Consider the following 85,885-nt stretch of genomic DNA (forward strand, 5'->3'; position numbering starts at 1 on the left):
GCCCGGAACAGCTTTTTCTTCCGAAGGATTGTACAGGATTCCCACAAAGAAGGGGGGATGGTCCGCCGGATCAGTTCTGCCGCTTCCTCTTCTTTTTCGGGCATTGTTTTCATCGCATACCAATTCTCCATACGCTCACACCCCTTCACTTTTGGAAGTGATTTCAAGGCCTGCCCAGAATCCCCCTTCCTGGCAGAAAGAGACGTTCAATCCTCCGCCAATTTTGGCAAGCCGCTTATGTCGGTCGATCTTCTGGATCTTTGCTTCTTTTCCTTCCAGCGGTCCCTCAGTCACAATCGTCACACCATTTCGGATGACTCCTCTTGACATGGAAACATGATGGGCTTCCCCTCCCAGTTCTCTGAGGAACTCCTCAGTCCTGGAATCCACTTGCATCGCCCTGGAATCCTGGTCCTGCATGAACCCGGACTTCTTTTGGGGAATCTCTTGTTCACATTCCAGAAAAATGAGCCCCGGAAATAGCGGCAGTTTCAACAAATGCCAGTCCCCTTCAAAACGTTTCAGCCGATCATAAGTAAAGAAGAAGGCTTCCTCCCGTCCAGATGGGTGCTGTGCTTTCCAGCCCCGGACAGCAGATTCTTCCTGACCTTTGACGCACTTTTGCATGTACCAGATGGCCGCTCCCTCCTTTTCGTATAGTTTGTTACTCTGCGAAAACCGGGAAAAACATGGTCTGTTTTAAAATCATAAATTGTGGAAATATTAGAATATAGAAAATTTTTTATAATGATAGATATGTGGACAATGAATTTGACAAGATTTTCTTGCTGGATCCTGTACAATCCGATTGCTTTTTTTACTTGTTGTGCTATAATGATGAATGGTAATCTTAAGAAAAGATTTCATTTATTATTTTACATTTAAAAATTTTTCGCAGAGTAACAAACTCTGCGATTTTTTTATTATCGACTGTCTGTAATCCCGTATTTGCCTTTTTCATTTTCTTGTCTGCTCCCATGAAAAAAGCACTCACATTTCTGTAAGTGCTTTCGTTACAAATTCTGTATGATCAAAATAACGGCAAGGCTATCGGAAGATAAGTCCTCCACTGTTTATTCTCCGGTTATTTCCCGCTTGTCTCCGGTGGAATCCCCACCTCATTTGGATTCTCTTTGACTTCTACATGGACGTATTCCGGCTGTTCCCACAGCACGACGTCTCCTGTCTCCATCGACTTCTTTACATCGATCAGCCGTTGATTGGCAGAACCACGAAAGAGCAGATCTACCTGCTTTTGCTCCTCTACAAATCTTCCATCCACCAGAACATCAATGCAGTCAAGCATTTCCCTGGTCTCATTCCACTTTGGAAACATCTGCGCGAGGATCTCTTTATCGAAGACGTACCCGGAATAGCACCAGATCGAAAGATCCGGGAATTTCTCCCGCACCCGCTTCAAAAACGGAGCCAGAGCTTTCTGATTTTCATATTCAAACGGCTCCCCGCCAAGCAGGGTAAATCCGTGATAATAGCTTTTTTCCAGCTCTCGCAGAATCTCATCCTCTGTCTGTTCTGTAAATGGCTTCCCATAACAGAAGTCCCACGCCTCCTTATTAAAGCATCCTTTACAGTGGTGTGTGCATCCGCTCACAAAGAGCGATACCCGTACGCCCGGACCGTTTGCCACATCCCACCGTTTCATATCCGCATAATACATCGTTCCAAAGCTCCTTTACCTACAAATGCATCACTCTGCTTTTGATCTCTTTTGTCTTTCCCGGATTCCAGAAGTTCTCTCCGAGATATCCGCATGTTCTTCTTGTAACATTCATCTTCGCCTGATCCTTATTGTGGCAGACCGGACATTCCCACTCGAACTCATCGTTAATCATAATCTCACCGTCATAGCCACATTCCTGACAGTAATCGGACTTCGTGTTGAACTCTGCATACTGAATATTATCGTAGATAAATTTCACAACCTCAGCTACTGCCTCCAGATTCTTGTTGAGATTCGGGATCTCCACATAGGAGATGCATCCTCCGGTGCTGATCGTCTGAAACTGACTCTCAAAAGTAAATTTATCAAAGGCGTCAATCTTCTCCCTCACATCCACATGGTAGGAATTGGTGTAATATCCTTTATCTGTCACATCTGTAATGCTTCCGAATTTCTTCTGATCGATTTCCGCAAAGCGGTAGCACAGGCTCTCTGCCGGAGTACCGTAAAGACCGAATCCAAGTCCTGTCGTCTCTTTCCATGTATCGGTTGCGGTACGGAGTCTCCGCATCAGCTTGAGAGCAAACTTCTGTCCTTCCTCCGTCGTCTGACTCTCTCCTGTCATCAGCTTCGTCACTTCGTAAAGTCCGATATAACCTAGGCTCAGGGTAGAGTACCCACCGTGCAGATATTTGTCAATCTTCTCGCCTTTTCCAAGGCGGGCGATAGCGCCGTACTGCCAGTGAACCGGGCTCACATCGGAGCTTGTTCCCTCCAGCGCCTTGTGACGGCACATCAATGCCTCAAAGCAAATGGACAGTCTCTCGTCGAGAATCTGCCAGAATCTTTCCATATCTCCTTCTGCCAAAATCCCGATCTGCGGAAGATTAAGACTGACCACTCCTTGGTTGAAACGGCCTTCCCACTTATAATTTCCATTCTCATCTTTCCAAGGGGAGAGGAAGGAACGGCACCCCATCGGTGAGAAGACATTGCCTTCGTAGTTCTCTTTCATCTTCTTGGCGGAAATATAGTCCGGATACATCCGTTTTGCAGAACACTTTACAGCCAGTCTGGTCAGGTCGTCATATACCCCACCACTTAAATTATTGTCCTCATTTAAGACATAGACAAGCTTCGGGAACGCCGGTGTTACATAAACTCCTGCCTCATTCTTGATTCCTTCGATCCGCTGGCGCAGGATTTCCTGAATAATCATTGCGTTTTCCTTTGCGTACGGATGAGATTTGTCCGGGTTTAGGAACAGGGTTACAAACGGCGACTGTCCGTTTGTCGTCATCAGGGTATTGATCTGATACTGGATCGTCTGTACACCGGATCTCAGCTCGTCCTGAAGTCTGTCGTCCGCAAGCTGCTCCATCAACTCTTCAGAAAGGACTCCTGTATATTTCTCCCTGTATTTCTTCATATATTTCTCGTGGCTTCTGTGCAGATATTTGCCCAGATGACGGATATCCACGGACTGCCCTCCGTACTGGCTGCTGGCTACTGACGCAATGATCTGTGTCATTACAGTACATGCCACATGAAAGCTCTTCGGAGACTCGATGAGCTTGCCATTCATCACAGTGCCGTTATCCAGCATATCTCCGATATTTACAAGACAGCAGTTGAAAATCGGCTGGAGGAAATAGTCCATATCGTGAAAATGAATGACACCTTCCTCGTGCGCTTTTACAATCTTCTCTGGCAGAAGCACTCTCTTTGTCAGGTCTTTAGACACTTCCCCTGCAATATAGTCACGCTGTGTGGAAGCAAGGGTGGAATTCTTATTAGAATTCTCTGTTTTTAATTCGGAATTCTCGCCCCGGATCAGACGCAGAATGGAATCGTCCGTGGTGTTGGATTTCCGCACCATCGCTCTCGTATAGCGGTAGATGATGTATTTCTTGGCAAGATGATATTTGCCCTCCTCCATCAGCTTCTGCTCGATGATATCCTGGATATCCTCCACAGCCATACTGGCAAGCTTCCGGTTCTCAATGGAAGCTACGATATCATAAATCTTCTCCTCGGAGATCTTGTCCTCCTTTTCGACTTCATTATTCGCTTTCTGTATTGCATGGACGATCTTATTTCTGTCGTACTCAGCCTCCCGTCCGTCTCTCTTTATTACTTTCATATATCATACCTCACTGTTTTCCCTGAATTTGCCCGGGACTTCTGTTCTTCGTCCCCGGCGACAATCCCAATTATAGCAGAGGTGATCCATAATTTCTACCATATCTTGTGATTTTTTTATTATTCTACTATATATGGTATTTTATACAATTTTCTAACTATTTTATTTTTCCAGAAAACATGGGTGTTGCAGCCGAATGACGGTTGCATTTTCCCTGGAAAAATTATATAATTTTTGTATCATGGACACGAAACTACAAAGAGAAATAGAGGTAATGCGTATGAAAAAAAAAGTGGTTGTAGCATTAGGACACCGAGCCCTCGGAACGACGCTCCCGGAGCAGCAGATTGCGGTCCGCAAGACAGTAAAATCCATTGCGGATCTTGTACAGGACGGCTATCAGGTTGTCATTACACACAGTAACGCGCCACAGCTTGGTATGATTCACACTGCTATGAATGAATTCGGCAAGAACCATCCAGACTATACTCCAGCTCCGATGTCTGTCTGCTCGGCAATGACACAAGGCTACGTCGGATTTGATCTTCAAAATGCGATCCGGGAGGAACTTCTTACACGGGGAATTTACCGTACCGTCAGTACGATTCTGACCCAGGTAACGGTAGATCCGTACGACGAGGCATTTTACACCCCAACAAAAGTTCTGGGACGTTATATGTCCGCAGAAGACGCTGCAGCAGAGCGAAAAAAAGGCAACTATGTGGTGGAGGAGCCTGGAAAGGGGTTTCGTCGTGTCGTTTCCGCACCGAATCCAGTGAAGATCGTAGAGCTTGACGCGATCCGGACCCTTTCCGATGCGGATCAGGTTGTCATCGCCTGTGGAGGCGGAGGAATTCCGGTCCTTGAGCAGGATCACCGTCTCAAAGGCGCCAGCGCTGTCATTGAGAAAGACCTGACGGCAGGGAAACTTGCAGAGGAGCTGAATGCCGACGCACTGATTATCCTGACAAGTGTGGAGAAAGTCTTCATTAACCGTGGTACAGACAAAGAAGAACAGCTTGGTGAGATCTCCGTCTCCCAGGCAAAGCAGTATATGGAGGAGGGACATTTTGGCGTCTACAATATGCTGCCGAAGTTCCGTGCGTCCGTCTCCTTCATCGAAAAGGGCGAAGGCCGCTTGGCTTACATTACCTGCCAGGAGGCGCTTCGTGACGCACTGAAAGGCCGGACCGGAACCATCATCCGCTAAGCCGTGTGATCGGTATCGCTGTTTAGAAACATGACAGGAGGGAGACTTCCCTGCAAGCATCCCAGACGTTTCTAAAGTCTGAGAGGTTGGAGAGGAGTCTCCCCCTTTATTTTCTCTGATGACTGTAGCCTCATTTTGTTTTTCCGGCTTCCTTTGCGATCTGAAGGATCCTTTCATCCAGATGATGTTCTGTAATATAACGGTACACACTTTTCGGAACAAGGTGATCCCACCGCTTTCCATCTATGATCAGATGTCTTACTTCCGTGGCTGTCGTTCCCTTCTCCTCAGTCGGACGGTTCCACAGCACTTCCACCTGCACGCCAAGTCCGGTTAGTGTCCGGTACTTATCCTCCCCCCAATCATCGCAAATGCTCATGTAGTACACTGCATCCCTTGGCGCATACTGAAAAATGAGCTCCGGTGTATTGATCGGGAATGGGACAATCTCAAACTGCTCTCTCGGCACGCCAAACTCCAGCATGGCAAGTCGAATCATCTCGTAGCGTTCAAAATAAGTGAATGGATTGTTCTCCGGTTTGGAACGGTTTTTGTCGTGAAGATTCACCCGGATAAATCCTGCATCCGGATTAGAAATCCCGATAATCAGTCTTTTGCACTGATTTTTTGCCGCCATCAGATACTCCATATGTTTCAAATGCAGACACTGGAATCTGCCATGAATGACCCCTGTTTTCTCAGCCATCTCTCAACCTTCCTTTTTCTTTTGTTTCACACGCTTTCTACTATAACACGGCTTTTCCAAATGGGAAGCCCGAATTGCTTTCCTCTTCCGGATTCTCTATTTCGCCTTTTCGTTAATCCAGTCTGTAATCTGGCAGAGTCCCTCATCGTCCGCCGGAAATTCTTTTCGCTCAATCTCTTCTTCCGGCGTCACATCATAGCAGTACGGTTCTTTCCAGACAGCAGCCTCCAGTTTCCCTTTCTCCATATCCAGTGCAATCCGAAACCGGATGTCCGGTTTCGCGCTTCCATAATAGGCTGACTTTTTATAATATGCAATTCCATATAAATCTTCCCGTTTCACCATGTTTTTTTCTCCTTTTTTATGATAAAATGTTTTATAATAATTCAGACATCCACAAAAATACCCTAATCTAAGTTTCACTTGTTTGAGACCGAAGATTTTACGGAGGATAACAGACCTATGAAATCTCGGAACCGCTTTGATCTTTTTCTGCACGCCGTATTTTACAGTCTGATTACCGCGGCGGCAGCCCAGTTTCATATTAATATCTTTTCGCCTGAGTTCAGTGTTTCTCTGGGGATTGTTTTTCTGGCGTCCTTTTCCATGCTTGCACAGGACTTTCCGGTGATCCCGGTGTCCGCCATATCCGGCATCTTTGTCCTGCTCTCCCGTACTTTTTACGGAAGTTTTAACGGGACTTCCCTGGGGGACGCCTTTGTTTCCTCCATTCCGGAGCTGTTTTTTTACCTGTTCTACGGAGTGCTCCTGACGCTCTACCTCGTCAGGATGCGGAAGTCCTCCATCCTGTTGGACACGATCGCCCTGCTTTTCTGCGACTATGCGGCGAACTTTGGAGAACTGATGCTTCGTCTTAATATTAATGCATTTTCGGCATCTTCGCAATCGGGAATTATCATCGCCGCACTTTTCCGGACGGCCCTGATCCTGATTTTTGTAACGGTATTCCGCAGGTATCATGTCGTCCTCCTAAAAAAAGAGCAGCAGGATTACTATCGGCATCTTTCGCTTCTGACGGCGAGACTCCAGGAAGAGGTCATCTGGATGGAGAAAAATACGTCCCTCGTGGAGTCGACGATGCATTCCGCGTACCAGCTCTTCGAGCGTCTCCGCTTGGATTCCGGTACAAAGGACGCCGCGAAGGATGCACTGATCATCGCAAATGATATTCACGAAATCAAGAAAGAATACTACTTGATTCTGCGGGGACTTTCAGAGGCACTTCTGACTGAGGACGGCAGCCGCTTTCTGGCGTTTGACGAGCTCTTTACCCTGTTACAGACACCAGTTAAACAGTTTGCGGCCTCTCTGAACAAGACGCTTACGTTCCGACTCAATGGTTCCTGTACGTTTCGTACAGCCCACGTATACGAGCTTCTTTCCGTCTTCCGTAATCTGTTTATGAATGCGGTGGAGGCTACAAAGGAGACGGAAGTTTCTATCTCCGTCAATGTGGAGGAAACGGCACATGAGATCCGCTGTTTTGTTGTGGATCAGGGACCTGGCATTGCCCCGGAGTCTCTCCCACAGATCTTTGACGCCGGATATTCCACAAAGATCAATTACGAGACCGGGGAGATCAGCCGGGGACTGGGACTAAATATCGTAAAAGGAATTGTAGAAGAAAAGCTTGGCGGGAGTATCCAGGCAGAGTCCTGTCCGGGGAGGACCTGTTTTACTATCCGGCTGCCAAAAGAAACATTGGAGGGTTCAGAATGAAATTTTACTTTGTAGACGACGATAAAAATATAAGGACCATACTGAAAATCCTGGTGACAGAACGGAATCTGGGCGAATGTTGCGGCTCCTCCGGAAACGGGGATGATGCCCTGGAAGATGTAGCTGCCCTCCATCCGGATATTATCATCGTGGATCTTCTCATGCCGGATATGGATGGAATCAGCTTTGTGGAAAAGGCACGGAAGATTTCTCCGGAATCCGCCTGCATCATGTTATCCCAGGTTGCTTCCAAGGATCTGATCGCTAAAGCGTACGAGTCGGGGATCGAATTCTTCATCCAGAAGCCGTTAAATGCGATTGAGGTGGAATCTGTAATCCGCAATGTCCTTAAAACACTGTCCATGCACCGCACCATTGGTAAAGTACAGAGCCTTTTTGAGACGGAGTTTTCCGAAAACGGCAGGCAATCAGATAATCCCTCCCCCCAGTCCGAAAATTTTCAGAGCCGGCTTACAAACGTACTACAAAAACTGGGGATCATCGGGGAGCTTGGAAGCAAGGACATCATCACTTTAATTACTTGGCTGCACGACCGGTCGGAGCCGCTGGAGCAGCAAACGCTCGGCCGTCTTTTATCCCAGTTCAGCGAGAATCCTAAATCCGTAGAGCAAAGAATCCGGAGAGCGGCATCCACCGGACTTGTCAATCTGGCGCACCTGGGACTGGAAGACTATTCCAACGACGTGTTTACAGAATTTTCAAATACCTTATACAACTTTGAACAGGTAAGACGGGAGATGGATTATATTCGCAGGAAATCGGACAAGCACGGGAATGTAAAGATCCGCAGCTTTCTTAACGCTCTTTTGAGCTACTGTGAAAATGTATAACTGTGCTTCCGAAAAAGCCTCTGACCCGGGATCGATATCCCGTCCAGAGGCTTTCTTCTATTCTATGAATCAGCCATCGCAACTTCTGCCATCTGGCTGTTTTCTCTTCCTGCTGCTTTCTTTTCGTAATGTTTCTTGAAAATCTGGCTTCCCACGAATCCTGCAAGGGTTCCGCCGATTGCGGCAAATACGACTGCCAATACAACATTCATCGGGTTGTTAAATGCAAATGGAGCCAAAAGTCCCGGAATCGGTGACGCTGTACCTGGTGCATTATTGATGATGTGGAATACCGCCGCCGACACTCCGGCCAGTCCTCCTCCGAAAAAGTTGGAACCGTAAATCGGAATCGGATTTGCCGTGATGATCGGTGCCTGTGTCAGAGGCTCCATCATAACCGCAATGACATTACTCTTATCTCCAAGTCTCAGACGGTGGAATACGATACCGTTTGTGAAGGATCCACCCACACAAGCGATCGCCGCGATTCCCATCGCCAGCCCGTCCAGCCCGATCATCGCTGTCAGCGCCATGGAACTGAGCGGGGAGGTACAAATCATCTTCATAATTCCTCCAAGCAGGAATCCCATAACAAGCGGAGATTGCTCTGCCGCCGCTGTAATCGTGCCGCCGATCTTTGCAAGTGTCATATTCACAAGCGGATCAGCCGCTGTCGCCACTGCCAGAGAAAGCGGAGCTACAATCAGGGCTCCTGCGATCACATCAACGCCCTCCGGGAGGTATTTCTCAATTACCTGAGAAACCAATCCGACTACATATCCCGCGATAAATCCAGGCAGAATTCCGAACTGTCCTAATACAACACCTGACGCAATCGCCAGAACTGGATTTGTACCCATGCTGAGCGGCACCGCAATCGCTGCAGCCACGCCGCCAAAGCCTCCTGCGTTCTCACCTACGGTTCTGAAAAAGGAAATTCCAAACAGGTCTCCTGAAATATACTTATGAATAGCCTCCACAAGGAATGTTGCCACCGCTGCGTTTGCCATACCGCTCATTGCAAGAGATCCTTTTGGCATTTTCATACTGAAAAGGGAGAAGATTGCCAGCGTAAGCAGAAGCATCCCAACTCCTGACAAGATAGTGATCATATTGTTTCCTCCTTTAACTGCGTCTTATAGATTTTCGTCCTCTTTTTCTTTCTGGTTATAAATATAACCTATGAGTTTCAAAATCCTACAGGAGGTATCAAAACAGATAATATTTTTTTCTTATCAGAGAACTTTTTATGCATTATGCTTAAAAACACCTGGCAAAAAGTGTTTACAATCACGAAAGCCTTGTTTCCGGGATGCTGTCCCGCACACAAAGCGCCCCGTATCCGAGCTGATTGTTAGGCCAGACTTCAAAGCCCGGAAGCTGTCTCGCCCCCCTTCTTAAGTATGCTTTAGCCTTCTCTCCATATAAAAACGGATCGTTTTTTTCTATCATTCCCCATTCCATCAAAAGAGCCGCTCCGCCTGCCGCAAATGGTGTGGCAAAGGAGGTTCCTGTAAAAGCAGCGTACCCGCCCTGTCCCTGGACGGAGATGACATTGACTCCGGGTGCGGCAAGATCGGGTTTCTGATTGTCCTTGTTTTCTTTCCCCCGTCCGGAGAAATCCGCATATGTCATGGCTGTGGCATCGTAAGCCCCTACGGTCAACACCCGGGAGGAAGTAGAAGGGATGGTGAGCGTCCGCTCCTCCGTCGGATAGAAGAAGGCTGTACCTTCATTGAGGACATAGCTCACCGGAAGCCACATCTCGTACTGTCCGGTGACAATCTGTTCCGGAATCAGAATAATATTCCACTCCCCACTGTTGACATAATCATCCGCCGGCAGAAACTCCATGTAAATCTCATTGAGTCCACTGTATGGACTTGGCTCCCCATAGTAAAGAAGAAGCTCTGTTTTCCCGACCCGGAACCGCTGCGTCCCCATCACTTCCCGGATGGGACCGACTCTCTCCCCGGAAGGAGTCTGAAGGGCCACTCCAATGACATCTGTATAATCCGTCCAGATCTGAAGGCTAAACGCCCCCTGCCGCTCCTGCACCGCCAAAGGAATGTTCCGCTCCTCTCCCTCTCTTAGAAACCCCGACGCATGACCAGCCTCAGCTCCCTCGTTTCCCGTTCCTACGCTGATGAGTGTTCGACCCGTCTCTGCCGCCGCGTCCAGAAACCGTTCCGGCAGGGAGGTGCCATTATGAGATCCGTATGTATTTCCGAAACTGATATTGATGGACACCGGCATCCGAAGTTCTTCTGCTTTCTTTACGATATAGTCCACCGCCTGCATCAGCTCCGCCGTCCTAGGGAAACCAATGCCGCCCGGATTTCCCAGTTTGACGACGATCAGTTCCCCATCCGGCGCCACACCCCGGTACTGCCCTTTGCTGTTTCTGCCATTTCCCGCTGCCACCCCTGCCACGGCGGTTCCGTGTCCTGAGGTATCAAGGCTTGGCACCCTTTGTAGCTGCATCGTCCGGTTGGGCTGTCGGAGCGCTTCGTTGATCTCTTCCGCCGAAAACTCTGTCCCGTTCCGGTATCCGGCAGGCGGGCTGCCCTCCACCGTCTGATCCCATAGGAAACGAATTCTCGTCGTTCCGTCCTCGTTTTGAAAATCCGCATTGGAATATTCAATGCCAGAATCAATGATCCCGATCAGCACGCCCTTCCCCGTCAGACGCAAACGTGGTGTCTGCACCGCGTCGATGCAAGACACCCTTCTTCCGTTTGCTACTTCAAAAAACAGCCTCTTCGGTTTTTCGATATAGATGACTTCCTCTAACGAAGCCAATTCGTCCAGATCTTCCTCCCGTATCCTTACGACCGCAAAATTTTTCAACAGTGGGATGACATCCATCGCAATCCGGTCCACCGAATCCAGTGTCCCGGAATACAGGATAATGACATCCCATGTATTGTCCGCCTCATCGTACCCCACCTCGAGATTGCCGGAACGAAGCCGCTCCTCCTGTGTTGCGTCCAGTGCCAGATTCAGCACATTTTCGATTTTCTGGCTTGTCATCTCATTCCCCTTTCTTTCCCTTAGTTACAATTAGAAAATCCAAGATACGGTGCCATACAGGCCGGGATAAAATAGCCTCTCTCGTGGCGGCACACCGGACAGACCGGAGGCACCTTCGCGCCTTTAAAGATATATCCGCAGTTCAGACACATCCACTCTCCGCCGGCTTCCTGTTCATAGTACGTCTCCTGCTGAAGCATCTGTGCAAGTTTTGCGAAGCGTTCCCCGTGGATTCTCTCGATCTTTGCAATCTGGGAAAAGGCATAAGCCGCCTCAGAAAATCCTTCCTCCTCAGCAATCTTCGCAAAAGCCGGGTACACATCCTTATGCTCTTCCTCCTCATTGTGGGCTGCCATCTTTAAAAGCTCCACCAGACTCTCTGACTGGTCCACCGGGTATCCTCCGTCGATCTGGATGGTACAACCCGCTTCCGATTTCAGGAGCTCATAAAATCTTGCGGCATGAGCTCTCTCCTGATCCGCTGTAAAGAGGAAAACCTCTCTAAGCGCGTAAAACCCTTTCCGACAGGCTTCCTCTGCCGCGATTGTGTAACGGTTTCTCGCCTGACTTTCCCCTGCAAAGGCTCTCATCAGGTTCTCTTTTGTCTGGCTCTGTGCAAATTCAACGGCCATGGTGCATACCTCTCTTTCTCAATCTTTTATTGAGTAGTATGCACCATGGCCGTTCTTTTATTCATATTTAGTTAAATCCGATAATCCGCCTCATCACGGAGTATCCCATGGACGAGATCTTTCTTCCCGGCTTACCTGGTAAGTTCATCGTCTGTCCAAGGATGCCATAACGAATCTTGAAGTACGTCCGGTAATCCTTCTTCTTGAGGTAGATCCAGAGTTCCTTTTTCTTTTCCAGATTTTCCTCTTTCTTGGAACGAATACAGATGATGGAAGAAACCGTCATCATAATCGCCAGATATTTTATCATATAGTTTCTCAGCTTCTTGTTAGGAATCATCCGCATCTCATACATCTCAATCATCGTCTTATTCACAAAAAGCTGCTGATCAATCCGCTTGATCATATTCTTCTCATTGACCGATTGGTCGTCCCTTCCGATATAATACCGGTACAGATTCACGTCCAGATAATAGATCGTGCTGACATGAGGCAGCGGATAGTAAACATAAATGTTATCCACATAAAATGTATGTTTTGGCAGCCGGAGCTGACAAAGCTTTAAAAGCTCCGTCCGGTAGATAACAGAATGCATCAGAATATACTGATCCACTCGGAAATGTCCCAGATCATTCCAGCCGAAAATTCGCTCCTGCGGCAGGCAGTTTCTGTAGTGAATCACCTTCTTGTGTCCTGCCCCTACTTTCTCATAGACATAGTTGGAGATGAACATATCGACTTCTTCATCCTTCTCCTCGAAAGATTTCATTTGGTTTAAAACCTGAATCAGAGCCTCCTCATCCAGCCAATCGTCACTGTCCACCACCTTAAAATATTTCCCTGTAGCATGGAGAAGTCCGGTATTGACCGCTTCACCGTGTCCGCCGTTCTCCTGGCTGATCACCCGCACAATATCCGGGTATTCCCGCTCGTAGCGTTTCCCGATCTCCTCAGTCCCGTCCTTGGATCCATCATTGACAATGATGATCTCGACGTCCTTTCCTCCTTTGAGTACGGACTCGACTGCCCGCTCCATATAATCTTGTGAATTATAACATGGTATTGCAAATGTAATATACTTCATTGTTTTCCCCCGTTCCTGCGTTTGCAGTTACTGTTTACAGTATAATCGCTTTTCTCTGATTTTCCAAGCATATTTTTCAAGTCCTCCATTTCTTCTATTGTGCATCGTTTCTTTTTTCGTTATACTAAAAGCAAAATCGAATCAACTGGAGGAACTGAATCATGAGTAAAAATATCCTGGTAGGACAGTCCGGCGGGCCAACGGCCGTAATCAACGGAAGTCTCTACGGCGTTATAACAAAAGGCTTTGAGATGCCGCAGATCGATCATGTCTACGGCATGGTAAATGGAATCGAAGGATTCCTGCACGGACAGATGATGGACATGCAGACGCTGATAAAAGACGGAACCCTTCCGCTTGTAAAGACAACCCCGGGGGCTTACCTTGGATCCTGCCGCTATAAGCTTCCGGAGGATCTGGCGGATCCGGTGTATCCGGAACTTTTCACCAGATTTGAAGAGCACGAAATCGAGGCCGTCTTTTATATCGGAGGTAATGACTCTATGGACACAGTCAGCAAGCTCTCCCGCTACGCCGCGCAGCATGAAAGCCCGATCCGCTTTATCGGAATCCCAAAGACCATCGATAATGACCTGGTAATGACAGATCACACCCCTGGCTTTGGAAGCGCCGCCAAGTATGTAGCTTCTACCGTCCGCGAGATTGCCGTCGACGCATCCGTCTATGACAACAAACCGTCCGTCACCATCGTTGAAATCATGGGCCGTCATGCCGGATGGCTTACTGCGGCATCCGCCCTGGCACGAATGTTTAAGGGTGACAATCCGGTGCTGATTTATCTGCCGGAGACTGCCTTTCATCCGAAAACCTTCCTTGGACAGGTACGAAGGGCACTGGAGACCACCACGAATCTTGTTGTATGTATCTCTGAAGGAATCCACGACAATACCGGAACATTCATTTGCGAGTATGCAAATGATGTAGGTACCGATACCTTTGGTCACAAAATGCTGACCGGATCCGGTAAATACCTGGAAAACCTCGTAAAAGAAACACTCGGCATCAAAGTGCGCTCCGTGGAACTCAATGTTTCTCAACGCTGCTCTTCTGCCTGTCTGTCCCGGACAGATCTCCAGGAGGCCATTCTTGCAGGTTCCTACGGCGTAGAGCGTGCAATGGAAGGAGCGACAGGAGTGATGATTACATTTGAGCGGAAAGAAGGAGACTCTTATGAGATGACACCTGGAACCGCCGATGTCACAAAGATCTGCAACGAGGAAAAGACCGTACCGGCAGACTGGATCACCCCAGACGGTTCCGATGTGACAGAAGCCTTCCTCAACTATGCCCGTCCGCTCATCCAGGGACAGGTGGAAGTGCCACAGAAAGACGGTCTGCCATATTTCGCGTTCCGAAACGGCAAATAAATGTACAACCTGAACAACGCGAACTTGATATTCATATTTTGTTCATTTTTTGTTATTGAAAGTTTCATTTGTAGAACACTAATTTTTCACGAATTGTGGGTATACTAAAATCATCAAAAGGAACACGAAACAGATTTGATAAATACGCTGTCAAGTAAATACTTTTTGAATAAACTTTTTCATAATAAATGCCGGGGATCAGCCGATGGTCACCCGGCATCCTCCCTGTCTATGAGCATTTTCATAATTACTTTCATTATATACGAAAGAAACTGATCCCCCTGGCTCTTAAAAGCCATTGGGATTTTCTCTACATTTCAGTCAGATCCGATTTCCATTTACTCCGCTTACCAAATTCAAAAAGTTTCTTATTGGTAAACTTTTCTTCTTAAAGTGTCGTTCAATTCCATTGAATCTTCCCAGTCTCTCTCTTATAATCATAGTAGGAGGTGAAAACAATGCATGAATTGCGGATTGCGGAAAACTTAATCCGGCTTCGCCATGAGCGCAAAATTACGCAGGAGGAGCTGGCGGACTATATTGGCGTCACAAAAGGCTCTGTCTCTAAATGGGAGAAAAATATCAGCAAACCGGATCTCCAAACGATTCCGGTTCTCGCCACGTTTTTCGGTGTTACCATCGATGAACTGCTTGGATACCTGCCTCAGCTTTCCAAGGATGAGATCCAGAAGCTGTATCTGGACTATTCCAATTCCTTTGCCGTATCAGATTTTGATAAAACGGTAGAGGACATCCGGACTACTGTGAAGCACTATTATTCTTGTTATCCCCTTGTCTTTCAGATGTGTGTCCTTTTGCTGAATCATTATTTACTTGCCAAAACACAAAAATTACAGACAGAGCTTTTACATTATATGAAAGATTTGTGCGACCATATCATCGCACACTGTGCAGATCTCAATCTGTGCAAGGATACCTTGATTCTAAAAGCGCTCATTCTCATGGGTGGAGGACAATATAAGGAAGCGCTCCAGATACTGGAAGCGGACTCTGATCCCAGAACACTTTCCAGAGAAAGTGACAGCGTCCTCGTCTCCGCCTATTTGATGAACGGAGACAGGGAAAAGGCATGTGACTTTGCCCAGATCACGATGTATCTGAATCTGTTCTCCCTGGTAGAGCTTTCCGCTAAGTATCTAACCGTGGCGGCAAGTGATCAGAATGCTTTTGACATGACGGTGGAGCGGGTGGAGTCTTTGATCGACAGCTATCAGCTTGTAAAACTCAATGCCAATGCTGTCTCCGTTTTTGAGTACCAGGCAGCGCTTGGATATCTGCAGTTTGACGATCCCGATGCCGCTCTTACCCATACCCGGAAATACCTGGACGGAATCCGCACGCTTTTGTCAGACGAAGAGTATCGCCTTCATGGTGACCGCTACTTTAACCGGATTGATCACTGGATCGAACAGCTTGCAAACGGCTCTGTCTCTCCCCGGGCGAGAAAAACATTCGTAAAAGACATTGCTGCTTCCCTGTCCCATCCGCTTTTTGAAAAACTAAAAGATGACAACACGTTTCGGAGACTTCAGAATCAATTAAAGGAGATGATTGAATGAGTTTACAGGAAATGCTGCCTTTTTTCATTCCACTTGCCATTGTGGAACTAGTATTGCTCTTTTATACCTTATGGCATATCTTCACACACACGCATTATAAACGCGGTACCCGGCTGATGTGGTGTATCATTGCTATTGTCGGGATGCAGTTCATCGGACCCGTGCTGTACTTTGTATTCGGGAGGGAGGACGAATAAGCATGGATATTTTATCAATCCGAGAGCTCACAAAATCTTTCGGTTCCCGCACAGTAATTGATCATCTTCATCTGTCCGTTCCAGCGCATTCTGTCTTTGGCTTTATTGGGAAAAATGGTGCCGGGAAGACGACAACCATGCGAATGATTGTAGGGCTTCTAAAGCCGGACCATGGCGAAATCCAAGTCAACGGTGAACGGGTATCTTTTGGCGAAAACCAGACGAACCGTTATATTGGCTATCTTCCGGATGTTCCGGAATATTATGGCTTTATGACTGCCTCTCAGTATCTGACGCTGTGCGGTGAGATCACCGGTATGCAGTCCTCAGATGTCAGACGGCGCATCCTGGATCTTCTGGATCTTGTAGGTCTTACAGACAGTAAGAAACATATCCACACCTACTCCCGTGGGATGAAACAGCGGCTTGGTATCGCCCAGGCTCTTTTGAACGCCCCAAAGCTTCTGATCTGCGACGAGCCGACTTCGGCTCTCGATCCGGTAGGTCGAAAGGAGATACTGGATATTCTCTCTTCTGTCACTGAGGAGACGACGGTGCTTTTCTCCACCCACGTGTTATCAGATGTGGAGCGGATCTGTGACCACGTTGCCTTGCTGCACGACGGCAGCATCGTCGTCCAGGGGACGCTGGAGAATCTCAAACGGAAACGCAACGGGGAAAAAATCCAAATCGAATTTGAACGTCGTTCTGATGCAGAGGCCTGCCTGAAGAAGTACCCGGAAAGCCTGCAGACAGACGCACTCACACTCATACTCCCGAAACGCGCTGACATCACCATGCCATCTGTAATGGCTGACCTTGTCTCCAGACAAGTGCCAGTGCAAAAGCTGGAAAAGCTGGAGCCGACATTGGAAGATTTATTTTTGGAGGTGGTAGAACATGAGACAGCTCCGTGCCATGATGAAAAAAGAACTCTTTGAGCAGTTAAAGACCCATCGTCTCGTTGTCATGTTGCTTTTGTTCACCCTTGTGGGCGTGCTCAGTCCGGCCTTTGCTAAGATGACACCGTGGCTTTTGGATCTCGTGTCCGGCGATATGGCAGAGACCGGTATCCAGATCGGCAATCTGGAGGTGACTTCTCTCTCCTCCTGGACACAGTACTATAAAAATATGCAGATCATTCTTTTTGTCTTTCTGATTTTATACGGCGGTATCCTGACTTCAGAATACCAGCATGGAACACTGATTATTCTTCTGTCCAAAGGATTGAAACGCCACAACATCCTGCTGCCGAAATACTTTGCCCTGCTTCTGACCTGGACATTTGGGTGTCTGATCAGCTTTGGCATCACCTTTGCCTACACCGTCTACTTCTGGGACAACAGCATCATTCAGAACCAGGCGTTCTCCCTGCTTACCTTCTATCTTCTGGGAGTGTGGATGATCTCTGTCCTCGTCGGGGCTTCGGTCTTCTGCCGGTCAGTTTCGGCAGTTCTTCTGGTCTGTGCTGCTTGCTTCGGGATCTCCTACTTTGCCGGGTTTTTCCCGGCCGTGAGCGATTATGTTCCAACCCTTCTTCTTGGACAAATGGATCTTCTGACCGGAACTACTGATTGCAGTCACTTCCTGCCAGCCATTGTAATTACGGTACTGCTCACGGTTTTCAACGTCACTGCTGCTGTCCTGTGCTTTCGGAAAACGTCCATCTGATTTTGCTTGGAAACGGGTTAGTAGTACATGAGCCTATCAAAATAAAACGCCCCCCTGTCATCCGACAATATCATACATTGCCGGCGCAGGGGGCTATCGTTCTCTATTCTCTTTTCTTCTTAGGGTCGTTCCCTTCGTATCCCAATTCAGCTCCAAGCTTTCTGAGTGCTTCCTCAGTCGTCAGGAAGTGAACACCCAGGTACTTTGCCTTTTCGGTCTCCATTCTTAAGTTTCTCGGACATTCCCTGAATGCCTCTTCGTTCCTTTCCAGCATCGAGTTCGGGATTCCGGCGCTCTCCAGGAAGTTGCTTACCACCTCATAGGTGCTCTTGTCATTTTCACTACCGAAATTGTAAATGCCGGCAGGAGCATCAAACATCTGTTCCAGATTTGCTACGACTTCCCACACATCCGTGATACTGCGGTAATCCCAAACCGGGTATTTTACATGCTGTCCTGACCGTACAGCATGTAAAATCGCGGGAATCAGATTCCCATGTTCCTTTCCTTCCCGGAAGTCAGCAGCGAACATCCAGCTTAACCGAAGTGCCACCGTATCCGGATGTACCTGAATGGCCTCCTCTTCCGCACGGACTTTCTGTCTTCCGTAAACATTGAGCGGGGAAAGCGCCTCTTCCTCCCGGTGCGGCTCTTTCACTCCGTTTCCCGTGTAGACCTGATCTGAGCTGCAAAAAAGGAATCTTGCACCAATCTTCTGACAGATAACCGCCAGATTCCGGACTCCGTCCACATTCACCAGCTCTGAGTGCTCCGGGTTCTGCTCACAGGCTCCCACATCTGAGATAGCAGCCGTATGAATCAGGATATCCGGGCAGTCCCTTTTCAGCATTGTTTCCGTCTCCTCAGGATCAGTGAAATCCATGTCCGTATGGTGATATCCCTTTATCTCATATTTTCTTGCGTAGAACCGGAGAATCCTGCTGCCCAGAAATCCATCTGCTCCTGTCACGCCGATCTTCAATTTTGATTCCCTCTTTCTATTTTTCATGATTCTAGTGGCTTGGCTTATACAGGTGTCTCGGAATTCCGTCCACCATAACCGGAGAAACATCTCCCTGGATCAGTGGTTTTATATAGGCAATAAACTCATCTGTCACATAGGTTCCTTCTGCATTGACCCATTCTCTTGGAACAAGCTTTTCGTCGTTTGCAATCTTATGTACATCCTTCACTTCCGTGCTGCACTGATATGGATCGTCGGAAATTCTCTTGAGTACGACCATCTTTCCGTTATCTCCCTCGTCGGCTGCCTTCACAGCCGCTCCTCCTACCTGGGACGCCTCCAGAATATCGACTCTGGACGCACAGTGGGATGCCGATCTCTGCAAGGTACTCAGCTCAATGGCACGGGTCTTGCATCCGATCTCATTGGCCACATAGTGTGCAAGGTACGCTGCTGTTCCGGTCAACTGTTTATGTCCAAAAGCATCTACGAAGTCCACGTTTGCACCCAGCTCACAGACATACCGTCCGTCTTCCAGATGAATTCCCTCGGAAACTGCTACCACTACAGACGGTTTCTTCGCCAGAAGCTCCCGGATCCGCTCCATGAAATTGTCCAGATCAAAAGTCAGCTCCGGAAGATAAATCAGGTCCGGTCCCGCACAGTCTTCTCCCTTTGCAAGGGCAGCCGCTCCGGTAAGCCATCCTGCGTTTCTTCCCATAATCTCCACGATGGTCACCAGTCCTTTGCTGTACTCAAGGCAAAAGCTGTCGCGGATAATCTCTTTTACAGATGTTCCAATATATTTCGCCGCACTTCCGTATCCCGGTGTATGGTCTGTCAGTGCCAGATCATTATCAATGGTCTTCGGGCATCCGATAAAACGGGTCGGATATCCCATCACAATCGCATAGTCGGAAAGCTTTTTGATCGTATCCATAGAGTCATTGCCTCCGATATAGATAAACGCCTCAATATCCAGCTTATCCAGAATCTCAAAAATCTTCTCATACACTTCCCGGTTCTCATGGATCTCCGGCAGTTTATAACGGCAAGACCCCAAGTATGCCGCCGGAGTCCTCTTTAAAAGCTCCGCATCCAGATCGTTTGTAATGTGCTCTGACAGATCAATATATTTCTCCTCCATCAGTCCCTGAATCCCGTGAAGCATTCCGTACACTTTCTTTGCTCCTCTGTCCTTTGCCGTACGATAGACACCGGCCAGACTGGAATTGATCGCCGCTGTCGGTCCTCCGGACTGTCCTACAATTACATTTCCTTTCATATCCCTACCTCCGTATTCGTCTTAATCCAATACGTCTATTTTAGTATATTTGTACATAATTGTCTATCATTTTTCACTTTTTTCGTCAATTTTATTGTAACAGTTCGGCTATGCACTCTATTCTTCTTTTGCCCAGTCAAATGCATAGCGCACTGCTTTCTTCCAGCCTTTCATCTTCTCCTGACGCTTCTCCTCAGGAAGCGCCGGGGTGAATTCCCGGTCAATCTTCCAGTTTGCCCGGATTTCTTCGGTGTCCTTCCAGACGCCCGCCGCAAGTCCTGCCAGATAAGCCGCACCCATGGCCGTCGTCTCCACACATGCCGGACGCCGCACCGGAGCGGCATCAAAATCAGCCTGCACCTGCATCAGAAAATCATTGGCGCTTGCCCCGCCGTCCACTTTGAGCGAAGTCAGTGTGATACCGGAGTCCGCCTCCATGGCACGGATGACATCGTGAACCTGATAGGCCAAAGACTCCAGTGTCGCCCGGATGATGTGACACTTATTGACGCCCCGTGTGATGCCGACGATGGCGCCTCGTGCATACTGATCCCAGTACGGAGCGCCAAGACCGGTAAAGGCAGGAACCACATAACAGCCGTTTGTATCCGGCACTTTCTGCGCCATATATTCAGAGTCCGCCGCCGAATCAATCAGCCGCATCTCATCCCGAAGCCACTGGATCGCAGCCCCCGCCACGAAAATCGATCCTTCCAAGGCGTACTGCACCTTACCGTCCATTCCCCAGGCAATGGTCGTAACAAGTCCGTTTTTCGAAAATACCGGGGTCTCCCCCGTATTCATCAACAGAAAACAGCCTGTCCCGTACGTGTTCTTTGCTTCTCCCGGAGAAAAGCAGGTCTGTCCAAAAAGCGCCGCCTGCTGATCCCCTGCCGCTCCTCCAATCGGAATTTCCCCGCCAAAATATGCCGGGGACGTCGTTCCGTAAATACAGCTCGACGGCCGGACTTCCGGAAGCATACATTTCGGAATGTCTAAGACTTCCAAAATCTCGTCATCCCACTGAAGTGTATTGATATTGAACATCATCGTTCTGGAGGCATTGGAGTAATCCGTCGCGTGGACTTTTCCCTTTGTCAGTTTCCAGATGAGCCACGTCTCCACCGTACCAAAAAGCAGTTCCCCTCTCTTAGCCCGTTCTTTTGCTCCTTCTACATGTTCCAGAATCCAACGCACTTTCGTACCCGCAAAGTAGGCGTCAATGGTCAGTCCGGTTTTCATCCTGAACCACTCTTCCAGCCCCCGCTCTTTTAAACTGTCGCAGTATTTGGCTGTCCTTCTGCACTGCCATACGATCGCATGACACACCGGAACTCCGGTCTCCTTGTCCCATACGATGGCTGTCTCTCTCTGATTGGTGATGCCAATGGCAGCAATATCATCCGCCGACGCCCCGATCTTACTCATGGCCTCTACTGCCACACCAAGCTGAGTCGACCAGATCTCGTCCGCATCGTGTTCTACCCATCCCGGCTTCGGAAAATACTGGGTAAATTCTTTCTGTGCAAGACTGACAATCTTTCCCGCACGGTCAAACAGAATACAACGGTTACTCGTCGTCCCCGCATCCAGCGCCATAATATATTGTTTCACTCTCTTTTACCTCCTGTTTTCTTGTTTTATCATCCAGATTCCGGCAACAAGAATCACCGGAAATACGATTGCTGAAAAAAGTCCTGCTTTCAGTCCCCTCCCAGAAAGTTCTGAGATCATTCCTACAAGACCAGGTCCCGCAGAGCATCCCAGGTCCCCTGCCAATGCAAGGAAAGCAAACATGATGGTACCGCCCCTTCTTAATACTTTTGCCGCGGTACTAAAACTTCCAGGCCACATAATTCCGACCGAAAGACCGCACAGGGCACAGCCTGCCAGTCCCAGTACAGGGCTTTTTGACAGGCCTGCCAGCAGGTAGGCCGCCACACAGAGCAGGCCGCTTATCATCATAAAATTATGGAGCCGGATCTTCTCTGAAAACGCCCCATACCAGGCTCTTGCCGCACCCATACAGGCCGCAAACATACACGGCCCCGCCAGATCCCCTACTGTCTTGCTGACAGAAAGTCCCATTTCCGCAAAGGCGCTTGCCCACTGGCTCATGCCCTGCTCCGCTGCTCCCGCACAGACCATCACGATAAATAAAATCCAAAATACCCTTTCCCGAAAGATCTCACGAAGCCCCATGCTCTTTCCCTCCTCCACGAGGGAACGGATCGGCACATGAAAAAAGAGGCAGGTATTAAAAAAGGGAATAACTGCCCAGATACAGGCCAAAATCCACCAGGATCCGGTCCCGAATACTGCAAAATACAGGGTACTGATCAGTACCACTCCCACATGTCCCCAGCAGTAAAAAGAGTGCAGCGAGCTCATCACCGCCTCCTTGTTCTTTGTCGGGCACGCCTCCACAATCGGACTTAACATGACTTCTATCAGCCCTCCTCCGATGGCATAGCAGACAATTCCGATCAGAAGCCCGATATATGGAACTGGAAACAGCCACGGCAAAAAGGCAAGCAGTAAAAGTCCTGTCCCACTGCATAGATGGGCTGTAATCATCGTTTTTCTCTCTCCGACCTTCTCCACCAGTCCGGCCGCCAGAAGATCCACCAGAAGCTGGACCCCAAAATTGACGGAGATTAACAATCCAATCTTATCCAGCGCAATCCCGAACTGCTTTTGAAAGGTCACAAACAGCAGGGGGACAAAATTATTGACAATGGCCTGGGTAATATATCCGATGTAACATGCGACAATCGTCGCATTGTCATTGTCTTTGATTCGTTTCATTCTTCTGCCTCGTTCTTCTTGATTTCTTTTATTTTATCTTGATTTGCCTTCATCGTCAATGAACAAACGAGAGACGTAAAACCATTCGTACATACGCGATGCACGGTTGGTTTTCGTCTCTCGTTTTTATTTGTCCTCAAATCTCATTATAGATCAGGGTTAGAATCATCTGTGCCGTCTCTGTCATATTCCTCCCCGTGTCCATGCTGCTCTTCTGGATATAGCGGAAAGCTTCTTCCTCCGTCATATGGTTGCGCTCCATGAGGACGGACTTGGCGTTTCGGATATAGTTCTCCTCTTTCTCCGTGCGCCTTGGCTTTTTGCCCTTGCGTTTCACCACCTGACGGTCCAGATTCTGAAGCATCATATTGACTGTACCGACAAACTCCAGAACTCTCACCGGCATCGTCACTGCAATCAGTCCCGGCTGTCTTCTGTAACTGACATTCTGTGTTGTATCCAAAAGCAGCAGATCAAAATAACGCGGCAGGCAGTTCAGCAAATCCGTATAATCCATATCAGAAAGCTTTGTTCCACTGATGATAATTCCGTGGGATAAACGCCCGGTTTCCTGGAGTGCCGCAGCCGCCGTAGGCACAACCGCCACATCCCGGAAGCCATGGCGCAGAAGTATTTCTTTGATTTTTCCCGCGGTATCCTTCCGTGGAAGTGCGATGATAATACTTCCCATATATCCTCCCCCTGCCATCTGTTAAAATCTGTGCAGATACTCCTTAAGTTCCCAGTCTGTAACTTCCCGCGTATAGAACCCCCATTCCTTTCTTTTTTCCTTTAAATAGGTTTCCACATATCGTTCTCCACACACCTGTTTTAAAAACGCATCTTGTTCCAGTGCATCCAGAGATTCCTTTAATGTCCCCGGAAGCTTTCCGGCCTTTTCATCCGCTTTTAACGGAACCATCCTTTCACGAATCCCGTTTAAACCGGCGGACACCACCAGTGCAATGAGCAGATACGGATTCGCCGCGCCGTCCGGCAGAGTCCATTCCATATGAATCTCACCCTCTCTTCCCGTCACCACACGGATCGGAGCCCGGTAGTCATTGAACGACCAGAATAGCTCTGTAGGCGCGTGAAATCCCGGTTTCAGCCGCTTATACGAATTGATAATCGGATTGGAAAACGCCGCCATTCCGTTCATATGAGTCAAAAGCCCCGCAATAAAGGAGTATGCCTCCCGGCTTAGTCCATTTTCCATTTCCTGATCCGCAAAGAGACTCCTCCCATTCCGGAATCCGGAAATATTTAGCGACAGGGCCGAGCCCGGAAGATCTGTCCGTGGCTTTGGCATGAAAGTTGCGTGCAGGCCGTGTCTCTGGGCTATGGTACGTACTGTGGAACGAAAGGTTATAATCTGATCCGCCACCTTGACGCCCCGGGCCTGTTTAAAGTCTACCTCATGCTGGGCCGGAGCGTCCTCGTGATGGGAGGATTCGATTTCAAATCCCATCTCCTCCAGTGTCAGAATCATATCTCTTCTCGCGTTTTCTCCCTGGTCAAGGGGCGCCACATCGAGGTACCCGGCTTTCTCCCTTGTCCTCGTTGTCGGATTGCCCTCTTCGTCAGTCTCAAACAGAAAAAATTCGCACTCCGGATCCAGATCAAAGCTGTATCCCTCCTGCCCTGCCTCATCCATCACTTTTTTCAGGATGTATCTGGAACTTTCCGGAACCTCTCGTCCCTCCTGATCCATCAGATCACAGAGGAAGCGCGCCACCTTACCCTGCTGCGGTCTCCACGGCAGTACCGTGAACGTATCGAGATCCGGTTTTAAGCAGACCTTATCATATCCCATGTCTTTCATCCCGGCAATACTGTAGCCGTCTACCATACACTTTCCAGTCAGCGCCTTTTCCATCTGTCCGGCAGTCACGGCGATATTGCGGATCGTCCCGAAGATATCTACAAATTGCATACGGATAAATTTTACATCTTCCTCTTCCATCATCTGTAGAATTTCCCATGTCTCATATTTTGCCATCTTGATTTCCTCCATCTTTCGATTGCGTCGATTCCCTGATGTACTTATTATATTCCGCATCCGGAAGAAAGGGCAAGAACTATGTCCGATCTTTTCCTCTGTTCTTTCGTACTGTCCCATCCTTCTGATTCTATTCAGGAAAGATTCGTGTAGCCCATGAGAGAACGGTCAATCTCCCTTGCCGCTTCCCGGCCTTCCCGGATCGCCCAGACCACAAGGGATTGCCCCCGTCTCATATCACCTGCCACAAATACACGAGGAACACTGGCCGCAAAGTCCTGATCGTCTACCGTTCCTCGTCCGGACGTTTTAACCTGGAAAGCATCTATGACGTAATCTTCCGCTCCGGTAAATCCTGCCGCAATCAGCACCAGATCTGCCGGAATCGTTTCCTCGCTTCCTTTCACCGGCTGCATCTCCATCCGCCCGGTTTTCTCGTTTTTCTTCTGTTCTAACCGAATCGTCCGAATAGCACGCACATTCCCTTCCTTATTTTTCAGAAATTCCTTTACTGTCGTCTGGTAGCATCTTGGATCTTTTCCCGTCAGAGCGATCCTCTCTTGCTGCCCATAATCGGTCTTTTCCACCCTCGGCCACTCCGGCCACGGATTGTTCCCATCCCGTTCTTTTGGCGGCTTGGGCATCATCTCTAACTGGGTCACAGACTTCGCCTGTAAACGCAGGGAGGTTCCCACACAGTCATTTCCTGTATCTCCGCCGCCAATAATGACGACATGTTTTCCTTTTGCAAGCTCAGATGGGACGGTGGCAAATCCGGAATCCAGAAGTGTCTTTGTCACTTCCGAAAGAAAATCCACCGCAAAGCGGATCCCCCCGGCATCTCTTCCCGAAACGTTAATATCCCTTGGTCTTGAGGCGCCACAGGCAAGCAGCACTCGGTCAAAAGTGTCCAGAATCTCCGCTGCCTCTTTGTCCCGGCCCACATCGATGTTTGTACAAAAAACAACACCTTCCTCCTCCATAAGTGCTTTCCTTCGCTCAATCGAGCTTTTCTCTAACTTCATATTCGGGATGCCGTACATCAGCAGTCCTCCGATCCTGTCCTTCCGTTCAAAGACAGTCACACTGTGTCCTTGGCGGTTCAAAAGCAGTGCCGCCGTAAGTCCGGCAGGTCCGCTTCCGATCACCGCTACACGCTTTCCGGTGCGGTTTTCCGGTGGCTGGGGCTTTATCATCCCTTTTGCAAAGGCCCAGTCGATAATCGCACGCTCATTTTCTTTCGTTGTTACCGGATTCATGTTTACGTTGCAGGTACATGCCGCCTCACAGAGCGCCGGACAGACCCGGGATGTAAATTCCGGGAAACAGTTGGTCTTTTGCAATCGCTGATAGGCGGCTTCATACTGCCCGTGGTACAAAAGATCATTCCACTCTGGCACCAGGTTATTTAACGGGCATCCGGACGCCATTGTACCAATCATTCCTCCAAACTGACAGAACGGCACTCCGCATCCCATGCATCTTGCCCCCTGCTCTTTTTGTACTTCTGGCGGGAGCGGCTCATGGAATTCATGGAAATCTCCGATCCGCTCCTTGCAGGGGCGTTCACTTCCCGTCCGTCTTTCATATTCTAAAAATCCTGTCGGTTTTCCCATGTTGTTTTTATCCCTCCTGTCTTTTCTGACCTACGCTCTCGTAGAACGCCTCAATCTGCGCCTCCTCGCTGTCAAACCCCATCGCTTCATACTTTCTGCTTAGTGTCAGCATCTTTTTATAATCATTTGGAATGATCTTTTTAAATTTCGACAGATATTTCGTAAACTGCTCCAGAATCTCCTGTCCTTTCCGGGACCCGGTCTCCCGTACATGTTCCTCGATCATGGCTCGCAATTCGTCCGCATCCCCCTTCTGCGTGATTTCCTCCATAGAAATCATCTCCTTGTTGATGTTACGGTAGAGAGAATTCCACTCGTCCAACACGTAGGCGATTCCGCCGCTCATGCCGGCCGCAAAGTTCTTCCCGGTCTTACCGATGACAGCGATCCTGCCGCCTGTCATATACTCGCATCCGTGGTCTCCCACGCCTTCCACAACCGCTGTAGCTCCCGAATTCCGCACGCCGAAACGCTCTCCTGCCAGTCCGCAGATAAAGGCTTTTCCGTCAGTCGCCCCATAAAGGGCAACATTTCCGATAATCATATTGTCCTCTGCCCGGTAGGTACCTCCCTTGGGCGGCCGGATGACAAGTTTCCCCCCGGAAAGTCCTTTTCCAAAGTAGTCGTTACAGTCTCCATCCAGGCGGATCGTCAGTCCTGCCGGGATGAAAGCTCCAAAACTCTGCCCTCCGTTTCCTGTACATGCTATCTGATACGTATCTTCCTGCACCCCTTCCGGATATCGTCTCGTAAGTTCGGATCCAAACATCGTTCCAAACGTCCGGTCCGTATTTTTGACGTGAACCTGTATCTTGCCAGGTTCTCCGGCATCCAGCTTTTCTTGCAGTTCTTTGATGAGAACCGTCTGATCCAGTGTCCCGGAAAGTCCAAACTCATACTCTCCTTTGAGATTGCCTTTCCCCATATACGGCGAATTCAGGATAGCTCCAAGGTCTATCATCCTTCCTCTTTTGCTTTGTGGATTTTCCCGCACTTTCAGAAGATCGGTGCGCCCTACCATCTCATCTATCGTCCTTACACCAAGCTTCGCCATATATTCCCGGAGTTCCCGGGCAATAAACCGCATGAAATGAATCACATATTCTGGTTTTCCTTTGAAACATTTCCGAAGTTCTGGATTTTGTGTTGCCACTCCCATCGGACAGGTGTCCTGATTGCAGACCCGCATCATCACACAGCCAAGGGCTACCAGCGGAGCCGTCGCAAATCCAAATTCCTCTGCTCCCAGAAGAGCTGCGACGGCTACGTCCCGGCCGCTCATCAGCTTTCCGTCCGTCTCTATCCGAACTTTGTTTCTCAGTCCGTTTTTCAGAAGTGTCTGATGCGCCTCGGCAAGGCCCAGCTCCCACGGGAGTCCGGCATTGTGAATGGAACTTCCCGGTGCGGCTCCGGTGCCTCCGTCGTACCCGGAGATCAGGACCACCTGAGCTCCTGCCTTTGCCACACCAGCCGCAATCGTACCTACCCCGGCCTCTGACACCAGCTTCACAGAAATCCGTGCATTTGGATTTGCGTTTTTCAGATCGTAAATCAACTGCGCCAAATCCTCAATAGAATAGATGTCATGGTGCGGCGGCGGGGAAATCAGACTCACGCCTGGAGTAGAATACCGAGTTTTTGCAATCCACGGATACACTTTCTTTCCCGGCAGGTGGCCTCCTTCTCCCGGCTTTGCCCCCTGAGCCATCTTGATTTGAATCTCTTCGGCGCTTGCCAGATAACGGCTGGTGACACCAAAACGTCCGCTTGCCACCTGCTTGATGGCAGAACAGCGATTGTCCTTCGTCCCTTTTGTCAGTAGACGCTCCGGGGACTCACCTCCCTCTCCACTGTTGGATTTCCCGTGTATCTTATTCATAGCGACCGCCAGCGCTTCGTGGGCTTCCTGAGAAATAGAACCGTAGGACATGGCTCCGGTCTTAAATCGCCTTACAATGGAATCTACACTTTCTACCTCTTCGATGGGAACGCCTTCCTTCGGATATCGGAAGTCCATGAGACTTCTCAAATATCCGGTTTCCTCTTTATCAATCTGTCCTGTATACTCCTGAAACATTGTGTAATCGTCCTGCCAGACGGACTGCTGGAGAAGGTGAATCGTCGCCGGATTGTACCGGTGATGCTCTCCCTGACTACGAAAACTATGCCGCCCCACACTCTCCAATGTAAGATCCGTCTTTCGTCCCAATGGGTCAAATGCCTGACTGTGACGCAGTTCCACATCCTCCTCTATCTCTTTCATGGTAATCCCGCCCACCCGGCTGAGGGTGTGGGTAAAATACGGATCAATGACCTCTTTGGAGATGCCCACCGCCTCGAAGATCTGGGAACCCTGGTAAGATTGGATCGTGGAGATGCCCATCTTGGACGCAATCTTGACGATTCCGCCTAAGATGGCCTTATCATAATCATGGACCGCCGCATAATAGTCTTTTTCCAGCAAGCCATCCTCGACCATCTCCCGGATCGTCTCGTGAGCCAGATACGGGTTGACCGCGCTCGCCCCATATCCAAGGAGCGTTGCAAAATGATGGACTTCCCTTGGCTCTGCCGACTCTAGGATGATCGGCATAACCGTACTCTTTTTCGTCCGGACAAGGTAGTGATGGACGGCGGAGACCGCCAGCAACGATGGGATTGCTACATGAGTCTCATCTACACCCCGATCCGTAAGAATCAAGATGGACGCCCCGTCCTTATAAACCCGGTCCACCTCGATGAAAAGACGCTCCAGTGCTATCTTCAGAGACATATGTTTCATACAGGTGATCATTACCTCCGCCGGGTACAGCCCCGGCTGTCTCACGCCCTTGATTTTCAGAAGATCCGTATCTGACAGAATCGGATTGTTGACCTTCAGTACCTGGCAATTTTCTGGCTGTTCTTTTAGAATGTTGCCTTCTTTTCCGATGTACACACTGGTGTTGGTGACAATCTTCTCCCGCACTGCGTCAATCGGAGGGTTCGTCACCTGGGCAAACCGTTGCTTAAAATAGGAGAACAGCAATGGCTGCTTGTTGGAAAGTGCCGCAAGCGGGGTATCCACACCCATGGACGTAATCCCTTCCGTACCGTTTAATGCCATCGTACGAATGGAATCGTGGTACTCCTCGTAGGAATATCCAAATGCTTTCCTAAGCCTTGCGCACTCTTCCTTCGTATACTGCTCCACCTTTTTGTTCGGGATCTTGAGATCTTTTAATTCCATCATATGTTGATCCAGCCATTCCCCGTAAGGCTGTCTGGACGCATAAGTCTCTTTGATTTCATCATCTGTCAGAATTTTTTGTCTCACAGTATCCGCCACCAGCATCTTTCCCGGATGAATCCTTCCTTTTTCCAGGATCTGTTCTTCCCGGATTCCCTGAAGTACTCCCACTTCGGATGACAGATAGAGATAGCCGTCCCGGGTGATGTAGTACCTGGACGGACGCAGACCGTTCCGGTCCAGCACTGCCCCCAGGATATCACCGTCACTGAAAAGGACGGACGCCGGACCGTCCCAAGGTTCCATCATGGTTGCATAGTACTGATAGAAATCTCGTTTTTTCTGGCTCAGGGTATCATGATTCTCCCATGGTTCCGGAATCACACACGTCACTGCAAGAGGCAGATCCATTCCATTCATCACAAGAAATTCCAAAGTATTATCCAGCATGGCAGAATCTGAACCGCTCTGATCCACCACTGGGAATATCTTGTCAAGACTCCCTGAAAAATACGGAGAAACCATTCTCTCTTCTCTTGCGAGCATCTTATCCGCATTTCCCTGGATCGTATTGATCTCCCCGTTGTGAACGATGAAACGGTTCGGATGCGCCCGGTTCCAGCTTGGCTCTGTGTTTGTACTAAATCTTGAGTGTACCATGGCGATCGCGGTCTGATAATCCGGATCCTGAAGATCCTCAAAAAATGTACGTAGTTGTCCGACTAGAAACATGCCTTTATAGACAATCGTTCTGCCGGATAGAGAAACAATGTACGTCTCTGTACTGCTCTGCTCAAATTCCCGGCGGATGGCATAGAGTCTCCGGTCAAATTCCAGCCCTTTTGCAGTATCCGAGGGCTTTTCAATAAATCCCTGCATAATATACGGCATACAGTCTCTGGCTTTCTTGCCGAGTACGTCCTCGTGCACCGGTACTTTCCTCCACCCAAGAAAGCGGAGCCCCTCTTTTGCCACGATCGTCTCAAACATCTTCCGTGACTGGTTTCTCGTAAGTTCGTCTGCCGGAAAGAAAAACATCCCGATTCCGTATTCCCGGTCTTCTCCAATGAGAATCTGCTCTTTTAGGCACACCTTTTTGAAAAAACGATGGGAAATCTGTAGTAAAATCCCGACTCCGTCCCCGGTCTTTCCCTCGGCGTCCTTTCCTGCACGGTGCTCCAGATTCTCCACGATCTCAAGCGCCTGACTCACAACCTGATGTGTCTTTTTTCCTTTGATATTTACGACTGCGCCGATTCCACAGTTGTCATGCTCCAGCATCGGACAGTAAAGTCCCTGATTTCCTTTCATCGCTCTCTTCCTTTCGTTTTCATTCTAATTCCGGTGCTCAGACGCCGCTTTTACAAACCCGGCAAAAAGAGGGTGCGGCCGGTTCGGCCTCGACTTAAATTCCGGATGTGCCTGAGTACCAATATAAAACGGATGATCCGTAATCTCTATCATTTCCACGATCCTCTGATCCGGGGACAGCCCCGCCAGGTGCATCCCTGCTTCTTCCAGGACGCTCCGGTAATCGTTATTGACCTCATAGCGGTGTCTGTGTCTCTCGGAGATCTCCCTCTTTCCATAAAGGGCAAAGCACCGGGAATCTTCATCCAGTACACACGGATATGCCCCAAGCCTCAGAGTGCCCCCGATATTTTCCACATCTTTTTGATCCGGCATCAAAGCGATAACCGGATGCATGGTCTCCGGCTGAAACTCGATACTGCCCGCATCGTGATATCCCACGACAAACCGGGCGAAGGCCACGATAGCCATCTGCATTCCCAAGCAGATTCCAAGATATGGGATTTTCTCCCGTCTTGCATACTCTGCCGCCAGAATCATGCCTTCTGTGCCCCGTCTCCCAAACCCTCCCGGCACGAGAATTCCATCCACGCCACAAAATGTCTCCTCCACATTTTCTTCCGTAATCGTCTCCGAATCCGTCCAGCGGAAACGGATATCCGTATGGCAACTGATACCTCCATGCTTCAATGCTTCCACTACACTTAAGTATGCATCGTGAAGCTGGGTATATTTCCCGACGATGGCGATCTCGGCTTCCTGTTTCGGATTCTTAAGTGCCTCCGTCATCTCAATCCAGTCACTGAGATCCGGTTCCCTTTGTTCCAGATGCAGACAGTTTAAAACTGCCTGTGCCAGGTTCTCCCGCTCCATAGCAAGGGGCGCCTCATAAAGATACTCTACATCCAGATTCTGCAGGACATGTTCTGACGGCACATTACAGAAAAGTGCGATCTTATCTTTCATCTCCAGAGGTAGCGGGTATTCAGACCGGCATACGAGGATGTCAGGCCAAAGTCCCAGGCGTTGCAATTCCTTGACACTTGCCTGTGTTGGTTTCGTCTTCATCTCGCCAGATGCTTTCAGATAAGGAATCAGCGTTACATGGATGAGGATGGCATGCTCCTTCCCTACATCATGCTGAAACTGCCGAATGGCTTCCAGAAACGGCTGGCTCTCGATATCTCCGACGGTGCCGCCCACCTCGATAATCGCGATCCTCTCCTCTCCTGGATTTTTCGCCCGGTAGAACCTCTCCTTAATCTCATTCGTAATATGCGGTATTACCTGAACCGTGCCCCCGCCGTAGTCTCCGTGTCGCTCCTTATTTAACACCGACCAGTAAATCTTTCCGGAGGTGACATTGGAGTTCTTGTCCAGGCTTTCATCAATGAACCGTTCGTAGTGTCCCAGATCCAAATCTGTCTCCGTACCATCATCTGTCACAAATACCTCCCCGTGCTGGATCGGGTTCATCGTCCCTGGATCCACGTTAATATACGGATCAAATTTCTGCATCGTGACCTGATAGCCCCTCGCCTTGAGAAGTCTCCCCAAAGACGCCGCCGTAATCCCTTTTCCAAGACCGGATACTACTCCTCCTGTTACAAAAACATAGTTTACCATTGCTTGTCTTTCCTCCTTTTTGCTGCTCTAAAACTCCCAAAACATAAAAAAAGGGGCAAAAGTGTCTGGAAATCGCTTTTTCCGCGTTTCCTGACCGACACCTTTGCCGCCTTTTCGTTTCCTTCATTTTTATTATTCCAATACTATACTCTGTTTTTTACTTTTTGTAAATCCCTTTTTTATTTTTTATCAGATCCGACTTTCCTTCCCTTCCGAAACCGGGTATTGATTGTCAAAACATGCCTTACAGATTCCAAGGTCTCCCACAACGGTCTGAAGATCCTCGATCTTCATATAGCCAAGGGAATCCGCGCCGATGAGTGTGCGGATCTCCTCAGTCGTGTGCTCTGAGGCAATGAGCTGATCATTGGATGGAACATCTGTGCCGTAATAACACGGATACAGAAACGGCGGGGCGCTGATCCGCACATGGACTTCCTTGGCTCCTGCTGCCTTGAGCATCCGGATTAAGTTTGCCATAGTCGTCCCCCGAACGATAGAATCATCGACCAAAACGATGCGTTTTCCCCTCACCACCGGCTCCAGTACATTAAGCTTAATCCGAACGCTGGATCTTCGCTCTTTCTGAGTCGGCTTGATAAACGTTCTGCCGACATAACTGTTTTTATAAAAGGCAAGCTCAAAGGGAAGTCCTGTTTCCATAGCAAAACCTCTGGCCGCAGTAATCCCGGACTCCGGCACTCCCGTTACCAAATCGGCATCCGCCGGCCAAGCTTTCGCAAGAGCACGCCCCAGCCGTATTCTGGCGTCATAGATCCCGATGCCGTCCATGGTACTGTCCAGCCTCGCAAAATAAATGTATTCAAAGATACAATGGGCTCGTTTCTCCTGCTGCAGCTCTTTGTTGGAGATAATACCGTCTTTTGTAATAGCAATCATCTCTCCCGGCTCAATATCCCGGATAAATTCTGCTCCTACCGCATCCAGGGCACAGCTTTCTGACGCTACGACGTAGGCATGCCCTCTCTTTCCAATGCAGAGCGGTTTCAATCCGAAGGGATCCCGAAGAGCGACAAGCTTTCTAGGACTCATCACCACCAGCGCATACCCGCCCCGGATCTTTCTGGACGTACAAAGGATCGCCTCCTCCACGTTTCTTGTATGCACTCGCTCCTTGGCAATGCAGTACGCAATCATTTCAGAATCCGTGGTCGTGTGGAAGATGGCACCTCCATAGACCAGCTCCTCTTTCAATTCAGGTGCATTGATCAGATTTCCATTGTGTGCAAGAGCCAGGGTGCCTTTGATATAGTTGAGAACAAGGGGCTGTGCATTCTCCCTGGTAGATCCCCCCGTAGTTGAGTAGCGAACATGCCCGATCCCCAGATTTCCATGGAGGGACGCAAGCATATCTGCCTTGAATACTTCACTGACCAGCCCCTGGTCCTTATGGTAGGCGATATTTCCCCGCTCCCCCCTGGTGTCTGAGACAACAATGCCGCAGGACTCCTGTCCCCTATGCTGGAGGGCACAGAGTCCATAATAGATCGAGGAGGCTACATCTTTTCCGTCTATATCGTAGATACCAAATACACCACACTCTTCTCCGACTCCCGTTTCCCTTCTCTGATTCCACTCTGTCTTTGTCTTCATCTTTTTTCCTCCATCCCTTTTCTCGCCATCTTCTGGCTCTTATTTTCAGAAAACAGGTTCGATTCCCGTTCATACTAAGATATTTTAACCATCTTTTTCGATTTTGCAAGGGTCATATTAGAAGAGATGTTTTTTCAATGATTCCTATCTGTGAATCATCAGACATTTCTATTTTCCAAAAAAGGATTGACAGCGCCACTAGTTTGTGTTTATACTACCTGCATAAAGCAATGGCGCTTTGGATTTGGTCCAAAGTGCCTTTTTTGATTTCAGGATAGGAAAGGAGCTGTCTCTCTATGATGAAAGAACTGACAAACACAATACCGGAACTTTATGGAAGCCTGGTATTCAATGACAAAGTGATGCGTGAACGTCTCCCAAAGGATACATACAAAGCGCTCCGCAAGACCATTCAAAGCGGAACCCATCTGGAACTGGATGTAGCCAATACTGTCGCGGCCGCCATGAAAGAATGGGCCGTCGAGCATGGTGCCACCCACTTTACGCACTGGTTTCAGCCGATGACCGGATTCACGGCAGAAAAGCATGACAGCTTTATTTCCCCGTCAGGAGACGGCCAGATCATTATGGAATTCTCCGGAAAGGAGCTCATCAAGGGAGAGCCAGACGCTTCCAGTTTCCCATCCGGAGGACTGCGGGCGACCTTTGAGGCTCGCGGCTACACCGCCTGGGACCCAACGTCTCCGGCGTTCATCAAAGATGGCTCTTTGTATATACCAACAGCATTCTGCTCCTATAGTGGAGAGGCGCTGGATAAAAAGACGCCGCTTCTTCGTTCGATGGAAGCGCTCAATGCTGAGGCGCTGAAAGTCCTTCACCTTCTTGGTAATAAGGGCGTCAAAAAAATCGATACGACTATCGGATCCGAGCAGGAGTATTTTCTTGTGGATAAAAATCTCTATAAGCAGAGAAAAGACCTGCTCTTCTGTGGCCGCACCCTTCTTGGCGCCCCGGCCCCGAAAGGTCAGGAGATGGAAGATCACTATTTTGGCGTACTGAAACCAAAGGTAGCCTCGTATATGCACGATCTCGATGAAGAGCTCTGGAAACTGGGCGTTCCGGTCAAGACCAAGCACAATGAAGTGGCTCCGGCACAGCACGAATTGGCCCCGGTCTTTGACACTGCCAACGTGGCTGTGGACCACAACCAGCTCACCATGGAGATGATGAAGAAGATCGCGGATTCCCATCATCTCGCCTGCCTTCTCCATGAAAAGCCATTTGAAGGCGTCAACGGAAGCGGCAAGCACAACAACTGGTCTCTCGTCACGGATGCGGGGGAAAACCTGTTGGATCCAGGTAAAACCCCAGCCGAAAACACGCAGTTTCTTATCTTTTTACTGGCTGTCATCGCAGCCGTGGACGATTATGCAGATCTCATGCGCGTCTCGGTGGCAAGTGCCGGAAACGATCACCGTCTCGGAGCCAACGAGGCGCCTCCTGCCATCGTCTCTATCTTTCTTGGTGATGAACTGACCGCCGTTTTGAAATCCATCGAAGACGGAAGCGATTTTCTCAAACAGAAGCAGACACTTATGGAGATCGGCGCTCACGTCCTCCCGCACTTCGCCAAAGATACGACAGACCGGAACCGGACGTCACCGTTTGCTTTTACCGGAAACAAGTTTGAATTTCGGATGCCTGGAAGCGCTCTCTCTGTGGCAGGACCAAATGTGGTACTCAACACCGCGGTGGCCGAGTCCCTTTCCCAGATATATCATGCTTTAAAAGACGTCTCGGAATCGGAAAGATCTACCGCCATTGAGGACCTCTTAAAAGAGCTCATCCGCAAACATAAACGGATTCTCTTTAACGGAAACGGCTACACTGACGCTTGGGTTGCGGAAGCCGAAAAGCGGGGCTTATGGAACCTGAAATCTCTTCCGGATGCTCTGCCACAGTTTATCGCCGAAAAAAATATCGATCTCTTCACCAGGCATCAGATCTTTACCAAGGAAGAGATCCACTCCCGGTATGAAATCATTCTGGAGAACTACTCTAAGACAATCCATATCGAATCACTGACCATGCAGGATATGGTGAAAAAGGACTTTACCCCGGCGCTCTTCTCCTATGTATCCGAAGTGTCAAAGGAGGCACTGGACAAGAAAAAGCTTCTGCCGTCTCTTCCGGCATCTTATGAGGAACAAATCATAAAGACGCTGACCAAAGCATCTGAGCAGATCGCCACAGCGCTTTCAAACCTGTCCGCCGACACACTGCAAGCGGAAAAGATGGAAGAGCCACTTGCTGCCGCCCGCTACTACCACGACATCATTCTCTCCGACATGGGCGCCCTTCGTGCCGCCGTGGATCAGGCTGAGGCCATCATTCCGGGATGCTATCTTCCATATCCAACCTATGACGAATTGCTCTTCTCATTACGATAACTGCTTATGAACCATCTCTTTCTCCCTGAAACATAGGATCCCACCTGGATGTTTCCGGTGGGATCCTATATCTTCGTATATTCTACTTTGTATATTCTATTAGCAATTCTAAATTCTCTTTGCGATCTCCCGATTGATCCGGTTGCGAAGCGCAAGCAGGTAGTAATCCGATTTCGGGAACCGTTTAAAGGTGAGCGGTTCCGCCAGATCTTCCTCGATACATTCCATCACAAACTCTCTGCCTGCCAGAGTTTCCAGAAGCTCACACGCCCGCAGATCCTGAAGCGCCTCTGCATGAACCATCATACGGATGGACTCTTCCGGATGCCGGTCCTTGCCAGGATAAACAAGGAAAGCATCCCCGGACGGAAACGCGCCGCCGGCATCTGTCACCTCGTACGGATTGAGCTTCTCCAGGGAAAACTGACTGTTGTAGAAATTATATCCCCAGTGCAGAATACCGATAATCTGATACTTATAAAGCTGCAATCCATAAATTCGGTTTCTGAGGGACGGCATGGACATGAAGCGGTTGCTCACCTCGTAAAACTGTCCCACGCAATAGTAGGTCCACATGTGTGTCAAGCCATGTTCCAGGAATTCTTCAATCTCATTATTCCCAGGAATCGGCTTGTCCACCAGACCGTGCTTGTAGAATTCGTAACTGGAAAGAGCGTCGAAGGTATGGAACCCGTCCAACAATCCCTCGATCGATTCCTTGGCCGCCCGATAACTCTCCAGATGTTCTTCTCTTGGCTCGTCGGAAAGGTGAAAGTATGTTACCTTGTCAATTCCCCACTCTCTTAGCTTTTCAGTCAACTGTGGCAGAAGGCTGTGAAGGAATTTCGTGTACTCGCCCACTGCCGGGGTGTGCCATCCAAAGATCTGCTCCTCTTTTCCATTCACCACCGCCATGACCTTCGGCGCGTATTTTGCTCCCCATTGGGAGAAGAGATGGCAGATCTCAAAATATTCGATCCCGCAGGACTGGCAGAGATCGATCCACTTCTTCACCCGGTCAAAACCGAAACTGTAATTTCCGTTTTCTACCCGCACGTCCAGAAGCTGGGTCGTCGTCCGCTCTATGCCTACCGCCGTGTCAAGAGCCGGAGTAAAGAGCGGCGTCAAGATCATATTGCATCCCCGTTTGACATATTCTTTCAGATAATTGGTAATGATCTCCCAGTGCTCCTCTGAGAACACCGGAACATGGTAGTAGTCTGCCAGACAGTCCAGATAGAACCACTCCGTATGCATCATCTTCTGCTTTGGAAGCACCGCATCATAGATCGTTACTTCCGTAGCTGCCCGGGCCAGTGTTTCCCCATCTTTTTCCAGGATCACTGTAACCGGATACAGGCCGGCTTTCACATCTTCCGTAACCTCAATATCAATCCAAATGCTTCTCCATTTCTGAGGGAAAATATCCACTTCCCCATCTACGAGCTCACGCAGCAGATCCGGATACAGCCCGGATTCGGTCTTCAGATAATTGTCGTCCACAATCGGTCCGCACACTCTGCCTGCAGGCACGTTTTCTACCTTCCGGACATGAATCCGATCACTAATCGGTGACTCGATCCTCACCTTCACCCGGTTCTTCATAAAAGAAGTGCAGGTACAGGCTGCCTGAAATGACACGGTCTCTCCTTTCAGCGCCGTCAGCTTCATACACTCCGGCCGGTACACCGGTCTTTCATCCAGAAAAACCTTCTCAAGCGCACTCACAAGTCTCATCTCATACACAGTTTCTTGCTTTATCATGATATTCCCTCCATAGTTTTCTTTTATTTGATTCCACTCATCGTCATTCCCTTGATAAACTGTTTTTGGAAGAGAATGAAAATCACAATCATCGGCATCATCATCATGGCCGCTGCCGCCATCGTAGCCGACAGATCGGACGTCCTGTCACTGTTAAAGTAAATCAGTCCCAAAGGCAGCGTCATCTTATCAATACTGTTTAACATCAGAAGCGGATTTAAGTAATCATTCCAGCTTGCCATCGCCGTAAAAATACCAATGGAGCCGATAGCCGGCCGGATGTTTGGTAAAATCACCTTCCAGTAGATCTGAAACGGACCCGCTCCGTCGATCTTGGCCGCCTCACACAGGCTGTCCGGAATATCCGCGATAAATTGCTTTGCCAGGTAGACAGAGAACGCGCTTACCAGAGCCGGCACAATCAGCGCCCCCCTCGTATCGAAAAGATGGAGCTTCTGGATCATCAGATATCTTGGAATCATCGTCACCTGCGGCGGCACCATCATGGTCGCCAAAAGCAGCACAAAGAGCGTTCGTTTGAAACGGAACTCATATTTCGCAAACACATATCCCATCAGCGTGCTGGTGACAATCACCGCCAGGGTAATGATAACTGTAATCAGGATACTGTTGATAAACCAGTTAGCGATCGGAGCTTTCTCAAAGGCCGTCCGGTATCCTTCAAGTGTCCACTCAGTCGGGAAGAATTTCGCCCTGTTTGTCCGGATATCCACATTCGTTTTAAAGGACGTCATCAGCATCCAGACAAGCGGGTATAGTATGACAACAGACAGGCCTCCAAGAAAAATGATGATAAGATAATGATATGGCTTATACGTTCTTTTCTTTTTCATTATTCATAACTCCAATCTGCCCGCATCATTTTATTCTGGATCATTGCCACCGCAAAGACGATGACAAAGAGCGCTGCCGCCACTGCGGACGCATATCCCATATGAAAACTTACGAAACTTGTCTTATAGATATAATTTGTCAGTACCATCACCGAGTCATTCATGCCGCCGTCCGGCGCAAACACCCTGAACTGGGCGAACATCTGGAAATAGTTTGCCATCGTCATTACCGCCACAAAGGCAAATGTTCTGCCCATGAGCGGCAGCTTAATGGACAGGAATCTCCGGATTGCTCCCGCCCCGTCAATGGCCGCCGCCTCATCAAACTCCTTGGGAACGCCCTCGATTCCGGCGGAAAACAGGACGATGTTGTACCCGATATCCGCCCAGAGCGTGTAAAGGATGATGAACATCATCAACGGGAGTCCTGTCATAAACCAGTTCTTTGGGGTTCCTCCAAAAAACTGAACGATCTGGTTGACGACTCCATTTTCCGTCCCGATAATCCCGTATTTCCAGATCATAGCTGTCCCGACCATTGGCGCAATACAAGGAATAAAGAAAATCGTTCGGAAGACGGTTTTTAGCCCCTTGCTTGGCAGGACAGAAATCAGCTTCGCTAGAAACAGCGTAACTACAATATTGGCGCTCACCGCTGCCACGCAGAAGAAAACCGTATTGCCTACCGCTTTCCAAAAAACTTCATCCCGAATCAGTCGCCGGTAGTTTGCAAGACCCAGAAATGGATTTCGGGAATTGGCGGGATTATAGTCATACAGGGAGATGCCAAGTCCGTACAGAATCGGAATCATCACAAAGATTCCCAGAAAGACCATACCCGGAAACAGCACCGACGCCACAAATCGATTGTTTTTCACCTGTTACCAGTCCTTTCTTTCCTCAGGCTGAGAAATTCGCTCCCTGATCACACAGGACATAAGCGGAGCGAAAGACAGAGAATTCCTTTCCAAAGGAATCCTCTGTCTTACTTCTATTCTGCTGAGTAACCGTATTTACATTCGGATGTAATCTTCTGGGAAGCCTCTTTTAGAGCGCCCTCCACATCCGGGTTCTCTTCCTGACATAGATTCAGGAATGTCTGATTTAAAACCTCACGCATATCGGAAGTATTGTATGGCCCCATCCATTGTCCGTTTGGAAGGATGTCCAAAAGGAACTCTACGTGCGGCATCTTTTCAATGTATGTCTCGTTGGTCAGCAGAGATTTTCTCGGTGGAAGCTGACTGCACGCAATGTTGTGCTCTACCAGATTCTCCGGCTCGCTGAAGAAGGAGATGAACTCCCATGCTGCATCTTTGTTCTTTCCATTTTCCGGCACGATAAGTCCCCATCCGGTCTCAGAAGCGAAGGACATCTGATCGCCGTACTGCGGTACCCGCACATATTCAAAATCCGTGCCGTATTCCAGCTCGTATGTATCGGTTCCTTCTCCGATCGCCCAGGAGCCTACGGAAGCCATGTACCCCTTGTCCTGATACACATCATTGAAACAGTAGTCGCCGTCCGTCAGATGTGTCAGGTCACATTCACCGTTCTTGATCATACTAAGGATCTCTTCCATAGCCGCAACACCTTCTGGTGTGGCAAAGTTGACAGAATCATCTTCCTCCAAATACTGTCCACCTGTCTGTAAAATCATAGCAAGATAGTTACAGATCAAAGAGTCGGTGTCAAACATCTCGAATCCTTTCATCTCCACGATATCCCCGTTTTTCACGGAAACGCTCTTGGACACGTCACGGAGTTCTTCCCAGGTTGTCGGATAAGCGACGCCCTTTTCATGAAAGAGCTTTTTATTTACGATCATTCCGCCGTACTCCAGGTTGTACTCCATCGGTACGCCGTAATACTTGCCGTTCTTCTTGTAACTTCCTACGGTCGGAGCCATGTAGTCCTTATCCAGCTCCTTTGCCAGATCCTCCGGCACCTCGGAGAGAGCGTCCGTTCCTATAAAGTTCGGCGCCATACCTCCCCATACGGCAATGATATCCGGGCCTGCTGTGTCAGATGTGATGGCGGTCTGGATCTTGTCATTATATACATCATACGGGTAGTCCTGGACTTCCACAGTATATTCCGGATGTTCCTTCTCAAACTTCTCTGCCATCGCTTCGTAGGATTTTACCCACGGTTCATTCTGGTGGCACCAGAATGTCAATGTCGTCTTTCCATCACTCTTTTTTCCCTTGTCGCCGCCGTCTGATCCGCATCCTGCAAGCATGGAAACCGTCATCAGAAGAGCCAGCGCTGCTGCTGCTTTTCTTTTCATCATAATCCTCCTCTGTCTCTTTGCATGATCACATACGATATTATCATATCGGTAAGCGCAAAAAGTGGCAAATCGGATTTTCTTATAAATTGATTGATTTATTATTATTTTCTATAGATAACCCCATATCCGATTCCTACGTCCTCCCCGGTCAGCACCATCGCTTTCACCGCTCTTTGGAGACTGGTACTCTCCGGGTACTGCTCCTTGTCCTCGCGTACCCGGCCGAACACCCGCTCTTCTGCCTGTCGGAACGGATAGATGATCTTCTCTATCTGAAACCGGTTCTGGAATTTTAAAATATTACTGTCCGGTTTCAGAAGCTTCTGAAGTTTCGGAGAGAGAAGCCAGGATTCGCAGTCAAATATCGTATACTCTGGTCCGAAAAACTCCTCCGCTATCGCAAAAGATTCTCCACAGGCCGCATCATCCAGGGGCTCACCTTCCGGAATATGGACGTGAAGAACATGTCGATCTTCATCCGGCTCAAACTGAAGCCGTCCCAGGCGGAAAATCTTCATCCGAAGCGCCAGGGACAACCACCGCTCTTCCACCAGTCCCGGAACTCCCTTTTTCTTTACACACTGGTTGTACCAGATCGTAATGTCATAAAAGGTGTCCACATACACCTTCCCTGAGATTCCTTTCTCCACAAAGGCTGGATAGAGATCCGCAGCCATCCTGATATATAAGTAAAGATACAGCCTCTCCCGATCTGTGCGGCGGTCTGCCTCCGCAAAAAAGGCTTTGCTATCTTCATAAAACAGCTCTTTAAAGCTCTGATAAAAGGTTTCTGTCATTGGAAAGTCCTGGACACAGTCCTGTCCTTCCTTGGGAAGACTGATCTTTTCCATCAGTGTCTCTATTGTCATACTGTTACTCCTTTCGTCCCGTATCTTTTCTTCGATTCGCCCCACCAGCCTTTCGGCGTTCCACTCTTCTTTCGGGTAACGGCATCGGTATTTCTCATGGGACGCCTGTTTCATTCCCTCGATCAGAATCACATCCGCTTCCGGAAAAAGGGCTGTGAGCTTCTCCAGGGAAATATCCTTTTCTTCCTTGACGAGCTGGTATTTCCGGTTCGAAAATACGACAGTCCCGTAGGCTCCGGCATGATAATGACGCCAGCTATCGGTTCCCTCCCGATCCGCTTCAAAATCATGTCCATCGTGCTTGATGGCAGCTACCTTCCAGCCGCGGTTTGTAAGACGCCGGATCAGTTCCTCCATCAAAGTCGTTTTCCCGGTATTCTTATCCCCGGCCACCCCAAAGAGGACGGGGCGCACAGTCAGATTTTGATATAACATACCCGTTCTCCTTCCCGTAGATTTGCTCTTCCCTGTTCTATCTTCACCAGACAGTTACAACCATTCATAGAGCTTAAGATCCCGGAACGCTCTTTCCCATTCGGAAGCAGGATCCGGCCTCCGCTTTCCGTTCCCCGGATGTATCGGTCACTTACGGCAGATTTCCCGAAATTGGAGAGCAAAAAGCCCCGTTTTTCGTGTGGGAAGAGTTCGTCACATCCATACCATCTGGCAATCGCTGCCCGGACAAGGAGCTCCATATGCACGGTTGCCGCAAAGGGATTGCCCGACAGGGCAAATACCGGGGTTTCCTCCAGCCGGAAGAGGGCTGTTGGAGAACCGGGCTTTACAAAAACGCGGTCAAAAACCTTATCTGCTCCCATCTGTGAGAGAACCTGACGGGTCAGGTCCTTTTCTCCCACCGAGACACCTCCGGTGGTTACAATCAAATCCGCACACCTGGCCGCTTCTCTCAATCTCCCCTTCAGAATCTCGGGCTCGTCCAAAACCGAGTTCATTCTGACAACCTCTCCTCCCAATTCCCGGATACGCTCCGAAATCAGGTACAGACTGGAATCATAAATCTGTCCCGGACGCAGCTTTGTCCCTGGCTTTGCAAGCTCGCTTCCTGTCGTCAGTACTGCTACACGTACCTTCTTTACCACCCGAATCCGGTCACATCCGGCAGACGCAGCAATTCCGATGCGGATCGCATCCATACGGAGCCCTTTTGTAAGCAGCTTCTCTCCTGCCAGAAAGTCCTCCCCTTGCGGACAATAATGATCATATGGATTCTGGCTTCGATAGATCTGCACAATACCCTCTCCATAGTCGGTATCTTCCTGCTTCACCACTGTATCCGCTCCATTCGGGATCGGGGCTCCCGTCATAATCCGAGCCGCCTCTCCCGAACCGATGACCTGCTTTGGATATTTTCCAGCACAAAGCTTTTCCACCACCTTCAGACAGACGGGTTGCTTTTTATTTGCACCCTGGATATCTGCTGCCCGGAGGGCATATCCGTCATACGGAGATCGTGGAAAGGGCGGGCTGCTTTTCCCTGCCCGCAAATTCTCTGACAGTATTCTCCCTCCGGCTTCCAGCAGGGTGACTTCCTCCGTCTCCCTGCTTTTCCAAACGATCATTCGAATATCATTCTGCGCCTCTTGTACCGTAACGCATCTCTCGCTCATTGCTCCTCCTTTGCAGGGACTCGTATTCCTGCCATGTATTCAGATTGACCAGCCGCCCCAGCTCACTGATTCCATCTAACAAAGTAATCTTCCCCCTATCCACCAGATCAAACAAACTCTGCATCCGGTAAATTCCCGCTTTTCTCTGCCGTTCCATAGCTGGAAGCATGGATTTCGTGTAAATTCCGGGAAACGGGAATATCTTGTTTCTATCCTGGAAAAAGACGGGCCGGCCGGTTCTCTCATAAGCATCCAGCAGTCTCCTTCCCATAGAAGCATCCACCCCGAACGTATCACATGGCACTACAAGAAGTGCTTCTTCCCGGCACCGGATCAGACCGCTTAAAATGCCGCCCATTGGGCCGATATCCTCATAAACATCCCGGATCCATCTTGCCTTTCCCATCGGTTCTTTAGGAATCTCTGCCACAGACACATACCATGTGTCCAGCATGGAAAGCGCCTCGATTGTCCAGAGCGCCAGATATCTTCCCTGGTACTTCAGAGAAAGCTTATCCATTCCCCCCATCCTCGTTCCTTTTCCCCCTGCGAGAATATATCCTGCAATGTTTGCTCTCATCTATTATTCCCCCACGGTGATGGCGTCCAGACAGCAGACCGCCACGCAGGCTGGCTCACGGCCCGCCTTTCTGCGTGCAATACAGCCATCGCATTTTGCAGCCTTCCCTGTCTCGTCCACAAAGATCAGGTGATCCGGGCAAGCTTTCGTACAAACGCCGCATCCAATACATTTCTCCCGATCCACCAGATAGACGCCATAGTCTTCCTCCCGGAAAACCGCATCCTGGGGACAGGCTCTGGCACATGCTCCGCACTGTGTGCACCCCGGACAGATCTCATAAGAAAGTCCCTTTTCTTCGTCCATGACCTTGCTGATCCCCCGGAAACTTCTGGCGTGAATCTCCCTCGCATTGTGGTGGGCGTCCAGGCATGCCATGTGGCACGCATAGCATCCCACACACTGCTCGGCATTAAATTTCATTCGCCCCATCATCTCCCGTCACCTCCGCTTCTTCCTTTCTCTTTCTCTCCCTTTGATCCAGTTTCTCTATGTTACAGAAGTAGCTCTTGTACCCCGGAAATCCGGTATACGGATCAAAGTACGACCGGTGGATCAGATTGTTTGCCTCACCTTTTGGATTGCCATGGTAGATATAGACAACACCTGGATTCCCATTGATGGAGCTTACCGCGATCCCTTCCATCTCTCCTGCCGGGGAGGATACCCGTACGCGGTCGCCGTCCCTTATCCCATACTTCCTTGCATCCTCCGGATGAATCTCCACCGCCGGATTCGTCTCCAGGGCAGACAGCCACGACAGCCGGTACAGTCTGGCATGGAAAAACTGCGGCTTTCTTGCCCCGGTACTTAAAATCAGAGGATACATTTCTCGATCTACGTCCCTCTGATCCCGGAAATCGTGGTATACCGGAAGCGGTTCATACCCTCTGCTCTCCCGGTATTTATCAAGCGCCAGAGAATACAGCTCAATCTTCCCGGACGTCGTGTGAAACGGTTCTTCCCGGTACGTCTGAATCCTTGGAGGGATCAACACCTTCCCCTTCATTCCCTGTGGATGTTCTCGAAGGTCCTGAAGCGTCAGCCCAGAAGGTTTCAGGATATAATCCATATAAGACTCGTAGTCGGATGACAGTACCTCGTCTTCAAGTCCTATCCGTTTTGCCAGCTCCATTATGATTTCGATGTCGTTTTTCGACTCCCCGAGCGGTTCCACCATCCGTTCATTCAGTGCAAACATACCGCCTCGCAGAGTCTTCACTTCTTCCCTCTCAAAAGTCGTGCAGGCTGGAAGGACCAGATCTGCCATCCTGGACGACTCCGACCAGAAGAGCTCCACATTGACATAGAAATCGAGAGCGCCAAACGCCCTTTGCAGTTCATTCGGTTGGGGCCACATCCGGTGGTTGAGCCCCATGGCAAAAACCGCCTTCACCGGGTATGGTTCCTCCTCCAGAATATAATCCGCGATCCTTGTACACTGGGCCTCCTGACACGGAAGATCAAACCAGATCGGGAAATCTTTCTCCCCGATCGCCTCCTCCCCATCGTACCTCTTCACCTTTCCAAACTCATTGCACGGGGAGACCGGTTCCGGCATGGCACGATTACCGCCCTCCACATCATAATTGCCTGTGAGCGCGATCAGGCTGAATACCGCCCGGTAATTCTGGAATCCGTTGATGTGATGCACAATCGTGGACACTGAAAACTGAATCCCTGAAGGCTTGTTACACGCATACAACCTTGCTGCTTTACGGATCAGCTCTGCATCCACCCCGGTGATCTCACAGGCTCGTTCCGGAGTAAATGTGCTCACATAATTCTTATATTCCTGGAACCCATAAACGTATTTGTCCACAAACTCTTTATCGTAAAGCTCTTCTTCTATTATCACATGAGCCATGGCAAGCGCCAGCGCTCCATCCGTCCCCGGCGTAATCTTCAGGTGGATATCCGCCTCTCTGGTAGTGACGGTACTTCTCGGATCCACCGCAATGATCGTAACTCCCCGCTTCTTAAGGCTCCGGTACATTTTCCCCATTGGGGTATTGGAATGGAAAAGATTACTCGTCCACAAAAGCAGCGTCTTCGTATGCGGCAGATCCGGGAAACAGATCCCATTCCCATATATAGACTTCCATGCCAGGGCAGATGCCTGGAAACAGGTGCTCGATTCAGTACAAAAATTCGGCGAACCAAAGGCATTGGCAAAACGCAAAAGAGCCGGCCGGTACCACTTCGGGTAACCCGCATAGAAGACCACCGACTTCGCACCATACTCCTTACGAATCCCTGATAACTTCTTTGCAATCAGGCCATACGCTTCCTCCCATGAAATCCGCTCGAACTGTCCGCTTCCCTTTTCTCCCACGCGCTTCATCGGGTACAAAATCCGCTCCTCATTATATAGATACTGTTTCGACGCCGCGCCCTTGGCACAAAGTCCCCGACTCTTCCCATTCTCCGTGTGCCCTTCGATCTCCACGACCTTTCCATCTTCCACATAGACGTCCATCGGACATCCTGCCGAACAAATCCCACAGAAACTTTGCTTTTTCTCCATGTATCCTCCGCCTTTCTCGTTCTAAATACATATCATAATGTATCTATTATACTTCTACTCCAAATTTACTGTAAAATAGAGATTCACTATAAGAAGTCTATATATAGATAGTATCTATGTCAGCAATCGGGGGACGTGTTCCTATATATCGGAACATGTCCCCCCACTGAAAAAACTGAGAATATTACTTATTTTCGTACCATCCAGGCTCCATTTGTGAAGTCCGGAATTGCCATCGGCTGACTTCCGAGAAGAATGGATTCCTCCGCAAGCGTCGAAATACTCATCCATGCCGCCATATCGTAAACATCGATCGGCATTGGCTTTCTATCTCTGACAGCCTCCACGAAATCAGAGAAGACAAGCCAGTCCATACCGTCATGCCCCCGTTTGATTCCCTCTTCCTGGTAGCGTCTCCAGACCGGATGTTCATATTTTTCCCGGTAGCTCTCAATATTTCCCCACTGCTCCTTCCATTGAAAATCATAAGATTCGTGCTCTCCCTCCAGGAAAACAGATCCATTCTCCTCGTTGAATAACCCTTTCGTCCCCTGGATATAGAATCCTCTGGAATAATATCTTGGCAGAGTTGTATCCAGTTTCAAAGTGATGGTCTCGCCATTCGCACATTGGATGAGTGTCGTCACAATGTCGCCTTGATGAAAAGCGATCTGCATCAGCTCTTGATCTTCTGATTTTTCTTTTTCTATATAATGGTGCAGTCCCGCTGCCTTTGACGCCATGGAGGTTAAAGAAACCATACGATTGCCCCGATTGATCCCAAGTATCTGGGCAATCGGTCCCAGCTCGTGAGTCGGATAGTTTTCCGTATTGCGGTGGATGTAATTTCTCAGCCTGTAATGGCGTTCCTCTTTTCCAAACGCCACTTCCTGGCGCAGATCATGCATATAGCCTCCGGCACAATGTACGATTTCTCCCAGCACGCCCTGGTGAACCATATGCATGGCCATCATCTCATCCCGGCCATAACAGCAATTCTCCATCAGCATAATCGGTGTTTTAGTTTGTTCATAGGTCTCTACAAGCCTCCAACATTCCCGAATGGAATAGGCTCCTCCGACCTCGCATCCCACTGCCTTGCCACACTCCATCGCTTCGATAGCCAGGTGGATATGGGACTCCCAGGAACTGCAAAGAAGGACGGCATCCACCTCTTTCCTTTCAAAGATCTCCTTATAATTTGTTGTCTGAAATGGCTTTTGTCCAGTTTTTTCCTGAATATACTGGGCCGCCTTTTCGCATCTGTCCTCATACACATCACAGACCGCACAGATTACGGCGTCTTCATGCTCCAGCAAAACGTCGTGCAGCAAAAGGGTTCCCCTTGCGCCAAGTCCGATTAATCCAATATTGATTTTTTTCTGTTCCATGTTCATATCTGTTGCTCCTTATTGATGTCTGTCTCCACTTCCAATACCCCGTCAAGTTCCAATGCTTGCCCTTTTATCGGTTCAAATACCGTTGTCCGTTCTATCTTGTTGTCAAGAAATACCAGCTTTTTTAAATTGACCGCATTTACAAGACGGTCATCGCAGCACTGAAATACATTCCCCCGTACTTCCAGATACTGATGATACCTCCTATCCTTCTCCCAGACAAGAGCGCTTGGCGAAACCTGAATAGGCGCCTTGCCCCAGGCACTGACATATGCACACTGATGGAATCTGTTGCCCTCAATAACAATATGTCTGGTTGCCCCGGATTCAAACCAGTAGTTCGAGTCCCCCTCAATCAAAATTGCTGCCCCAGGTGTTTCAAAGGTGTTGTCCCTGACGAGGACGTCCCCCGCGCTTGTCAGCAACAATCCTCTTGCGCGATTATTACGGAACGTACACCCCTCAATCAGCACATCCGGAACCCAGGACTGGTTCTCCACCACAAATCCCGGAGTCAGATTCTCCATATCTTCCGCAAAAACAATCCGTTGATAATCCGAATTCATCCAGGTAATCTCAGTGATCACGGCATGTTCCTGCTCCAGCATTGTTCGGTTGTCAACCACTGCGAAATAATCCCCTGCCGTCCCCAGCAATACCCCTTTTTGCATACTTTCTACCAATTCCACGATTACTTCTCTTTTGCTGGTTACTTTGTGAATCCTTCCGTAGATACCATGAATGTTGACCGGATCGTCCAGTTGATTCTCCAGCACACAGTTCTTAATGTGGATCTTTCCGCCTGCATACACGAAATGAAATCCGTCTGCCGTCGCCGTAAAGATCCGATCTTTTTGTGGATGTCTGACAAGACACACCCTCTCGATCGTGATATCCTTTGTAAACTGTGAAATCACCGCCATCCCTGTGCAATGGTAAATGGTGATATCCCGTAGTGTGATTCCTTCACTTCCGGTAATATAAAAACAGGGATGTGTCCTGAGATGGTGACGCAAAATCATTCTGTTTCCTTCCCTGGACGTCTCCGGAAACTGCTGGTCCTCTGTCAACGTCACCTCTACCAAATTCTCCCCTGCCTCCCGGAACACCGCTCCATAGGAGGAAGGGTACGGTCTGTTAAAACTAATATCCCTTCCTTGATAGACTGGGGCATTTCTCCTTCTGTCCATCTCCAGACAGCCATAATACAGCGGGTGATACGCCCCTTCTTCTTCAAAATAGAGCTCCCCGTGAAAAACCCGGTATGGATACTCTTTCCGGTCGATCCGAAGCACCATTCTTTTTCCAGACAGCTCCACAATCTCTCCTTCGGAATATCCCGTTCTCTCATAGTCAATGGTGATTCCCTCAATCAGAATCTCATGGCACCTGTCCAGGTGAAACGGCAAAATATCCGTGTGAAACAGAAAGACCGCTCCCTCTCCCCGGATCTTTACCTTGCGCCATCCACTAAAATCAAACGCGATCCTCTTTGGTACATCTTCATCATGGTTTGAAATATACAGAGTCTTTTCCACCGCATAATCCGGATAAAAATGATAGGTACCTGACTCAAACACAAACTCGATCCCCATCGTACCCTGAAGCTCATCCAGCATCATCCGTACCTTCCACAAAAGGGCTCTGTCGTTTCCCGGAGTAATCCCGTACTCTTTTACATAGACCTGTCTCATCTTACACCTCTTTGGATTATTTTAGCCTTTCACACTTCCCAGTACAAGTCCTTTGGTAAAATATTTCTGTAAAAACGGATAGATTACCATGACCGGAATCGCACCGAGGAAAAGCTGTGCTGCCCGCCCGGTCCTTGCGTCCATCTGTGCAAGGAGCGCCTGGATATCCTGAGAGCTCTGCGTCCGCAGTAACTGTTCAAAATTCTGAAGCAAAGACTGCAGATATGTCTGAAGCGGATAGTTGTCCGGGTTGTTCATATAGATCATCCCACTGAACCAGTCGTTCCAATGTGTGACGATACAGAAAAGCCCCACCGTTGCCAACGCCGGTTTCAGGATCGGCAGCAGAACACGCGTCAGGATCTGGAATGGACTTGCTCCGTCGATTGCGGCCGCCTCTTCGATCTCCTCCGGAATTCCACGCATAAAATTCATTAAAATGACCATATTGTATACCGGGAGCGCCCCCGGAAGGATCAGCGCCCAAATCGTATCTTTTAACCCCAGCCCCGTCACCACGAGATAGGTTGGGATCATTCCACCGGACACCAGCATGGTAATTACGAAATAGACCATGTAAATGTTTCTCCCGGCCACCTTTTTCCTCGTCTTAGAGAGCGGATAGGCCGTGAGAACCATCAGGATCAGATTGAGCCCCACACCAAGGAACACACGCTCAAAGGAAATGAAAAGTGCCCGTATAAATTTGCCCCCCTTGAGCGCATATTCATATGCGCTCAAGGTAAAATCAACCGGGGTAAATCCGACCGCTCCCGCCGCTACTGCCGCACTGTCGCTGAAAGAAATCGCCAACAGATTGATAAATGGCAGAACACAGAGGAGGGAGACGACCGCCAGAATGAAAATATTTACGAAGTGAAAAATTCTGTTTGCTCTTGTCTTATACTGCATTTCCTTCCTCCTAAAAAATCTTGTATCCCGCACATTTATCCGCCAGAATATAGGACGTCAGAACAAGTACCGCGGATACTGCCGATTTGAACAGGCCTATAGCCGCACCGACAGAATACTGAGCCTGCTGGATACCAAGCCGGTATACATAGGTATCAATAATATCTCCTGTTTGATATACGATCGGAGAATACAGGTTGAAGATCTGATCAAATCCCGCATTCAGAACATTTCCCAGCGCCAGCACAAGCATCAGAATGATGGTCGGCATCAGCAGAGGAAGCGTGATGTATCGGATCTGCTGCCACCTGGTAGCACCGTCCAGAATCGCCGACTCGTAAAGCCCCGGATCAATGCTCGTAAGCGCCGCCAGATAAACGACAGTTCCAAATCCAAACCCTTTCCAGATATCCGTCACAATCATAGTCCACGGAAAGACCGATGCATTCCCAAGGAAATTTACCGCGTCCATCCCGAAAAATCCGAGAAACTGATTGATGATTCCGTTATTTGCGAGAATATCCATCAGTACGCCCGCCATAATGACCCAAGAAAGAAAGTTCGGTATATAAATCAGTGTCTGGAAAATTCTCTTTAACCGGTTGGACACCAGTTCATTAAGCAGCAGCGCAAAAATAACCGGTACGACAATGCCCCCTATCAGTTTCATTACGGCGATAAAAAATGTGTTCCAGATTGTTCTTAAAAATGCCGGCTGACTAAAGATGTACTGGAAATGTTTCATCCCGACCCAAGGAGAGGCAAATCCAAGTGCCGGATTGTAATCTTCAAACGCGATGATCACTCCATAAAGCGGAATATACGCAAAAATAAAGATCAAAATCACACCCGGAAGCAACATCAGATGATACTGCCATTGTCTTTTTAATTTTTTCATAAGCCACCTTCTTAGTTGTTTCCGTAAGTCTCATTGATCTCTTCTGTCGCTTTTGTCCCGCCAGCTTTCGCCCAGTTGTCAACAAGAGTATCAAAGTAGTCAATACTCTCCTCTCCTACGATAATCTTTGTAAATCCTTCTGTCAGGATATCATCAAGTGTACTTCCCGCACTCAGAAGCGTCTCGGTCGCCGGTCCCCACATTGCATCCTTAATATATTGCTCGTTGTCAATGATTTCCTTGGAAATCCGGTAGGCGGCTTTCGGGCCGCCCTGCTGCAGGTAATCTCCCACTCCAGTCGAAGCTCCCTCTTTAATAAAGTCCACACTATTGGAATATTTCACACCGTCTTTCCCCAGTGCCGCCGGATCTTCATCCAATCCTTTTTCCAGCGCCCCGGATACTTTCACAAACTGGTTGTAATCGGTATTTGGATTAATGACTCTCAGTGCATATGGAATGTTCGTATAGGCATTTCCAAACAATTCGTTGATAAAATCCGCATCCTCCTCGTCTCCTTCATCCATGACATGTGCATAGAAGTTAAGAAGTTTCAGGACTGCTTCCGGATTTTTACATCCCTTGCTCACTACAATATAGCCATAGTTTGCAAACGTAACACTTGCTTTTACTTCCCCACCGTTTGCGGAAGGAATCTCGTACGGTTCAAAGATAGCATCCGCGCCGAGATTCTGTACGACATTCGGACCCGGATCATATCCCCAATACTGATAGTACGGGCTTACGCCTACAGAACTGCTGATCTCTCCCTGAAGCATCTTTTCCAGATCTTTTGTCGTGAATTCCGGATCAATGATTCCTTCCTTATACCACTGTGCATAAGCCTGCAATGCCTCTTTCATTTCTGGCTGTACAGATCCATAAGCCAATTTACCATTTTCTCCTTCAATCCAGATTCCCGGGTTCGCACCCCATGCCGGTGCCAGAATCTTAAAGCAGTCCAGATTCTGGTCCTCTGTCAGACCATATCCGCCATATTCCTTCTGAAATGCTTTTGCGATCTCTAATACATCGTCCATTGACTTCGGGTCGGCAAGATTCAACTTTTCTTTCCAGTCTTTGCGGATCCAGATCTGATTTGGCTGGTCAATGATTCCGTAGGAAAGCTGCGGTATTCCATACAGTTTCCCGTCCAGTTTCCCCGTCTCAAACGTATCACTTTCCTGCTCCATATAGCCCTTCAGCAGGTCCGAAGCATACTCATCGAAAATATCCGTCAGATCCCAGATCATGTCCGCTTCTTTTAACTGGCGAAGCTGCTGTGCGTCCACGCAGAAGACATCCGGAATGCTTTTATCCGCGATTGTAAGATTCAGCTTGGTCGTGTAATCATTACTTACCCAGTCATTTACAACATCGATATTAAACCGCTCCTCATAGGCCCGGTACCAAGGGTTGTCGTCGTAGCTGTCTCCCTCGGCAAACTGAATGCCCGCATTTTCCGGGAGTACCGTACTGATTGTCACCGTATCCTCATACGGATCCCAGAGCCCCTCCGGCACTTTCACCGCCTCTTTTTTCTTGTTGGAGGAATCACCCTCGCTGCTCTGCTTCATGCAGCCGGTCATCATAGTACCCAACATACATCCTGTCAACAGTACTGCCAACACTCGTTTTCTTTTTCTCATTGCTTTACTCCTTTCCATCTATAAATTCCATTGTCCTCATTATCTTCGCCGTCCAGTAAAAGATCTATATAATTATTTTGTATTTTTATAATTTATCGACACCTTTAGGCAAACATGAATAGATTTTATACAAACCACAGAATATTATAAGTTTTAAAACTTAAATTATGTTCTGTATGTGATATACTACAGTTATTATCAGAATATAAGGAGTGGATCACCATGAAACGCAAAAATACTTTACTTAAAAAGATCGTCATCCTGTTTTTATCTCTTGTATTTCCGCTGCTGATCGTCTGGCTTGGCACAATTCAGTTCAGCAATCAGACGCTGAAAAGGCAGATCCTTTCCTCTATTGATTCCAACAACGCAACCTTTATCGCACATTTAAATAATTCTCTGTATACTATTTATGCTTCCGCTTTTACCCTTGCGGGTCAGTCCAACCTGCAGCGGTTCTCCAATGCGTATTCCGGTTTTACCACCTATGAGGAAGCTTCACAGGTACGGCTCTTACGGGAGCAGCTTTCCTCTGTCTCCCTGTCTCTGCCCTTTTGCTCCTCAGCCCATATTTTCTTTGGTGATCTTGGAATCATGTACAATTCCAAAGGCTACGATGAAGGGAGCTTCTCCACTCTCACATCGGAAACCTTTGAAACTCTGAAAAACATCGCCCAAGAATCCCGTACATTCTCTTACTATGAAAATCCGCTGACCAAAACGCCAGTCCTTGGTTGCTGCCTGATGCCATCATCCTCCGCCACCTATGGTGTAATTTTTGAATTGTCCATCAATGATCTGCAAGAGTATCTCAAGAATAATATGTCCTACAATGCGGAAAACTATCTTTTTACCATGGAAGATGAATTTGCCCTCACATCCTTGTCCGCAGATCAAGAAAAGAAGCTTCTGCAACAAATAGAAGCTTCTAAGGATGCCACGGGGCAACCCATTATGACGATCGATGGGACTCGCTATTATGCGTTTTCCTATGAAATGCCGTATCTTTCCTTTCAGTATACCAGGCTGATTCCGACAGACGACATTCTCAACGCCACCCGGGTCACCCCGTTACTGAATATGTTTTTTATTCTGTTGATCTCCGCTGCATGCATCATCTTTTTTGTGGAAATTTACCGCCTGGTACACCGACCTTTATCACATCTGATCAATGCGTTTAAAGAAATGGAAACCGGAAATTTTAAAGTCCAGATCGCCAACGTCCACAGCCCGGATTTTGCCTATCTGTATCAGGAATTCAATAAGATGGCCCAAAAGCTTGAGCTGCTTATCGAAAAGGATTACACTCAAAAACTACTCTTGCAGAAAGCGGAACTCAAACAGCTTCAGGCTCAGATCAATCCGCATTTTCTATACAACAGCTTTTTTATGCTTCAACGGATGATCCAAACCGAAAATATCGAGGACGCCCAAAGTGTCGCCAACGCACTCGGAGTTTATTTCCGGTATCTGACAAGAAACAATATGGACCATGTTAAGCTCTCGGAAGAATACCGCCACGCCCAGAACTATGCCTACATTCAGGGGCTTCGTTTTTCCGGACGAATCCAGATTGATTTTGAGGAACTGCCCGCGGGCTATGCGGACATCCCGGTACCAAAGCTGATTTTACAGCCGATTCTGGAAAACGCCTTCAATTACGGACTGGCAAATAAGATGAAAGACGGGCTTTTGCAGGTTCATTTTCACCCGGATAATGAAGTGCTGCAGATCGATATTGAAGATAACGGAGAAGAACTGACTGATGAGAAACTGTGCAATCTCTCCAATGCGCTTTTAGAAGTCCAAAGCACCGGAACAAATGTGGAAATGTCTGGAATCCTGAACATTCAACGCAGACTGATTATCTTTTCCAACACCCACGATTCTCTCCATGTATCACGTTCCACGCTTGGCGGACTTCGTGTTTCCATCATACTTGGTAAATTTAGAAAGGGGAACATCCATGATGAGACTATTAATTGTAGATGACGAGCATTACATCGTAAACTACCTCGCCGCATTGGTAGAAGCACACGCTCCTGAGGATCTCGAAGTCTATAAATGCTACTCTGGAATGGAAGCCTTAGAACTTTCAAAAACCATGAAAATCCATCTGGCACTTCTGGATATCAGGATGCCTGGACTTTCCGGTATTGAGACGGCCTCACGCATCCGGACATCCGACCCGGACTTCCGCGTCATTTTTTTAACTGCCTTTGATAACTTTGAGCATATTTATGCAGCAGACAAGCTGCCTCACTCCCGTTATCTTCTTAAGACAGAAAAAGATGAGGTCATTTTATCAGAGATCTTCTCTGCTGTCGATGAAATAAAACAGGAGGCGGACAAACTGCATCTATTGTCCACCGCAAGTCAGAACTCTCTGCTGCTTTCTCACTTGCTGGAGCAAACGATCCTGAAAGAAATTTTCTCGGGGGAACACATGGATAAAATCCAACAGTCCTTGCAGATTGCATGGTCCAAATTCCCGCTGGATCTGCAGCGTCCTGTCTACCTGATGTACACCCAGATCCATCATCGCTCTTTCCGGGAGAGCCATCAGATTCACTCCGGGAACACCCTGGAGTATCTCCAGCTTATGCAACGACTTTGCGTCAATAAGCTCTCCTTTTCCATGTTGGATCTGGAACACGGAACGATGCTCTGGCTTTTCCAACCTGTACTTTCACCAGTTACTTCTTCCGCCTCCGATTCGTCCAGCCCCGTTACGTTGGAAAGTAACGACTTGGGTTCCGTTTCCGGATTTCTGGAGTCTCTGGCAAATGATTTCAGCGACTACTGCACTACGACCCTGCATCGTCGGCTCACAGTTGTCCTCTACCCGGCAGCTTCACCCTGGGATCAGATCTACCGTCACTTTTTTACTTTACAACGGTATGCCGATTCCTTTGTTACCAAAGCGCCGCTAATTTATTCGTCAGTAAATATCCTGGACGATGAACCTTCTCTTCTGACATCCGGTCAGAAGCGGACCATCGACCGAACTGAGATCGACCACCTGCTACAGGAACTGACTTTCTCCCTCTACCAGGGAATTGAAGCAGAATACTCGCGCGCACTCAAAAAACTATGTCAGGAGTGTATCATCATTCGAAGTATGCACGATATTCGGGCAATTAAAATCTACATGTCTGTCGCTCTGATTTTGCTGAACTATATAGACTTATATCAACTTCAAGAACGACTGGCCTCCAAAATCGCTCTGTATCAGCTATACTACCTGCATGATTTCTCCTCCTGGAAAGAAGCCTCCCACTACCTGGAAGCAATTTCCCGGCACCTGTTTGAGATACAAAACTCCAAAAAAACAGACAAAAACAACCTTCTGGTCCAGAAAATAAAACTCTACATCGAACAGCACCTGGCGGACTCCCTCAACCTGGCCACCATCTCCCGGGTCGTAAATTACAATGAAACTTATATCTCCCGGCTGTTCAAACAGTTAACCGGAACCAGCCTGTCCGAGTATATCTCACAGGAAAAAATTAAAAAAGCAAAACAACTGCTGTCCTCCACCAATGAATCCATCCAGAATATTGCCGCAGTCACCGGATTCGATACCTCACAGTACTTCTCCCTGGTCTTCAAAAAAATGACCGGGGTCTCTCCAAGCACTTACCGAAAAACACACCTGTACACCAAAGACTGACGGTGTCTGCCTTTGGGGATCCGTCACAGGAAATCGTACATATTATAACAAAATCGCTATAATAAAACCGGGAGATACTCCACCCATTAGAACATCTCCCGGTTTCTTTTATCGCAATCTGTGTTTTCTTGTATAAAACAACAATCCTGCAATCGCAAGGATGACGACTGCTCCTCCCCCAATAACATAGCTCTTGAGATCCTTGTCTGCTTTTCCTTCTTTGTTACTAAGCGGCGTTTCATCCGCCTCAATCTCCTGAGTATCCCTATTCGTGCCCCTTTCATCGTTTTCCGGCTGTCTGCCCCTTGGAACGTCATTCTCCTCGATGGTCTCCTGCTCTCCGGCAGTTTGACCCTGAGTCTGTCCCCCGGCTGTAACCACGTTTTGACCTGTGCCCTCGTCTCCCATGGCTGCCCCGTCGGTTCCCTCGGATGTGCTGCCTCCGGCTTCCGTGACCCTTGTGCCGCCATCTGTGATGATCGTCGTATCACCAGGTACAACCTCCGTCTCCGTGATGGTCTCCCCCGGAATCACGACCTGATTCACATTCGGCTCTACCGTACTCTCATACCGGAACGTCACTTCATTGTCCCCGGCTTTGGAGGACAGCTTTAATTCCCGGCTCTCCGTGTCACACGCATATCCTGCTACTTTCTCCGGATAGAACGTATAGCTCTCCCCCTCATTTCCCTGGGAAATCAGAGGCGTGGCGATGTCCTCGCCGCTTCGGTCATCAACATAACGCACCCGGTACTCTACAGCATCGTTTAATGCATCATATTTCACAACCAGACTCTCATTCCCGGTTACTGTGAGATTCTTCGGATACCAGTCCGTATTCATGGTATAACGCCCTTCTTTTCCGTCCTTGTAAACCAGATCCCCCGCATCCGGCAAGTATGGGATCGTACCACCCGCCGGGATTTGGATCTTAATGCTTCCTGTCTTTTCCGTCACCAATGCTCCTGCCGCCCGGTACTGGTTCAGAAACGACTCGCTGAAACGTGCCAAGCTTCCCGGACGGATCGTCACCATATAGGATGCGCTCGATGCCGCCCGGACCGGAAATCCTCCCGTAAAAAGGCATAGACAGCCGACTGCAATCATGCCTGATAGTTTTTTCCTTTTCATCTTCGTCTTCCTGCCTTTCTATCTGGATTCTTCCTCATGCTGTTTTCTTTTCCTGCTAAGGAGCGCGACAATCACCGCCGCGCAGACTGCCATCGCCGCCGCAAGCGGCAGGATCACCGCCGGATCACCTGTCTTAACCCGGTCTGTGGGAGAACCGCCGTCCCGCACAATAACCCTTTCTTCTCCTTTGACTGTCTCCTTGATGATTTGATCTTCTCCCCGAATCGTTTCAGTAATGGTTTCCGGTGCATTTGTGTCATAACTTGCGTGAAAGGCAAACTGAATCGTTCCATCCATGCCCTGATATGTATTACCCCCGGTAATGCCGTCCAGCATCACACTTAAAGCAATGACCGCCTCCTCTCCTTGGTCCAGGTTGGCTACCTTGATTCCGTTGGAGCCGTATTCCTCCAGCACCTCGTTGACGTCCCCCAGTCCGTTTTCACTGTCCCGACCGCCAATCCAGGCACTCCCGCTTCCTTCTCCTCCGTAAATCACCTGGGGTATTCCTTCATTTACCCCTTCCTGCGTAACCGTCAAAGAAAAGGTATAGGCCGCCCCTGAAGCTTTGGACGCTTCCTCCAGGGCTTTGATGACTTCTACTTCCATATAGAAGTCCGTCGGCTTTTCCGAGGTATTCCGAAGGATGATCTGCTGAGTTCTTTCGTCCCCCGGAAGCATTCCTTCAAAGGCATCTCCGAAATCCTCCTTATAGTCGTAATTGTATTTAATCTGGCCGCTTCCGTCAAAGGTCGCAACCGGTGTGTCTGCCGCATAGACTCCCATGGACATTCCAAACACTAGGGCAAATGTCATGCACAGACCTGCTATTCTTTTCTTCATAATGGCCTCCTGACTTTTCTGTCCACTATTCTTCTATGCTGATAATCTCCCCCGCTCCGCTAAACTCCGGCCACACACCCCATTCCGTCAGAATGGCGTCCTGGCGTGCTCTCTCGGATTCGGAAACCTGAACTGCGTCTACCTGAACATCCAGGAAAATCCCCTTATTGGCATACTCGTTAGTGATACTCTCCGCAATTCGAAGCCCCTTCAAGATCGGTGCGGTCTGTCCGCCCTCTTCCAGTGGCGTCCGGTAATACAGATAGAGCGTCTCGTCGTTCCCATCCGTATTTTCCATGATGTACCAATCGTCCCCGGTCTCCAGCCGGATAAGAGAACTGTCCTTGTCAAATTCCTTGGTAAAGGAATGATCCGCATACTCTCCCCAGACTTTCTGAAGCGTTACCCGTGCGTAAACCGAGGTATCTCCTGTGTTCTCTACCACCAATCGGTGCTCCATCTCAAGATCCGCTCCCGGCATAACGTCGTCAAACAGCACCGTCTCCTCTGACAGCGTCCCGGATCCGGCATCTTTCAGACTGATGCTCAGTGTCCGGGTATTCATCTGCTGCTGAACTTCCTGCCCGTCTGCCTGAAAATACGCCAGGGAGCCTCCGATCAATGCAGTTGCAGTGAGAGCTGCCGCCACGCCCATCAGTACGATTTTTCTTTTCACTTTGCACTCTCCTTTAACTTAAACTTCTCCGCGATTCCCCACAGGACTGCTACTGTCACAAACAGACCTGAGCAGGCCATGATTCCTGTTCCCGTATACAGACAGGAAGAAAGATTTCCCAGCATTGGAATCTGAAATACCACCTCCCCGATCAGACGGTCGAACGCCACTGGCGTGACGTCCACAGACCTGTTGGCATCCCCCTTGGTGATAAACTGCTGCTTTTCCACGTCAATTTCTGCCACCCGGTGGGTCATCACAAGATCCGTATCCGTCCCCATCTGAAAGGTGATGACATCTCCCACCCGGATCCCGGCGCTGTCTGTTTCTTTGACATAAACTACGCATCCTGCTGGGTAATTGGGTTCCATGCTGTCTGTCAGAATACCGTAAATCTGGTATCCAAACAGGCGGGGGACGGTCAGTGGCAGGAATACCAGGATGACCGCCGCCATCAGCAGGATACCTGCCAGACTACAGATCCTGGATTTCATTGGAATCCCCTCCTCAGTATCCGACTTATTCCGTGTAGGCTTCGGCTGTAATCGGAGCTTGAGTTTCATCGATCCATCCGGTAATCATACCGTCTCCTGTCTGCGGTGTGAAGTATTTGCTTTGGATAGCTTCCGCCTCAAGTTTGACCTGGAAACTCTGTCTTGCCGTATTGTTTTTCCATGCCGCGCCCGGAAGTGTTACTTTATCAAAAAGGACTGCGGAAGAATCCTCTTCCGTCAATGCGGTATTGTAGTAATAATATCCGTCCGTCGCTTCATACCATTTGCCGCTCTTTGCGATCTCTTTATCAATGTTTGCTTTCAGTGCAGCCGCATCGTTTGGTGTCAAAGTAGAGTCAGAAATATCGATCTCCATCTTTACCCGGATATACGCATCCCCGGAACCCTCTGCCAGAGTCACAGTTGGATCCTTGGCAACAGTTTCTCCTGGATACACATCGGTAAAAATCAGTCCTTCGGATGTCACTGGTTTCGTCTCATCATAAACCCAGTTGCCATCCTCGTCCTGTGTGATCTCATGCTCTACAAGATCGATGTCTACATGCCCCATGTTGATTACGTTCTGGGTGTCTGTCTGATCGGTAAAATAAGCTAAAGTCGCTCCGATCCCGATGACAGCCACCAGGCTGAGGGAAACCGCAAGAGCCGTAACTCGTTTTTTGTTCATGTTTTTTCTCCTCTTAATTACTGGTATTAGCAAATGTAACTAACTTCAACGCATTCTCATAACTATTATTAGTTGCCTGTACAGCACAAGCTTTTACAATAATCTGATCCAGGTTTTTAGCCTTATATCCAGTAATCGTACCTTCTTCCATTACAGGTTCGAATAAGGCTGCGTCATCTTTAATCTTAACTCCGTCAAAAACAATTCCTTTTTCGGCTGTAAGCCCTCCTCTAACTACTGTCGGAGTTGATTGATCTGCCTTATACACATATAAATCAGCGGTATCTGGAACTTGATCCTGAATTTCCTTAGGAATACGTTCTACTTTCATCCAGCTCTTTTCTATATCCACGTCGTAAATGGATGTATTCTTTTTTAATCCATCCACCAATACAAAAACATAGCAGTCGGCTGCCGTATCTTTTATTGTTACTGTAGGATCCTTATCTAATCCATCACCTTGCTCAAGATTTTGATATGTATTCTTTTGGACTCTTTCTGCTCCGTCTATTTCTTCTCCATTTTCATTAACCTGGGCTTCATCCAGTGTAATATCTGTATCATGCAATCCTTTTCCGACTGTGAATGTATTCGTTACTGCCTCTGACCGAGCTGTTAAAAGTGCCAGAGAACCACCTATTCCTATTGCTCCTACCAACGCTGCAACTACCATTAGTTTTGCAACTTTGTTTCTTTTCATAGGTCTTCCTCCTGTTGATCTTATTTTTAATTCCACTTAGCTGAGTCAAATGCGTCTTTCCAGCTATCCATCTGATCTTCACTGTACTGTACCGCACATGCTTTTACTGTTATCTCTCCAATTTCTGTACCAAGATCTTCTGTCACTTCAGCTACATCTGGATTCATAGTAACGGTCTGAAAAATCGGATTTCCTAACTGAATGTACTCTCCCTCTGGAGTAGTATCTTCCAGATTTACAGTGTTGCCTGTATTTGCGACATAATATCCATCACCTTCTAAGCCCAACTTAGTCTCGTTCAATAAAGTTCCGTTTTCATCCGCAACTTTCATCCAATATGTCGTATCCCATCCACTAATGTCGTATGCCTGTACATCGTCTCCATCTGCATTGGATTTCATGATACTTTCCAAGGCATTAACTCCAGTTACATGTAAAAAAACATATGATTCTACAGATCCGGCCTTTAATCTAGCTGTTGGATCTTTTTTTTCTACATAACCAGGCGTGATGTTTTCGTATGTCTGATCTTCCTGTGTACGATCATCTGCTGTTCCATTCAACAGCCATTCATCAACAATTAAAGCCTGACCGTCTGTATCGTCAAATCCTTTCCCTACTGTAAACGTATTCTTTACATCATTTGATGTGGAAGACAGATATGCTAGTGTTCCTCCAATTCCTACCGCTGCCACCAATGCAACTGACATCATAGCCGCTACAACTTTTTTCTTCATACTCTTAACTCTCCTTTACCTTTTTGTTTTCTTTTTTTATTCCCATACGGTTTCCCGTTATAAGAATCATTTTCTTCTTTTTCTTCGTTTTGTTTTCAGCGCCTCCTCTTCCTCCGGCGAAAAGATTTCCGGCAGAAAAGTCAGCAGGATCATAGCAATCAATACCACACAGACTGCCAAGATTCCTTTCGGTGTCTTGATATTCATGCTGACATATCCAAGATATGGAATCTTAAAATGTTCTTTCCCAACAATTTCGGAATACGGAACAGGATTCCCATCATTAGCATTATTCGCATCGCCTTTGGTCGTCACTGTCTGCCCCTCCTTGTCGATCTCTACAATCCGGTGGGTTACGACGGTATTACTATCCAAGTGATAGGTGATCACATCCCCGACTTCCAGTGTGTTCGGATCCGCCTCTTTGACAAAAATCAGTGTTCCCACTGGATACTTTGGTTCCATACTTCCCGTTAACACCGCCATCTCTTCATACCCCATCAGTTTTGGGATAATCAGGAGCCCTGCTAGCACCGCCAGCGCCAACACGATGATACCAGATAAGATTCCGCAAATCCTTTTCAACATTGATCTTCTCCTTTATCCCTGATTCTGATCAGTCTTTCCATCTGCTTTTTTAAATGCCTCTTTTATCTGCTCTATAGTCAAGCTATCGCTTGTTGATGTCGCCACGCAGGACTCTTCGTATACAAGGACGTCGAAGGATTCTGTCACCTCTTCTTTATTTTTTACTTCAAAAATCAGATCCTCTGTTTCTTCACCTGGCAAAAGTGTCTTAGTATAATAATAGAATCCATCCTGCTCCGCATTTTCAGTCCAATTTTGACCTTGAATCATGTAATCATCTTGTCCAAGTGCCTTTGCAGGAGAGATCACAATCCGTACCCTGACAAACGCCGCACTTTTATCCGCTGTATTTTTTACCTGTATCGTTTTTTTCAGCCCGTCTATTTCCTCTTTGATATTAGTTTCATGATCCGCAGCCTGAAAACTATTTACAACAGGTTTCGAAATTGCAGTAGATAATGCGATAGTAGTCCCGATACCAAGGATTACCACGACAAGCAGGATAGAAAGAACAAATTGTTTTTCATTTCGATTTTTCATATTTCTCTAATCCCCCTCGGCTACGCTCTGTTTTTGTCTTTCAATACTTCTTTTGAAATCGGAACCTGCTCAAAATGCCATCCATTCTCATCTTTTACCGCTCTATTCAAAAATGCGTCGGAATCAACTAGTTTCCCATTTTCGTTGTATTGATTTGTAAAAGTAAGTCCTACATGTTTTGCTGATAAATCTGTCATTGATGGATACTTTGCACTCTCACATCCGATATAGACGTTTGTATTAGTTCCCTCAATTTGAATCGGACAACTTGTATTCTGATCCTGTTCTACCTTAGTATTTTTATATCTAATTGTTGATAGTTCACGGATATTGTACTGTCCTTTTGGCAGTCCGCTTAAAATCTCAGCTTTCCCACTCTTTGCTCCTGCCCGAATGTAGATTGCCCGGTACCATTTTGTGTTATCGTCCGTTTTGGTAATTTCAAAAGTAAATGTTGCATCTTTTTTAGCGTTTTCTTCCAATTCCTTTGTAATTTGAATGGATCCGGTTACTACCTTTATCTCATATTTAGCAGTAGTACATACAGCACCATTCTTTGCTGTATTAATCGCGGTTAAACAATCATCCGGATTAGACTCCATTCCACTAACCGCAGTTCCAGTAGGCGTTACCTGAACCTCTACATAATAAGTAGTATCTTCCGCCGGATATTGAGCTCGTAATGCATCTTCACTTCCATCTGCTTTTCCATTTGCTTCTACTGGCTGCGTACACTCCGCATCATAATAGTAAGATACCGTAATATTCACATCGCTCGTCATATCAAAAGATTTATCGTCATACTTCGGAGTGATAAGTTGATCCTTTTTACTATCGAAATATTTTTCCAACACCTCACCGGCAAAAACGGTATCCTCTGCATCCTGCAATGTGTATCGAATTAATACATTAACTTTTGGCTGCGGAAAAGATACCGACACACCTGATGCTGTCACGCCAGATCCTTGCAAATTGGTTGTCACCCCGTTACCACCGATGTATGAATTTTTCGCCTTGATGTAAATTGTCTGATGCCATGCATTTTCTTCGGAATCCGAATATCCGATTGAAACCCCATCCCATGTTATCGTACTTCCATTTAATTTCCCGTTGTGTCCGTATGCTCCATTCGTAGCCAAGATTTCCCCACTCGAGTCTGTCACAATATCAAATCTATTGGTATCGACAATATCTTTTATCACTGTATTCTTGATTGATAAATTAATCTCCGCAAAGATTTCACTAAATGCTGCTTCCAATCCCTCCGGAGTTGTCGCTGTATATGCATATGATGATCCATCTTCCGGATCTTTGGACGCCCATTTTTTCAATACTTCTTCCTGCGTTGCCGCATTTTTTTCGTTATAAAGCCCTGCTGCAAAAATCGAAATTCCAGCCTGTTTTGCGGCACCAGCAGCATCTTCTGCCTCTCCCTTTGTCTGTGCTCCATCAGTAAACAGTACAATATAGTTTGGGTTTGTATTATTAGAGTTTTTTAACAATTTCGTCGCCGCTGAAATTCCTGCTCCCTGGTTCGTATCCCCATGTAATACTAACTTTCTTTTAAAATCAGACAAGTCATATGAAGAAATATTCTGAAGAGATGTGTCTGCATAATAAACCTCTCCTGCAAAAGGAACGATTGCGATGTTGCTATTTGGTGATGAAGCTTTTAGCTTATTCACAAACGCATCTATAGAATCTAACATAGCATTTAATTTTGTACGATCATCTTTCCCTCTAATATAAACTTCTGTTCCCTTTTTTATCGCAGTAGTATCCCACGTTTTCTCTCCATTACTTTTGGATTTAATAATATGCCAGTTGTTATCTTTTGAGTTGAATCCAATTGGTTTATATTCTTTTTCTCCTGAATCGAAATAATAATACTTGTAGTCATCCCAGCCATTTCCACCAGTCTGTAAATTATAGTCATTTCCATCTCTAATATCTTGAATTGTAACCTTTCCGCCACTTGGTGTTTCTAACATCCAAGGCATAGATCCCGATATATCCACTGTCAGCACAATATTTGCCGGGATATCTACCTGAACGTCATGCCATGCATATAAATCAATCTTATAAATTCTTTTTTCCCAATCTACCAAGGAGGCAGTTTTTTGTGTCCGCAAATGCTGCTGAACGGAATAGTTTTCAATAATGGGATACTCATTATCCCCAAATGCTTTAATCTCTGTACCATTTACATTGTACAATTTACCTGTTCCTGTCTCATCAATAACAAGTTTCCATTGTAAGTTTGCGGATCCCATATATCCATTTGGAGCTGTTTCCTTTATATAATAAGTGCCAGCTTTCAGGTTTTTGAAAATTACCTTTCCACTTTCATCAGATTTTACTTCTATTATCAGCTCTCCCAGTTCTCCGTCTTCTTTAGAAGCAAATAATTGAAATTCCACCCCTTGCATCGGTTGCTTTGTTTTATCATCCATCTTCTGAAACGTAAAATCTGATATTTTCTGCTCTTCCTCATGCCAGATAAATATTGTTTGGGTAACAATCTTCTGTTCTTCAGGCTTTACCTCTCTATTCGTATCTGTAACCTTAGCCAAATCACTCTCTGTTTCAATCTTTCCGTCATATGTTCCTAATGTCCAATAACCATTTGTCAAATTATTTGTTTCCTCGATATCAGAAACCTTTGTTGGCTTCTGGTTTTCCTTTACACTTTCAAACATCGGATCTTTTAGATATGATTTGTCCGTTTCCGCATTCATGTAATATACAGGGTAGTAGGTTTCTCCCGGCGTCTCGCCTCCATACAAATCGCAGCGGATTGCACTAATAGCATAAATGTCTTTAGTCTGATCTAATATTTTTACATAATGCTGATTTCTTGGTCCGTATGCTGGTGGTTCATGGTCCGCCGTCCATATACAGATGTATTTTCCATTTTCTATTCTAAAGTCTGTTCCAATTACCGATTGGTGCGGATGTCCATACTCTTGTCCTACCTGCTGACTATTGATATATTCTGGATATTGCTTAACCTTAGATTGGATTTTTTGTTTATTAGGTAAAGTTTCATCCTGCTCTGTCTGTTGTTGCTCCTGACTTTCCTCCTGTCCGTCCGCCTCTTTTGTTTCCTTTGCGCCTTCCACGCTTGCCGTCTCTTCTGTCTGCGTGGTCGCTTGTCCTGTGGTTTCCGTATCTGCCAGTGTCGACAGACTGGTCCCGAACATCAGGGACATACATAAGATCAGCGCTACCACACATTTCAGCTTCCCTTTCATATCCTCTTACCTCTCCTTCCTGTTCTCTGTAAAAATTCTGGTCTTTCCGTTCTTTTTTGCTCCTGTATTCTGATATTTTCCTTTTCCAGAGTGCAAAAACCACATAATGTCAATTATGTGGTGTTCTGTTTTCAGCGTTTTCCCGTATTCATTCCCGTTGAAGTTAAATATCACTGTCCAATGAGTTCGTTTTCCTACTATGTAAGTTGTCAGTCTCTTTGTGATGCAAATTTTTAAGGAATTTTGATTGACGCGGCCGGACATTTATACTAGAATAGGTTATGAAATTGAGAATGATATGGCCTGATAAGTAAGACTGAAATTGTGATACCACATAATTGACATTATGTGGTTTTTTATTTTCCCATACAGTACTCAGATCTGTAGGATCGTAAGACGCTCTAACTGCCGCTGGTAGATCTCCCCGGTGCTGGAGGTATAGATCCTCGTCACATTCAGACTGCTGTGCCCCAGGACGTCCGCCAGTCCCGCCATATCTTTTGTTGTCTGATAATATACTCTCGCAAATAAGTGGCGCAAATTATGGGGAAAGATCTTCTCACCCTTTACTCCTGCCTTTTCTTTCAACGCTTTCATCTCACTCCAGAGGTTGCTCCGATCTTTGGGTTTTCCACTATTGGTCACGAAGATGCAGCCTTTAATGATCTTTCGGAACTTCGCGAAGCACAAAAGCTTTTTCCGAATATCCGTCGTAAGAAAGATCCTTCTATACTTTCCTTTATTCCTCACTTCAATTCTGCCCCGTTTCACCTGCTCCACAGTAAAATAACGTAGCTCACTGACCCTGACTCCTGTGACCGCAATCGCCTCCATGATAAGCGCAAGCTGAATTTTCCCTGCGGATCGGGCCGCGCGTACAAGCCTTCTGTACTCTTTTGCGGTCAGCTCCTTCTCCTCCTGACGGAAAAGATTCTTCTGGGTCTTCACTCGCCTAACTTTCATCTGCCCGTATCCACAAAACTCTAGAAACTGATTCAGCGCCGCCAGCATGGAATTGACACTGCTGACCGCATAGCGTTCGATCAGCCATTCCTTATAGGAAAGAAGCCGTGCCTTATCCACCATTTTGTCCTCTCCAAGAAATTGTAAAAAGCATTTCAGATCTGTCCGGTATTTGCTGATTGTTGCCCCGGCATTCTCCCGCTCGTACAGATACGTCTCAAATTCCCGAGTTTTTTCCTCTGTTATATCCAATATCATTTTTTCATTCATGTTGATTCCTCCTCACCATTACATTGCCCGTTTTTCATTCTTCTATTAATATAAGATGGAAGAAAACCGGAAAAAGGTACAGAGGCGAAACTGTGCGACAAAAGAAACCTCGCCGTTATATCAAGAACATGCGGTGTTTTAAAAAAAGAAATACCGGCAGAGTGCATCAGCACTCTGCCGGTAGAAGAAATTTCCACAGACGAAAAAAAGAGTTCTGAACCATCAGAACTCCTTTTGTACGTGGGTTAGAGGATTCGAACCCCCGACCTTTTGGTCCGTAGCCAAACGCTCTATCCAGCTGAGCTAAACCCACACAATGTAAAATTGTCTTGTCGCTTCACGTATCTATTGTCCTTAGCAACAAAGATGATTTTACACGATAACCTTTGTTTTGTCAACTACTTTTTTCAATTTCTGCCCTAAAATTGTAACAATTCACATGACAACCTGGATTCTCCGCTATGCGGATTATACCGCCACATACACGAATAAATCCTCACTCACAGTAGAATGCCATATACAAAGTACACAAAAACCTTCCTTTTCAAATAAGATTGAACCCGAATTTTTGTGACTTTGTGCATGGCTGAACTGTTACCTGTAATTCTGCGAACCAGTTTTACCGGGGAATCTCCGCTCCATCCTGCACCTATTTCAGCAGTTCTTCTACCAGTTTCTTGACGTCTTCTGTCTGTGCCGGCTGGATTGCGGATTTCAGTGTCAGTACCGGCTCTACAATCTCCATGTTTTTCATGGTCTCTACGATAGCTTTCATGTGTTTGCCCGCCATCGGAGCCCAGCTACCATTCTCCACAAGGGCGATCTTTTTATTCTGGAGATTGAGTGCTTTCATATCATTGAGGAAATGCTCTACCGGCGCAAACAGCCCTGCGTTGTAAGTCGGGGCTGCCACCAGGATTCGGCTATAACGGAATGCCTCCGCAATCAGGTAAGAACAATCCGTCACAGACGCATCATAGACCTTGATATTCTTCATGCCCTGCTCCACCATCTCTGCTGCCAGCACTTCAACCGCATTCTCGGTATTGCCATACATAGATCCATAGACAAGAAGTACCCCGTCCTCTTCCGCCTCATATCGGCTCCACTGGTCATATTTCTCGAGAAGCAGATCCAGATCACTTCTCCATACCGGTCCGTGAAGCGGACAGATCATATCGATCTCAATCCCTGCCGCCTTTTTCAAAAGCGCCTGCACCTGAGGGCCATATTTCCCGACAATATTCGTATAATATCTTCTTGCATCCTCCATCCAGATGGCATCAAAGAAGATCTCGTCATCAAAGAGTGCGCCGTTTAAAGCACCAAAAGTACCAAATGCGTCTGCGGAAAAGAGAATCTTCTCTTTGGACTCATAGCTTACCATAACTTCCGGCCAATGTACCATCGGCGCAGTCACAAACGTAAGCTCATGCTCACCTAAAGGCAGCTTATCCCCTTCCTTTACGAGAAGTGTATGCTTTGCCTTTGTTCCGAAGTAAAACTGTCCGATCATCTGCATCGTCTTGGCGTTCCCCACAACGGTAACGTCTGGATACTTCTCAATGATGGCTGCGATATTGGCACAGTGATCCGGCTCCATGTGTTGTACCACCAGATAGTCAAGTGCCCGTCCGTCCAGCACAGCAGCAACATTTTCCATAAACCTCTCTGCCACAGAGCTGTCCGCTGTGTCCATCAGTGCTGTCTTCCCGTCAAGGATTATATATGAATTGTAGGACACTCCTCTTGGAATCGGGAACATATTTTCAAATTTCGCCAGTCTTCTGTCATTTACTCCAACCCAATAAATTCCATCTGTTACTTTTCTAGTACACTGCATCATTCACTCTTCCTTTCCTTTATTCCGACTTTTTTCTTGTGTCTCCATTAATATTCCACTTGCCGATCACCTGACTGACATTGTAAACTGTCACAAATGCCTGGATCTCTGACCGGTGAAGATAGTTCAAAAGCTGTTTGTATTCGCTTGGCGTCATAATCGTGACAAGCTCCGTCTTTTCCTTCCCGTCATAGCCGCCCTTGGCTGTATAGATCGTCACGCCCCGGATCAGCTCCTGCATAATATATTTCTGTATCCTCTCATATTCATCTGAGAGAATACAGATTTTCTTTCTCCGGTTAAATCCATCGATAAAGTAATCGACGGCAAGTCCGTTTGCGTAAGTCCCGAGCACGCTGACCACCAGCGTCCCAATATCGTAGACGAGGATGGAAGTCACTGCCGTAACCATGCCCGCAATGGTGACCGCCTTTCCAATATCCGCTCTGGTATACTTGCTGATGATCTTTGCGATGACGTCCAGACCTCCTGACGAAGCGTTAACATTAAATAAAATTGCCTGTCCCAGGGCAATAATCAGTATGTACGAGACCAGATCGTAAACACTGTTCCCCGTGAGCGATTCTGTAACCGGAAAGAGCCGCTCAAAAATCCACAAAAATACCGGGAGTAGAAGTGACGTGTAAATCGTCTTTGCCCCAAATTCCTTCCCGATAAAGAGAAAACCTGCCATCAGCAGTACAACATTTAAGATAAATGTGATCGTCGACATCTGCATATGCAGAAGCTCTGCAAGTACCATCGCAAGGCCGGAGATACTTCCCACGACGATCTTGCTCGGCACCAGAAAAAAGTATACCGCCGCAGAAACGATGAGCATCGCGCAGGTAATCAATACTCCCTCTTTTACAATTCCTTGTTTCCCCATATTCCTTCCTCTCTTTTTCATCTGCCAGTCTCTTTTCTATTATAGCAATCTCATTTTGATTTACAACAGAAAAATCGTGATTTTTTGTTCTTTCTCAAGCACGTATGGCAGCCATATGAATATGATCCTCCCACTTACCATTGATCCTGAAATATTCCCGGAAATATCCCTCTTTTTTGTATCCGCATTTCTCCAGAATCCGTAAAGACGCCCTATTTTCCGTCATCACATCCGCTTCCATCCGGTGAAGTGACAGCTCCTCAAATCCGATCCTCGTCCCCTCTTTCGCGGCTTCGGTTCCGAAGCCTTCCCCCTGCCGTTCTCCGCCGATGCGGTAGCCAAGCACCCCGGAGCAGAGGTTCCCATACTGGATCCGGCTCAAAGATAAGGTCCCGATCACCGTGTGGGGTTTTCTTTTTTCAAAGAGATAGTAGGAGTACCACTCCCCTTTTCTTGCGTTCTCCCTTTGGATGTCCAGCCAGATCTTTTGAAACTCCGGGCAAAAAAACTCCTCCGGACGCCGCTCTTCATAACGTTCCAGCATCTTACGGTTTCTGAAAAAAAACTCCGCCGTCATATCGGCAAACTCAGGATCCGCCAACCTTACCATCATCCGATCTGTCGTATAACATTTTCTCATCGTCTCTCCTTTTAGCCCCGCACGGAAAAATCAGCCTCATCGTCTACCGTCGGAATCTGGATCATCTCGGTTTTTTCGATGCGGATAAACCGGTCAGAATGTAATTCCTGAAACAGACGCTCTATCATCACACTGTTTCCCTGCACTTCCATCTCTACATTGCCATTATACATATTCCTCACCCATCCGGTCAGATGCAGGTCCTTTGCCGTCTGCACCGCCCGCCAGCGAAATCCGACTCCCTGTACTCTACCGTAAAAATATACATGCTTTCTGATGAACATTTCTCCAGACTCCTTTCTTTTGCTCTCCCTGATAGAGGGCTTTCTGTTTTATATAACAATTCAGCCATAACAGCCGGATCCGCCGTCACACGGCTGAACTGTTTCGTTTTTATTATGCCACAAACCTCTTTTTTTTGCTATAATCAAACAGAAAGGAGTTTTGAATTTATGAAACATGCATCAGATTTAAGGAAACAACTATTATCCATACACCGGAAAAGCTATCCTGCATACAAATCGTTGAAAGGACTGTATGAATTTGGAGACTATACGCTCTCCATTGATCATGTGCAGGGAGACCCTTTTGCTTCTCCATCTCACGTGACGATCCAGATCCCGTTTTCCGTCCACCGGTTCCCAAAAGATCTGTACCAGACACCCGAAACGAAGACCGCCTTTGAGGATCATTTACTGCGGCGCTTTGCCTCCCAGATCCACAAGTTCAGTTTCCAGGCGAAAGGTTCCGGAAAGAGCGGTCTCCTTTCCGTAAGCGGCTGCGGTCAGGAAATCCTCTCCCGGACAGCCTGCGAGATCCGCACACCAGGCGACGGAGTACTGATTTTCCGTTTCCATGTAGGTTTTCCTGCCAACGGGCGAACCATTAACGCTACAGAGCTTGAGAAGATCCTCTTTGACTTCCTTCCGTCCTGTGTGGAGCACTCCTGTCTCTATCGGACGTGCGACAAGAAAAAGCTGACGGAGACCTTTGAGCTTGCCGAGGATCAGACTTTCATCCGGCAGGAACTTTCCCGCCTAGATCTTGCGGCTTTCGTTGCGGATGGGTCTGTTCTGCCTCGCCAGAGCGGCGTATCCGATCTCCCGATGAAAGACAGCGTCGTCTTCTCCTCGCCGGACTCGCTTCGGGTGACTCTCACGCTTCCGCACAGAGGAAAACTAAGCGGTATGGGAATTCCACGGGGCATCACCCTTATCGTAGGAGGCGGCTACCACGGAAAATCCACCCTTCTGAAAGCACTGGAAACCGGAGTCTACCCACACACCGCAGGAGACGGCAGGGAATATGTCATCACCGACGCCACCGCCGTCAAGCTCCGTTCCGAGGATGGACGTGTTGTCAAAAACGTGGATATCTCCCTCTTCATCAATGATCTTCCAAACAAGCGGGATACCACGACATTTTCCACCCTGGATGCCAGCGGCAGTACGTCTCAGGCCGCCGGAACCGTGGAGAACATGGAGGCAAACAGCCGTCTCTTTCTCATTGACGAGGACACCTCCGCCACTAATTTTATGGTCCGGGATACGTTTATGCAGCAGGTCATCAGCCGGGAAAAAGAACCCATCACTCCGTTTCTGGAGCGTGCCGGAGATCTCTATGAGAAAGCCGGAATCTCCACGATCCTGGTAGCCGGAAGTTCGGGGGCTTTCTTTCACATTGCGGACACGGTGATCCAGATGGACTGCTACCATCCTGTCGATATTACATCAAAGGTGAAAGAGCTCTGCCGGGATTACCCGCTCTCTCCATCTTCCCCGGCTCCATTTCGGATGCCTTCGGCAAAACGGATCTTCGCATGGCCATCTAAAAAACAGGCGGACCGCCGGGACGGCAAAATCCGCCAGCGCTCCAAGGATGTATTCTCGATTGGAAAAGAAGAGGTTGACCTGCGCTATGTGGAACAGATCAAAGATTACGAGCAGACGGCGACCCTTGCTTTCCTTCTTGGCTACGCAAAAGATCACTACTCTGACGGGAAAAAAACAATCCCGGAAATCGCCGCTATGCTCTATGAAGAATTACAGCAAAACGGGTATTCCGGGTTTTTCAGACATTCTTATATTCCGGGAGGCTACGCTCTTCCAAGGCTTCAGGAGATCCACGCCTGCCTGAACCGCTACCGTGGATCCGCTAACCGGTAATCAATTTCAGAATGGCCAGCAGGACGGAAAATACAGCTACACCTTTTTTCAGCACATCCGGACGAATCAGGGAGGTATTTTTGCTTCCAATCCAGACGCCAATCCCGTGGCTTACAAGGCTTAAAGGCAGAAGCAAAAGAAGATCCCCAGGCCTGCATCCCATGGCATATCCGATACTGGATGGGACCGCAATAAAAATAGAATTAAAAAGGGCGATTCCTACCGCTGTCTTGACCGGAACGCCAAAGACAACGAGTAGTGGCATGACCAAGATTGGACCACCTGCCCCGGAGAGGGCGCAGATCAGACCAGTCACCGCTCCAAAAGCCAGCCAGAACCAAAGAGGCATCTTTTGTCCTGGCCGGCTTTTTTTTCTCTCTTCCTTTTCATCTTTCCGAAGTAAAATAGAGATTCCAGAAAGCAGTACAACCAGATACAGTATCTTCTTAACAATTCCCTCCTCCATGAGAAGATTGAGCCGTACACCTCCCACAGCGCCTACGAAGCTTCCCATACTGATCCAGACCGCAGGCTTCAGATTCAGGTTCTTGGCACGGTAGTAGTTGTAGGCGCCTAAAATTCCGGAAATCAGGAAGGCGAAAAAGCTCAGTGCAAGCCCCTGCGCAGACGACATCCCCAAAAATCCGGAATACAGCATCGGCAGGAGAAATCCTGCGATCCCGGTCAACCCGATCATGCCTCCAATCAGAAAGTTTCCCACTATAATAATCAGATACTCCATCTTTATACTCCTTTAGTAAATGCCCGTGCTTCCCGGCGTATTTTCTCTTCATCAAGCGTCAAAATTTCACGGTTTTTCATCAACATCCTACCGCCTACAATCACGTTCTTTACATCTTCTGCACTGACGCTCTCCACAAGAGTGTTGGAAATCACCCCGTGAATCCACAGATGCGGTGCGTCCAAGTCAATTCCAATCAGATCCGCCCTCTTTCCAACAGCGATCGTTCCCGTCTCTTCCCCAAGGCAGGCCGCTCCTCCTTTCGTCACCATATCCAGAATGGTCTTTGCAGGCATAATAGCCGGCTCCGCAAGCGGTACTCCACAAGTCACGTTCATCACGGAACGGAAGATTCGCATCTCATTCCAGAGACTTAATCCTCCATGTGCCGCCCCATCCGTCCCGATCCCCACCGGAATCTGCCTTCTGAGAAGCGACGGCGTCTCCGGCACAGCTTTTCCGCAGTTACTGAACGGGCAATGACAAATTCGCACTTGTCTGTCGCACATGAGATCCTTTTCCTCCTCCGATAAGAGCAGACTGTGAGCTCCCAAAAACCACGGTCCCAGAATCCCTTTGGCATCCAGAAATTCATACGGACGTTTCTGGAAACGGGACAAAAACGGGGTAATCTCTCCCGGATACTCATTCATATGAGCCTGCAATGTCGTCCCTTTTTCCCTGGCCCGTATTGCCGCTCTCTCTATCAGATCTTCTGAGCAGGAAATCAGAGAGCGAAGAGAATAGAATACTTTCAGATTCCCCTTCCCATGGAACCGCTCAAACAATATATCGGTCTTTTCGATGGCCTCCTCTGCGGTCATAGCAATAGAGGCCGGCAGTCCTTCCTCGTCCATCGTCGATACCGAGAGTGCTCCCCTCAGCCCGCTCGTTTCATACACCTCGGCCGCCTTATCCATAAAATAACTTCCTGCGTCGATGAAACCGCACGTCCCGCTCCGGATCATATCCAATGCCGCAAGCTCGGCGCTCAAACGCATCTTCTCTTCATTTAATGTACTTTCAAAAGGAAGCATAATCCGCTTCCAGATCATCGGCATAGCGTCCAGCACCCGTCCCCGCAAAAGCTGCTGTCCTGTGTGCATATGGGAGTCGATAAATCCCGGAAGATAAAGCATCTCCCCTCCATCTACCGTCTCATTTGCTTCATAAACCGTTTCACTGTCTCCATGTTTGCGGATCTCCACAATCACACCGTCCCGGATGACAATATCACGCCCCCGGACTCTCTCCCAGTTCTCGTCCAGGAAGTCTACATTCATAAGAAGAAGATCTGCCTTTTGTGTTCTCATATCTTCATTTCTCCTTGCTTTCACCTTTGTTTCCTGTCTGTTAAATGGCATGAGTCAGTGACAGAATGATCTGTGCGATCAGGGCGGATCCTAAGAACGTCCCCGTCATTACCAGAATTCCTATCAGGATCATCTTCCACCCCTGCTTTAAAAAAGACTTGATCTGGTCGCTGATGGAAATTCCGGCAAATGCTCCAACCATCGTAAGCGGCGCCGTGAAGTTAATCTTGTTGACCGCTTCGATGACCCCCTCTCTCACCGGAGAAATCGGACAGGCCACTAAAAGACCCAAAATCGAACAATATGCAATAATCGGAAGCTTTAATGGCACAAGCTTACTGATCACTACTGCCACAAGAGAGATGGCAAGAAGAATCAGAATACCCGGAAGCGAATCCATAAAATTCACATCGAATCCAACAAAATTCGCAAGGCCGATTCCAAGACCTGCAACAACAAACATGACAGCCCACTCGATATATCTCATCTATGCTTCCTCCACTTTTTCTTCTTTTCTCATCAATACTTCACTTGGCTCGTGTCTTAATTTGGCAAATTTTGGCTCCATCCAGGTATATAATTTTCTGCAAAGGGGAATTCCTACAAAAATTGCCACATAGATTCCTGTCAGCCCGGACAGCGTCTCACTTGTACTTGCAAGTGCGGAAAGCTCCGCCGCCATATCCGGATAGACAGCCGTAATACTTGCCGTCGCACTTGCCATCAGAATTCCCGCTCCGACTCCGGATGCCATTCCAAGTGCATATGGATGGAAGATTCCCGCTGCCGCCGTCATCGTGGCAAGGAACCCAAAATAGATCGTCCCGACCATACCGCCGACGACGTAGATGGAAAGACTTCCTCTTGCCTCCGGAGAATCCGGCCCGAACAAATCCGTAACCAGGGCAAGATTGGACTCCCGATTGATGGAATGAGTCGCGCCGATGGCCTCTCTTTTGAGCCCCAGCAGAAGCGCAAACGGCAACGCCAGGAAAATGGTTCCTAAATTTCCGATCTCCTGCAACAAAAGTGCCGGTCCCGCCGACAGTACGACCTCAATGCTGGCGCCCGCATTGATTCCAAGCTTTGCGATAAACGGGCAGATTGCAACGATCACCAGTTTTGACGCCGCCTTCACTTCTTTCTTTTTAAAAAACTTCAGTATCTCAGGCCCGGACAGCACACCCAAAATCAGGGCATAAAAAATAGGGAATAAAATCAGTTTTCCCGGTCCCAGCGGAATTTCGATCTGCCCAATAGCGTCCGCAATCAAAATAAACACAAATGCGGCAAAAATGATACGGTATTCATTTTTTATTCTTGCTTTTAATGACGGATATTGAAATGTCTCCTTCTTCATCTCTCTTTCTCCTCCTAAATTTTCTACTCCGTCATCTTAGCATAGACTTTTTTTCCAAAAAAAGGACAAATGAGCTGTTTTCCATACTTTTTTGTAGTATACTGTAAAAAATGTCGAAAGAAGGAACAGGAATGACGCTGGAAGAACTTTGCGCCCGTGTGCCGGAGCTTAATAACTACCTGAAATTTATGCCGCAGGAGTTGAACGAACGTTACTGGATTCACACCTACCCGGAAGGAACCATCATCCATCAAAAGGATGAGCTTTTAGAATACTTCGGTATTGTCTGCGAGGGCTCCCACCGTGTAATCAACGAGTTTGAAAACGGTAATGTCTACATGATAGAGCGGAACGATCCTATCGACTTTGTCGGGGAAGTCACCATCCTGGCAGAAAAAGAACGTACTTCCGTGACGATTGAGACACTAACCGAATGTACAGTACTCTATTTTTCCAGAAAGGACTTTGAAAACTGGATTGCACATGACATCCATTTTCTGAGGCTCGTTTCCCGGAAAGTAGCCTATAAGCTCTACCGTTCCTCATACAACCGGGGCAGTAAACTATTCTACCCGCCCCAGTATCTGCTCCTGGATTATCTCGTCAAATATCTCAACGAAGTGAAAAAACAATCCGGCATCATCCCGAAAACCCGCCAACAGCTTTACGAGGAAATCGGTATCTCCGTTAAGACATTAAATCGTACGATCCAGAAACTAAAAGCGGAAGAACTTGTCAGCACAGTCAAGGGAAAGCTGTATTTAAGTACTGAACAGGTGCAGGCCGCCCGCGACTACCTGGAAGAAAAACGTCATATGAGCAAGTAACATTCTTTTCCCATATCGTTCTTTCACTGTCGGTTGCTTCCCAGCAAAACAGAAAAGATTTCTGTTACATCAAAACAGCAGCCCCACATTTGTGGAAAGCTGCCGTTTTAATTTCATCCATGATATATCGTGTACTTTCTGCCGTATGATTTGTCTCTATGATTCCTGTGACAGATCCAGACTTCTGACTCTGTTTCTTATCGGAAGAACGAACGTCGGAGAAACGGAAAGCTCATCAACGCCCATTCTCAGGAATGTCTCCGTCAGCTCGAGATCCGCTCCAAGCTCTCCGCAGATACCTACCCATGCGCCTCCCTTATGGCCATTCTCGATCGTCATCTGGATCAACTTCAGCACAGCCGGGTGGTGTGCATCGTAGAATTCGTCGAGCTTCGGATTCTGGCGGTCAATTGCCAGTGTGTACTGCGTCAGGTCGTTCGTTCCTATACTGAAGAAATCCACCTCCTGCGCAAGCTGTTCGCTTACCATGACAGCAGCCGGTGTCTCGATCATCACACCGATCTCTACATCCTTGAACGGAATCCCCTGCTCTCTTAATTCGTCCTTTACTTCTTTCAGAATCTGTTTGATCTTCCTGACCTCATCAACAGCAATAATCATCGGGAACATGATGGAAATATTGCCATACGCACTTGCGCGGAGCAACGCCCGAAGCTGCGTCTTGAAGACCTCCTGTCTCGTCAGACAAATACGGATTGCACGATATCCAAGCGCCGGATTTTCTTCCTTATCCAGTTCAAAATAGTCCACCTGCTTGTCAGCACCGATGTCCAATGTCCGGATAATAACTTTCTTTCCAGCCATATTCTCTGCTACAGTCTTGTATGCATTGAACTGCTCATTCTCCGTTGGATATGTGTCAGATTCCAGATATAAGAACTCGCTCCGGAACAGTCCGATTCCTTCCGCGTCATTCATCAGAACTGCCGCTGTATCTGCTACGCTTCCGATATTGGCGTACAGATGAATCTCCTTTCCGTCCTTTGTGATCGTCTTTTCACCCTTTAAAGCCTTGAGAAGTTTCTGCTTCTCCTCCTCTTCCGCAACTGCCTTCTGTGCTTTTTCGATTTCTTCCTCGTCCGGATCGATAATGACGCATCCTGCATAACCATCCACGATCGCCATGTGTCCGTGCCATTCCTTCTTGATCGGCACACCAATAATCGCCGGGATATTCATCGTTCTTGCCAGAATCGCCGTATGGGAATTGGAAGACCCATGCTCTGTAACGAATGCAAGAAGCTTTGACTTGTCCATCTGAACCGTCTCGCTCGGCGCCAGATCATCGGCCACCAGGATCACCGGCTCATCCAGATTACCCATATCATTGTCCACACCGGACAAAACCGAAACAAGACGCTCGGAAATATCCTTCACGTCCGCCGCACGCGCCTTCATATAGTCGTCGTCCATCTCTGCGAACATAGTGGAAAAATTATCCCCGGTCATGGCTACCGCATATTCCGCATTGACACTTTGGGATTCGATCATATTCTGGATGGACCCATTATAATCCAGATCATCAATCATCATCATATGCACTTCAAAAATCGCGGCTCCGGAATCTCCTACCTCTTGCAGCGCCTTCTCATACAGATTCTGTAACTGCGCTTTCGCCGTCTCCTTGGCATGTTCAAAACGATCCAGCTCCGTCTTCGCATCCTCGATCTTCGTTCTCTTTACCACTGCCGTGTTTTTCTCATAGAAAAATATTTTCCCGATAGCTACCTTTCGGAAAATTGATTTCCCCGCAAACTTCTCCATATCACTATACTCCTTTTATAATACTTACTCAACCTTTTCAGAAATACTCCGCTCCTATTCTATTTGATAATTCCCGCCTCTGTCAGTTTCGTCTCAATCTCAGAAGCAGAAATCACATTTTGCAGGGCAACCAGTTTCGCACCTTTCTTCTCTGCCTCCGCAAACATATCCGCAAAATGCTGCGCGCAGATCACAACATCATACTGCAGCGCAGTCTCTTTGCCCTCGGAAATCGGACAATGATGAACTGTCGCAGCCTCAATCCCATGTTTTTTCAGTACCTTTTCCAGCGCCATCTGAGCCATCAAACTGGAACCGGCCCCATTCGCACAACAAACTAAGAAATTTAAACTTTTATCTGCCATCTTTTAAGCTCTCCTCTCTCAATCTTATGCCTCCTATTCTACCACATTACAAAAAAATTTTTAATCCTTTTAATGAATTTTGCCCATAATTCTTCGCCTTTTTTGACTTCCTTCTGGCATGTTTTCAAAAATTGGGGACAAAAAAGCTCCGCCTCCTCTTTTTACAGAGAAACCGGAACTCTATTCTTTAATAATCCTTCATTTCCTGCACAATCGGCTGCTTTCTTCCTATAAGAAGCATCACTGCTCCGATGGCAAAAATAAAAATAGAAATAAACTGTGAAGTCGATATCACTCCGACACTTCCCCTCTCCAGGTCTCCCCGGAAAAACTCCAGAATAAAACGCCCGGTACTGTAAAAAAGCAGGTAACATCCGGCGACTGTCTTCTCTTTCTTTGCCCTCCTTGCAATCAAACAGAGTACAATACAGTTCAGAAAATCCAGAATACTAGAATAAATCTGTGTCGGTATAAGAGCCACGCCATTGGGCGCAATATCAGATGAGTGGAATGTGATAGAACAAGAAGAATCTGTCTCTTTCCCATAGCAGCATCCTGCCAGCAGACACCCGATCCGGCCGAATCCCTGGGCCAACGCAATCGCCGGAGCAATCAGATCAAAATATCTCCAGAAACGCTCCTTCTTCACTCTGCAAACCACATATCCGGCAATAACACCTCCGATGATCCCTCCGTAGACCACAAATCCATCCCTCTGGTCCACGATGACACCCGGATCCTTGATAATCTGATCCAGGATTGTCAGATAATACATTAGCTTTGCTCCCAGAAGCCCGAAGACCACGGAGCTCAAAAACAGAGAGAATACAATATCTGTATTCATTTTATATTTTCTTGCACGGTATTCGGTCATCAGATAGGCTGCAATAAATCCGATCCCAATCATCAGACCGTATCCGTGCACAGTCAATCCGCCAATCGTTAACAAGTCATTCTTCATATTTGTTCACCTGATCAGTCGAAATATTTATTCCAAATATTCGTTCTGTCCTTTCTCCCTCATTCTCTGTCTCAGTCGTCGAAGCGCCTTGCTTTCAATCTGCCGGATCCGCTCTCTTGTCAAATTCATCTTCTGTCCGACTTCCTCTAATGTGTAAACACGCTCCCCGTTCATACCAAACCTCATACGGATAACTTCCTGCTCGCGCTCCGGCAAAATATTCAAAAGCTCCTCGATCTCTTCTCCGACAATCGTAGAAATTGCCGCCGTTTCCGGCTGCTGGGCATTGCTGTCCTCGATGAAATTCTCAAGGCTACTGTCCTCTTCCTCTCCCACCGGCGTTTCCAGAGAAACCGGCGTCCTGGCATAGGCCAGAATCTCCCGTACCTCCTCCTCGGATTTATCCCCTAGCTTCGCGGCAATCTCCGCCGGATTAGCCTCTCTTCCAAGCTCTGTCATCAGTTCCTTGGATGCCCTGCGTACCTTTGTGATATTCTCAGACATATGTACCGGCACCCGAATCGTCCTCGACTGGTCTGCAATCGCGCGGATCATGGACTGCTTGATCCACCAGGATGCATAGGTCGAAAACCGGTAGCCCTTCTGATAATCAAACTTCTCCACTGCCCTCATCAGTCCGATATTGCCTTCCTGAATTAGATCCATCAACTGAAGTCCGTGTCCCACATACTTCTTGGCAATCGAAACTACAAGACGGAGATTGGACTCCTCCATTATCTTCTTGGCCTCCAGGTCCCCATCAGCGATCCTCTTCGCAAGCTCCTGCTCCTCCTCCGGAGTCAAAAGCGGAATCCGGTTGATCTCATTCAAATACATCCGGATCGAATCCCCTGCGCTGTCGCCATACACTTTCGAGTCTGCGGAATCCGCCTCATTATCCTGAATCTCCTCATCCTCGGCGCTCTCCAGGAGTCTTTGCTCTTCTTCCTTAATATCGTCTGGAGATAAGATCTTTTTCTTTCTTTTTTCTTCCACAATTGCCCTGCCCTTTCTTCTGCCTGACCCCTGCTATGATGATCACATCTGAAATCTTCTCTTCAGAGGGTGTTTGCATGAACTCTCACTACGCTTCTCCTGTACAAACAACGAGCAGCCGGCTGTTCATCAGCCGGCTGCTATTTTTAGCTTTTGAAGCTATCTTGTCAAAACCAGCAATGTCTTCACTATATTGTACCATGACTGACTGATTTCATACAAGAATCTAATCCGTTTTTCTTATTTTACCAGTGCCATTCTTCCGTTTACGGAAAGGTTGGGAAGATGCTCAAAATACAGGCGATTTTCTCTCTCCGAATATTTCAGCTCCACCGGAATCCAGCCTCTCGCAACATTAATATATAGATACTGTCCCGGCTTGATCACACTTTTTTCTCCCCCGTTCAGAGCTGATAATACACAAACATTTCCGTCTTTTTCGGTCTTTAAGAAACCTGTCAACAAAAAAATACCTCCTTATCACCACTCTGTTCATCTAAATATCGTCGATATCCCTTTTTACGATACGAATTATATCAGATGAATATGACCGATTTATGGATAAAATATAAATCATTTCTAAGATTTTCCTTATATTCCCATTATTTATGTATGATTTTTCTCATTCCAGAACCACAAAATTTGTGAGGAATAATTTGAAATCCTCTTTTCTCATAAAAGGCCTCTTTCCCCTTTTCGGCAATTAATTGGACACTGGTGCGCCCACCAACCGGCGTTTGCCTATCTACATATTCCACTATCATTTCAAATATTTTACTGCCGATCCCCATTTGCTGACAGTCTGGCCGTACTACTACATCCACTATCACATAATATAATCCGTCGCCTATCAATCTTCCCATTCCAACTGCTTGATGATTCTTATAGGCCACAACTGTATATAAACTTCTTTTTAATATTTCTTGTATTTGTATTTTAGGAAAATTCTTCCACCCTACACTTTCTCTAAGGCTACAATACTCTTCGTAAGTCAACGAATTCTCTTGATAGTTCATACTAAAATTTCCCCTCCTATTGTCTCATTATGTCATGCGAATAAAAGAGCATAATTATTTCAATTCTTTATGTACTCTACACAAGAGAAAATGTCAGAAAATCCTGGCCTTCTGCCCGAACAATTTCAAATCCGGCATCTTCAAAATTTTGACGCTGTTCTTCCAAATTCAGATGTGGAAATGGTTTACACGTTTTAGGTAATACCATTTCCACTAAATCCCTATCATTATCTCCGCCTACCTGTTCTGTAATAAATACCTCATTTGGATGTAATATCCGAAACAACTCCTTGTCATCAAAATCTCCATATCTATTAAAAATTAAATCTAATCCATCATATTTAAGTCTTTTTTAATACCGCCTGACAATCTTTTCATAATCCCACGGTAAATCATTTTCTCCTTCATATCTGCCCTGAATATGCGAAAAATCTCAGCCATGGATATATGCGATTTCTTCTTCCTGTTTCCAGATGTTTCTCAAATTTGCTCTATTCATAAAACTTGTCTCCTCTTATTCCAATCAGGCACTATTCTATAATATAAGCCAACAATGATCCCAGATACAATCTGCAGCCCATTTTTAAAACTGTACCGAGTAAGCCATTCGCTTCATCATCTCCAACCTCCGGCAAACAAACCTTTTCTTAACTTCTATTTCCCACAGTATAATTCTATTTCTTTAGTTACGCAATTAAAAAAGATATACCGACTTTCTAATATCTGCACATCTTTTTACCCCATTATACTACTGTAAGATGGAACAATTATAATTAAAAATAAGAGAAACGCTGCAACTTCAACGTTTCTCTCACTTTTGCCTACTGCCACAGACCGGAATCGAACCATTTTAAATCATCAAAAATACTGAAAGAACGGGGCTTTGGAGACTTCATCACGTCTGCGGTGTTCAAACGTTGTTCCAATAAAAACTGGGATTCATCTAATCATTTTGAACATTCCCGGCCCATCCCATTCACAAGGTCTTTCTTCAAATCCCTTTTTCTTGTAAAACAAGAGTGCATCTTTCGTACTAATCAATTCTAAACTGACAGCCCAATCAGGATTGATATTTTCTCTTATATAATTTTCTAAACATTCAATTAGCAACGTTCCTACTCCCATTGCCTGATAGTCTGGTATTACAACAAAATCCTTGATATAGAATGACATACCCCCATCTCCAATCAACCGCACCATTCCTACCGGCTGTTTTTTATCATAAGCTGTAAATGTTGCGATAGTATTGCTTAAAGCCTTTTCAACTTGTCCAATACATGGCGCTTCCCATCCAACTGACGTGTATAAATCCAGAAACAGTTCTGGCGTTAGTGTATTTATTCTCACTTCCATAACTACTCTCCTTAAATTTATGGCTTCAATCATTTAACTTAGTCAAAACGCAAGAGGGATTATATAAAAAATCTGTTTGAATAACTTCCCGTTTGTTTAACTACTATTCAGTATAATCTAAATATATTCAACACACAAGAAAAAAATATGCAGAACTTTCACATCTCCACATGCCCTTTTCCACACTGTATCAACTCTAAGCACAGTCTGCTTTCCATATTCCCTTGTTCATGTTTTCCCCTAACCAACGTCCCACAGAGTGCCCAGAGTGATGATTCCTAATAGGGCAAGCGGGCGGCTTGGAAGTCATTCCTATTCTACAACATACTTCATATTTGCTTCTCTTCGCCCCTCATATTTGTCTTTGGATAAAAGTTTATCGAGGAATCCCGCCACTTCTTCCATAGCAACGCTGTCTATCAAATCCAGCTTCATCAATTTTTTGAAACAAAAAAAATAAGAGAAACGTCGTAAATTCAACGTTTCTCTCACTTTTACCTACTGCCGCAGACCGGAATCGAACCGGTACGGGAGTATAAGTCCCGCAGGATTTTAAGTCCTGTGCGTCTGCCTGTTCCGCCACTGCGGCATTTCTCACACAAACGTGTGAATGGGGCCTATAGGGCTCGAACCTATGACCCTCTGCTTGTAAGGCAGATGCTCTCCCAGCTGAGCTAAGACCCCAAATACATATACAATTATATCAATTATAAGCGACCCGGATGGGACTCGAACCCACGACCTCCGCCGTGACAGGGCGGCGCTCTAACCAACTGAGCCACCGGGCCAAATATTTATCTTTATTAATTAAAGTGGACCTTCAGGGACTCGAACCCGGGACCGATCGGTTATGAGCCGATTGCTCTAACCAGCTGAGCTAAAGGTCCACAATCTTAATGTCCCCTCTAAAGGAACAAGCCAACGATCGGACTCGAACCGATAACCTGCTGATTACAAATCAGCTGCTCTGCCAATTGAGCCACGTTGGCATCTTTTCTTAAGTTAAACTCACCCAAGAAGTGACTCCGACGGGAATCGAACCCGTGTTACCGCCGTGAAAGGGCGATGTCTTAACCGCTTGACCACGGAGCCTTTTTCTTCCTATATAAAGGAAACTCCCCCTGTTGGACTTGAACCAACGACACTGCGGTTAACAGCCGCATGCTCTACCGACTGAGCTAAGGAGGATTATTCAGATACATGTTCCTGTACCTTCAAAACCACAT

Annotated in this window: 72 protein-coding genes and 8 tRNA genes; 13 read left to right on the plus strand and 67 right to left on the minus strand. The window is 47.6% G+C overall.

Annotated features, from left to right (window positions below; translation table 11 throughout):
* Nucleotides 1-135: 135 nt before the first annotated feature.
* From AOA56_RS14085 to nrdD, 3 genes are all read right to left on the minus strand, one after another.
* Nucleotides 136-627, minus strand: coding sequence for a hypothetical protein (locus AOA56_RS14085; protein WP_053769925.1), 492 nt, complete (start codon nt 625-627; stop codon nt 136-138).
* A gap of 457 nt (nt 628-1,084) precedes the next feature.
* A complete protein-coding gene (gene nrdG, locus AOA56_RS14090) occupies nt 1,085-1,678 on the minus strand; it encodes an anaerobic ribonucleoside-triphosphate reductase activating protein (RefSeq protein WP_053769926.1) in 594 nt (197 codons plus the stop codon).
* 19 nt (nt 1,679-1,697) lie between these two features.
* A complete protein-coding gene (nrdD, locus tag AOA56_RS14095) occupies nt 1,698-3,824 on the minus strand; it encodes an anaerobic ribonucleoside-triphosphate reductase (RefSeq protein WP_034594345.1) in 2,127 nt (708 codons plus the stop codon).
* A 280-nt stretch (nt 3,825-4,104) separates the two neighbouring features.
* Between nrdD and arcC the strand changes: the two genes are divergently transcribed.
* On the plus strand, nt 4,105-5,034 hold the full coding sequence (gene arcC / locus AOA56_RS14100; protein WP_053769962.1) for a carbamate kinase: 930 nt from the start codon (nt 4,105-4,107) through the stop codon (nt 5,032-5,034).
* Nucleotides 5,035-5,164: 130 nt separating this feature from the next.
* Here the strand turns inward: arcC and AOA56_RS14105 are convergent, their stop codons facing one another.
* Together AOA56_RS14105 and AOA56_RS14110 are read right to left on the minus strand one after the other, a co-directional pair.
* Nucleotides 5,165-5,740: an adenylyltransferase/cytidyltransferase family protein gene (locus tag AOA56_RS14105; protein WP_024731977.1), complete on the minus strand. Its 576-nt coding sequence runs from the start codon at nt 5,738-5,740 to the stop codon at nt 5,165-5,167.
* Nucleotides 5,741-5,836: 96 nt separating this feature from the next.
* Complete coding sequence (locus AOA56_RS14110; protein WP_024731976.1) at nt 5,837-6,085, minus strand: hypothetical protein; 249 nt, start codon at nt 6,083-6,085, stop codon at nt 5,837-5,839.
* A 117-nt stretch (nt 6,086-6,202) separates the two neighbouring features.
* Between AOA56_RS14110 and AOA56_RS14115 the strand changes: the two genes are divergently transcribed.
* The gene (locus tag AOA56_RS14115; RefSeq protein WP_053769927.1) at nt 6,203-7,480 is read left to right on the plus strand and encodes a sensor histidine kinase; all 1,278 of its coding nucleotides are present in this window, start codon (nt 6,203-6,205) and stop codon (nt 7,478-7,480) included.
* On the plus strand, nt 7,477-8,331 hold the full coding sequence (locus AOA56_RS14120; protein WP_053769928.1) for a response regulator: 855 nt from the start codon (nt 7,477-7,479) through the stop codon (nt 8,329-8,331). The genes AOA56_RS14115 and AOA56_RS14120 overlap by 4 nt, the downstream gene beginning before the upstream one ends.
* 62 nt (nt 8,332-8,393) lie before the next feature.
* Here the strand turns inward: AOA56_RS14120 and AOA56_RS14125 are convergent, their stop codons facing one another.
* The 4 genes from AOA56_RS14125 to AOA56_RS14140 form a co-directional block, all read right to left on the minus strand.
* Nucleotides 8,394-9,440, minus strand: coding sequence for a PTS sugar transporter subunit IIC (locus AOA56_RS14125; RefSeq protein WP_278277156.1), 1,047 nt, complete (start codon nt 9,438-9,440; stop codon nt 8,394-8,396).
* Nucleotides 9,441-9,621: 181 nt separating this feature from the next.
* Nucleotides 9,622-11,364 carry a S8 family peptidase gene (locus AOA56_RS14130; protein WP_048621397.1) on the minus strand — a complete coding sequence of 581 codons (1,743 nt, stop codon included), beginning with the start codon at nt 11,362-11,364 and terminating at the stop codon, nt 9,622-9,624.
* 20 nt (nt 11,365-11,384) lie between these two features.
* A complete protein-coding gene (gene rbr / locus AOA56_RS14135; protein WP_048621396.1) occupies nt 11,385-11,996 on the minus strand; it encodes a rubrerythrin in 612 nt (203 codons plus the stop codon).
* A gap of 67 nt (nt 11,997-12,063) precedes the next feature.
* Nucleotides 12,064-13,080, minus strand: a complete 1,017-nt coding sequence (locus AOA56_RS14140) for a glycosyltransferase family 2 protein (protein WP_024731970.1) — start codon at nt 13,078-13,080, stop codon at nt 12,064-12,066.
* A 161-nt stretch (nt 13,081-13,241) separates the two neighbouring features.
* Between AOA56_RS14140 and AOA56_RS14145 the strand changes: the two genes are divergently transcribed.
* The 5 genes from AOA56_RS14145 to AOA56_RS14165 all read left to right on the plus strand — a co-directional run bounded on the left by AOA56_RS14145 (nt 13,242) and on the right by AOA56_RS14165 (nt 17,916).
* Complete coding sequence (locus AOA56_RS14145; protein WP_053769930.1) at nt 13,242-14,468, plus strand: 6-phosphofructokinase; 1,227 nt, start codon at nt 13,242-13,244, stop codon at nt 14,466-14,468.
* Between the two features lie 458 nt (nt 14,469-14,926).
* On the plus strand, nt 14,927-16,048 hold the full coding sequence (locus tag AOA56_RS14150) for a helix-turn-helix domain-containing protein (RefSeq protein ID WP_053769931.1): 1,122 nt from the start codon (nt 14,927-14,929) through the stop codon (nt 16,046-16,048).
* Nucleotides 16,045-16,245 carry a PLDc N-terminal domain-containing protein gene (locus AOA56_RS14155; RefSeq protein WP_053769932.1) on the plus strand — a complete coding sequence of 67 codons (201 nt, stop codon included), beginning with the start codon at nt 16,045-16,047 and terminating at the stop codon, nt 16,243-16,245. The genes AOA56_RS14150 and AOA56_RS14155 overlap by 4 nt, the downstream gene beginning before the upstream one ends.
* Nucleotides 16,246-16,247: 2 nt before the next feature.
* Nucleotides 16,248-17,186, plus strand: a complete 939-nt coding sequence (locus AOA56_RS14160; protein ID WP_053769933.1) for an ABC transporter ATP-binding protein — start codon at nt 16,248-16,250, stop codon at nt 17,184-17,186.
* Nucleotides 17,146-17,916 carry an ABC transporter permease gene (locus AOA56_RS14165; protein ID WP_053769934.1) on the plus strand — a complete coding sequence of 257 codons (771 nt, stop codon included), beginning with the start codon at nt 17,146-17,148 and terminating at the stop codon, nt 17,914-17,916. Before AOA56_RS14160 ends, AOA56_RS14165 begins: the two co-directional genes overlap by 41 nt.
* Nucleotides 17,917-18,019: 103 nt before the next feature.
* Here the strand turns inward: AOA56_RS14165 and AOA56_RS14170 are convergent, their stop codons facing one another.
* From AOA56_RS14170 to purF, 10 genes are all read right to left on the minus strand, one after another.
* Nucleotides 18,020-18,898, minus strand: coding sequence for an SDR family oxidoreductase (locus AOA56_RS14170; RefSeq protein ID WP_053769935.1), 879 nt, complete (start codon nt 18,896-18,898; stop codon nt 18,020-18,022).
* 31 nt (nt 18,899-18,929) lie between these two features.
* Complete coding sequence (locus AOA56_RS14175; protein WP_024731963.1) at nt 18,930-20,165, minus strand: 6-phosphofructokinase; 1,236 nt, start codon at nt 20,163-20,165, stop codon at nt 18,930-18,932.
* A 117-nt stretch (nt 20,166-20,282) separates the two neighbouring features.
* On the minus strand, nt 20,283-21,779 hold the full coding sequence (glpK, locus tag AOA56_RS14180; RefSeq protein ID WP_053769936.1) for a glycerol kinase GlpK: 1,497 nt from the start codon (nt 21,777-21,779) through the stop codon (nt 20,283-20,285).
* Nucleotides 21,780-21,785: 6 nt separating this feature from the next.
* Nucleotides 21,786-22,973, minus strand: a complete 1,188-nt coding sequence (locus AOA56_RS14185; RefSeq protein ID WP_024731961.1) for an MFS transporter — start codon at nt 22,971-22,973, stop codon at nt 21,786-21,788.
* Nucleotides 22,974-23,109: 136 nt separating this feature from the next.
* Nucleotides 23,110-23,664, minus strand: a complete 555-nt coding sequence (locus tag AOA56_RS14190; RefSeq protein WP_053769937.1) for an ANTAR domain-containing response regulator — start codon at nt 23,662-23,664, stop codon at nt 23,110-23,112.
* 21 nt (nt 23,665-23,685) lie between these two features.
* Entirely contained in the window at nt 23,686-24,975 is a 1,290-nt protein-coding gene (locus tag AOA56_RS14195) for a glutamine synthetase family protein (RefSeq protein WP_053769938.1), read from the minus strand.
* 134 nt (nt 24,976-25,109) lie between these two features.
* Nucleotides 25,110-26,591 (minus strand): glutamate synthase subunit beta, encoded by a 1,482-nt coding sequence (locus AOA56_RS14200; RefSeq protein WP_053769939.1) that lies wholly within the window; start codon nt 26,589-26,591, stop codon nt 25,110-25,112.
* A gap of 7 nt (nt 26,592-26,598) precedes the next feature.
* A complete protein-coding gene (gene gltB / locus AOA56_RS14205) occupies nt 26,599-31,131 on the minus strand; it encodes a glutamate synthase large subunit (protein ID WP_053769940.1) in 4,533 nt (1,510 codons plus the stop codon).
* A gap of 24 nt (nt 31,132-31,155) precedes the next feature.
* Nucleotides 31,156-32,757: a CTP synthase gene (locus AOA56_RS14210; protein ID WP_053769941.1), complete on the minus strand. Its 1,602-nt coding sequence runs from the start codon at nt 32,755-32,757 to the stop codon at nt 31,156-31,158.
* A 189-nt stretch (nt 32,758-32,946) separates the two neighbouring features.
* Complete coding sequence (gene purF / locus AOA56_RS14215) at nt 32,947-34,371, minus strand: amidophosphoribosyltransferase (RefSeq protein ID WP_048621386.1); 1,425 nt, start codon at nt 34,369-34,371, stop codon at nt 32,947-32,949.
* A gap of 296 nt (nt 34,372-34,667) precedes the next feature.
* Here purF and AOA56_RS14220 point away from each other — a divergent pair, with 296 nt between their 5' ends.
* Nucleotides 34,668-36,782: a glutamine synthetase III family protein gene (locus tag AOA56_RS14220; protein WP_330376522.1), complete on the plus strand. Its 2,115-nt coding sequence runs from the start codon at nt 34,668-34,670 to the stop codon at nt 36,780-36,782.
* A 108-nt stretch (nt 36,783-36,890) separates the two neighbouring features.
* Here the strand turns inward: AOA56_RS14220 and AOA56_RS14225 are convergent, their stop codons facing one another.
* From AOA56_RS14225 to AOA56_RS14290, 14 genes are all read right to left on the minus strand, one after another.
* Complete coding sequence (locus AOA56_RS14225) at nt 36,891-38,546, minus strand: DUF4091 domain-containing protein (protein ID WP_024731953.1); 1,656 nt, start codon at nt 38,544-38,546, stop codon at nt 36,891-36,893.
* A 23-nt stretch (nt 38,547-38,569) separates the two neighbouring features.
* The gene (locus AOA56_RS14230; RefSeq protein ID WP_024731952.1) at nt 38,570-39,400 is read right to left on the minus strand and encodes a carbohydrate ABC transporter permease; all 831 of its coding nucleotides are present in this window, start codon (nt 39,398-39,400) and stop codon (nt 38,570-38,572) included.
* Nucleotides 39,400-40,278: a carbohydrate ABC transporter permease gene (locus AOA56_RS14235; RefSeq protein WP_024731951.1), complete on the minus strand. Its 879-nt coding sequence runs from the start codon at nt 40,276-40,278 to the stop codon at nt 39,400-39,402. The genes AOA56_RS14230 and AOA56_RS14235 overlap by 1 nt, the downstream gene beginning before the upstream one ends.
* 113 nt (nt 40,279-40,391) lie before the next feature.
* Nucleotides 40,392-41,693 (minus strand): ABC transporter substrate-binding protein, encoded by a 1,302-nt coding sequence (locus AOA56_RS14240; protein ID WP_048621384.1) that lies wholly within the window; start codon nt 41,691-41,693, stop codon nt 40,392-40,394.
* A 101-nt stretch (nt 41,694-41,794) separates the two neighbouring features.
* Nucleotides 41,795-42,997: a molybdopterin-guanine dinucleotide biosynthesis protein B gene (gene mobB / locus AOA56_RS14245; RefSeq protein ID WP_053769942.1), complete on the minus strand. Its 1,203-nt coding sequence runs from the start codon at nt 42,995-42,997 to the stop codon at nt 41,795-41,797.
* On the minus strand, nt 42,979-44,190 hold the full coding sequence (locus AOA56_RS14250) for a molybdopterin molybdotransferase MoeA (protein ID WP_053769943.1): 1,212 nt from the start codon (nt 44,188-44,190) through the stop codon (nt 42,979-42,981). Before AOA56_RS14250 ends, mobB begins: the two co-directional genes overlap by 19 nt.
* A complete protein-coding gene (gene mobA, locus AOA56_RS14255) occupies nt 44,150-44,770 on the minus strand; it encodes a molybdenum cofactor guanylyltransferase (protein ID WP_053769944.1) in 621 nt (206 codons plus the stop codon). Before mobA ends, AOA56_RS14250 begins: the two co-directional genes overlap by 41 nt.
* Nucleotides 44,771-44,773: 3 nt before the next feature.
* Nucleotides 44,774-45,205: a 4Fe-4S dicluster domain-containing protein gene (locus AOA56_RS14260; RefSeq protein WP_053769945.1), complete on the minus strand. Its 432-nt coding sequence runs from the start codon at nt 45,203-45,205 to the stop codon at nt 44,774-44,776.
* Nucleotides 45,183-47,297, minus strand: coding sequence for a molybdopterin-containing oxidoreductase family protein (locus AOA56_RS14265; RefSeq protein WP_053769946.1), 2,115 nt, complete (start codon nt 47,295-47,297; stop codon nt 45,183-45,185). The genes AOA56_RS14260 and AOA56_RS14265 overlap by 23 nt, the downstream gene beginning before the upstream one ends.
* Before the next feature lie 188 nt (nt 47,298-47,485).
* Nucleotides 47,486-48,694 (minus strand): Gfo/Idh/MocA family protein, encoded by a 1,209-nt coding sequence (locus AOA56_RS14270; RefSeq protein WP_330376523.1) that lies wholly within the window; start codon nt 48,692-48,694, stop codon nt 47,486-47,488.
* Nucleotides 48,691-50,388, minus strand: coding sequence for a right-handed parallel beta-helix repeat-containing protein (locus AOA56_RS14275; RefSeq protein ID WP_053769947.1), 1,698 nt, complete (start codon nt 50,386-50,388; stop codon nt 48,691-48,693). The genes AOA56_RS14270 and AOA56_RS14275 overlap by 4 nt, the downstream gene beginning before the upstream one ends.
* Before the next feature lie 21 nt (nt 50,389-50,409).
* Nucleotides 50,410-51,300, minus strand: coding sequence for a carbohydrate ABC transporter permease (locus AOA56_RS14280; RefSeq protein WP_024731944.1), 891 nt, complete (start codon nt 51,298-51,300; stop codon nt 50,410-50,412).
* Between the two features lie 10 nt (nt 51,301-51,310).
* Nucleotides 51,311-52,198: an ABC transporter permease gene (locus AOA56_RS14285; RefSeq protein WP_024731943.1), complete on the minus strand. Its 888-nt coding sequence runs from the start codon at nt 52,196-52,198 to the stop codon at nt 51,311-51,313.
* 11 nt (nt 52,199-52,209) lie between these two features.
* Complete coding sequence (locus tag AOA56_RS14290) at nt 52,210-53,847, minus strand: extracellular solute-binding protein (RefSeq protein WP_024731942.1); 1,638 nt, start codon at nt 53,845-53,847, stop codon at nt 52,210-52,212.
* A gap of 222 nt (nt 53,848-54,069) precedes the next feature.
* On the opposite strand from AOA56_RS14290, the gene AOA56_RS14295 reads away from it, so the two are divergent.
* Nucleotides 54,070-55,839 carry a sensor histidine kinase gene (locus AOA56_RS14295; protein ID WP_024731941.1) on the plus strand — a complete coding sequence of 590 codons (1,770 nt, stop codon included), beginning with the start codon at nt 54,070-54,072 and terminating at the stop codon, nt 55,837-55,839.
* A complete protein-coding gene (locus AOA56_RS14300; protein WP_053769948.1) occupies nt 55,814-57,520 on the plus strand; it encodes a helix-turn-helix domain-containing protein in 1,707 nt (568 codons plus the stop codon). The genes AOA56_RS14295 and AOA56_RS14300 overlap by 26 nt, the downstream gene beginning before the upstream one ends.
* A 108-nt stretch (nt 57,521-57,628) precedes the next feature.
* Here AOA56_RS14300 and AOA56_RS14305 read toward each other — a convergent pair whose 3' ends face one another.
* From AOA56_RS14305 to AOA56_RS14380, 16 genes are all read right to left on the minus strand, one after another.
* Nucleotides 57,629-58,651 carry a MucBP domain-containing protein gene (locus AOA56_RS14305; RefSeq protein WP_053769949.1) on the minus strand — a complete coding sequence of 341 codons (1,023 nt, stop codon included), beginning with the start codon at nt 58,649-58,651 and terminating at the stop codon, nt 57,629-57,631.
* A gap of 18 nt (nt 58,652-58,669) precedes the next feature.
* Nucleotides 58,670-59,494 (minus strand): hypothetical protein, encoded by an 825-nt coding sequence (locus AOA56_RS14310; protein ID WP_053769950.1) that lies wholly within the window; start codon nt 59,492-59,494, stop codon nt 58,670-58,672.
* Nucleotides 59,495-59,519: 25 nt separating this feature from the next.
* The gene (locus AOA56_RS14315; protein ID WP_053769951.1) at nt 59,520-60,170 is read right to left on the minus strand and encodes a hypothetical protein; all 651 of its coding nucleotides are present in this window, start codon (nt 60,168-60,170) and stop codon (nt 59,520-59,522) included.
* Complete coding sequence (locus AOA56_RS14320; protein ID WP_024731936.1) at nt 60,167-60,664, minus strand: signal peptidase I; 498 nt, start codon at nt 60,662-60,664, stop codon at nt 60,167-60,169. Before AOA56_RS14320 ends, AOA56_RS14315 begins: the two co-directional genes overlap by 4 nt.
* Before the next feature lie 25 nt (nt 60,665-60,689).
* Nucleotides 60,690-61,352, minus strand: a complete 663-nt coding sequence (locus tag AOA56_RS14325) for a SipW-dependent-type signal peptide-containing protein (protein WP_053769952.1) — start codon at nt 61,350-61,352, stop codon at nt 60,690-60,692.
* Between the two features lie 13 nt (nt 61,353-61,365).
* Nucleotides 61,366-62,052: a SipW-dependent-type signal peptide-containing protein gene (locus tag AOA56_RS14330; RefSeq protein WP_053769953.1), complete on the minus strand. Its 687-nt coding sequence runs from the start codon at nt 62,050-62,052 to the stop codon at nt 61,366-61,368.
* A 26-nt stretch (nt 62,053-62,078) separates the two neighbouring features.
* Nucleotides 62,079-62,789 (minus strand): SipW-dependent-type signal peptide-containing protein, encoded by a 711-nt coding sequence (locus AOA56_RS14335; protein WP_053769954.1) that lies wholly within the window; start codon nt 62,787-62,789, stop codon nt 62,079-62,081.
* Nucleotides 62,790-62,855: 66 nt separating this feature from the next.
* The gene (locus AOA56_RS14340) at nt 62,856-63,377 is read right to left on the minus strand and encodes a signal peptidase I (RefSeq protein ID WP_024731932.1); all 522 of its coding nucleotides are present in this window, start codon (nt 63,375-63,377) and stop codon (nt 62,856-62,858) included.
* Nucleotides 63,378-63,389: 12 nt separating this feature from the next.
* Entirely contained in the window at nt 63,390-63,917 is a 528-nt protein-coding gene (locus AOA56_RS14345; protein WP_024731931.1) for a hypothetical protein, read from the minus strand.
* 20 nt (nt 63,918-63,937) lie between these two features.
* Entirely contained in the window at nt 63,938-67,171 is a 3,234-nt protein-coding gene (locus AOA56_RS14350) for a SpaA isopeptide-forming pilin-related protein (RefSeq protein ID WP_053769955.1), read from the minus strand.
* Between the two features lie 375 nt (nt 67,172-67,546).
* The gene (locus AOA56_RS14355; RefSeq protein ID WP_053769956.1) at nt 67,547-68,404 is read right to left on the minus strand and encodes a tyrosine-type recombinase/integrase; all 858 of its coding nucleotides are present in this window, start codon (nt 68,402-68,404) and stop codon (nt 67,547-67,549) included.
* Nucleotides 68,405-68,643: 239 nt separating this feature from the next.
* Nucleotides 68,644-68,717: transfer RNA gene (locus tag AOA56_RS14360), tRNA-Arg, on the minus strand.
* Nucleotides 68,718-69,053: 336 nt separating this feature from the next.
* Nucleotides 69,054-70,247, minus strand: coding sequence for an FprA family A-type flavoprotein (locus AOA56_RS14365; RefSeq protein WP_053769957.1), 1,194 nt, complete (start codon nt 70,245-70,247; stop codon nt 69,054-69,056).
* A 19-nt stretch (nt 70,248-70,266) separates the two neighbouring features.
* Entirely contained in the window at nt 70,267-71,157 is an 891-nt protein-coding gene (locus AOA56_RS14370; protein ID WP_242843468.1) for a YitT family protein, read from the minus strand.
* Between the two features lie 73 nt (nt 71,158-71,230).
* On the minus strand, nt 71,231-71,776 hold the full coding sequence (locus AOA56_RS14375) for a GNAT family N-acetyltransferase (RefSeq protein ID WP_024731925.1): 546 nt from the start codon (nt 71,774-71,776) through the stop codon (nt 71,231-71,233).
* Nucleotides 71,777-71,787: 11 nt separating this feature from the next.
* Nucleotides 71,788-72,060, minus strand: coding sequence for an acylphosphatase (locus tag AOA56_RS14380; protein ID WP_024731924.1), 273 nt, complete (start codon nt 72,058-72,060; stop codon nt 71,788-71,790).
* Between the two features lie 168 nt (nt 72,061-72,228).
* Between AOA56_RS14380 and AOA56_RS14385 the strand changes: the two genes are divergently transcribed.
* Nucleotides 72,229-73,941, plus strand: a complete 1,713-nt coding sequence (locus AOA56_RS14385) for an ABC-ATPase domain-containing protein (protein WP_053769958.1) — start codon at nt 72,229-72,231, stop codon at nt 73,939-73,941.
* Here the strand turns inward: AOA56_RS14385 and AOA56_RS14390 are convergent.
* From AOA56_RS14390 to AOA56_RS14405, 4 genes are read right to left on the minus strand one after another with little or no spacing between them, the layout of a single operon-like run.
* Nucleotides 73,931-74,683, minus strand: a complete 753-nt coding sequence (locus AOA56_RS14390; RefSeq protein WP_053769959.1) for a sulfite exporter TauE/SafE family protein — start codon at nt 74,681-74,683, stop codon at nt 73,931-73,933. The genes AOA56_RS14385 and AOA56_RS14390 overlap by 11 nt on opposite strands.
* Nucleotides 74,684-74,685: 2 nt before the next feature.
* Nucleotides 74,686-75,996, minus strand: coding sequence for an amidohydrolase family protein (locus AOA56_RS14395; RefSeq protein ID WP_048621366.1), 1,311 nt, complete (start codon nt 75,994-75,996; stop codon nt 74,686-74,688).
* Nucleotides 75,997-76,036: 40 nt separating this feature from the next.
* On the minus strand, nt 76,037-76,483 hold the full coding sequence (locus tag AOA56_RS14400) for a hypothetical protein (RefSeq protein WP_048621365.1): 447 nt from the start codon (nt 76,481-76,483) through the stop codon (nt 76,037-76,039).
* Nucleotides 76,484-77,356, minus strand: coding sequence for a DUF3100 domain-containing protein (locus tag AOA56_RS14405; protein WP_024731919.1), 873 nt, complete (start codon nt 77,354-77,356; stop codon nt 76,484-76,486).
* Nucleotides 77,357-77,487: 131 nt separating this feature from the next.
* Between AOA56_RS14405 and AOA56_RS14410 the strand changes: the two genes are divergently transcribed.
* Nucleotides 77,488-78,183 carry a Crp/Fnr family transcriptional regulator gene (locus AOA56_RS14410; protein WP_024731918.1) on the plus strand — a complete coding sequence of 232 codons (696 nt, stop codon included), beginning with the start codon at nt 77,488-77,490 and terminating at the stop codon, nt 78,181-78,183.
* Between the two features lie 156 nt (nt 78,184-78,339).
* On the opposite strand, the gene ptsP is transcribed toward AOA56_RS14410, so the two are convergent.
* From ptsP to AOA56_RS14485, 14 genes are all read right to left on the minus strand, one after another.
* On the minus strand, nt 78,340-79,968 hold the full coding sequence (gene ptsP / locus AOA56_RS14415; RefSeq protein WP_024731917.1) for a phosphoenolpyruvate--protein phosphotransferase: 1,629 nt from the start codon (nt 79,966-79,968) through the stop codon (nt 78,340-78,342).
* A gap of 59 nt (nt 79,969-80,027) precedes the next feature.
* Nucleotides 80,028-80,333: a PTS sugar transporter subunit IIB gene (locus AOA56_RS14420; protein ID WP_024731916.1), complete on the minus strand. Its 306-nt coding sequence runs from the start codon at nt 80,331-80,333 to the stop codon at nt 80,028-80,030.
* A gap of 187 nt (nt 80,334-80,520) precedes the next feature.
* On the minus strand, nt 80,521-81,294 hold the full coding sequence (lgt, locus tag AOA56_RS14425) for a prolipoprotein diacylglyceryl transferase (RefSeq protein ID WP_024731915.1): 774 nt from the start codon (nt 81,292-81,294) through the stop codon (nt 80,521-80,523).
* 27 nt (nt 81,295-81,321) lie between these two features.
* Nucleotides 81,322-82,290: a sigma-70 family RNA polymerase sigma factor gene (locus tag AOA56_RS14430; protein WP_053769960.1), complete on the minus strand. Its 969-nt coding sequence runs from the start codon at nt 82,288-82,290 to the stop codon at nt 81,322-81,324.
* Between the two features lie 240 nt (nt 82,291-82,530).
* Complete coding sequence (locus AOA56_RS14435; RefSeq protein ID WP_024731913.1) at nt 82,531-82,755, minus strand: hypothetical protein; 225 nt, start codon at nt 82,753-82,755, stop codon at nt 82,531-82,533.
* A 137-nt stretch (nt 82,756-82,892) separates the two neighbouring features.
* Nucleotides 82,893-83,306, minus strand: a complete 414-nt coding sequence (locus AOA56_RS14440; RefSeq protein WP_048621363.1) for a GNAT family N-acetyltransferase — start codon at nt 83,304-83,306, stop codon at nt 82,893-82,895.
* A 939-nt stretch (nt 83,307-84,245) separates the two neighbouring features.
* Nucleotides 84,246-84,659 carry a GNAT family N-acetyltransferase gene (locus tag AOA56_RS14450; protein WP_024731911.1) on the minus strand — a complete coding sequence of 138 codons (414 nt, stop codon included), beginning with the start codon at nt 84,657-84,659 and terminating at the stop codon, nt 84,246-84,248.
* Between the two features lie 502 nt (nt 84,660-85,161).
* Nucleotides 85,162-85,248, minus strand: a tRNA-Leu gene (locus tag AOA56_RS14455).
* Between the two features lie 22 nt (nt 85,249-85,270).
* Nucleotides 85,271-85,343, minus strand: a tRNA-Val gene (locus tag AOA56_RS14460).
* Between the two features lie 30 nt (nt 85,344-85,373).
* Nucleotides 85,374-85,447 (minus strand) — tRNA-Asp (locus tag AOA56_RS14465).
* Between the two features lie 25 nt (nt 85,448-85,472).
* Nucleotides 85,473-85,546 (minus strand) — tRNA-Ile (locus tag AOA56_RS14470).
* Nucleotides 85,547-85,575: 29 nt separating this feature from the next.
* Nucleotides 85,576-85,648 (minus strand) — tRNA-Thr (locus tag AOA56_RS14475).
* Between the two features lie 31 nt (nt 85,649-85,679).
* Nucleotides 85,680-85,751: transfer RNA gene (locus AOA56_RS14480), tRNA-Glu, on the minus strand.
* 23 nt (nt 85,752-85,774) lie between these two features.
* Nucleotides 85,775-85,847: transfer RNA gene (locus tag AOA56_RS14485), tRNA-Asn, on the minus strand.
* Nucleotides 85,848-85,885: the final 38 nt, after the last annotated feature.

Source organism: Sellimonas intestinalis (assembly GCF_001280875.1).
GTDB classification, from domain to species: domain Bacteria; phylum Bacillota; class Clostridia; order Lachnospirales; family Lachnospiraceae; genus Sellimonas; species Sellimonas intestinalis.

Excerpts from the sequence above, each read along its gene's own strand:
- AOA56_RS14085 (WP_053769925.1), bottom strand. The coding sequence starts at position 627 with ATGCAAAAGTGCGTCAAAGGTCAGGAAGAATCTGCTGTCCGGGGCTGG.
- nrdG (WP_053769926.1), bottom strand. The coding sequence starts at position 1,678 with ATGTATTATGCGGATATGAAACGGTGGGATGTGGCAAACGGTCCGGGC.
- nrdD (WP_034594345.1), bottom strand. The coding sequence starts at position 3,824 with ATGAAAGTAATAAAGAGAGACGGACGGGAGGCTGAGTACGACAGAAAT.
- arcC (WP_053769962.1), top strand. The coding sequence starts at position 4,105 with ATGAAAAAAAAAGTGGTTGTAGCATTAGGACACCGAGCCCTCGGAACG.
- AOA56_RS14105 (WP_024731977.1), bottom strand. The coding sequence starts at position 5,740 with ATGGCTGAGAAAACAGGGGTCATTCATGGCAGATTCCAGTGTCTGCAT.
- AOA56_RS14110 (WP_024731976.1), bottom strand. The coding sequence starts at position 6,085 with ATGGTGAAACGGGAAGATTTATATGGAATTGCATATTATAAAAAGTCA.
- AOA56_RS14115 (WP_053769927.1), top strand. The coding sequence starts at position 6,203 with ATGAAATCTCGGAACCGCTTTGATCTTTTTCTGCACGCCGTATTTTAC.
- AOA56_RS14120 (WP_053769928.1), top strand. The coding sequence starts at position 7,477 with ATGAAATTTTACTTTGTAGACGACGATAAAAATATAAGGACCATACTG.
- AOA56_RS14130 (WP_048621397.1), bottom strand. The coding sequence starts at position 11,364 with ATGACAAGCCAGAAAATCGAAAATGTGCTGAATCTGGCACTGGACGCA.
- rbr (WP_048621396.1), bottom strand. The coding sequence starts at position 11,996 with ATGGCCGTTGAATTTGCACAGAGCCAGACAAAAGAGAACCTGATGAGA.
- AOA56_RS14140 (WP_024731970.1), bottom strand. The coding sequence starts at position 13,080 with ATGAAGTATATTACATTTGCAATACCATGTTATAATTCACAAGATTAT.
- AOA56_RS14145 (WP_053769930.1), top strand. The coding sequence starts at position 13,242 with ATGAGTAAAAATATCCTGGTAGGACAGTCCGGCGGGCCAACGGCCGTA.
- AOA56_RS14150 (WP_053769931.1), top strand. The coding sequence starts at position 14,927 with ATGCATGAATTGCGGATTGCGGAAAACTTAATCCGGCTTCGCCATGAG.
- AOA56_RS14155 (WP_053769932.1), top strand. The coding sequence starts at position 16,045 with ATGAGTTTACAGGAAATGCTGCCTTTTTTCATTCCACTTGCCATTGTG.
- AOA56_RS14160 (WP_053769933.1), top strand. The coding sequence starts at position 16,248 with ATGGATATTTTATCAATCCGAGAGCTCACAAAATCTTTCGGTTCCCGC.
- AOA56_RS14165 (WP_053769934.1), top strand. The coding sequence starts at position 17,146 with ATGAGACAGCTCCGTGCCATGATGAAAAAAGAACTCTTTGAGCAGTTA.
- AOA56_RS14175 (WP_024731963.1), bottom strand. The coding sequence starts at position 20,165 with ATGAAAGGAAATGTAATTGTAGGACAGTCCGGAGGACCGACAGCGGCG.
- AOA56_RS14185 (WP_024731961.1), bottom strand. The coding sequence starts at position 22,973 with ATGAAACGAATCAAAGACAATGACAATGCGACGATTGTCGCATGTTAC.
- AOA56_RS14190 (WP_053769937.1), bottom strand. The coding sequence starts at position 23,664 with ATGGGAAGTATTATCATCGCACTTCCACGGAAGGATACCGCGGGAAAA.
- AOA56_RS14195 (WP_053769938.1), bottom strand. The coding sequence starts at position 24,975 with ATGGCAAAATATGAGACATGGGAAATTCTACAGATGATGGAAGAGGAA.
- AOA56_RS14200 (WP_053769939.1), bottom strand. The coding sequence starts at position 26,591 with ATGGGAAAACCGACAGGATTTTTAGAATATGAAAGACGGACGGGAAGT.
- gltB (WP_053769940.1), bottom strand. The coding sequence starts at position 31,131 with ATGAAAGGAAATCAGGGACTTTACTGTCCGATGCTGGAGCATGACAAC.
- AOA56_RS14210 (WP_053769941.1), bottom strand. The coding sequence starts at position 32,757 with ATGGTAAACTATGTTTTTGTAACAGGAGGAGTAGTATCCGGTCTTGGA.
- purF (WP_048621386.1), bottom strand. The coding sequence starts at position 34,371 with ATGAAGACAAAGACAGAGTGGAATCAGAGAAGGGAAACGGGAGTCGGA.
- AOA56_RS14220 (WP_330376522.1), top strand. The coding sequence starts at position 34,668 with ATGATGAAAGAACTGACAAACACAATACCGGAACTTTATGGAAGCCTG.
- AOA56_RS14225 (WP_024731953.1), bottom strand. The coding sequence starts at position 38,546 with ATGATAAAGCAAGAAACTGTGTATGAGATGAGACTTGTGAGTGCGCTT.
- AOA56_RS14230 (WP_024731952.1), bottom strand. The coding sequence starts at position 39,400 with ATGAAAAAGAAAAGAACGTATAAGCCATATCATTATCTTATCATCATT.
- AOA56_RS14240 (WP_048621384.1), bottom strand. The coding sequence starts at position 41,693 with ATGATGAAAAGAAAAGCAGCAGCAGCGCTGGCTCTTCTGATGACGGTT.
- mobB (WP_053769942.1), bottom strand. The coding sequence starts at position 42,997 with ATGTTATATCAAAATCTGACTGTGCGCCCCGTCCTCTTTGGGGTGGCC.
- AOA56_RS14250 (WP_053769943.1), bottom strand. The coding sequence starts at position 44,190 with ATGAGCGAGAGATGCGTTACGGTACAAGAGGCGCAGAATGATATTCGA.
- mobA (WP_053769944.1), bottom strand. The coding sequence starts at position 44,770 with ATGAGAGCAAACATTGCAGGATATATTCTCGCAGGGGGAAAAGGAACG.
- AOA56_RS14260 (WP_053769945.1), bottom strand. The coding sequence starts at position 45,205 with ATGATGGGGCGAATGAAATTTAATGCCGAGCAGTGTGTGGGATGCTAT.
- AOA56_RS14265 (WP_053769946.1), bottom strand. The coding sequence starts at position 47,297 with ATGGAGAAAAAGCAAAGTTTCTGTGGGATTTGTTCGGCAGGATGTCCG.
- AOA56_RS14270 (WP_330376523.1), bottom strand. The coding sequence starts at position 48,694 with ATGAACATGGAACAGAAAAAAATCAATATTGGATTAATCGGACTTGGC.
- AOA56_RS14275 (WP_053769947.1), bottom strand. The coding sequence starts at position 50,388 with ATGAGACAGGTCTATGTAAAAGAGTACGGGATTACTCCGGGAAACGAC.
- AOA56_RS14280 (WP_024731944.1), bottom strand. The coding sequence starts at position 51,300 with ATGCAGTATAAGACAAGAGCAAACAGAATTTTTCACTTCGTAAATATT.
- AOA56_RS14285 (WP_024731943.1), bottom strand. The coding sequence starts at position 52,198 with ATGAAAAAATTAAAAAGACAATGGCAGTATCATCTGATGTTGCTTCCG.
- AOA56_RS14290 (WP_024731942.1), bottom strand. The coding sequence starts at position 53,847 with ATGAGAAAAAGAAAACGAGTGTTGGCAGTACTGTTGACAGGATGTATG.
- AOA56_RS14295 (WP_024731941.1), top strand. The coding sequence starts at position 54,070 with ATGAAACGCAAAAATACTTTACTTAAAAAGATCGTCATCCTGTTTTTA.
- AOA56_RS14300 (WP_053769948.1), top strand. The coding sequence starts at position 55,814 with ATGATGAGACTATTAATTGTAGATGACGAGCATTACATCGTAAACTAC.
- AOA56_RS14305 (WP_053769949.1), bottom strand. The coding sequence starts at position 58,651 with ATGAAAAGGAAAAAACTATCAGGCATGATTGCAGTCGGCTGTCTATGC.
- AOA56_RS14310 (WP_053769950.1), bottom strand. The coding sequence starts at position 59,494 with ATGAAGAAAAGAATAGCAGGTCTGTGCATGACATTTGCCCTAGTGTTT.
- AOA56_RS14320 (WP_024731936.1), bottom strand. The coding sequence starts at position 60,664 with ATGAAATCCAGGATCTGTAGTCTGGCAGGTATCCTGCTGATGGCGGCG.
- AOA56_RS14325 (WP_053769952.1), bottom strand. The coding sequence starts at position 61,352 with ATGAACAAAAAACGAGTTACGGCTCTTGCGGTTTCCCTCAGCCTGGTG.
- AOA56_RS14330 (WP_053769953.1), bottom strand. The coding sequence starts at position 62,052 with ATGAAAAGAAACAAAGTTGCAAAACTAATGGTAGTTGCAGCGTTGGTA.
- AOA56_RS14335 (WP_053769954.1), bottom strand. The coding sequence starts at position 62,789 with ATGAAGAAAAAAGTTGTAGCGGCTATGATGTCAGTTGCATTGGTGGCA.
- AOA56_RS14340 (WP_024731932.1), bottom strand. The coding sequence starts at position 63,377 with ATGTTGAAAAGGATTTGCGGAATCTTATCTGGTATCATCGTGTTGGCG.
- AOA56_RS14345 (WP_024731931.1), bottom strand. The coding sequence starts at position 63,917 with ATGAAAAATCGAAATGAAAAACAATTTGTTCTTTCTATCCTGCTTGTC.
- AOA56_RS14350 (WP_053769955.1), bottom strand. The coding sequence starts at position 67,171 with ATGAAAGGGAAGCTGAAATGTGTGGTAGCGCTGATCTTATGTATGTCC.
- AOA56_RS14355 (WP_053769956.1), bottom strand. The coding sequence starts at position 68,404 with ATGAATGAAAAAATGATATTGGATATAACAGAGGAAAAAACTCGGGAA.
- AOA56_RS14365 (WP_053769957.1), bottom strand. The coding sequence starts at position 70,247 with ATGCAGTGTACTAGAAAAGTAACAGATGGAATTTATTGGGTTGGAGTA.
- AOA56_RS14370 (WP_242843468.1), bottom strand. The coding sequence starts at position 71,157 with ATGAAAAAGAGAGGAAGGAATATGGGGAAACAAGGAATTGTAAAAGAG.
- AOA56_RS14375 (WP_024731925.1), bottom strand. The coding sequence starts at position 71,776 with ATGAGAAAATGTTATACGACAGATCGGATGATGGTAAGGTTGGCGGAT.
- AOA56_RS14380 (WP_024731924.1), bottom strand. The coding sequence starts at position 72,060 with ATGTTCATCAGAAAGCATGTATATTTTTACGGTAGAGTACAGGGAGTC.
- AOA56_RS14385 (WP_053769958.1), top strand. The coding sequence starts at position 72,229 with ATGAAACATGCATCAGATTTAAGGAAACAACTATTATCCATACACCGG.
- AOA56_RS14390 (WP_053769959.1), bottom strand. The coding sequence starts at position 74,683 with ATGGAGTATCTGATTATTATAGTGGGAAACTTTCTGATTGGAGGCATG.
- AOA56_RS14395 (WP_048621366.1), bottom strand. The coding sequence starts at position 75,996 with ATGAGAACACAAAAGGCAGATCTTCTTCTTATGAATGTAGACTTCCTG.
- AOA56_RS14400 (WP_048621365.1), bottom strand. The coding sequence starts at position 76,483 with ATGAGATATATCGAGTGGGCTGTCATGTTTGTTGTTGCAGGTCTTGGA.
- AOA56_RS14405 (WP_024731919.1), bottom strand. The coding sequence starts at position 77,356 with ATGAAGAAGGAGACATTTCAATATCCGTCATTAAAAGCAAGAATAAAA.
- AOA56_RS14410 (WP_024731918.1), top strand. The coding sequence starts at position 77,488 with ATGACGCTGGAAGAACTTTGCGCCCGTGTGCCGGAGCTTAATAACTAC.
- ptsP (WP_024731917.1), bottom strand. The coding sequence starts at position 79,968 with ATGGAGAAGTTTGCGGGGAAATCAATTTTCCGAAAGGTAGCTATCGGG.
- AOA56_RS14420 (WP_024731916.1), bottom strand. The coding sequence starts at position 80,333 with ATGGCAGATAAAAGTTTAAATTTCTTAGTTTGTTGTGCGAATGGGGCC.
- lgt (WP_024731915.1), bottom strand. The coding sequence starts at position 81,294 with ATGAAGAATGACTTGTTAACGATTGGCGGATTGACTGTGCACGGATAC.
- AOA56_RS14440 (WP_048621363.1), bottom strand. The coding sequence starts at position 83,306 with ATGAACTATCAAGAGAATTCGTTGACTTACGAAGAGTATTGTAGCCTT.
- AOA56_RS14450 (WP_024731911.1), bottom strand. The coding sequence starts at position 84,659 with ATGGAAGTGAGAATAAATACACTAACGCCAGAACTGTTTCTGGATTTA.